This is a genomic window from Arthrobacter sp. NyZ413, assembly GCF_049390645.1.
GTDB lineage: Bacteria > Actinomycetota > Actinomycetes > Actinomycetales > Micrococcaceae > Arthrobacter.
The window spans coordinates 1535194-1650536 of the sequence record NZ_CP155434.1; the positions used below are offsets into that span (position 1 = coordinate 1535194).

The following is a 115343-nucleotide window of genomic DNA, read 5'->3' on the forward strand; positions in this document are numbered from 1 at the left end:
TCGGGCGGCCCGATCCCTGGACCGGGCCGCCCTCTTCTCAACAACTACATCACAGACCCAAAAGAGGAGTCCGATCGCACGCGCATTCGCGGTCCTCGGTAGTGATCCCCGGGAGTCCCGGCCATTGTTTCAATGGCATTGCCCGTGGATCTCGATCGATGACCGGGTGTCGTCCGGGCCAGGAAAAGACGCTGGTCCCGGGTTGTGCGGCGGACTTCCGCAATCAAGAAACGGAGGTGACTCTCAATGGAGGGTCCCGAAATCCAGTTCTCAGAAGCCATCATCGACAACGGCCGTTTCGGCAAGCGGGTCATCCGCTTTGAGACCGGCCGCCTTGCCAAGCAGGCCGCCGGCGCTTCGATGGTCTACATCGACGACGACACCGCCCTTTTGTCCGCAACCACGGCAGGCAAGTCCCCGCGCGAAGGCTTCGATTTCTTCCCGCTGACCGTGGACGTCGAAGAGCGCATGTACGCAGCCGGCCGCATCCCGGGCTCCTTCTTCCGCCGTGAAGGCCGCCCGTCCACCGAAGCCATCCTCGCGTGCCGCCTCATGGACCGGCCGCTGCGCCCCGCATTCGTCAAGGGCCTGCGCAACGAAGTCCAGATCGTCGTCACCGTCCTGGCCATCAACCCGGACGAGCTCTACGACGTCGTCGCGATCAACGCTTCGTCCATGTCCACCCAGCTTTCCGGACTTCCGTTCTCCGGCCCGATCGGTGGCGTCCGCGTCGCATTGATCGCCGACGAGCAGGGCAGCGAATGGGTTGCCTTCCCGAAGCACTCCCAGCTTGAGAACGCCGTCTTCAACATGGTGGTCGCCGGCCGTATTGCCGGTGACGACGTCGCCATCATGATGGTTGAAGCCGAAGCCACGGACAACTCCTGGAGCCTCATCAAGGAACAGGGCGCAACCGCCCCCACGGAAGAGGTTGTGGCCGAGGGCCTCGAAGCCGCCAAGCCGTTCATCCGCGCCCTGTGCGAAGCCCAGGCCGACCTCGCCGCCCGCGCTGCGAAGCCCACGGTCGAGTTCCCGGTCTTCCTGGACTACGAAGAGGACGCTTACGCTGCCGTCAAGGCCGCTGCAGCCGAGAAGCTTGCCGCTGTCTTCCAGATCGCCGACAAGCAGGATCGCGACAACGCGTCCGACGACCTCAAGGACGAAGTCCTGGGTGCACTTGCCGGCGAGTTCGATGGCCGCGAGAAGGAACTGTCCGCAGCGTTCCGCTCGCTGACCAAGCAGGTTGTGCGCCAGCGCATCCTGAAGGACCAGGTCCGTATCGACGGCCGCGGGCTGACGGACATCCGCCAGTTGACCGCCGAGGTCGAGGTCTTGCCCCGCGTCCACGGTTCCGCCATCTTCGAACGCGGCGAAACCCAGATCATGGGCGTCACCACGCTTAACATGCTGAAGATGGAACAGCAGATCGACTCGCTGTCGCCGGTAACGCGCAAGCGCTACATGCACAACTACAACTTCCCGCCGTACTCCACCGGTGAGACCGGCCGCGTCGGTTCGCCGAAGCGCCGCGAGATCGGCCACGGCGCCCTTGCCGAGCGCGCCCTGGTTCCTGTCCTGCCGTCGCGCGAGGAATTCCCGTACGCCATCCGCCAGGTGTCCGAAGCCCTCGGATCCAACGGTTCGACGTCGATGGGTTCCGTGTGTGCCTCCACGCTGTCGCTGCTCAACGCAGGCGTGCCGCTCAAGGCTCCGGTTGCCGGTATCGCAATGGGCCTGGTGTCCGATGAAGTGGATGGCCAGACCCGTTATGCGGCCCTGACCGACATCCTCGGCGCCGAAGACGCTTTCGGTGACATGGACTTCAAGGTGGCCGGCACGGCCGAGTTCGTCACCGCCATCCAGCTGGACACCAAGCTGGACGGTATCCCTGCTTCTGTCCTGGCCGCAGCCCTGAAGCAGGCCCGTGAAGCCCGCTTGCACATCCTGGATGTCATCAACGCCGCCATTGACACCCCGGACGAGCTTTCCGAGTTCGCACCGCGGGTTATCGCCGTCAACATCCCCGTTGACAAGATCGGCGAGGTCATCGGTCCCAAGGGCAAGATGATCAACCAGATCCAGGAAGACACCGGCGCCGACATCTCCATCGAGGACGACGGCACCGTCTACATCGGCGCTACTGACGGCCCGTCTGCCGAAGCAGCGCGGGCGGCGATCAACGCCATCGCGAACCCGCAGGTGCCGGAAGTAGGCGAACGCTACCTGGGTACGGTCGTCAAGACCACCACCTTCGGCGCATTCGTCTCCCTTACCCCGGGCAAGGACGGCCTGCTGCACATTTCCGAGCTGCGCAAGCTCGCGAACGGCAAGCGCGTGGATAACGTCGAGGACGTCGTCTCCGTGGGCCAGAAGGTCCAGGTAGAGATCACCAAGATCGACGACCGCGGCAAGCTCTCCCTCTCCCCGGTGGTAGCCGAGGAAGAAGCCGCAGCCTCCGAAGGCGCCGCTTCCGAAGAGTCCGAAGCTTCGGCGGAGTAGCCACTACCGGCACAGACCGCGGAGGGACCGGTGGACATGTCCACCGGTCCCTCCGGGTTTAACAACGAACCCGGGCCAAACCCGCTGGTACGATTGCACCCAGATTTGGCAACCGTGCTTTCCTGCAATGCTGAAAGGCCTTAATGACTGTCGTACCCCTCCCTCTTGCGCAGACCGTGCCAGGAGGCGAACTGATCCATGGCGCCGAAGGCGGCTCCGTTGTCCGACGTTCAGTGCTGCCAGGCGGCGTCCGCGTGCTCACCGAGGCCATGCCAGGGCAACGATCGGCAACCATCGGCTTCTGGGTGGGCGTCGGATCGCGGGATGAAGCGGAGGGCCAGCACGGCTCCACCCACTTCCTCGAGCACCTGCTGTTCAAGGGCACCAAGCGGCGGACCGCGCTGGAGATCGCCTCCGCGTTCGACGAGGTCGGCGGCGAATCAAACGCCGCCACGGCCAAGGAAAGCACATGCTACTTTGCGCGGGTGCTCGACTCCGACCTGCCCATGGCCATCGACGTCATCGCGGACATGATCACCGGCGCCGTGCTTGAACCTGCTGAACTCGAGCAGGAACGAGACGTCATCCTTGAGGAAATCGCGATGGACAGCGACGACCCCACCGACGTCGCCCATGAGAAGTTCGTTGCCGCGGTGCTTGGCGTGCATCCGCTTGGCCGCCCGATCGGCGGCACTCCGGCCGCCATCAAAGCCGTCTCGCGCGATTCCGTCTGGGAGCATTACCGGCGGTACTACCGGCCTGAGGAGATCGTCATCACCGCGGCCGGCGGATTGGATCACGACGTCGTTTGCCGCCTCGTGCTCGCCGCCTTGCGGACGGCCGGGTGGGAACTGAAAGAGGGCGCCGCGCCCGTGGAGCGCCGCTCGACGGCCCGGGCCACGATCACGGGCACCGCGGGTTTGCACGTCGTCAAGCGTCCGGTTGAGCAAGCGAACATCATCATGGGCTGCCCGTCGATCGTTGCTACCGACGAGCGCCGCTTCGTGATGAGCGTCCTCAATGCCGTTCTTGGCGGTGGCATGTCATCCAGGCTCTTCCAGGAGATCCGCGAGAAGCGCGGCCTTGTCTACTCCACCTACTCCTTCGCATCCGCCTACGCGGACGCCGGCTACTTCGGCATGTACGCAGGATGCACGCCGTCGAAGGTCACCCAGGTCCTGGAACTCCTCGGCGCCGAACTGGACAAGCTTGCTGCCGACGGGATTACCGCCGAGGAACTCCGCAAGGCCGTTGGCCAGCTTTGCGGTGGAATTGTGCTTGCGCTTGAAGACACCGGATCGCGCATGTCCCGCCTTGGCCGTGCCGAGCTCGTTTCCGGCGAGTTCCAGGACATCGATGAAACCTTGGAACGGATCAAGTCCGTGACGGCCGAACAGGTTCAGGACCTCGCCCGCGTCCTGGCCTCGGCTCCGCGCACCGTGACCGTCGTCGGGCCCTTCGACGAAACCGAAACCTTCGGCCTATAGCCACCGGCTTTGTCCCAGGAACATGATGGTGACGTATCCAACGTCGTGCATCGCGGGAGGCAGCATGAATGAGCCATCGAGGAGTCATGCAAGCGTTGCGTTGGAGGCTTTCCTCGGCCATTGGCGGGGGAGTACCGAGTTGGCTGCTTCGCCGTGGGGACCCGCCCGGACGGCCGACGCCGAAGTGACCTTTTCCCGGGCCGCCGGAGGATACGCGCTCGTCCAGAGCTACCGGCACACCGAACCGGACGGAACGCACTTCGAGGGCCATGGCGTATTCACGGTTGACCCGGACCACGGAGACACCCTGTGGTACTACGTGGACAGCATGGGCCGCCCGCCGGAGGCCCCGGCCCGTGGACAATGGCACGACGGCAGCCTGAGGCTGGAGCGGCGCAGTCCGCGCGGCACTGCCCGGCACACGTTCAAGGTTGAAGGGGGTGTCCTGACGCACGTCGCGGAACTCCGGCTAGGCGATGCACCGACCTTCAGTCCGTTCATGGTGTCGGTATGCAGGCGGGTCTAACCGCCTGCGAACGGCGGCAAGACGTCGACGACGTCCTCGGCACCGAGGGCGGCAAGCCTGTCGCGGACCGCCACCTCGTTCCGCAGGAAACTGCTCCGGGAGATGATCCGCGCCAAGGGCGGTGTCCCGGCCGGAGGTTCGGCGCGTTCGACGGCGAGCATCGCCTCGATCAGCGCGTCCAGGGTGCTTCCTTCCGGAAGGCCGTAGTGTTCCTCTTCGACTCCCGCCGCGGCGCGTGCCGCGGCGAAGTAACGTACCAGCAAAACCCCTAGCCTCCGATTGCGCTCATGCTGCGGTCCGGCTGCACGAAATCGGGTGCGCCGAGGCCGGTGTGGTCCATGCCGTGGGCCTTCGGTTTGATCCACATGGCATCCTGCCAACGCCGGGCGAGCTCCTCGTCGTCCGCGCCTTCCCGGAGCAAGCCGAGGAGGTCGAACTCTTCACGCGAGAACAAGCAACTCATGATCTTGCCTTCCGCCGTGATCCTCGTGCGCCGGCAGTCGGCGCAAAAGGGTTCGGTGACCGAGGCAATGATGCCCACTGTGCCCACCACGGGGCCGGTGGCTTCGGCGCTGGCGGCGTCCCGGCGTCGTACTTCGAAACGTTCGGCAGGTGCACCGTCCCGCTCCCGGGGGTCCGGGCTCAGGACGAAATCGCGGGACAGGAGCCCGCGGATTTCAGCTGCCGTGATCATGTTCCGCCGCGTCCAGCCGTGGTCCGCGTCGAGCGGCATCTGCTCGATGAAGCGGAGTTCATAGCCGCGTTCCACAGCCCAGGCGAGCAGATCCGGGGATTCGGCGTCGTTGATTCCACGCATGAGGACGGCGTTGATTTTTACGGGACCCAGTCCGGCGGCCCAGGCGGCGTCGATTCCGGCCAGCACTTTGTCCAGGAAGGGTCGCCGGGTCAGTTTCGTGAACGTTTCTTCGTGGAGGGAATCGAGGGAGACGTTGATGCGGGTAAGGCCGGCCTCTTTGAGGGCCACGGCCTTCTTGTCGAGTCCCACGCCATTCGTGGTCATGGAGATCGGCAGGTCCGGGTGGGCCTCGCGAAGGGCGGAGACGATGCCTACGAGGTCTGCGCGGACCAGCGGCTCGCCCCCCGTGAGGCGCAGTTCGCGGACGCCGAGGTGGTCCACGCCGATCCGCACGATGCGCGTGATTTCGGCGGCGCTCATGACGGCCTCCTTGGACAGCCATTCGAGGCCTTCGGCGGGCATGCAGTACGTGCACCGGAGATTGCACTTGTCTGTCAGGGACAAACGCATGTCGGTGGCACGGCGCCCGTAGCGGTCGAAGAGGCCTCGGGGAGTTCCTGCGGGGCGTCGCGGGGGCACGGATAGCCCGCTCCCCGTCCCGGCACCCGGGGCGGGCGACGGCATGCCTAGCTGAACACTCATATTTCTAGGCTAAGGCAGGGAGCCGCCAAGAGTGATATCGCCCACTGGAGGGCGCTCGTCGCAATAGGGCTGCGTAAGTTCTTACGGAATGCGTACGGTTGGTCAGGCCGGTATCGGATCGGGCTCCACCGGGCCTTCCCGAACCTATGCTGAAGGTGTGAACATGCAGCCCGTCCCGCACGCTGCCGATCCCGGCAACCGCCGCATCCTCCTGGTCGAAGACGAACAGACGATTGCCGGCGTGGTCAGGGACTACTTGGCCACGGCGGGGTTCCAGGTGGATATCGCGGGAGACGGTTTCACGGCCCTGAGTGTGGCGGCCACGCGGAAGCCCGACCTCGTCATCCTGGACAGGATGCTGCCCGGGCTCGACGGCGTTGAGGTGTGCCGCAGGTTGCGGCTCACCATGGACGTGCCGATCATCATGGTTACGGCCCTCGGCACGGAAGACGATCGCATCCTTGGCTTGGAAACCGGTGCGGACGACTACGTCACCAAACCCTTCTCACCCCGGGAACTTGTCCTGCGCGTGAAATCGGTGTTGCGGCGCAGCATACCGGAGTTCGCGCCGGAACCGCCGGTCGAAATTGCCGGTTTCGCGTTGGATCCGGCATCGCGGACAGTGCTGAGGGACGGTAAGCCACTGGCACTGACCGCACGTGAATTCGACTTGCTCGCCTTCCTGCTCCGGCGGCCAAACCAGGTCTTCAGCCGCGAAGACCTCATCAAAGCGGTATGGGGTTGGGACTTCGGAGACTTGTCCACGGTCACGGTGCATGTCCGGCGCTTGCGGGAAAAGATCGAGGTCAACCCGGCCACTCCGGTCCTCCTGAAGACAGTATGGGGAGTCGGGTACCGCTTTGATGCGGTGCTCCCGGGCGCCTGGCCCACTTCCGAAGAAGGTGAACATGCGGTCACCTGAAATGTTGACGGTCCTCGCGTGGATGGTGCTCTGGGCCGTCCTCATCGGGGCTTTGACGCTTGCCTTGCTCCGGCTCCTTCGCGGAGCCTCGATCCTGGTCCAGATTTGCCTTGTTGTAGTGGCCACGGTCGGTGTCCTCGTCGCGGGGATGGTCAGCGCTTTCAACGCCATGTTCATTTCCGCCGGCGACCTCGAAGTCATGTGGTACATCCTTGGAGCGGCCTCGGTGGTGGCTCTTGGCATCGCCGCGGTGCTGGGTGCCGGCGTGTCGCGGAACGCCATCCGCTTGGTTGCCGCGGCGCGGCGCCTTGGCAGCGGCGAAACGCTTGACGGCTCAGCCTCGCCGTTGTCACCGGCCCGACGCCATGGGCCCGCGATGAATTCCGAGCTCGCCCAGCTCGCCAACGAGCTCGAGGCGAGCGGCCGGAAACTGGAGGAGTCCCGCAGGCGGGAGGCCGCCGTCGAAGCCGCGCGACGCGAGCTGGTCTCGTGGATTTCGCACGACCTCCGGACCCCCTTGGCGAGCATGCGGGCCATGGCCGAGGCCCTCGAGGACGGCATGGCATCCGATGTGGGCGCGTATTACCGGAAGATCATCGGCCAGACGGAGCAAATGGCCGCAATGGTCAACGACCTCCTGGAACTGTCCAAGATCCAGGCGGGCACGCTCCGGCTGAGCGCCGAGGCGCTGGATGTCTACGACCTCGTGAGCGACGCGATCGCCGATCTTGCCCCGCTTGCCGCGCAGCGCGGCATCCGGCTCGACGGCGGTGGCGACCGCGAGTGCATGGCCGTCGCCGACGGCCCCAGCGTGGGCAGGGCGATCCGCAATGTTCTCCTCAACGCAATCCTCTACAGCCGGCCCGGTGGTGCGGTCAGGGTGGGCGTCGGACGCGACGGGGATGCCGCCGTCGTCGACGTCGTGGACACTTGCGGCGGGATCGACGACGACGACCTCGCCCATGTATTCGAAACCGGCTGGCAAAAGGACCGTTCCCGCGGCACGCACGCCCTGCTTCACGGCAACGGAACCCGATATAGCGGCTCGGGAGTCGGACTCAGCATGGTGGCCGGGATCGTGAAAGCTCACGGCGGCGCAGTCACCGTTGAAAACACCGGCGAGGGCTGCCGCTTCTCGCTCCGGCTTCCTTCGGACGCGCGGGAAACGCCACCCTCCGAAGCCTCAGGAGCCCCGGCAGTCCCATTGGCGACTATTTCCACTGAACAGGCAGGCACGACATGAGCAGGACCATTTCGAAGAAGGCACGTACCGGAACGGCGCTCCGCTGGGCCGCCGTGTGCGGCGTGGTTGCCATCGGCCTCGGGGTGGCTGCGGGAGAACTGCTTGCCGGCTTCCTCAGCCCGTCCGTCTCACCGGTGACCGCCTTGGGCGGCGTGGTGATCGACGCGGTCCCGGGTTGGGCCAAAGACCTTGCCGTCAGCCTTTTTGGCACGGGGGACAAGATGTTCCTGATCAGCACCATCGCAGCCGTGACCGTGGTCCTCGCCGCGATCGCTGGGATCCTGGAGTTCCGCCGCAACGGAGCGGGCCTGGCGCTCGCCGTCCTCGCCGGAGCCGCCGGACTGGCCGCGGTCCTGACCAGAGCGCAGGCAGCACCAGCTGCGGCCATTGCGCCGATTGCGGCAACGATTGTGGCAATGCTGTTCCTTAGGCTGCTGATCCAGCGCCTCGAAACCTGGCGGCCGGGCCCGGACTCAGCCGGCATGTCCCTGGCCCGCCGAAGCTTCGTTCAGATGCTCGCGGGAACCGCGATCGCGGCGGTGGTAGCCGGTACCGTGACGGCGATCGTGCGGACAGCCGGAACCGTGGCATCCGATTTCCGCCGGGCAGTTACTTTGCCGGCTCCGGCTGCGCCGGCGGAGCAGATTCCCAAGGGCGCAGGCCTCACCTTGGATGGCCTCGAGCCGCTCGTGACGCCGAACGCCGATTTCTACCGCATCGACACGGCATTGATTCCGCCGGCCGTGAACCCGCAGGATTGGACCCTCAAGGTGACCGGCATGGTGGAACGCGAGGTCCAAATGGACTTCGCAACCCTTCTGGCCAAACCCATGATCGCCCGTTACGTCACCATTGCATGCGTGTCCAACGAAGTTGGTGGCGACTTGATCGGCAATGCCCTCTGGCTCGGCTGGCCCGTCCGCGAACTCCTGGCGATGGCGGGCCCGAAGGCCGGAGCGGACATGGTGCTTTCCCGCAGCGCCGACGGCTGGACCGCCGGGACGCCCCTCGAAGCCCTCACGGACAACCGGGACGCGATCCTGGCGGTCGGTATGAACGGCGAGCCCTTGCCCGTGGAGCACGGCTTCCCTGTCCGGATGATTGTCCCCGGCCTGTACGGCTACGTTTCGGCTACAAAGTGGTTGACGGAATTGAAAGTCACCCGGTTCGCCGACGACGAAGGCTATTGGGTTCCCCGCGGGTGGAGCGACCACGGACCCATCAAGACCGAGTCCCGCATCGACGTGCCCCGTGACGGCGGCTCGGTCAAGTCCGGCACGGTCCAGTTCGGCGGGGTGGCTTGGGCCCAACACCGTGGCGTGTCCAAGGTGGAAGTCCGCGTCGACGGCGGAGCCTGGCATCAGGCGACCCTGGCCCCCGGCATCTCCACGGACACCTGGTACCAGTGGCAAGCGGGCCTCGAATTGACCGCCGGAAGGCACGAAGTCCAGGTCCGTGCGACCGACTCGACCGGTACGGCCCAAACCGAAGCCCGTGCTGCCCCGGCTCCCGACGGCGCGACAGGGCTCCATACCATCCACGTCACCGCCAACTGACACTAGGCTGTGAAGGTCTGAGCGAAATCATCCGGAAGGAAAACCGTGGCCAGATCTGTCGCAGCCCACCGCGAAGCCGTGCAGGAACTGCTGTCCGGCCTTGGCGGCCCTCGTAGCACCGAAGTGGTGCCGCTGATGGCCGCCCTCGGCCGGGTACTCGCCGTCGACGTCCTCGCGCCGCTCAGCCTGCCGCCGTTCGCCAACTCCCAGATGGACGGTTTCGCAGTGCGCGCCGCGGACCTCGCGCCTAATTCGGAGAACGACGACGGCGCGGAGCTCACTGTCGTGGATCCGGTCCCGGCAGGTGCCGCCCCAGCGAAGCTGCTGCCGGGCTCTGCTGCCCCGATCATGACCGGCGCGATGATGCCCGAGGGAGCTGACGCCGTCGTACCGATTGAACAAGCGGTGCCGGGTGTCTTTCCGTTGCCCGGAACTGAAACCACCGTCCGGCTTCCTTCCGTGCGGCCCGGAACCTTCGTCCGGGATGCCGGCAGCGACATCTCCGCCGGGACCGTTGCCCTTCGTTCCGGAACCACTTTGGGGCCGGGACAATTGGGCTTGCTCGCCGCCCTTGGCCTGGGCTCCGTCGAGGTCCGAACGCCACTGCGGGTCCTCCTGGTTCCCACCGGGGACGAAGTCGTGGAGCCCGGCTCTGCCCTGCCCCCGGGCAAGATCTACGACTCCAATGGAACATTGCTTGAAGCGGCCATGGCACAGGCCGGGCTCCATGTCACCCGGACAGGCGTGAGCGGCGACGACCCTTCCGCGCTCCTCGACCTGCTGCGGAGCCACACGGGGGAAGTCGATCTGGTTGTCAGTACCGGCGGTGTCAGCAAGGGTGCCTACGAAGTGGTCCGGCAGGCAATGGACAACCAGCCGGTCGAGTTCGTTTCGGTAGCCATGCAACCTGGCGGCCCGCAAGGAATCGGCACCTTCGACGGCGTGCCTTTCCTGGGGTTTCCGGGCAACCCTGTGAGTTGTCTCGTATCGTTCGAAATGTTCCTTCGTCCCGCGCTCACTGCCGTGCTCGGCAGCCCCTCCGCGCGAATTGCCTTAAGGGCCCTCCTCACGGAGCGCTTGACCTCGCCCTCCGGAAAGCACCAAGTCCGCCGCGGCACCCTGCTCCCTGACGGCACGGTCCGTTTGGAGGGTGGACCCGGATCCCACCTCATCCACGCGCTCGCCAACTCGAATGCACTGGTCCAGGTCCCCGAGGACGTCACGGAACTCGAGGCCGGGGCGGAGGTGGAAGTATGGATGTTGTGAACAACACTCCAGACCCCGCCGGCGCCACGGCGCAGGCGCGCCAGGACGGACCCGGTGCCCTGACGCATTTGCGCCACGATGGAACAGCCCAGATGGTGGACGTCTCCGCCAAGGTCGTGACCACACGCGAGGCCACCGCAACTGCCACCGTCCACAGCACTGCCGAGGTACTCGCGCTTCTTGGAGCCGGTGAGCTCCCGAAAGGCGATGCACTAGCCGTCGCGCGTGTCGCCGGAATCATGGCCGCCAAGAAAACTCCGGAACTCATCCCGCTGTGCCATCCGTTGCCGATTTCCAAGGTCACAGTGGACTTCGAACTCGGCGTGGATTCGGTGGGCGTGCTCGCGTCGGTCAAGACCAGGGGCGTCACCGGCGTGGAAATGGAAGCGCTGACTGCCGCGTCCGTAGCGGCCCTCAGCGTGTACGACATGATCAAGGCCGTTGACAAGCACGCCGTCATCAGCGGGATCCAGGTGCTGGCCAAGAGCGGCGGCAAGAGCGGTGATTGGGCACTCGGCGCGGATGCCCTCGACGGCGGGACGCACCGCGACTCCGGAACGCACCTCGACGGCGGGACTCCCGGCGAAGGAGCCAAGGCATGAGCGGCTGCGAGCCCGCCCGCGGTCCGCGGAAGGCCGGCGTCGTGATCGCTTCCAACCGGGCTGCGGCAGGAATCTACGAGGACAAAACCGGTCCGGTGATCATGGATTGGCTGGTCGAACACGGCTACGAGACGTTCCCGGTGATGGTGGTCCCCGATGGCGAGCCCGTCGGTGCGGCGATCCGCGCCCTCCTGACCCAGGAACCCGCCGTCGTGATTACGAGCGGCGGCACGGGACTGAGCCCCGACGACCTCACCCCGGAAGTCACGCTGCCGCTCCTCGACCGTGAAATTCCGGGCCTTATGGAAGGCATCCGCCGAGCCGGGGCCGCCAAGACCCCCATGGCGATGCTGAGCCGCGGACATGCCGGTACGGCTGGCAAGACGTTCATCGTGAACCTGCCGGGATCGCCCAAGGGCGTCATGGACGGCCTTGCCGTCCTGGACCCCGTCATCGGCCACCTTTGCGATCAGTTGGAGGGAAATCATGACCATTGAAACAGACTTCGAAGTTGTCAGGGCCGTCCTGAGCGCCGAGCCGATTTCGGTGGATCAAGCAATCGCGGCCGTCGAGTCGGACACCGCGGGTGCGGTGGTGAGCTTCAGCGGCGTCGTCCGCAACCACGACGGCGGCAAGCCGGTTGACCGTCTGAGCTACAGCGCCCATCCCACGGCACACCAGGTGATGTCCGACGTCGTGGCGCAACTCGTCGCCGAGCACGCCGGCGAAGCGGCCCAACCGGTCCGCATCTGGGCGGCCCATCGGGTGGGCATGCTGGAGATCGGCGATCCCGCTCTCGTTTGCGCCGTGTCGGCCGCGCATCGCGGGCAGGCGTTCGCGGTGTGCTCCGAGCTCGTGGACCGGATCAAAGCGCAGGTGCCCATCTGGAAGGAGCAATTCTTCAGCGACGGCACAGTGGAGTGGGTCGGCGCGGGCGAGTAGCCGAGGCCGGGCAGCGGCACCGTTCCGAGCCATCCCTGCGTCAACGGTAGGGTTATAGGCATGACCGAACAACTCGCTGTTGCCGTGCTGGGCGCCCACGGGCGCATGGGTATCGAAGCCGTCAAGGCGGTAGATGCGGCCGCTGACATGAAGCTTGTCGCCGCCCTCGGACGCGGAGACTCCCTCCAGGCCCTCCTCGACGCCGGTGCCAAGTATGTTGTGGACCTGACCGTGCCGGACAGCACGGAAGCGAACGTCCGTTTCGCCGTCGAGAACGGCATGCACGCGGTTGTCGGCACCACGGGATGGGATTCCGAACGGCTCGAGGCCTTGCGTGAGTTGCTGGCGGCCAACCCTGCCGCGGGTGTCCTCATTGCCCCGAACTTCGCCCTTGGATCCGTGCTTGCGTCGGCCTTCGCGGCCACGGCGTCCAAGTATTTCGAGTCGGTCGAGATCGTCGAACTCCACCATCCGAACAAGGTGGACGCGCCTTCGGGCACGGCTGTTCGGACTGCCCAGCTCATTGCGGCCGCCCGCGCAGAGGCCGGAGTGCCGGCAAGCCCCGACGCCACGGACACCGAGCTTGAAGGCGCACGCGGATGCGACGTGGACGGTGTCCGCGTCCACAGCGTGCGGTTGCGCGGCCTTGTGGCCCACCAGGAAGTCCTCCTTGGCGGACCGGGTGAGCAGCTCACCATCCGGCACGATTCCTTCGACCGGGCGTCGTTCATGCCGGGCGTGCTGCTTGGGCTCCGGAAGGTCGCGTCCCACCCCGGCCTCACGGTCGGCCTGGACGGCTACCTGGACCTGGGGCTGTAACCGCATGGCTTCGCTATGGAACGCCTTCAAGGAAAACCGCACCAAGATCTGGGTTGGCGCGGTCACCTTGTTGCTGCTCCTCTATTTGGTGGTGACTTTCCAACGTTCCATCCTGTTGCTGAGCGATCCGAGCCTCGTGGCGAAGGGGATAGGTGCCGGCTACCTGGTGCTCCCGATCATTGGCGCGTGGGCCTTGATCCGCGAGCTCTTGTTCGGCGCTCGCACGGAAAAGATGGCCAAGGTGCTCGAAGCCGAGGGCGGCCTTCCAGTTGACAACCTCCCGCGGACGCCGGGCGGCAGGATCGTCCGCGCAGCCGCGGACGCGGAGTTCGAAAAGTACCGCGTGGAAGCCGAAGCCGCGCCTGAGGATTGGCGCTCATGGTTCCGGCTGAGTTGCGCTTATGACGCGGCGGGCGACCGCAAGCGGGCTCGGGAGTCAATGCGCGACGCCGTCCGGTTGTTCCGTGCGCAGCCCACCGCCGCGGGGGAATAGCAGGGCCCTGACGCATCTGCCTTGTATTCGAATATATGTTCGAATACCATGACTGCATGAACGAACCTTCGAAGCGGCCGAATGCATCTCCGCGGGCCTTGGCCGGATCCATGTTGGACGGACCCATGATGGACGGATCCATGATGGACGGACCCATGAAGGCCATGAGTCCGGGTGTCGTGGACTTTCTCTTCCGGCAACTCGTGGCGGGGGAGCCTCCGGAAGATGTGCAATGGCGGAAGGAAGGTTTGGTCCTGGGCGAGCAACCGGCAGGCGCTGAGCTGGCCCGGCGGCTCGCCGAGGTGGATCTCGAGTCGCTGACGCCGGGCGAGCTGTTCGACTACGTCCGGGCCGCGCAGCGTTTGGGGGCATGGGCTGACCGGCTCCGCGAAGCGGCGGTCGCGTTGTATTGCTCGCCGGAGCGGATGGCCTGAGTCTTTGCTCTCACTTCCATCAATTTGACGACAATCACGGAGGTCCTATTCTCCTAACCCTCAGCTGACAGGGTAACGTTTTGCATATGTCTGACTCTCGCGCGAACGTCCCTGCCCTCGGTACCCTTCTGACCGCCATGGTCACCCCGTTCACCAAGGACGGCGAAGTCGACTACAAGCAGGCCGCGGAGCTCGCCGTGAAGCTCGTTGACGATGGCTGCGATGGCCTGGTGGTCACAGGAACCACGGGTGAGACCTCCACCCTCACAGATGCCGAGAACCTCGGAATGTTCCGCGCGGTCAAGGACGCCGTCGGGGACCGTTGCGCGATCATCGCCGGTACCGGCACCAATGACACCGCGCACTCGGTGCACTTGTCCCAGGAAGCCGCGAAGCTCGGGGTCGACGGCCTTCTCATCGTCACGCCTTACTACAACAAGCCGAGCCAGGCCGGCGTCCGGGCCCACTTCGAGACCATTGCGTCCGCCACGGACCTCCCCGTCATGCTTTACGACATCCCCGGGCGTTCCTCCATCCAGATCGCTCCCGAGACCATGATCAGCTTGGCGGCCCACCCGAATATCGTCGCTGTCAAGGACGCCAAGGCCGATTTCGCCGCCGCCACGCAGGTCATGCGGGAAACGGACCTCCTCTTCTACTCGGGCGACGACGGCCTGACCCTTCAGTGGATGGCGCTGGGAGCCGTCGGCCTCATCGGCGTCACCACTCACGTTGCCACCCGCCAGTTCCGCGAGCTCGTCGACGCCGTCAACGCCAATGACCTCGGTACTGCCCGCAAGATCAACTTCGACCTGGAACCCGTGGTCCGCGCAACCATGACCCGGGTCCAAGGCGCCGTTGCGGCGAAGCAAATTCTTAAATGGCAGGGAGTCCTGCCGAACTCGGTAGTCCGCTTGCCCCTCGTGGAGCCGGACGCCGCCGAGATCGCAATCATCCGCGAGGACTTGGCGGAAGCCGGAATGGACTTCACTGTCTAGACGAAATTCCGCCGGAAAGTAGCTGCATAATGACCCAAACCGCCCTTCCCGGACTTGCCACCCCGCCCAAACTTCCGCAGGGAACGCTCCGGATTGTGCCCCTTGGCGGGCTGGGGGAAATCGGCCGAAACATGGCTGTTTTCGAAATCAACGGCAAGCTCCTGGTTGTCGACTGCGGCGTGCTCTTCCCTGAAGAGACCCAGCCGGGCGTCGACCTGATCCTGCCCGATTTCTCCTACATCGAAGACAGGCTGGACGACGTCGTCGCCATTGTCCTGACGCACGGACACGAAGACCATATCGGAGCTGTCCCGTACCTGCTTCGCCTTCGTCCGGACTTGCCCTTGGTGGGTTCGCAATTGACGCTTGCGCTCGTCGAAGCCAAGCTCCAGGAACACCGCATCAAGCCGTACACGCTCTCCGTGACCGAAGGCCAAGTGGAGCAGTTCGGCCCGTTCGAATGCGAATTCGTCGCCGTCAACCACTCCATTCCGGACGCCTTGGCTGTCTTCATCCGGACCGCAGGCGGCAACGTGCTGCACACGGGCGACTTCAAGATGGACCAGTTGCCGCTGGATGGTCGCATCACGGACCTCCGCCATTTCGCCCGGCTGGGCGAAGAGGGCGTGGACTTGTTCATGGCCGATTCCACCAACGCGGACGTCCCCGGCTTCACTACTGCGGAAAAGGAAATCGGCCCCACCTTGGACCGGCTTTTCGGCCAGGCCAAGAAGCGCATCATCGTTGCTTCCTTTTCTTCGCACGTGCACCGCGTCCAGCAGGTCCTCGACGCCGCAGCCAAGCACGGCCGGAACGTCGCCTTCGTGGGGCGCTCGATGGTCCGCAACATGGCGATCGCGGCGAAGCTTGGCTACCTCGATGTTCCGCCCGGAATCATCGTGGACCTCAAGAACATCGACGACCTCCCTGACCATCGCGTGGTCCTGATGTCCACCGGATCCCAGGGCGAGCCCATGGCCGCGCTGTCCCGCATGGCCAACGGCGACCACAGGGTTGTCGTGGGCAAGGGCGATACCGTGATCCTGGCCTCGAGCCTTATCCCGGGCAACGAAAACGCCGTCTACCGGATCATCAACGGGCTGCTCAAGCTGGGGGCCGACGTCGTCCACAAGGGCAACGCCAAGGTCCATGTGTCCGGACACGCGGCTGCCGGTGAGCTCTTGTACTGCTACAACATCCTCAAGCCTTTGAACGCGATGCCCGTCCACGGCGAAACCAGGCACCTCATTGCGAACGGCAAGCTGGCGGAGGACTCCGGCGTCCCGGCGGAGCGCGTCATCCTCAGCGATAACGGCACGGTCATCGACGTCCGGGACCACAAGGCCAACGTCGTGGGGCAAGTGGAAGTGGGCTTCGTCTATGTGGATGGCTCCAGCGTGGGCGAAATCACCGACGCCGACCTCAAGGATCGCAGGATCCTCGGTGACGAAGGCTTCATTTCGGTCATCACCGTGATCAACCGCACCACCGGCAAGATCGTCTCCGGTCCGGAGATCCACGCCCGCGGCGTTGCCGAGGACGACTCCGTGTTCGACGAGATCATTCCCAAGATCAACGCCGCCTTGGAAGACGCCGTCCTGCACCACTCGGACCACACCAACCACCAGCTCCAGCAAGTGGTGCGGCGAGTCATCGGCACGTGGGTCAACCGCAAGCTCCGCCGGCGTCCGATGATCATCCCGCTGGTCCTGGAAGCGTAGCCCGGCCAGGCGCAGGGCAACCCGGCAACGGCTGGACCGACTCGAAAGAGATGGTCCAGCCGTTGCCGCATCCGGGCTTTGGCGGACGGTGAGCCAAGCACGCGGGCACGGCAACATGGCTGCCGGCGCCCCTCAAATCCGCGGCATGCAAGCCGTTCTGGGGTAGCGTGGCAAATATGGCGACTCGTACTTCCTCCGCGCCTAGAGGCAGCTCCAACAGCAAATCCGGCGGTTCAAGCGGGAGTCGCACTCCGGCGAAGTCCGGCAGGAGCGGCACTACTACGGCCCGCGGCAAGCAAGCCGCCGCCGTCGAACCCCAACAACCCTGGGCCCTCCGGGCCCTTGCCGGCGTGTGGCAGGGGATCGGCCACGTGGTTGGTGCGGGAGTCCGGCGGATCGGCCACGACGTCAGCGACCTCGACCCCGCCGACCGCCGGGACGGCGCAGCACTCTTCAACCTCGCGCTCGGGGTTTTCATCGCGACGTTTGCGTGGTGGGGATTCAAAGGCTGGTTCCCGGATATCGTCTACAGCATCCTGAACGGAACCTTCGGCTGGATATCCCTGCTTTTGCCGTTCATGCTTTTCGTGTGCGCGTTCCGTCTGTTCCGGCAGCCGTGGGATGTCCGGGGCAATAACCGCGTCGGTATCGGTTTTCTGGTCATGGCGGTCGCCGGGACAGGGCTGGCCCACATCTTTGGCGGCCAACCGACGGTGGCCGATGGATTCGATGGCCTCCGCCGTGCGGGTGGAATGGTCGGCTTCCTTGCCGCATCGCCCCTTGCCGCCATCCACCCTGTGGTTCCCGTGATCGTCTACGGCGCCTTGGCGTTTGTTTCCGTCCTGATCGTGACCGCGACGCCGTTCGGCGCCATTCCGCGCCGCATCCGCGAAGCGTACGAGCACCTCATGGGCGTTGACCTCATGGACGCCGAGGGGAAGTCCGGCGATTCCCACGACCGCAGCTACCTCTACGAGAACGACGCCGTGGATGCGCCGAAGAAGAAGCGCCGCAAGCGGCTCTTCGGCAAGGACGACGACGGCACCGGGCTTGAGGGCTACGTCGGCGACGAAGCATTCGAGCACGCAATTGTCGACGACGACGCCGCTCCCGGAAAGGCCGCACCGTCGGTGCCGCCGGGCGTTCGCCGCCCGACGCAGGCCGAGATCGCCGTCGAGAAGATCAAGGCTGCGCAGGGGCTTGGGAAGGCTCCTGCGGGCGATGCGACCGAAGCGATCCCGGTGGTGGGTGCCGCGGCCCCTACCGCGCCCGTTACGGTACCTTCGGCGCCGGTCAGTCCGCAGCCGCCACCCACGCCTATCCCGCAGCGCACCGAGCAACTTTCGCTGGCGGGCGATGTCACCTACACCTTGCCGTCCTCGGACAACCTGACTCCCGGCTCGGTGCCGAAGGAACGGACGGAAGCGAATGACGCCGTCGTCGCCGCCCTGACCGACACCTTGCAGCAGTTCAATGTCGACGCCACGGTCACCGGATTCAGCCGGGGTCCCACCGTGACCCGCTACGAAATCGAGCTTGCGCCCGGCACGAAAGTGGAGCGCGTCACAGCCCTGTCGAAGAACATTTCCTACGCCGTGGCGTCGAGCGATGTCCGCATCCTCAGCCCTATCCCCGGAAAGTCCGCGATCGGTATCGAGATCCCGAACACGGACCGCGAAACAGTATCCCTCGGCGACGTGCTGCGCAGCCAGAACGCACGGCGGACGGACCACCCCATGGTGATGGGCGTCGGCAAGGACGTCGAAGGCGGATTCGTCGTGGCAAACCTGGCCAAGATGCCTCACATGCTTGTTGCCGGTGCCACCGGTGCCGGTAAGTCATCGTTCGTGAACTCCATGATCACCTCAATCCTCATGCGTGCCACCCCGGACGAGGTCCGCATGGTGATGGTCGACCCCAAGCGCGTGGAATTGACGGCGTACGAGGGCGTTCCGCACCTGATCACGCCCATCATCACCAACCCCAAGAAGGCTGCCGAGGCACTCCAATGGGTGGTCCGCGAGATGGATGCCCGGTACGACGACCTCGCAAACTACGGGTACAAGCACATCGACGACTTCAACAAGGCCGTCCGTGCGGGCAAGGTCGTGCCGCCGCCCGACTCGAAGCGCGTTATCAAGCCCTACCCGTACTTGCTGGTGATTGTCGACGAACTCGCAGACCTCATGATGGTCGCGCCGAGGGACGTCGAAGACTCGATTGTCCGCATCACACAGCTCGCCCGAGCGGCTGGTATCCACCTCGTGCTCGCCACGCAGCGGCCGTCAGTCGACGTCGTCACCGGCTTGATCAAGGCGAACGTGCCGTCCCGTATGGCCTTTGCCACGTCTTCGGTCACCGATTCCCGCGTTGTGCTCGACCAGCCGGGCGCCGAAAAACTCATCGGCCAAGGTGATGCACTGTTCCTGCCCATGGGCGCGTCGAAGGCCATGCGCGTGCAGGGCGCCTGGGTTTCGGAATCCGAAATCCACCGCGTCGTGGAGCACGTCAAGGGCCAGCTCAAGGCCGTGTACCGCGAGGACGTAGCGGCAGAAGCGCCCAAGAAGCAGATCGACGACGACATCGGAGACGACCTCGAGGTCTTGCTGCAAGCGACCGAACTCGTGGTTACCACCCAGTTCGGTTCCACATCGATGCTGCAGCGCAAGCTGCGGGTCGGCTTCGCAAAGGCAGGCAGGCTCATGGACCTCCTTGAATCCCGCGGCGTCGTGGGACCCTCGGAAGGATCCAAAGCCCGCGATGTCCTGGTCAAACCGGACGATCTCGCTCCGGTCCTCGCGGCCATGAAGGGGCTTGAAGCGCCGGCCGCGCCCGATTCGCACACCGCGGCCCTGAGCGAGAACGCGAACGCGAATATCGCCGTCGGAGGCTACGCGGAGGACCTGGTGGCGGCCGACCTCGAGAACCGCAAGCAGGCCACTGAGTACTATGACGGAGCGGACAGCGCAGACGACGGGGACGAAGGCGGCGAAGACGCTTGGTCGTTGACCGGACGGTAGCCTAGAGGGGTGACTACATCCGAGGCCAACAATACCGGTGCGGGCAGTTCCGGTATCTGGAACCTGCCCAACATCCTGACGATGCTCCGGATCGTCCTGGTTCCGTTTTTCGTCTGGTTCCTTTTGGCGGACAACGGTCACCATGGCATCTGGCGCTGGGCAGCCGTTCTCGCCTTCGCCGCGGCTATCTACACGGACAAGCTCGACGGCGACATCGCCCGCAGCCGCAACCTGATCACCAACTTCGGCAAGATCGCGGACCCTATCGCTGACAAGCTCCTCATCGGTTCGGCGCTCGTCCTCCTGTCGGCGTTGGGGGAGTTGCCCTGGTGGATCACCATCCTCATCCTGGTGCGCGAATGGGGCATCACCGCGCTTCGCTTCTTCGTGATCCGCTACGGCGTCATGCCCGCTTCGCGCGGAGGCAAGCTGAAGACCGTCATCCAGACTGTGGCGATCTTCCTCTACATCCTTCCTTTGGACTCGTTTGCCCCGTGGCTTGTCATCGTGGCTTTTTGGGTCATGATCGTCGCCCTCGCCATTACGGTGTGGACCGGCGTCGAGTACGTGATTGAGGCGATCAAGCTCCGCACTGCCGGAAGCCGGGCATGAGCCGGAGCATCGGCGAAGTCGCCGAATCCGCGGTCGTCCTCGCGATCAAGCAGGGCCTTACCGTGGCCACGGCGGAATCCCTGACGGCCGGCCTGGTCGCAGCAACCCTGGCCGATACTCCCGGCGCCTCGGGCATGCTGCAGGGCGGCGTGGTGGCGTACCAGAACTCCGTGAAGTCAGCAATCCTCGGCGTGCCCGCCGATCTCCTTGGCGCTGTCGGCTCCGTCGACGGCGGGGTAGCGGCAGCGATGGCCGACGGCGCGAGGCGCGCATGCGGTGCCGACGTCGGAGTGTCTACCACCGGCGTCGCCGGACCCCTGGCACACGACGGAAAACCGGTGGGAACGGTTTACATCGGGATCGCGACGGCGGACGGCAGCGTGGCCTACGCCTACTCGTTCGAGGGGGACCGCCCGGGCATCCGAGCACAGGCGATGTCGGCCGCGCTGGAACGCCTCCTCGAATGCCTTGTCCAGGCCGACCTACCGCACGTAAAGTAGCCGGGAACAAAAAACGCGGCCCAATAGTTGTTACATTGTGTCGCTTCGGAATGGCCGGGGCGCCTAGGATGTAGAAACAACCGGTCCACCTGCGAAGTGAACCGGATTCACGAGGGAGCAAGGCGATACAGATGGTTAAGCAGCCCGTATCCGTAAACGGCGTTGTCCGCTGGAAGGATGTGGGCTTGGCCGAAAAGGCACCGAGCGAACAGAAGGAGCGCAAAATGGTCGTACTACGCCACGAGATTGGTGATGTTCTGCGCGACGTCCGTCAGCGGCAGGGCCGCACGCTCCGCGAAGTCTCGCACAGCGCCCGGGTTTCGCTTGGCTACCTCAGCGAGGTAGAACGCGGGCAGAAGGAAGCCTCTTCCGAGTTGCTGTCTTCGATTTGCTCGGCTTTGGATGTCCCGCTGTCCGGCATGCTGCGCGAAGTCAGCGACCGCGTTGCCGTCGCTGAGGGCGTTGCTGTCCCTGACACCGTCCCGCAGGAATTCGCCCAGCGCTACGGTCGGGACCTCGACCGCGAACTGAGCGCCGAATTGAACGACGACTTTACGCAGGGCATGCTCTCCGGCGCACGCTAAGCGGCAGCCGGCAGGCGAGAGAAGCCTAAAGACAAGAGAGGGCCTCACTTGGGGTCCTCTCTTGTTGTGTATGCGATTATCTGTGAGCCGGGTTCGAAGCCGCGGGCTAGTCCTTGCCGATTCCTTCGCCGTAGGCGGCGTTGAGGCGTTCAATGTAGTCCGCGAGCGTTTGGATTTCATTGAGGGGCCATTCGCCAAGCCGCTCCCGGAACACTTGGCGGCGCGCGTCCTGGACTTGGTGCATTTTGTCCTCGCCCTTGGCGGTGAGCCGGATCGACTGGGCACGTCCGTCCTTGGGGTCCGCTTCCTTGGACACCATGCCGATCCCCTCCAGGAAGGCCACTTGCCGGCTTACCGAAGGCTTTCCGACGCCGATGCATGACGCGAGCTCGGTGAGGCGGATCGGACCTTCCGTCCGGATGATCGACAGAAGACCGTAGGCGGCCGGTTCCATGTCCGGGTGGACTTGGCGCGAAAGCTGGTAGGACAGCGACCTGGCACGCCGCCAAAACATGCTGAGTTGGTGTTCCACCTGCTGGAGGGCGGCATCGACGTCGTCGTCCGCCTCCACCATTTCCGGCGTGTCGTCGGGAGTATTGCTCATGGCAACCATTCTATGGTCCGCCCCCATGAGAGACTCTATTGGTGCGGATCAGTGACTTCTGGCGGCTGATGGACGATGAATTCGGGGCCGGCTACTCCCGGGTCCTCAGCAGCTCCCTAGTATTAGCCGGTGTCGGCGGGCGCACGGCGGACGACGCGTTGTCGGCGGGATACAACCCCCGCGACGTCTGGCTCGCCTTGTGCGATGTGCAGGACGTTCCTGCCGAACGCCGGCTCGGACGCGATATCAAGCCCTCGGAGGGGGGACGCGCGGCGTACTGAGCCTTGGCCTCCCGACGACACGCCCCCAATTGTTCGAATATCTGTTCGGATGGGACTATGCTCCTTACAGAGGAATTTTTGATCCTGACGGAGCGCATTCCAGCCATTTGGCCGCAGTGGTTTTCCACATACACAAAGTCGCACGCAATATTGTCGGTGGCTCGTAATAGCGTCAAGTGAGACAGGAAAAGGCCGGTCAGGCCAGTCCACAGCGAGAAAGCATCAGAGGTGTGAACCATGGCGGCAAATCAGGATCGCGAGAAGGCGCTCGAAGCGGCGCTTGCCCAGATCGACAAGCAATTCGGCAAAGGCTCCATCATGCGCCTGGGGGACGATACCCGGGCCCCCATTGAAGTCATCCCCACCGGTTCCATCGCGTTGGATGTCGCTTTGGGCATTGGCGGACTGCCGCGTGGGCGCGTCGTGGAGATCTACGGTCCGGAATCTTCCGGTAAGACCACCGTGGCTTTGCATGCCGTCGCCAACGCGCAACGCAATGGCGGGATTGCGGCCTTCATCGACGCCGAGCACGCCCTCGATCCCGACTACGCCGCAAAGCTTGGCGTGGACACCGACGCCCTTTTGGTTTCCCAGCCGGATACGGGTGAGCAGGCATTGGAAATCATGGACATGCTGGTCGGGTCCGGATCCTTGGACATCGTTGTGATTGACTCGGTCGCCGCCCTGGTGCCCCGCGCGGAAATCGAAGGCGAGATGGGCGATTCCCACGTGGGCCTCCAAGCGAGGCTCATGAGCCAGGCTTTGCGTAAGATCACCGGTCGTTTGAGCCAGACCAAGACCACCGCGATCTTCATCAACCAGCTTCGTGAGAAGATCGGCGTCTTCTTCGGCTCTCCGGAGACCACCACGGGTGGTAAGGCGCTGAAGTTCTACGCTTCGGTCCGCATCGATGTCCGCCGTATCCAGACGCTCAAGGAAGGCTCGGATTCGGTCGGTAACCGCACCAAGGCCAAGATCGTCAAGAACAAGATGGCTCCGCCCTTCAAGGTTGCCGAGTTCGACATCATCTACGGCCAAGGTATTTCCCGCGAGGGCGGCATCATCGACATGGGTGTCGAGCACGGAATCATCAAGAAGTCCGGTTCGTGGTTCACCTACGACGGAGACCAGTTGGGCCAAGGCATGGAGAACTCCCGCCGCTTCCTCCGGGACAACCCCGAGTTGGCTGCGGAGCTCGAGCGGCTCATCAAGGAGAAACTTGGCGTCGGAGTCAAACCAGCCGAAGCCGAAGAGTCGCCGAAGCTGAAGGCCGTTGACGGATAGCGGCCGGGGCCGCAAGCGATATTCGGGACCTTCGCCGGATTCGTCCGTAGCGGCAGATCCGGAGCCTGACCCGGAAGCAGTGGCCAGGGCGATTGTGCTTCGCCAACTGACCAACTCGCCGAAGAGCAGGCTCCAACTGTCTCGCAAACTCGCCGAACGTAACGTCCCGGAAGCCGTGGCCGAAGCAGTCCTCGACCGCTTCGAGGACGTTGGTTTGGTGGACGATGCGGACTTCGCCGAAATGTGGGTCCGCAGCCGGGCGCAGTCGAGGAAACTGGCGCGGGGCGCATTGCGGCGTGAACTCGCAGACAAGGGGATCGACGCCGGGACCGCGGAAGAGGCCTTGGCGCAGGTCAGCGATGACGACGAGTTGAACTCGGCGAAAGAGCTGGTTGCCCGCAGGTTGCGGGCCGGAGTGGACCTTTCGGACAGGGCTGAACGGGACAGGCAGGCCAGGCGTTTGGCGTCCATGCTCGCGCGTAAGGGCTACCAGCCATCAATGGCGTTTCGAATCGTCAATGATGTTCTGGATGAAGCTGCCGGAATCTGAGAGCTCCCTGTGAGTATCGCTCTTCCCGGTGTTGGTTCGTAGGTCCGCAACGGCTTGTGGACTATGGTTCTGGACTAGTGTTCCGAGTCGGAAGCAGGTCAGGTCCAGTGAAACCGTTGTCGTGGCGCCTATCCGCGGTCATTGTGCCGTTGGTTGCGGCTTCCCTCTTGCAAGGCGGATCGGCGACCGCTGACGACGATGGCCCGCCATCCGGCTATCCCAGTTGGGCGGAAGTACAACAAGCCCAAGGGAACGAGGCCGCGGCCAGCGCTGAAGTGGATCGCATCAACCAATTGCTCACCGGGCTTCAGCAGAAGTCCGGCGAACTGGGCGCCGTGGCCATCAAAGCCGGCACCGAGTACGCCCAGGCTCACGCCGCGTTGCAGCACCAGGAAGCCGTGACGCAGAAACTGGAAGAAGCGTCCCAGCAAGCCAAGGCAAAGTCGGACTCCCTGAAGAAGGCCACGTCATCCCTTGTGGCGAAGGCCTATGAGTCCGGCGGGTTCGATCCCGGGCCTTGGTCCCTCGCGAACGCAGCCGTCGAGCCGGACAACATCCAAAGCTATGCCTTGCTTAACCGGGTGTTGGACCGCACGGCCAAGTTGCATGCGGACGCCTTGAGTGCCGCGCAGGCCTCGGACGCGGCAAGCGCCCAGGAAAAGGCCGCCCAGGACGTACTCGCGAAGTTGGACGCCGACGCCGCAGCCAAGGCTCAGGCAGCTGACGCCGCCAGGCGCGCTGCGGAGGACAATGTCGCCTCCACGGATGGCCAACGGAAGACGATGGTCGCGCAGCTTGCTTCCCTGACGTCCACCTCCGCTGCTGTGGCGCAGAAGTACCAAGAGGGCCAAGTTGCCCTTGCGGCGTACCAAGCGGCCCAGGAAGCGAAGAGGGAAGCCGCACAACAAGCCGCGGCAGCAGCTGCCGCCGCCGCGGCGGCCGCAGCTTCCAACGCCCAGCAGAATCCGCCGGTCGTGGGTGGTGGCGTTGGCGACGTCGTGGGAACCGGCGTTGGCGGTGGGGGTGCAGGCACCGGCGGCGGGGGCGGAGTCAACAACGACCCCGCAGGTGCCCAGCAATACGCTTCGTCACGCCTCGGCGCCTACGGTTGGGGCCAGGACCAGATGCAGTGCCTGCTCCGTCTCTGGACGCAGGAATCCAGTTGGATGACCGACGCCACCAACCCGAGCAGCGGTGCGTATGGAGTTGCCCAGGCTTTGCCCCCGGATAAGTATTACTCTGCCGGAGCGGACTGGCTGAGCAATTACCGCACCCAGATTGACTGGGGCCTTGGCTACATCCGCGACCGATACGGCTCACCGTGCAATGCGTGGCAGCACGAGATGGGCTTCAACTGGTACTAGTCCGAGGGGCTACCCTATATTGGTGAGTTCTCCTTCCGTAGCACCAGCCCAGGCACCAGATTCAGCACCGGTTCAGCGCACCTATCAGGTCCGGACCTTCGGTTGCCAAATGAACGTCCATGACTCCGAGCGAATGGCCGGCCTCCTCGAAGAGGCCGGGTACGTTCCCGCGGACGGCGTCGTTGCCGACGTCGTGGTTTTCAACACGTGCGCCGTACGCGAGAATGCGGACAACAAGCTTTACGGAAACCTCGGAGAACTCAAGCAGGTCAAGGCCGCCCACCCGGGAATGCAGATCGCCGTAGGCGGATGCCTGGCGCAGAAGGACCGTGAGACCATTGTGCGCAAAGCGCCTTGGGTGGACGCGGTGTTCGGTACCCACAACGTGGGCGCGTTGCCCGCGCTCCTTGACCGGGCGCGCCACAACAACGAGGCACAGCTGGAAATCCTCGAATCGCTGGATGTCTTCCCCTCCACCCTGCCCACCAAGCGGGACTCCGTGTATTCGGGCTGGGTATCCATCTCGGTCGGTTGCAACAACACCTGTACTTTCTGCATCGTGCCGTCGCTGCGCGGCAAGGAGAAGGACCGTCGTCCCGGCGAGATCCTCGCCGAAATCCAGGCGCTCGTGGACGACGGCGCAGTCGAGGTAACCCTGCTCGGGCAGAACGTGAACTCGTACGGCGTGGAATTCGGAGACCGCTTGGCGTTCTCTAAGCTCCTGCGGGCATGCGGCGAGATCGAGGGCCTTGAGCGGGTACGCTTCACGAGTCCGCACCCGGCCGCATTTACGGACGACGTCATCGACGCCATGGCTGAGACGCCCAACGTCATGCCACAGCTGCACATGCCTCTGCAGTCAGGCTCGGACAAGGTCCTCAAGGACATGCGCCGTTCGTACCGCTCCACCAAGTTCCTCGGGATCCTCGATAAGGTCCGTGACAAGATCCCGAATGCCGCGATCACCACGGACATCATCGTGGGATTCCCCGGCGAGACAGAAGAAGATTTCCAGGCCACCCTTGAGGTCGTCGAGAAGTCCCGATTCGCCTCGGCCTTCACCTTCCAGTACTCCAAACGTCCGGGCACCCCTGCCGCGGAACTCCCGGAGCAGCTTCCCAAGGCCGTCGTCCAGGAACGCTATGAGCGTTTGACCGCCCTTCAAGACCGCATCGCGGCAGAGGAGAACGCCAAGCAGATCGGCCGAAGGGTCGAACTTCTCGTGACCGCCCAATCGGGACGCAAAGCCGAAGAAACGCACCGACTGTCCGGTCGCTCCCAGGACCAGCGACTCGTGCACTTCTCGGTGCCGGAAGGCGCCGAGGTCCCGCGGCCCGGGGATTTCGTCACGGTGACCGTCACCGAAGCAGCGGCCTTCCACCTCGTGTCGGATCCAGCAACGACGGCGGACTACACCCTGCGGCGGTCCCGCGCGGGAGACGCTTGGGACCGCTCGCAAGCTGACTCGTGCGGCGTTCCGGCTCCGGGAAGCGGCTCCCCGAAGGGCGTCTCACTCGGCATGCCGTCCCTTCCCGTTCGACGCGCCTAGCGTGGGAACGGCCCAACCACGCGCCGGCCGGCCCACCGCCACGAAGCCGGTGATCGCCGTCGTCGGCCCCACCGGATCGGGCAAATCCGATCTCGGCGTCGAGCTCGCCCTTGCCCTCGACGGCGAGGTGATTAACGCGGATGCCATGCAGTTCTACCGTGGCATGGACATCGGAACGGCCAAGATCAGCGTCGCCGAACGCAGGGGAGTCCCGCACCATCTCCTGGACACCATGGACGTCACCGAGGAGGCCAGCGTCTCTGCGTTCCAAGCAGATTGCCGGGCGGCTATCGATGACATCCAGGGCCGGGGAAAGCGCGCCATCCTGGTGGGTGGTTCCGGGTTGTATGTCCGGGCGGCGCTGGACGTGCTTGAATTTCCCGGCACCGACTCCAAGGTGCGGCAGCGACTGGAAGAAGAACACGAAGCCACGGGTCTCCATCGCCTCCAGGAACGGCTTCGGACCGTGGACCCGGTATCGGCCGAGCGGCTGGGCGATGCGCGCCGCGTCATCCGTGCGTTGGAAGTGTTCGAGCTCACCGGGCGTCCGTTCAGTTCCTTCATGCCTACCCGGGAGTACTTCCAAGCTGCCGTACAGATAGGGCTCGACGTCGACCGCGCAGTTTTGCGCGACCGTTTGGCGGAGCGGGTCCACAAGATGGTCGACGCAGGCCTCCTCGACGAGGTTTCCCGGCTGGATGCCGTCGGCCTTCGGCGCGGAAAGACTGCCTCCAGGGCGCTCGGCTATGCCCAGTTCCTCCGGGTCCTGGACGGCGAGGCGGACATCGAGGGAGCGGCCGGGGAAACGATCGTCGCTACCCGGCAATTTGCCCGGCGCCAGCTCACCTGGTTCCGCGCAGACCCGAGGATCCACTGGCTCGATTGGCGTGATCCGGGATTGCTGGCGAAGGCAATCGAAATATGCGAGGCCCAAGTGCCGGTGATTTAGGCGCAACCCGCGCTGCAGGTAGCCTTGACCCATGGACGAAACCCTTGCCGCTTCCACTCCGCAGCCTGCCGCCGCCGACGGCGCCGTGCCCGCTTCCGGACTCCACGGATTGACCTTTTCCAAAGGACATGGGACCGGCAACGACTTTGTCCTCATTGCCGACGCCGAGGACGCGCACCAAATCTCTCCTGAACAGGTAGCTGTCCTCTGCGACCGCCACCGCGGAATCGGCGGCGACGGGTTGATCCGGGCCGTGCCTTCCCGTTTCCTGCCCGAGGGGCGATTGCTGCTCGAGGCCGATCCTGCCGCGGAATGGTTCATGGACTATCGCAATGGCGACGGTTCGCTGTCTGAAATGTGCGGCAACGGCGTCCGCGTCTTCGTCCATTTCCTCCTCGAGCAGGGCCTCGCCTCCCTCGAAGCGGGGGAATCCCTGACCATCGGGACCCGTGGCGGGATCAAGAAGATCGTCCGCACCGCCGAGGGTTATGCGGTGGACATGGGCCCGTGGGAGTTCATTTTCCCCAAGGACGCCACCAGCAAAGCGATGGATTCCCTGGTGAGCGCCGAAGGGCTGGAGGTTGCCCGCCCTGGCCTTTCCGTCAGCATGGGGAACCCCCACACGGTGGTGGCGTTGGCAGAGCTCTCGGAACTCAATTCCACGCAACTCTTCAAAGCTCCCGTGGTGGATCCGAAACCCGTCAATGGAACCAACGTCGAATTCGTTGTTCCGGCGGAGCCGCTGGTGCATGACGGCATAGGGCACATCACAATGCGCGTCCACGAACGGGGCGTCGGCGAAACCCAATCGTGCGGCACCGGGGCGTGCGCGGCCGCCGTCGCGATCCGTCACTGGGCTGGAGAAGGCGCGCCGGACACGTGGCGCGTGAGCGTACCTGGCGGCGTCGTCGGCGTCCGGTTCTTCCGGGGCGAGACGGGCAAGGAACACGTCGAGCTCAGCGGCCCGGCCGTGATTGTGGCTACCGGCTCGCTTTCCTGACCCGCAGGATGCGGAAGGACTTCGAGGTGCTTTCCCGGGTAACGGTGAAAGACTCGTCGAGGGTGTCGGCCATCCAGCGCTGAAGCGAGTCCGAGCCGAGGTTCTTCTGGACTACCAACCACGCGTTGCCGCCCGGGGCAAGCCTCGGCAGCCAGCGCAGCAAGAGGCCGTGGAGTTCGTCCTTGCCGATACGGATGGGCGGGTTGGACCAGATGGTGTCGAACATGATGGCGGGATCGACGTCGTCCGGCAGGCTCGCGGTGACGTTCCGGAGCTCAAGGAGCTCGGCGTTCTCGTTGGTCAGGGTCACGCATCGCTCATTGACGTCCACGGCGTGGACCTTTGCGTGCGGAGCCATGAGGCCCATCGTCAACGCAATGGGTCCCCAGCCACAGCCGATGTCCAGCAGGTTTCCTTGCGGCGTCGGTGCCGGAACGTCCGCGAGCAGGATCGCCGTCCCTTTATCGATGCCGTCCGGGCTGAAAATTCCGCTTGACGTGTGGAGGCGGCGGGTGGCTCCAACCAATTCCACCGTGAGTGGCTTGCGGGTGAACGGCCCCGCGGGCTGTGCGCTGAAATAGTGTGCAGACTCCATAGCTTGCCAGATTAGTGGCCAGCGGCAGGCAAGGGAAACCGCGCCGGACGGCAGGCCAGTTTGACAACGGATGGTAGCGTAGTAGCCATGTTCTTGATCTTTGAGTAAGCGACTCTTCGCAGTCGGTATTGCCCGCGATGCAGGCCTGCCCTTCCGGCAGTGCCATTCCGCCTTGGCATAACCGTTCCCGGTAACCGCGGTTGCCCGGATACTCAGCAGATCGTCTACCTTTCCACCGGTTCCGTGCGCGTTCGGGCATTTGGCTTATTTGAGCCAGCTCATACGCATCCGGTCCCGGATGGACACCTAGGCGTCGCAAGGCTTGCCAAGGCCTCAGCCCAGCGCGAATTCCGCGCCACCAGACCCAAATCGGCACTATTCTGGATATGCCGAACCCTTCATAAGGAGACCATGACCACGCAGAAGAACACCGGACCCGATTCCGACGCCCAGGACATGAGTCCTGAAGAAATCCAGGCGGTTATCGACCGGATTCTCTCCAAGGACGCACCTGCCACGACGCAGGAGCGCGACGCACAGAGAGGCGTGTTCGGCAAAGCCCAGGCGATTTCCCACCTGGACGAAGAGCACAGCGCCTACGACGGCGAGCAGGAAGACCTCGCTGAAAGGCGGGCCTTGCGCCGCACGGCAGGGCTCTCGACGGAACTTGAAGACGTCACCGAAGTCGAATATCGGCAACTCCGCCTTGAACGGGTGGTCCTTGCCGGCCTCTGGACCGAGGGCACACTGGCCGACGCTGAGAACTCGTTGAGGGAACTCGCCGCGTTGGCCGAAACGGCAGGGTCGGAAGTGCTGGACGGAATCGTCCAGCGCCGCATGAAGCCGGACCCCGGAACATTCCTCGGCTCTGGAAAGGCCCAGGAACTCAAGGACATCGTGATGTCCACCGGCGCGGACACCGTAGTGGTGGATACGGAGCTCGCGCCGTCCCAACGCCGTGGGCTGGAGGACATCGTCAAGGTGAAGGTGGTGGACCGCACCACGTTGATCCTCGACATCTTTGCCCAGCACGCAAAGAGCCGGGAGGGCAAGGCGCAAGTCGAGCTCGCTCAGCTCGAGTACCTGCTGCCTCGACTCCGTGGTTGGGGCGAGTCCATGTCCCGCCAGGCCGGTGGCCAAGTGGGCGGGGCCGGTGCAGGCATGGGTTCCCGTGGCCCTGGTGAGACGAAGATCGAACTGGACCGTCGCCGCATCCGGACCCGCATGGCGAAGCTTCGGCGCGAAATCGCCGCGATGAAGCCCGCCCGCGAGACCAAACGGGCCAACCGCCGTCGTAATGCCGTTCCTTCCGTCGCGATCGCCGGCTACACGAACGCCGGAAAGTCCTCGCTGCTCAACCGCCTCACGGATGCCGGGGTACTCGTGGAGAACGCCTTGTTCGCTACCTTGGACCCCACCGTCCGTAAGGCGCAAACTCCGGACGGGATCGGCTACACCCTCTCCGACACGGTCGGCTTCGTCCGCTCGCTGCCCACACAGCTCGTGGAGGCTTTCCGTTCCACGCTCGAAGAAGTGGCAGACGCCGACCTCATCTTGCACGTCGTGGATGCTTCACACCCGGACCCGGAAGGCCAGATCGCCGCGGTGCGCTCGGTGTTCAGCGAAGTCGACGCCCGGAAAATCCCGGAAATCATCGTCTTGAACAAGGCGGACGTGGCAGATCCCTTCGTCGTGGAGCGGCTCAAGCAAAAGGAACCGCGCCACGTGGTGGTGTCCACCAGGACGGGGCAAGGCATTGCGGAACTCCTGGGAGCCATCAGCACGGCAATTCCCCGGCCGGGCGTGCGGCTTGAAGTCTTGATTCCGTACAGCCGGGGCGAGCTTATCAACAAGCTGCACAACAGCGATTCCGAAATCCTCAGCCTCGAGCATGAGGAAGAAGGCACGCGCGTGGTCGCGATGGTCCACGAGAACCTGGCAGCCGAACTGGAGTCGTTCGCCAACAATGATTGAGCCGGAGACGGGGGAGCGGGGCGGGACCGTGGGGGAACGGACCGCCCTCGAACTCCTTGATAAGGCGGTCGCCGGCATGGGTGGGCAGAACCGTGAAGGCCAGCACCAAATGGCCCTGCACGTGGCTCGGGCAATCGAGACTGGCGAGCACCTCCTGGTGCAGGCGGGCACGGGCACGGGTAAATCCCTGGCGTACTTGATACCCCTGATTGCGCACGCGATGGAGAGCAACAAACCCGCGCTCGTGTCCACGGCCACGCTCGCACTCCAGTCGCAGATCGTTGGCCGGGACTTGCCCCGGCTCCTGGAAACCATCAACCCGGAGCTGGAGCGCCCGGTCAGCGTGGCGCTCGTCAAGGGCCGGGCAAACTACGCGTGCTTGCACAAGCTGGAAGGCGGCTTTCCAAGCGAGGAGCCAGCTGAAGGGCAGTTGTTTTCGCTCGGCGAGGACACGAGCGTTCCGCATCTCGCCGCGGCCATCGGCGGACCGTCCTCGCAACTTGGCAAGGAAGTGCTGCGGCTTCGGGAGTGGGCTGCGAAGACCGCTACGGGGGATCGCGACGAACTCATGCCCGGAGTTACGGACCGGGCGTGGCGCCAAGTTTCAGTCACGTCCATGGAGTGCCTCGGAGCGCAGAAGTGCCCCATGGCCGAGGAATGCTTCAGCGAATTGGCCCGGCATCGTGCCGCCGAATCCGACGTCGTGGTCACCAACCATGCAATGCTCGCCGTCAGCGCCTTCGAAGGCTTGGCTGTGCTTCCCGAGTACGACGTCGTGGTTGTTGACGAAGCGCACGAACTCCAGGACCGGGTAACCGGGGCGGTGTCCGGCCAGCTATCTGTCGCAATGGTCCATGCCGCTGCGTCGAGCGCACGGAAACACACGGCCATCACGGTGGACGCGCTGAACGCGGCTGCTGACCGTTTGGAACTCGCGATTGCCAGTGCCCCGTCCGGGCTGCTGCCCAACGGACTTAACGACGAGCAGCTTGATTGCGTGGACCAATTGCGGGAGGCGTGCCGCGCGGCCCTTTCAGATTCGAAGGGCGACTCTTCAAACGCGGTCGACGGCGGACGGCAGCTTGCGCGCTCACGACTGATGCTGATCCTCGAACTCTGCGAACGCTTGCTGAGCGCACGGGAAAACAAGGAAGTCGTGTGGTTTTCGCGAAGCAGTACTTTCGACCCGCAACAGGGCTACTCCGCTCCCGACGAGTTTTCGCCTGCGCTCATCAACATTGCCCCGCTCAGCGTGGCCGGTCGGCTGCGTGACGGGCTATTCGCGGGCCACACAGTTGTACTCACTTCGGCAACATTGGCCATCGGTTCGGCCTTCGACGCTACAGCCGGAGGACTGGGACTGAGCGGCCAGGGCGCTCCGAGCTGGACCGGCATCGACGTCGGTTCCCCCTTCGATTACCCGAAGCAAGGCATGCTCTATGTGGCCAAGCACTTGCCCAAACCCGGAAGGGGCAGCTCGCCTGAGGCCCTCGATGAGCTCGAAGGCCTCATCAGGGCTTCCGGAGGAGGAGCCTTGTGCCTCTTTTCTTCCCGGCGCGCCGCAGAGGAGGCCGCCGAGGAAATGCGTTCCCGGCTGGATGTCCCCATCCTCTGCCAGGGCGAATCCACCATGGCTGCGCTCGTCAAGCAATTCGCCGACGAAAAGGACACCTGTTTGTTCGGCACCATGTCGCTGTGGCAAGGCGTGGATGTTCCCGGCGGTTCATGCAGGCTCGTTGTGATTGACAGGATTCCGTTTCCCCGCCCGGACGATCCGTTGATGACGGCCCGGTCGCGTGCAGTGGCGCAGGCGGGAGGCAACGGCTTCATGGCGGTTTCCGCAACCCACGCGGCTATCCGCCTGGCCCAAGGAGCCGGGCGCCTTATCCGATCAACGGGGGACAAAGGGGTGGTGGCCGTCTTGGATTCCAGGCTTTCCACGGAACGATACGGCGGATACCTCCGGGCCGCGCTGCCGCCTTTCTGGACAACCACGGACCGTTCCGTGGTACTTGGCGCGCTTGAGCGGCTTGCTGCCGGCTAGAGCGACCTCAGGACCGAGACCACTTTGCCCATGATGGTGGCTTGGTCGCCCAGTATAGGTTCGTATTGGGTGTTTTGCGGCAGCAGCCAGGTGTGGCCGTCCCGCTGGCGGAACGTCTTCACCGTGGCTTCGTCGTCGAGGAGGGCGGCCACGATGTCGCCGTTCACAGCATCGTTCTGACGCCGGACCACTACCCAGTCGCCGTTGCAGATGGCTGCGTCGATCATTGAATCACCGGCAACCTTCAACATGAAGAGCTCGCCGTGCCCCACGAGCTGGCGGGGCAAGGGAAGGACGTCTTCCACGGTCTGGTCGGCCAGGATGGGGCCACCGGCGGCAATGCGGCCGACGAGCGGCACCATGGCGGTATCGCTCGCACTCGCGAGTTCCGTAACGGCCAGTCCGCCCGTACTGCGGAGCGTTGCCGGCGCTTCGACGCCAGGTATTTGCGCGCCGCCGTCCAGAGTCAACGGCATCAGGACTTCCATTGCGCGCGGACGCTTGGGGTCCCGGCGAAGGTATCCGAGCTTCTCAAGCTGGGACAACTGGTGCGTGACGCTTGAAAGGCTGGCCAAGCCTACCGTGTCACCGATTTCGCGCATCGACGGCGGGTAGCCGTGATCATTCACCGAACGTTGGATGGTCTCCAGGATCTTCTTCTGGCGGACAGTCAGGCTCTTGGGAGACTTTTGCGGCTGCTGGCTCCGCGCTGCAGCGGACCCGCTGCCGGTGGCTTTCGCTGCCATGTTCGCCAACGCCCTTCTGTTGCGTCCGGTCCGCGCTGGAGCGCCTGACGGGATCCGTGGCCTGAAAATGTCAGACCCTCCTGATGCACTGAATCAGTGCCTTTCCTTCCCTCAAACGTAGGGCAGGCGCAGGTGTTTATCAAACATTTGTTCTAGCGAGTCTCGACACCGTTCGTTGATAAGTGCTAAAAATGTCGTAGCAAAGTTCGAATATGTGTTCTAAAGAGGACCGTGAAGCCCAGGTTTTCGATCAATCGTTCGAAAACGTTGACGAATGCCAGGGCCGGCGGCACTCACTGAAGGCAAGAATTGGCTGCCGCGCTCCGGAGCTCCGGACGGCAATTGTTCAGAAGGGCCCAGCTCATGACCGCAATCTCCACCGTCCACGTTTCCGGCAGTGCCGAAGCCGTGGGCAGGCTCCACCTGACCCGCAGGGGCCGCATGGTCATCTTCGGCGTGCCGGCGATGCTCTTGGTCGCAGTGCTGCTCAGCATGGGGGGATTCCTGAATTCGCCCGCCAAGGCGTCGGATTCGGTAACCGAACTGCAGCCCACTAATACGGTGAGTGTCACGGTCCAGGCGGGCCAGTCGCTGTGGGGGATCGCCGGAGTGGTCGCGCCGAGCCGGGATCCGAGGGAGGTCGTCGCAGAAATCATCCAGTTGAACAACCTGCTCGACGGTCGCATCGCCCCCGGCCGGCGCTTGTTCGTTCCGTCCGCATGACGCGTTCCGGTCCGGGTCGGGAACGGCGCCCGCGCCGTCACAGTTTCAGGGCACAGCCGACGCCCCTTAAACTGTCATGGTGAGTGAGCAGCTTGAGCGACTTGACCGACTTCCCCTCCGGACCAACCTTCGAGGCCTGAGCCCTTATGGCGCCCCGCAGCTTGATGTTCCGATCCTGCTCAATGTCAATGAGAACACTCATGGCGTGCCCGCTGATGTCCAGGCGGCCATCACCGCGGCAGTCGCGGAAGCCGCCACCGGGCTGAACCGCTACCCGGACCGTGAGTTCACCGAGCTCCGTGAGGCCTTGGCTGAGTATCTGGGGCACGGACTTGTTGCGGACAATATCTGGGCGGCCAATGGCTCGAACGAAGTGCTGCAACAGATCCTCCAGGCTTTCGGTGGCCCCGGACGTACCGCCCTCGGCTTCCCCCCGACGTACTCCATGTACCCCCTGCTGGCCAGTGGAACGGATACTGAGTACATTGCCGGCGTCCGTGCCGATGACTACGGCCTTGATGCCGAGTCCGCGGCCGCGCAGGTCCGCGAACTCCAGCCGAACGTCGTGTTCTTGTGCTCGCCGAACAATCCGACCGGTACCGGCCTTGGCCTGGACGTCGTGGAGGCTGTGTACGAGGCGGGCGAGGCCAGCCAGGCCATTGTCATTGTCGACGAGGCGTACCACGAGTTTGCCCACGACGGCACCCCGAGTGCCCTGACGCTTCTTCCCGGCCGCGAGCGGCTTATCGTTTCGCGGACCATGAGCAAAGCTTTCGCCTTGGCCGGCGCCCGGATCGGCTACATGGCCGCAGCGCCCGAAGTTGCCGACGCGATCCGCCTGGTGCGGCTCCCGTACCACCTGTCGGCTATCACCCAAGCCACTGCGCTGGCTGCACTTCACCACCGCGAGGCCCTCATGGCCGACGTCGAAGACATCAAGGTCCAGCGCGACCGCATCGTCAGCGAGCTGACCCGCCTGGGCTTCACGCCCGCGGCCTCGGACTCCAACTATGTGTTCTTCGGCGGAGTCGGAAACCCGCACGCATTGTGGCAAGGCCTGCTGGATCGTGGAGTCCTCATCCGCGACGTCGGCATTCCGGGCCACCTGCGCGTCACTGCCGGCACCGAGCCGGAAACCACCGCCTTCCTTGAGGCGCTCGAAGCCTTGGTGGACGGGCAGCTTTCCGGCCCGGCCTAGACTTGAACCTGACCTTTCCCTCCTGCCTCCAAAGGAAATACGAATGAGCGAAAACGGCGCCGGCACGGCGGCCGCCCGTACAGCACGCATGGAACGCACCACCAGCGAGTCTTCGGTCCTGGTTGAGATCAACCTCGACGGCACCGGAGTCTCGGACATCAGCACCTCGGTGCCGTTCTACGACCATATGCTGACGGCGCTCTGCAAGCACTCGCTCATCGACATGACCGTCAAGGCCACCGGCGATACCCACATTGACGCCCACCACACAGTGGAAGACGTGGCCATCACGTTCGGCGAAGTACTTCGAACCGCCCTGGGCAACAAAGCCGGGATCCGCCGCTTCGGCGAGGCAACCGTGCCGTTGGACGAAGCACTGGCGCACGCCGTCGTCGACGTCTCCGGTCGTCCCTACCTGGTGCACGGCGGCGAGCCCGCCGGTCAGGAGTACCACTTGATCGGCGGCCACTTCACAGGCTCGCTCACCCGCCATGTCTTCGAGGCCATCACGCTCCATGCTGGGATCTGCCTCCACATGAACGTTCTGGCAGGCAGGGATCCGCACCACATCGTCGAAGCCCAGTTCAAGGCGTTTGCCAGGGCGCTTCGCTCCGCCGTCGAGTCCGACCCGCGGGTCGAAGGCATTCCGTCCACGAAGGGCGCCCTATGAGCGCGCAGATCCTCAAGGACGGAGCCATCGTGGATCCGAAGGCCGCGGGCCGGATCGTTTCGGCCGAAGGCAAGCCGACCGTTACTGTCTTGGATTACGGCTCGGGGAATGTCCGCTCGGCCGTCCGGGCGCTGGAACGGGCCGGAGCGGAAGTCACGCTCAGCGCGAAGCCGGAAGATGTCCTGAACGCAGACGGGCTCCTGGTGCCCGGAGTCGGCGCGTTTGAAACCGTCATGCGCGAGCTCAAGGCGGTTGACGCTGTCCGGTTGATTGGTCGTCGCATTGCCGGCGGCCGCCCGGTCCTTGGCATCTGCGTCGGCCTCCAGGTGTTCTTCGAAGCCGGAGTCGAGCACGGCACCGAGGCCGAAGGCATGGGAGAGTGGCCCGGCAAGGTGGAACTGCTTCCTGCGCCTGTGGTCCCGCACATGGGCTGGAATACGGTGGACGTGCCGGAAGGATCCACGTTGTTCGCCGGTGTTGAGCACGAGCGCTTTTATTTCGTGCACTCATATGGCGTGCAGAAGTGGGAGTTCGACGTCGCCCAGCCCAGGATGGCCCCGCCGAAGGTCACCTGGTCCGAACACGGCGCACCCTTCATTGCCGCAGTGGAAAACGGTCCGCTGTGCGCTACCCAGTTCCACCCGGAAAAGTCCGGCGACGCCGGTGCCCGGCTCCTGCGCAATTGGGTCGAAAGCCTCCGTCCGCACCCGCCGGTGCCGGAGGCCGCTTCCTAGATGTGGTCCGTAATTTTCATGGGTGCTGCCGGCCTGTTGGTGGGTGGCGGAATCTCGTTCCATCAGCAGAGGCGCCCCGCGTGGGTTTCCATTTCCTTCTACGTACTCGCGGGCCTGGCACTGCTCGCGGCCTACCTTTTCACCCTTCCAGGCAAATAGCCCGCGGAGCGATGGCACTGCCCGCCCCACAACCTCAAGGACTTCAATGACCACCGAACAGCCCGTATTGGAACTCCTGCCTGCCGTCGACATCGTTGACGGCCAGGCGGTGCGCCTCCTGCAAGGCGAAGCCGGTTCCGAAACCAGCTACGGCACCCCGCTCGAAGCCGCGCTTAACTGGCAGGAAGCCGGCGCGGAATGGGTCCACATGGTAGACCTCGACGCCGCTTTTGGCCGGGGTAACAACGCGGACCTCATCAGCGAAGTTGTCTCCCAGCTCACGTTGAAGGTTGAGCTCTCCGGCGGACTCCGGGACGACGAATCCCTCGAGCGCGCCCTGGAGCTGGGAGTTGCCCGCGTGAACCTCGGAACGGCGGCCCTTGAGAACCCGGAATGGACCCGTCGTGCGATCGCGCGCTTCGGTGACAAGATCGCCGTCGGGCTTGACGTCCGTGGCACCACCCTCGCTGGCCGCGGCTGGACCAAGGAAGGCGGAGACCTCTGGGAGGTTCTTGCGCGCCTGGAAGACGCGGGCTGCGCACGGTACGTGGTCACTGACGTCACGAAGGACGGGACGCTTCAGGGACCCAACGTCGATTTGCTCCGCCAGATGGTCGAAAAGACCGGTAAGCCAGTGGTCGCGTCCGGTGGGATTTCGAGCCTTGAGGACCTCCGCGCACTGCGGGAGCTTGTTCCGCTCGGCGTCGAGGGAGCGATCGTGGGCAAGGCGCTTTACGCCGGCGCCTTCACCCTCCCGGAAGCCCTGGACGTAGCCGGCCGCCGCTGATGTCCCACGAAGCGCAGCCATCCGAATCGGCCGCACCCGAAGCTACGGGTCGTCCGTACCGTGCGTTGCCGGGCCACATCGCTGCAGCCCTCGCGGGGGCCGGGGGAACCGGCGACTCCGCGGGGCAGCCGTGGTCGGGCCGGGACCTGAGCGGTGACGCGGGAAAAATCCACAATTTCGAGGACGACGACGGAACCGCCGACGCCGGCTACCTTGCCGCCGTCGGGGCCTTACTTGCCGGCGAGGGGACCGAAGCCGGGGTCGTCGCTTCCTTGGCCACCGCCCGTGTCTTCGTCCCCGTGGTGGCGCAACTCGCCGAGGAAGCCGAAGGGGTCGACGGACTCCATGCCGACAAGCAGGCGGATATGGCCCTGGTGACTCTGACTGCTCCTGACGGCAGGACCGCGATGCCGGCCTTCACCTCGGCCGCGGCCTTGGAAGCCTGGCACCCGGACGCCCGTCCCGTGGCCGTCTATGCAGCCCGGGCGGCGCTGTCCGCCGTTTCGGAGGGAGCGCAGCTTCTTGTCCTCGATCCCGGTTCGGATGTCACCTTCGTGGTGCGCCGCCCGGCGATGTGGTCACTTGCACAGCAGCAGGACTGGACGCCGTCGTACCTTGATGATGAACTGGAGTCTGCTCTCAATTCCTTGGCCGGTGCATACCCGGCAGTACGGCGGATCGCGGTTCTGCCGGGCTCGGGTGTCGCCGCTCGCACGGCGGGGGGATCGACCATGGCGGGCGGCGGACCAGGGCCCGAACTGCGCGTGGTGCTCTACCTCGAAGACGGCCTTGACGCCGCCGGGGTCCAAGAGCTGGTATCCGGGCTGAACGGACGTTGGGCGCAGAACGAATTGTTCGCCGAGCGGGTTGACTCGATCGAGGTCAGCCTGCAGCGGGCGGCACAGTAGCCGAAGGCGCAGGGGTAACCCCCCTGTCCTGCTTTCGGCAGGACAGGGGGACTTGGCACGTGAATTTCGCTCTCTACCGAGAGATGCTTTCCATAGCTTCCGTACGGCGGCTCTTGATTGTCGGGATGATTGCCCGCATACCGCACTCCGCGGCGGGAGTCCTGCTCACGCTGCATATCGTGCTGACGCTGGGCAAAGGGTATGCGGCCGCAGGCGCCGCGGCGGCGGTTTTCACCATCGGCATCGCCATCGGCGCGCCGTGGCGCGGACGGCGCGTAGATACCGTGGGCCTGCGACGGGCGCTCATCCCGTCGGTGGTGTCCGAACTGGTCATCTGGTCGATCGTGCCGCACGTCAGTTACGAATGGATCCTCCCGCTCGTCTTTGTGGGCGGGCTGCTGACGCTGCCCATTTTCAGTGTCATCCGGCAGTCCCTCGGGGTCCTTGTTTCCGGTGAGCAGCGCCGCTCCGCCTATGCGTTGGACTCGATAGCCACCGAAGTGGTCTTCATGATCGGTCCCGCGGTGGGTGCCGTCGTTGCCACGAGTGGTTTCACGGCACTCGGGTTGACCGTCGTCGGAATCTGCACGTCAGCCGCCGGACTTTTCCTCCTCTGGTTCAATCCGCCCACGCGCAGCGAGGACGTCCTCGACGCCGCGCAAGCGGCTGATCGGGACGCCGACGAACTCCACGCGGCCGAGGCCGCGGTGGTGGCTTCGGCGCCGGCCCACCTCCAGGAGGCCGCTTCCGAGATGGTTCCGGCTGCTTCGCAGCAGGCCGGCCTGCGCGGCCGGGTGACGAGGAACTTCACCTGGTTCACGGCTGCGGTCGCGGCAGTGTTTGCCGTCGCCGCCGGTTCCGGAATGGTACTGAGCGGTACCGACGTCGGGATTGTAGCCGTCCTGCAACGCGGCGGCCACCAAAGCGAAATCGGCGTTGTTTTCTTCTTTTGGTGCGCGGCTTCGGTGGTAGGTGGACTCATCTACGGGGCCATGCACCGGCCGGTCTCGCCGATTCTGCTCCTTCTGGGAATGGCTGCGCTCACCATTCCCATGGGCTTCGCCGGTGATACGTGGACCTTGGCCCTGTTGTCCCTCTTGCCCGGCGTTCTCTGCGCGCCTGTGTTGTCCGCCGCCTCGGAATTGGTCGCGGACATCGTTGATGAGGAACGGCGTGGCGAAGCGATGGGTTGGTATGGTTCCGCACTGACAGCCGGCGTGGCTTTTGGTTCGCCATTCGCGGGGCTTTTCATCGACGGCGTCGGCCCGTGGGCGGGATTCGTTGCGGTGGGCGCGGCAGGCGTGGTGCTGTGCCTCGCCGGGCTTGTTCTCCAGCAGCGACGCCGCCGGGTCTCCGCCGCCGCCAACGAAAGCGCCTAGGAACGACGACGGCGGGCCGGCCAAAGCAGGCCGGCCCGCCGCGGCGGACCATACTGTTGAAGTATTGGTGCGAGCCCGTTCAGTTGAGCGAGCCCGTTCAGTTGAGCGGGCCGGTTCAGTTGAAAGCGACGCTCATTTGACAGGTTCTCTCAGTTGACAGGCCTCTCAGTTGACGGGGCCTCTCAGTTGACGGGGCATCTCAATTGACGGGGCCCGTGAACTTTTCGCCTGGGCCCTTGCCTGGCGCGTCCGGAATCAGGGACGCCTCTCGGAAGGCGAGCTGGAGCGAGCGGAGGCCGTCGCGCAACGGGCCGGCATGCTGCGATCCGATCTCGGGCGCTGCGGCGGTCACCAGGCCGGCGAGGGCCGTGATCAGTTTGCGGGCTTCATCCAGGTCCTTGAGTTCCTCGGCATGGGGATCGTCAGCGAGCCCGACCTTGACAGCCGCCGCACTCATCAGGTGGACGGCACCGGTGGTGATGACCTCCACCGCGGGAACTTCCGAAATGTCGCGGATCTGCTGGCTTACTCCGGCGTCGCCGCCCTGGGGCTCGTTGTCAAGGGAATTGCTGTCTGAAGTGCTCATGCTGGTAAGCTTTACACAGACCGACTGGAAGTCGCTATTTGAGCCAGACTCCTGGGCCACCACCGTTAATGTGCGGCGGGGGCCTGTTTTCTGTAGAATTGTCTTTCAGTTTGCAAGCGGAGTTCTCTCCCACCCGCGTCAGCCGTTTCCCTCTAGGGATATAAGTTGCCGGGTATCTGGTCGGACGCCTCCCAAGGCCACCTTGGACGGCGTGAACGCCCCTCTTTGAAGGGGCGTCGTCCGGCCATTCGAGGCCTTCGATTGCGCCAGCAATTGGGGGCCTTCTCTATTTGCCGGTGGAATACTCATCACAACACCAGGAGCTTTGACATTAGCGAGCCAAGAATCAATGAGCGTATCCGCGTCCCCGAGGTACGTTTGGTCGGCCCTGCCGGCGAACAGGTAGGAATCGTCCGTATTGAGGACGCCCTGCGTTTGGCTGCCGAGGCTGATCTGGATCTTGTTGAAGTTGCACCGCAGGCGAAGCCTCCGGTGTGCAAGCTGATGGACTTTGGCAAGTACAAGTACGAAGCGGCTGTCAAAGCCCGCGAGGCCCGCAAGAACCAGACCAACACGGTTCTCAAGGAAATCCGCTTCCGCCTGAAGATCGACACCCATGACTACGAGACCAAGCGCGGCCATGCGCTTCGGTTCCTGGGTGCCGGAGACAAAGTGAAGGCCATGATCCAGTTCCGTGGACGTGAGCAGCAGCGCCCCGAGATGGGCATCCGCTTGTTGCAGCGCTTCGCCGAGGACGTCGCCGAAGTTGGTGTGATCGAGTCCAGCCCGCGCATCGATGGCCGCAACATGGTCATGGTGATCGGGCCGTTGAAGAACAAGGCTGAGGCCAAGGCGGAGGCCCGCCGTGCGGCGCAGCGCGCAGAGGCCAAGGCGCAGAATGAAGCCAAGGCCGCGGCGCGGATCGACGTCTCGGGTGGAGAAGCTCCGTTGACCCAGTCTCTTGGAGACCTGCTCCCGGCGGAACTCCTGAACCAGCCTGAAGGAACCCCGGCCGAGGAAACCGCGGCAACGGAAGCTGCAGCACCGGAAACCGCACCCGAAGCGGTCGAGGAAGAAGCAGCCGAAGAGGTAGTTGCTGAAGAAGCGCCCGCTGAGGAAGCTCCTGTCGAGGAAGCCCCCGTGGCCGAAGCTGCTCCCGTAGCCGCTCCGGCGCCGGTAAAGGCTCCCGAGGCCCCCGCTACTGAGCAGGCAGTTCCGAAGCCGGTTGTTCCGGCAGCCCCCAAGCCGGGTGCTGTTCCGGTGCCGAAGCCCATGGCCAAGCCTGCGGCTCCGAAGCCGACGGCAAGGCCGGCAGCTCCCAAGGCTGCCCCGAAGCCGGCTGCACCCAAGACCAACTAGTCACGCCGCGGGAGGCATTCCCTCCGCTCGGCAAGAAAAGCAGCAGCCGCTCCTCAGGGGCGGCCGCATGAAAGAACTGCAGATTCATTCTGCGGATACGTAAGGAGATCGGTTCCCATGCCGAAGATGAAGACCCACAGCGGTGCTAAGAAGCGCTTCAAGCTGACCGGCACTGGCAAGCTGAAGCGTCAGCAGGCCAACCGCCGCCACTACCTCGAGCACAAGCCCACCACCTTGACCCGCCGCCTCGCCGGCGACCGCATCGTCTTCAAGGGCGACGCCAAGGTCATCAAGAAGATGCTCGGCCTCTAAGTTCCAAGTTTCCGGCAGCTGCCATCCGGTAGCCGCCGACTACACCAAAGCCTTCTCAGGCGAGCCGGACACCGGCTGTAGCAGCTTGGGATAAGAAATTTTTGAAGGAGTACGCACGTGGCACGTGTGAAGCGGGCGATTAATGCCCACAAGAAGCGTCGGGTTGTCCTTGAACGGGCCAAGGGTTACCGCGGTCAGCGGTCCCGCCTGTACCGCAAGGCAAAAGAGCAGCTGCTGCACTCGTTTGTGTACAGCTACGGCGACCGCCGCAAGAAGAAGGGCGATTTCCGTCGCCTTTGGATCCAGCGCATCAACGCTGCGTCCCGCGCCAACGGCCTGACCTACAACCGCCTCATCCAGGGCCTGAAGGCTGCCGAGGTTGAGGTCGACCGCCGCATGCTCGCAGAGCTGGCCGTCTCTGACGCCAACGCTTTCGCTGCGCTGGTCAAGGTTGCCAAGGACGCCCTGCCGGCTGACACCTCCGCTCCGGCCGCCAAGGTTGCCGCTGCTCCGAAGGCTTCCGCGAAGGCTGCTCCCGCTGCCAAGGCTGCCCGCGCCGTCAAGGCTACCGTTTCCGAGGAAGAGCCCGCTGCCAAGGCGCCTAAGGCCAAGGCTGCGAAGAAGCCTGCCGCTGACGCTGCCGAGTAGTAAGCACAGCCACGGTTCAAGGGACGGTGGCACTAGCCACTAAAGTTCTTATATGAACGAAACTGGGCGCCCGCAAGAATTCCTGATGTCCAACCCCCGAGCCGATCGGGTGAGGGATGTCGCGAAACTTGCAGGGCGCCCGGCCCGTTTAAAGCGGGGCAAGTTCCTCGCCGAGGGTCCCCAGGCCGTCCGGGAGGCGCTCGTCCTGCACCGTGAGCGACGCGCCGCGGGGGAGTCCGGCGTCGTACACGAAGTCTACGCAAGCGAAAGCTGCCTTGAACGGCTCCCGGAACTTGCCGGGCTGGCTGAGGGCGTGGGATTGCGGCTTGCCAGCGACGACGTCCTCGCCGCCATGGCGGACACGGTCAATCCCCAAGGCATTGTGGCCGTCTGCGACTTCGTGGACGTGAGCCTTGAATCAGTGCTCGACGCCGGCCCGCGGCTTATCGCCGTCATGTGCCAGGTCCGGGACCCCGGCAACGCGGGAACGGTGCTTCGGGCAGCTGACGCCGCCGGCGCCGATGCGGTGGTACTCACCGGTTCCAGCGTCGATATCTACAACCCGAAGGCCGTGAGGTCCACGGCGGGTTCCCTGTTCCATTTGCCTGTGGTCCTTGGAGCCGACGTCGAGCAGCTCGTAGCACTCTGCAAGGCACGCGGCATCGGAATCCTCGCCGCGGACGGCTACGGGACTTTGAACCTTGACCGGCTTCAGGATGAGAACGCCGCACGACGCCTTGGGGCGTCCGACGCTACGTCCGAATATCCCCTCGAGGCGCCAACCGCGTGGTTGTTCGGCAATGAAGCCCAGGGGCTTTCCGAAGCCGAACTCGCCCTTGCGGACCACCGGGTGGCAGTGCCCGTGTATGGATCTGCCGAGAGCCTCAACCTCGGCACCGCAGCCACTGTGTGCCTCTACGCCAGCGCGCGCTCCCAGCGGGGCTCCTGACGCTGCCTCGCATCCGTGCGGTTACCCTACGGTTGCCTATCCACACGGTTGTGTGGAACAGTCCTGTGCCCGTGCGAAAGGTACGGTAGTGCTTGGAGGCGGGTGGCGCCGTCGTGCCCCTGCCGTACTCACTCACATCCCCGAACCCGAAGAGGTGGAGCTTTCGAGGCTGCAAATGGCGGTACCAAGGCGATTGTGGCGGCGTTGTCCGCCAACTTGACGATCGCCCTGCTCAAGTTCGTCGCATTCATCCTGACCATGTCATCGTCCATGCTGGCCGAAGCGATCCACTCCGTGGCCGATTCCGGTAACCAATTGCTCTTGTTGGTTGGCGGCAAACGGGCGCAACGGGCCGCGAGCCCTGAGCATCCGTTCGGCTATGGCCGTGAACGGTACATCTACGCGTTCATCGTCTCGATTGTGTTGTTCAGCGTCGGTGGTTTGTTCGCGCTTTTTGAGGCCTGGGAGAAATTCCAGAACCCGCATGCAATCGAAGGCAGCTTCTGGTGGGTTCCACTGGCGGTACTGGTGGGCGCGATCATCGCCGAGTCCTACTCGTTCCGGACGGCCATCCACGAATCCAATCCATTGCGCGGCAAACAGAGCTGGGTCAAGTTCATCCGCAATGCCAAGCAGCCCGAACTGCCCGTGATCTTGTTGGAGGACTTCGGGGCGCTTCTAGGCCTGGTTTTCGCCCTGTTCGGCGTAGGCATGACCCTCGCTACCGGGAACGGTGCATGGGACGCCGCAGGAACCGGCATGATCGGCCTGCTACTGGTGGCGATCGCCGTGGTCCTCGCGGTGGAAACCAAGTCGCTGCTGCTTGGCGAGTCGGCCACCAAGGAGGATGCTACGCGCATCGCCGAGGCCATCGAAGCGGACGGGACGCGCATCATCCATCTCAAGACGATGCACCTGGGACCGGAGGAATTGCTTGTTGCTGCAAAGATCAGCGTGGGCGTTGCCGATACCGGCCAGGAGATCGCCCGGGCAATCGACGACGCCGAAGTCAGAATCCGGACGGCGGTACCCATCGCGCGGGTCATCTATCTTGAACCGGATGTGGAGCGCGTCCAGGCCTAGGGCGCCACGAGAGTTTGTGTACAGATCTTGACCCTTATTCGCTCGTTTAAGGGGTGCGATCTGTACACAAACTCGCCGATGGGGGAGGGCTATGCTGCCAGCGGCTTCTTGCGTTCCAGCCGACCACTGATGCCGGCGACGCCGAGTCCCAGGACAGCGAGGACCGCCCCAACGAGGGCCGGGGCCACATACCCCCAGCCCCAGGCGATGACAACGCCGCCAAGGAAGGCACCCAAGGCGTTGGCGACGTTGAGTGCGGAATGGTTGAGCGAGGATGCCAACGATGGTGCGTCCGGCGAGGCGTCCAGAAGGCGGGTCTGCAGGGGCGGCACCAACATGGAACCGATGCCGCCCACGACGAAGACCATGATCAGCGCCGACCAAGCCCAGTGGGCCGCGACGGCATAGGCCACAAGTGCCACGGCGATGGCTGGGAGGACGCGGTAGATGGTTCCCATCACCGATTTGTCCGCGATACGCCCGCCCAAGATGTTCCCTGCGACCATGCCGAGGCCGTAGAGGGCGACAACGAGCGGGATCACGGCTTCCTGCATGCCTGCGACTGACGTCATGGTGTGGGCGATGTACGTGTATGTCGCGAAGAATCCGCCGAACCCGATGATACCGATCAGCAGCGCCAACCAGACCTGGATTCGTTTGAGGGCGCCGAGTTCGCGGCGGATGCTGGCTTCGGGATGGGCAGGTTCAAAGGGCACGAACTTCCACATCAGCGCGCTCGTGGTCAGTCCGATCGCCCCGACTACGATGAACAGCAGGCGCCACCCGAACGCCTGGCCAAGCCAGGTGGCCACGGGAACGCCGATGACGTTGGCAATAGTGAGCCCGCCCATGACCATGGAGATTGCCCACCCACGCTTCGTCGGTGCAACCAGGCTCGAGGCGATCACTGCGGCAATGCCGAAGAACGCGCCATGCGGCAGGCCGGACGCGAACCTCGAGATCAACATGGTTCCGTAGTCCGGGGCGATGAAGGACGACAAGTTGGCGATCGACAAGAACAACATGAGCCCCAGGGCGAGTTGCTTCCGGGGGAGTTTGGCGCCGAGGGCCGCGAAGACAGGCGCGCCCACCACGACGCCCAAGGCATAGGCGGAAATAAGGTTTCCGGCCTCGGGCGTGCTGATCCTCAGCCCGTGTTCGACTTCTTTCAGCAATCCCATCATTGTGAACTCGGTGGTTCCGATCGCAAAACCACCCATCGCCAAGGAAAAGATGGCAAGCGCCACGTGGCGGGATCGGGTCTTCGGGGAGGTCTTGCTGACAGCAGTGGTGGTCATCGTCCTGTTTCTTGGAGTGTGAGCTGAAGGCCGCTCGAAGGGGAATAAATCCGATTTTCAAGCTTAGTGGGGGACCCGGGCTGAATGCTCGTCAATGTGACAACTCCCGTAGGCGGATCGCAGGCGTGCCGGGCCGGGATCCGATGGCCCATAGACTATTGCGGTGACTGCTCTGATACGCGTGGCGGGTGCCGCCGTCGTCGATTCTTTGGACGCTCCAACCCGACTGCTTGTTGCCCGTCGCAGCTCCCCGCCGCAGTTCGCCGGCATGTGGGAGTTCCCCGGCGGAAAACTGGAAGCGGGAGAGACATTCGAAGCTGCGCTGCACCGCGAACTGCTCGAGGAACTCGGCATTGCGGTGTGCCTCGGCGCCGAAGTCGAATCCGACGCCGGGTCCGGGTGGCCATTGAACGAGCGGGCCGTCATGCGTGTGTGGTTCGCTGAAGTCCTCGACGGCGAACCGAGGCCCCTTCAAGACCATGACGAACTCCGTTGGGTCACGCTCGGCAGCGGGAACGCTGCCTTCGCCCTGCCGTGGATTCCCGCCGACTTGCCGATTGTCCGCGCTTTACTGGCGCGGGTCGATTCCGGGTTGCGCAGCTAGAAAAGCGTCGCCTGTGCAGTGGCTGGCAGCGCCACGGTGGCTTCCTTGCGGGCCGTAGCCCTGTGGTGGCTGAATCCGCTGCTTCCGGTGAACCCATGACGTGCTTTGAAGTATTTGATGCGCCCGGTCAGCCAGGTCTTGTATTCCTCGGAAACATAGGCCCCGCGTCCGTAGAGTCCCCTGTACTTTTGCACGAGTGCGGGGTGATGCGCCGACAACCATTGCATGAACCATTCCCGGGTGCCCGGCCGCAGATACAGCGCTCCCGCCGTTACTCCCGTGGCGCCGGCTGCGGATAGGGCGGTGAAGAGCGACTCGAGGGCGTCATCGCTGTCCGTCAGCCAAGGCAGGATGGGCATGGCCATGACTCCGCAGCAAAGTCCGGCGTCGCGCAAGCGCCGGATGAGCCTCAGCCTTGCGCGCGGTGCGGGCGTTCCTGGTTCGATGATCGCGGCAAGGGTTTCGTCCGTCATGGCGAGTGAGATGCCGATGTCCACGGAAACCTGGCTGGCGGCGTGCTTCAGCAGCGGAATATCGCGGCTGAGGAGGGTTCCTTTCGTGAGGACCGAGAACGGCGTGCCGGACTCGGCCAGGGCGCGGATGATCCCGGGCATCAGTTGATAGCGGCCTTCCGCTCGTTGGTAGGGATCCGTGTTGGTACCCAGGGCGACGTGGTGGTGTCCCCACGCGGGCTTGGAAAGTTCCTTGCGCAAGACCTCGGCCGCGTTGATCTTCACGATCACTTGCGAGTCGAAGTCATGGCCGGCATCGAATTCCAGGTAGGTGTGGCTCTTTCGGGCGAAGCAGTACACGCACGCATGGCTGCATCCGCGGTATGGATTGATGGTCCATTCAAAAGGCATCTGGGAACCGGACGCCACCTTGTTGAGCACCGATTTGGCAGTGACCTCATGGAAGGTGACTCCGGAGAACTCGGGGGTTGAGACGGAACGCACAAGCCCGGCCAGCGGCAGCAGGGCGTCCGAAGCTGGGGCGGCTCCGGACAGGACGCTGACACTGTTGTCTCCGAGCGCCGGACCACGACGTGGTGAAATTGCTTGTGCGTCCCATCTCATGGAGTCCATTCGAATATATGTTCGAAAGCTTGTCAAGGCCGCCAGCCACTACAGGAGATGTTTCCATCGCGGACCTGGATTGCGGACCGGTGATTGCTAGGGTGGGTCCATGATCCTGCTGACCGGCTTTGAGCCATTTGGCGGCGACTCCAGCAATCCATCGTGGGCGGCTGCCCTCGCTGCCCGGGACATCCTGCGCGCCGAAGGCCACGAGGTCGACTCGATCGAATTGCCGTGCGTCTTCGGCGAATGCGCCATGATCCTGCGGGAAGCCATCAACCGCCTGCGGCCAGGTCTGGTCATTTGCGTCGGGCTCGCTGGCGGCAGGGACCGGCTTTCCTTGGAGCGCGTAGCCATCAACTGCGACGACGCCAGGATTCCGGACAACGCGGGAAACCGGCCCATTGACGAACCCGTTGATCCTTCAGGGCCGGCAGCTTATTTCACGAGCCTGCCCATCAAGTCAGCCCTTCGCGAGCTTCAGATCGAGGGGATCAAGGCCGAAGTCTCGCAGACCGCGGGAACGTACGTCTGCAACCACGTGTTCTATGCCTTGATGCACGAACTTTCCACCTCGGCCCAAGCTGAAGGCGTGCGCGGCGGCTTCATCCACGTACCGTACGAGGAAACGCCCACGACGCCCACCATGTCCGTCCGGGACATGGGCGAGGGGATCGCCGTCGTTGTTCGCACAACGCTTCGGACGACCGCGGATGCGAAGATGTCCGCGGGAAAAATCCATTAGCTAACCCGAACCACTAGGGAACCGGCGTCAGTCCCCGTCGCCATCGGGGGATTGAAGCTCCCACCGGACCACAACGGCGGCCGAGATCGCGACGGAACCAGCCTCGATCGCCACGCCTTCGCTGGCCGCCGCGCGGGCGAAACCGGCAGTCAACGGGACCGGACTGCCGTGCTCCGGACGTTGGTCGATCGACAGCACCTGTCCCAGCCGCGCACCCGAGAGGGCGGCGAAGCGGGCTGCCTTCGCCTCGGCGTCGAACCAGGCGGCTTCCTGCGCCTCCGCCGCCACCGCGGTCGAATTCCGGAATCCCTGCTCGATCCCGTTGATACGGACGCTATCACCCCCCGCCGCGACTGCGGCGGAGATGGCGGCAGGAGCCGCCGACGGCGGGCTGACGCGGGCCACCAGGGTGGTGGCGGCAGTGTATCCATTGATCTTTTGACCGTGGTTTTCACTCCATGCGAGCTCGGCCCGCAGGTTCAGGCCGCTGGTCCTTAGCCCGGAGTCTTCCACCCCGTGTCCACGCAAGGCGCCGGTCACCGCGGAAGCGGTTTGTCCGGCGTCGTCATATGCTTCCGCCGCGGAATCCCGCCGGACCTCGACGGCGAGCGTGAGCGTGAGCAGGTCGGGAACGGCTTCGGCTGTTCCTTCCCCCGTGACGGTGATGGTTCGCATCGTGGCCATGAGGCCATGCTAGCTGCCCGGACTTCCACAGTGTCACGCGTTAAATCCCGGCCGGAGGCTTCAACTAGACTGGAGCTTAGTGCCCGCCGGACGCCTCCGGCGAGCACCGCTCCTGCCTTTGCGACGGCCCAGCCATGGCGCTGCCCGGCGGGGACCAATTCCGACTCGTAGCTAAGAACAGTAGATGACTGACACTTTGCCGGGCGCTGCCATCCCGAACCCGCTGGATGAAGCCGCCATCACCGCTGCCGTTGAGGACGCAGTCGCAGCGATTGCCGCCGCATCCTCCCTCGAAGAACTCAAAGCCGTCCGCTTGGCGCACACGGGCGAGAAGTCGCCTTTGAGCCTTGCCAACCGCGAAATCGGCGCGTTGGCCAAGGAGCACAAGGCCGCTGCCGGAAAGCTCATGGGATCCTCCCGTGGTCGCGTCAACCAGGCGCTCGCGGCACGCACAGCCGTGCTCGAGGCCGAGAACGACGCCCGGATCCTCGTCGAGGAAACCGTGGACGTCACGGCGGCACCGAGGCGTCGTCGCGCCGGAGCCCGGCACCCGTTGTCGACACTGCAGGACCGCGTCGCCGATATCTTCGTCGGCATGGGCTGGGAAATTGCCGAAGGCCCGGAAGTCGAGTCCGAGTGGTTCAACTTCGACGCCCTCAACTTCAAGCCGGACCACCCGGCGCGCGAAATGCAGGACACCTTCTTCGTTGAGCCTCCCGAGGCCCACCTGCTCATGCGCACGCACACCTCGCCGGTACAGGTCCGTTCCATGTTGGAACGTGAGGTCCCCATCTATGTGTTGTGCCCCGGCAAGGTGTTCCGCACGGATGAACTCGATGCCACCCACACCCCGGTCTTCCACCAGTTCGAAGGCCTTGCCATCGACAAGAACCTGAGCATGGCCGACCTCCGGGGCACTTTGGAGCACTTCGCGCGGCAGATGTTCGGCGACGAAGCCCAGATCCGCCTGCGCCCGAACTACTTCCCGTTCACGGAACCATCCGCCGAGCTCGATATCTGGCACCCCGGCGCCAAGGGCGGCCCGCGCTGGATCGAATGGGGCGGTTGCGGCATGGTCAACCCGAATGTCCTGCGTGCCGCCGGCATCGATCCGGACGAGTATTCAGGCTTTGCCTTCGGCATGGGCATCGAGCGCACGCTCATGTTCCGCAATGAAGTCGGCGACATGCGGGACATGATCGAAGGCGATGTACGTTTCAGCGAGCACTTCGGGATGGAGATCTAACAGTGCGTATCCCACTTTCCTGGTTGCGCGAATTCGCGCAGGTTCCGGCCGAGGCCACGGCCGAAGACGTCATGGCGGACCTCGTCAAGGTCGGCTTTGAAGAGGAAGCCGTCCACCGTCCCACGGACGAACTGAAAGGCCCCATCGTGGTGGGCCAGGTCCTGAGCCTCGTTAAGGAACCGCAGAGCAACGGCAAGACCATCAACTGGTGCCAGGTGCGGGTGGTCCCTGAAGGCCAGGAACAGACCCTCACAGGCAAGGGCATCGACCCCTCCGGTGTGCAGGGGATCATTTGCGGTGCCCACAACTTCGTCGAGGGAGACAAGGTCGTAGTGACCCTCCCGGGTGCCGTGCTGCCGGGCGACTTCCACATTTCGGCGCGCAAGACCTACGGCCACATGTCCGCCGGCATGATCGCTTCGGTTCGTGAATTGGGCATCGGCGAGGACCACGACGGCATCCTGGTGCTCTCCCGGATCGGCTTGGACCCCGAGGTCGGAACCGACGCGATGTCCCTGCTTGGCCTCTACGACGAAGCCGCGGAAATCAACGTGACGCCGGACCGTGGCTACGCGTTCTCCATCCGTGGCGTAGCCCGCGAATACGCCCATGCCACCGGGACGTCATTCGTTGATCCGGCCTCGAAGGTCACCGTACCGGCTTCCCTTCAGGGCGGCTATGGCATCAAGCTCAACGATGACGCCCCCATTTACGGAAATCCGGGTTGCGATCGCTTCGTGGCCCGGACGGTGCGGGGCGTGGATCCCTCCCGGCCCACTCCGCCGTGGATGGTTTCCCGCTTGCGTCTGGCCGGCATCCGCTCGATTTCGCTGCCCGTGGACATTTCCAACTACGTGATGCTTGAGCTGGGCCAGCCCAACCACTGCTACGACCTCGACAAGCTCTCGGGCGATATTGTGGTTCGCCGGGCCGTCGCGGGGGAGAAGATCACCACCCTTGACGACAAGGTGCGCGCGCTCGACGTCGAAGACCTCCTGATCACCGACGACTCCGGAGCGATCGGCATCGCCGGCGTCATGGGCGGGGCCAACACGGAGGTCTCCGATTCGACCACCAACATCCTGGTCGAAGCCGCCCACTTCGATGAGGTCTCGATCGCCCGGTCCCGCCGCCGGCACAAGCTTCCTTCCGAAGCGTCCAAGCGCTTCGAGCGCGGCGTCGATTGGCACGTTGCCGGTGTGGCCGCGCAGCGCGTCGTGGACCTTCTCGTGGAACTCGCCGGCGGCACGGCGGACGAGGCCGGCACCGACGTCGGAATTGCGCCGGACGCGGTAACGATCGAGCTGCCTTCCGGTTACCCCGCGGCACGGATCGGCATCGACTTCACCGAAGAGCAGATCACCGGTTCGCTGGAGGACCTGGGCGCAGTGGTCCAAAAGGACGAGGCCGCGGACTCCTATTCAGTGACTGCTCCGAGCTGGCGCAACGACCTGGAGACCAAGGAAGACCTCTCTGAGGAAATCGCCCGTCTTGTCGGCTACGAAAACATCCCGGCTACCTTGCCTGTGGCCCCTCCCGGCCGCGGCTTGACCCGGACGCAGCAGCAAAAGCGCCGGGTAGTCCAGGCGCTCGCCGACGCCGGCCTGACTGAGGTGCTGTCCTACCCGTTTGTCTCCAAAGCGACGAACGATACCTTCGGCGTTGCCGAGGAAGGCGCGTCCCGCACGGCGGTCAAGCTCGCCAATCCGATCAGCGAGGAGCACGGGTATCTCCGTACGTCCATCCTTCCGGGCTTGATCGAAGTGGCCCGCCGGAACCACTCCCGCGGGTTCAGGGACCTTGCCGTCTTCGAAGCGGGCTCCGTGTTCCTCCCGGATGGGCAGTTGGGCACTCCGTCCATCCCTCCGCTGGGCATCAAACCTTCGGACGAGGTGCTTGACGGACTGTACGACGGCGTTCCGAACCAGCCGCTGCACGTCGCCGCGGTCCTGACCGGCCACGATTCCCCGGCTGCCGCGGAGCACAAGCCGCGCGCCTGGGATTGGGCGGACGCGCTCGATGTTGCCCGACTCATTGGCGATGTGCTGGGCGTCGAACTCGTGGTCAGCCAGGGCAGCCACCAGGCGTTCCACCCCGGCCGCGCCGCGCAACTGGCGCTCCGCTCGGGCGAGGTCGTGGGATACGCCGGCGAATTGCACCCCAAGCTGCTCGCCGCCCATGACATGCCGGCACGTTCCGTGGCTCTTGAGCTCAACGTGGACGCGCTGTTCGAAGCCGCGCCTGACGTCATTGTTGCCAAGCACATCTCCGGTTTCCCCGTGGCCACGCAGGATGTCGCCCTTGTAGTTCCGCAGGATGTCCCGGCGGACTCGGTGCTCGCGGCCCTTCGCGAAGGCGCAGGCGACCTCCTTGAAGACGTCGCGTTGTTCGACGTCTACGCGGGACAGGGCATCGAGGACGGCAAGAAGTCGCTCGCCTTCGGCTTGCGGTTCCGCGCGACGGACCGAACCCTGACCGCGGACGAAGCCTCGGAGGCCCGCGAGGCCGCCGTGGCAGTAGCCGCGGAGCGGTTCGGAGCAGTCCAGCGCTGACGGGCACCAACCCAGGGATCGAAGGGCTGGTTGTCCGCATCCAGCCCTTGGACCATGTCGATTCCGCCGCCATCGAAGTGATGGCGGCGGAATTGCTGTCTTCGGCCGAGGTGGCCCGCGCGAACGCCATGGCCACCGCTCCGCGATTCGATTTCCTGGCGTCCCGGGTGGCCCAGCAGCGGTTCGCCGCGGAGCTCCTTGGGGTTCCGGCGTCGAAACTCACGGCCGCCTACGAGTGCCCGCAGTGCGGCACCGGAGCGGACGTAGCCCACGGACGGCCCGGCTACCTGCTCGACGGCGGTTCGGCCCCATTGCTGCTCAGCGCCTCGCGGGCGTCGGGCTGGTTGCTGCTTGCCGCCGTCGTACGCCCCGGGAAGGGGCTCCGCCTGGGGGCCGACCTCGAAAGCGTGGCTGCCACGGAGTTCGCAGGCTTCGACGAGGTCGCCTTGACAGCAAATGAGCGGCGTCACCTGGCGTCCATGGAACCCGGGCGCCGCTCATGGGAGCGGGCGCGGTTGTGGGCGCGCAAGGAGGCCTGGCTCAAGATGACCGGAGAGGGACTGCGGGTCCGCCCGGACTCACTCGACGTCCTGGACAAACCGGGGCTGCACGATTATGAGCCGTTCAGCGATCATGAGCCATCCAGCCATCATGAGCCGTTCAGCGGCGTCCCGTCCGGCTTTGTGGCCGCCCTCGCCATCGGAACCGGTGCTGTACCGCTCTAGGGTGCTGCGGCGTGGCTTGTCCTATGCCAGTTGCGGCAGCTCGGCCTGGTAAAGCCAGGGCCAAAGGACTTTCGCGGCATCAAGCCCGGGCACATAGGAGTTGGCCGTAACCACGAACTCGGCCGTGGAAACCGAGCTGTGACGCTTGGTTTCAGTCCAGTGGCGCAGCAACCCGAAGAACGCCGTGTCCCCGCACGCGAGCCGGACGGCATGGAGGGCCAGCGCTCCGCGCTTGTACACACGGTCATCGAACATGAGCTCCGGGCCTGGGTCGCCGATCACCAAGTCCTGGGCGGTGACGCCGAGCTTGCGCCAAGCAGCTTTCGCGCGGTTGGCTACGGACATGACACCGGCTTCCTCGGACCAGATCCATTCGGCATAGCAGGCGAAGCCCTCGTGCAGCCAGATATCCCGCCAACTGCTTACCGTGAGGGAATTGCCGAACCACTGGTGGGAGAGTTCGTGGGCGATGAGGCGCTGCGCCTCCCACGATTGCTCCATGTGGTTCCGGCCGAAGATCGAGAGCGTCTGCGCCTCAAGGGGGATTTCCAGTTCGTCATCGGTGACCACCGCCGTGTACTCCGTGAAGGGGTACGGGCCGAAGCAGTCCACGAAAGTTCGCATCATGTCGGCTTGCCGCGCCAAGCCCTCCCGGGCCTCGGACAACAAGCCGGGGGAGACAGCGACGAATTGAGGCACGGCCGATTCCCGCGGTGCCAGGAATCGGTGCCCGGTGCGCGCGTCCTCCCGTTCCAGCGAGGGGCTGAGCCGGTGTAGCCGATAGCGCCCGATCTGGACAGTGGCCAGATAGCTCGCCATTGGTTCACTTTGTTCGTAGACCCAGGTCTCCCGGCTTGATTTCCGGCTGTGGGAGATCAGGCGGCCGTTGCAGACGGCACGGTAATTGTCATCGGTGGTCACGCTGATCAGGTAACTGGACTTGTGCCGCGGGTGGTCGTTGCAGGGGAACCACGACGCAGCGCCGTTCGGTTGTCCCGCAACGAGCACGCCGTCGTCGAGCTCTTCCCAACCGACTTCCCCCCACAAACCCCTGCGCGGTTTCGGATTTCCGTCGTAGCGGACCTCGACCAGGAAGGTCTGCCCGGCCCGCAGCCGGTCCCTGACTGTGATGACGAGGTGCTCGCCACGCGAGGTGAACTTCTGCACCTTCTTGCCGTCCACCAGGATCTTCGACGCCTTCAACCCCACCAAGTCCAAGACCACCGTGCCGATGTCCTCGAGGGCCATGCAGCGAAGGGTCGCGCGGCCGTTGAGCCTGTTGCTGCCAAGGCTGTAGTCAAGGTCCAGCTCGTACCGAAGCACGTGGTACGCGGTGCTTCCGTGGTGCAGGGTGTAACGGTCAGCGGCAAGTGCGGGTGTTCCTGGTTCGGTGCGGCTCATATGAGCTGGCTGCCTCCGTATGGCTTCTGGTGCGGGATTCTGGTGGGCTGGTTGCTCGCTGTTGTTCCTGCCAATGTACGCTACGGACGGCCGTTACGGACCCGTCCAGGGGCTCACGGGGTTGCCGATCCAATACGTACCCGCTGGAACGGTCTCACCCCGCATGACCAGCGATGCCGGTCCCACAGTTCCACCTGCCCCGATGCTGGCGCGGGGGAGAATGACGCCATGCGGCCCCATCGTTGCCCCGTCCTCGAGCACCACCGTGTCGATGCTCATGACCCGGTCGTGGAAGAGGTGGGTCTGGACGACGCAACCGCGGTTGACCGTTGAGCTTTCACCGAGGGTGACAAGGTCGGCTTCGGGCAACCAGTAGCTTTCGCACCAGGTTCCCCGGCCGATTTTCGCGCCGAGGGCCCGGAGCCACCACACCAAGGCCGGCGTTCCGGATGCCGATCGGGCGAACCAAGGTGCGCTCACCATTTCGATGAAGGTATCCACTACCTCGTTCCGCCAAATGAACGAACTCCACAGCGGGTGCTGGCCTTCCTTGATCCGGCCGACCAGGATCCACTTCGCCGCAACCGAACTCGCGGCCGCGACGGCTCCCGCCGCGAGGACCACGATGCCGCCGAGGACGGCAGCCAGCCAGTAGGACGTTTCGGAAGCGATCCAGTCAAGGGCCAGCATGATGCCGACGGCGATCGCCACCGTGAGGATCACGGGTATCAGCCGGCACAATTCCCACAGCGCCCGCTTGGTCTTGAGTCCCCAAGGCGGGTTGAAGGTGAGGCTTTGATCGGACGCGATGGCCGTACGGCGCAGCCTCACGGGAGGACTTCCAAGCCAGGAGGTGCCGGACTTTGCCTTGGCCGGTGTCGCCGAGAGCACTGCGACGAGCGAATTCTTGGGAACGCTGCGCCCTGCCGCTGTCATGCCGGAGTTGCCCAGGAACGAGCGCTTGCCGATTTTTGCCGGCGCGATCTTCATCCAGCCCCCGCCCAGTTCGTACGACGCCACCATGGTGTCGTCCGCCAGGAAGGCACTCTCGCCGATCGTCGTCATGCGCGGAAGGAGCAGGACCGTGGAGGCTTCTACGTTCCGCCCGACCTTCGCGCCAAGCAAGCGCAGCCAGACCGGGGTAAAGAGGCTCGCGTAAATGGGGAAGAGGAGGTCGCGTGCGAGGTCCAGGACGCGTTCCGTGGCCCACACTTGCCAGCCCACCCGGCTGCGTACCCGGTAGTAGCCCTCCTTGAGGCCGAAGCCCAGCAGCCGGGTGGTCACCAGGATCAGCAGGAGGTTGCACAGGAACCATGCAATTGCGGCGAACGGAATGGACAGCATGAGTTGCGGGAAGGCGTCCGCGAGGGAATTCTTGCCCTGGATGAACAGCAGGGCGACGTACGCGCCCACGCATGCCGAAAGGTACGGGATGAGGGCCAGGATTGCAGACGCTGAAGCGAATGCGGTGAACCACAGCCTGCCGATCAGGTGGTGGGTTGCCGGAGTTTCGGGCCAATCGCTCTTTGCCTTGCCTCGGCGTTCGGCCGGGGATCCGGCCACGAGGTGCCCGGACTTCACCTTGCCGAGGACGGCGGAACCCGGCTCGACCCGGGCGCCGGCGCCGATGCTGGTGCCGGGCATGAGGGTGCTCCGCGAACCCACAGTTGCGCCAGGGCCCACATGGACAGACCCTATATGCACGTAGTCGCCGTCGATCCACCAGCCGGACAGATCCACTTCGGGTTCGATGTTGCAGCCGCTGCCGAGCGAGAGCAGCCCCGTGACGGGAGGCAGTGAGTGCAAATGGACGTTGTTGCCGATCTTCGCGCCCAGGGCCCTGGCGTAATAGGGGACCCACGGCGCGCTCGCCAGGCTGACGGCGCCGGAGAGATCCTGGATCTGTTCGGCGAGCCATAGCCTCAAGTGCACCTTGCCCGACCGCGGGTACGTACCGGGTTTCACTCCGCCCAGGAGGAGGCGCGCGGCCAGGATCGAGATGGCCATGCGGCCCGGCGGGCTGACGAACACCAGCCAGGACGCCAGGATCCACCACCAGGACACCACGGGGGCGGCCGAGAAGCCGGCGAAGGCGGCCAGCAGGTTGTTGGCGACCATCAGGTACGTGAGCCAGCGCATGCCCACCAGGATGTTGAGGAGGACGCCCATCAGGGTTTGGAAGACCTGGGACTTCCTGGCAGTCGGCCGGACGGTGCGCTCGGCTGCCGGTCCGGCCACGTGGCCTTCGGGCAGCGATTGGCGTGCCGTGTCGATCAAGGCCCCCACCCTGGGCGTGGCGTAGATTTCCGCGACGGTGATGGTAGGGTAGCGCACCCGCAATGCCGAGACGAGCTGGGCCGCGGCGAGGGAGCCACCGCCATACGCAAAAAAGTCGGCGTCGAGCGAGGTGACCGGCGCTCCCAGGACGCTTTCCCATTGGTCCACTATCCATTGGGCGTCCTCGGGCAGGTTGAGCGGCGCCTTCTCCGCGTCGGCCGCAGCTGCACCGGCCAAGGGCCACGGAAGGGAATGCCGGTCGACCTTGCCGCTGGTCTTCGTCGGGAGGGAGTCCACCACGGTCATGAGCGGGATCAACGCCGCAGGGAGGCTCTCGGTCAACAATTCCCGGGCAGCCACGAGATCGATTTCTTCGTGTCCCGCAGGTGCGAGGTAACCGACCAGGATCTGGTTCCCCGCCGCCGTCGTGCGCACCGCGGCTGCGGCTCCAGCGACTCCGGGAAGGGCCTGGAGCGCTGCGTCGATCTCGCCGAGCTCGATTCTTCGGCCGCCGAGCTTCACTTGTTCATCGGCGCGGCCCTGGAAGATGAGTCCTGCTTCCTCGTAGCGCACGAGGTCGCCGGAACGGTACGCCCGTCCCCAACCAAGCGACTGCATGGGCGCGTACTTTTCCGCGTCCTTTGCCGGGTCGAGGTAGCGCGCCAGGCCGACGCCGCCAATGATCAGTTCGCCGATCTCGCCTTCAGCGACGGGCACCCCGGCGGAATCGACGACGGCGAGGTCCCAACCGTCGAGGGGCAATCCGATCCGGACCGGGCCGCTGCCGCCAAGGGGAGCGGCGCAGGCCACGACGGTCGCTTCGGTGGGGCCGTAGGTGTTCCATACTTCGCGGCCGTCGACGGCGAGCCGCTCGGCGAGTTCCGGCGGGCACGCTTCGCCGCCGAAGATCAGCAGGCGCACGTTTTCGAGGGCTTCCGCCGGCCACAACGCCGCGAGGGTCGGCACGGTGGAGACCACGGTGATGCCGTGGTTGATCAGCCACGGTCCGAGGTCCATCCCTGAACGGACGAGGGCCCGGGGCGCCGGCACGAGGCATGCTCCGTGCCGCCACGCCAGCCACATTTCCTCGCAGGACGCGTCGAAAGCCACGGAGAGCCCGGCCAGGACCCGGTCCTGTGGTCCGATGGGCTCGTCTTGGAGGAAAAGCCGGGCCTCGGCATCCACGAATGCTGCCGAGGAACGGTGCTGCACCGCTACACCCTTTGGCGTGCCGGTGGATCCGGAGGTGAAAATGACCCAGGAATCGTCCTCGAGCCGCGGCGCCCGGGGCGCCGGGTGGGGCGTTGGCCGTGGGGCGGAAAGCTCGATCTTGCGGCCCTTCGTGACCACCGCGGCCACCTTCGCCTCGCCGAAAACCAGCCGTGCCCGCTCTTCGGGGTCATCGGCGTCGACGGGCACGTAGGCCGCTGCAATCGACAGGATGGCCAGGATGGAAATGTAGAGATCATTCGTCCCCGAGGGGATCCGGACGCCGATCTTGTCTCCGGGACCCAGTCCCGCCTCGACGAGCGTCGCGGCGAAGCGGCGGACCTGTGCCAACAAATCGGAGTAGCTCAGGGATTTCTGCCCGTCATCGAGGGCTGAGGCTTCAGGAAAAGCCCGCGCGGTTGCGTCGATGATCCCAAGGAGGGTGCGCGCCGGTGGCGCGGCCGGGCCTCCTTGAAGCTGGGGCAGGTACACAGCCTGGAGTCCGGGGTGGGTTGCCCGGGCATCATGTTCTTGGGTCACCAAAGGATTTTCGCGTCTGTAGATGAACAAAAGGTGTCGGAGGCCGCCCGGGCTTTCCCCGCGCTTTACCCAAGATTAATCCAGTGGACGCCTGGAAGTCGCCCTTTTACGGAACTTGCCCCTACGGAAGGAGGAGCAGCTTCCCCGTGGTCTTCCGTCCTTCCAGGTCGCGGTGGGCCTGGGCGGCCTCGGCGAGCGGGTACGTCCCGCCGATCCGCACCTTGAGGGCGCCGCTGGCGACGGCACCGAAGACCTCGGCAGAACGCCAGCGTCGTTCCTGGGGATTCTGCAGGAAGTGGGCAAGGCTTGGCCGGGTCAAGGACAAAGAGCCTGCGCGGTTGAGCCGTTGCGGATCAAAGGGCGGCACCGGTCCCGACGCGGCCCCGAACAGAACAAGGGAGCCGCGGACGCGCAGGCTTGCCAGGGAATCGTCGAAAGTGTCCTTGCCGACGCCATCGTAGACAACATTGACGCCTTCGCCGGAGGTCAGTTCGCGGACCTTGTCGGCGAAACCGGCGTAGCGGAGGACCTCGTCCGCGCCGGCTTCGCGGGCCAATGCTTCCTTCTCGTCCGAAGAGACTGTGGTGATGACGCGCGCGCCGCGTGCCTTGAGCAGCTGCGTCAGGATGAGGCCCACGCCGCCGGCTCCGGCGTGGGTCAGGACCGTGTGGCCCGGCTCCACCCGGAACGAGGAGTTGATGAGGTAATGGGCCGTCATCCCTTGGAGGGGCAGCGCGGCCGCCGTGTGGTCGTCTACGCCGTCCGGCACGGGAAGGGCCTTGTCCGCGTCAATGAGGGTGTACCCGGCGTAGCTGCGGGAGCCTTCGGCGGTGGCCACGTGGTCTCCCACTGCGAAGTCCTCGACCTCGGAGCCGACGGCTTCAACCACTCCGGCCGCCTCGGAGCCGGGAGTGAACGGATATTCGACCTTGTAGACGCCGCCGCGCTGGTAGGTGTCGATGAAGTTGACGCCTGCGGCGACCACCTTGACCAGCAACTGGTGCGGGCCGGGTGCCGGGACCTCCACGTCGCTGAGTTCGAGGACTTCCGGTCCTCCGGCCTGCCGGGCGATGATCGCGTGCGTCATAGGGCTCCTTCCGGGTCGGGGCGCGTTCGCGCCTCCTCACGTTCCATCCTAGGGAGCGGTATCGGTGGGGTGTCCAGTCGGGCGCGGCGGGGCGGTAATCCCGAAGGGCAATAATTCGACATGCATAAATATCGGGATCAATGAATATTTTTGCTGTATAGTCATGCCATGACTATTTCTGTTGCCGTCTCCGGTGCCAGCGGTTACGCCGGAGGAGAAGTGCTGCGCCTCCTGGCCGGACATCCCGACGTCACCATCGGCGCCATCACCGCGCACAGCAATGCCGGTTCCAGACTAGGGGAGTTGCAGCCGCATCTCCATGGCCTGGCCAACCGAATTCTGGAAGACACCAGCGTGGAGAACCTTGCGGGCCATGACGTCGTCTTCCTCGCGCTCCCGCACGGAGCATCGGCTGAGATCGCAGCGCAGTTGCCGGAAGGCACCCTGGTGATCGACGCCGGAGCGGACCACCGGCTCGAAGACCCCGCGGCCTGGGAAAAGTTCTACGGCTCCGCGCATGCCGGGACCTGGCCTTACGGACTTCCCGAGCTGCCCGGGCAGCGCGACGCCCTCAAAGGCGCGAAGCGGATCGCGGTGCCCGGCTGTTATCCGACGTCGTCCCTGCTGGCCCTCACGCCGGGCTTCGCCAACCAGCTCCTCCAGCCCGACGACGTCGTGATTGTTTCCGCCTCGGGAACCTCGGGCGCGGGTAAAGCGGCGAAAGTGAACCTCATCGGCTCGGAAGTCATGGGCTCCATGAGCCCCTATGGCGTAGGTGGCGGACACCGCCACACCCCGGAAATCGAACAGGGGTTGTCCAACGCGGCCGGAGAGAAAGTCACGGTGTCCTTCACCCCGACGCTCGCCCCCATGAGCCGCGGCATCCTCAGCACCGCGACGGCCAAGGCCAAGCCGGGCGTCACCGCTGCCGAGCTCCGGAGCGCTTGGGCCGAGGCGTACGACGACGAACCGTTCGTTCACCTGCTTCCCGAAGGACAGTGGCCCGCCACCAAGTCGGTGCAGGGCTCCAACCACGCCGTCATGCAGTTGGCCTTCGATCCCCATTCCGGCCGCGTCATTGTCACGTGCGCCATCGACAATCTGACAAAGGGGACCGCCGGCGGTGCCGTGCAGTCCATGAACATCGCCCTCGGCCTGGATGAATCCGCCGGCCTCAACGTGCAAGGAGTTGCCCCGTGACCATCACCGCACCCCAGGGATTCCGCGCAGCCGGAGTCAAAGCCGGAATCAAGGCATCGGGAAACCCGGACCTTGCACTGGTTGTCAATGACGGCCCGCTCAAGGCCGGCGCTGCCGTTTTCACGTCCAATCGCGTGGCCGCGGCACCAGTGCACTGGTCCCGCCAAGTGGTTTCCGACGGCCGCGTTGACGCCGTCGTCCTGAATTCGGGCGGTGCGAACGCCTGCACCGGTCCGCAAGGCTTCCAGAACACTCACGCAACCGCCGAGAAAGTCGCCGATGTCCTCGGAATCTCCGCATCCGACGTCGTTGTTTGCTCCACCGGCCTCATCGGCGAGCACCTGCCGATGGACAAGATCCTTCCCGGCGTGGAGGCCGCTGCCGCCGGATTGTCCGAAGACGGCGGCTCTGCAGCCGCAACGGCGATCATGACCACGGACAGCGTCGCCAAGGAAGCCGTCTTCACCGGCACCGACGCGGAAGGCAAGACCTTCACGGTGGGTGGCATCGCGAAGGGTGCGGGCATGCTCGCTCCCGGCCTCGCGACCATGCTGGTTGTCCTCACCACGGATGCCCAAGTCCCCGCTGAAGAGCTCGACGTCGTCCTCCGCGACGCCACGCGCGTCACCTTCGACCGCACGGACTCGGACGGGTGCATGTCCACCAACGACACCGTGGTGCTCCTGGCATCGGGAGCCTCGGAAGCCATTCCGTCCGCCGAGCAGCTGGGTGCCGGAGTCACACAGGTGTGCGCCGAGCTCGCCCGCAAGCTGATCGGCGACGCCGAAGGAGCCAGCCACGACATCGCCATCCGCACGTTCAACGCGGCCAGTGAGCGCGACGCCGAAGTGGTGGGACGTTCGGTGGCACGGTCCAACCTCTTCAAGACCGCGATCTTCGGCAAGGACCCCAACTGGGGCCGTGTCCTGTCCTCGGTAGGCACCACGGACGCCGTCTTCGAGCCGGACCAGCTCAACGTGTCAATGAACGGAATCCAGATTTGCCGCAACGGCGGCATCGGCGACGACCGTGGACTGGTGGATCTTGAATCCCGCGAAGTCCTCGTGGAAATCGACCTGCAGGCCGGCGACGCCGAAGCCACCATCTGGACCAACGACCTCACGCACGACTACGTGCACGAGAACAGCGCCTACTCGAGCTAGGGAAGGACGGACCATGACCGCGCACACCCGCGAGAGCACCTCCACAAGCGCCGATCCGGCAAAAACAGCCCAGGACAAGGCCGCGACGCTGATCGAAGCGCTGCCCTGGATCCAGCGCTTCGCCGGCACCACCATGGTGATCAAGTACGGTGGCAACGCCATGGTCAACGACGACCTCCGACGAGCCTTCGCCGAGGACGTCGTCTTCCTGCACCACGTGGGCATCCACCCCGTCGTCGTGCATGGCGGCGGCCCGCAGATCAACTCGATGCTCGGCAGGCTGGGAATCGAATCCGAATTCAAGGGCGGCCTGCGGGTCACCACCCCTGAAGCCATGGACGTCGTGCGCATGGTGCTCACCGGACAAGTGGGGCGCGAACTCGTGGGCCTGATCAACTCCCATGGTCCGTACGCCGTCGGAATGTCCGGCGAAGACGGCGGTCTCTTGCGCGCCGTCCGCACCGGAACCGTCGTGGACGGCGAGGAAGTCGACCTCGGCCTCGTGGGCGAAGTTGTCGGCGTCGACCCCACAGGCATCGAGGACATCCTCGCCGCGGGCCGCATCCCCGTGATTTCGACCGTCGCCCCGGAGATCATCGACGACAGCGACGGCGACCCCGCGACCCAGCGGTTCCAGACCACGGGCCAGGTACTCAACGTGAACGCGGACACCGCGGCTGCCGCCGTCGCTTCCGCTTTGGGCGCGTCCAAGCTGGTCATCCTCACCGATGTCGAGGGACTCTACGGCGACTGGCCGGACAAGTCTTCGCTCATCTCTTCCCTGACCGCGACGGAACTGCGGGAGATGCTGCCGCGGCTGGAGTCCGGCATGATCCCGAAGATGGCCGCGTGCCTGAAAGCCATCGACGAAGGGGTGCGCCAAGCACACATCGTCGACGGCCGCTTGCCGCACTCCATGCTTCTTGAAACCTTTACGACGGCGGGCATTGGAACCCAGGTTGTCCCTGATGAGGAAGTGAATACATAGTGAGCAGCAATGAACTGAACCATTCCGCCGCGGAGGCCTCCGCAACCACAATTGTCCCCAATAGCAGCGGAGCAGATTGGCTTGCCCGCTACTCCTCGTCCCTCATGGGCGTCTTCGGCACGCCCCAGCGCGTCCTCGTCCGCGGAGCCGGTTCCCTCGTCTGGGACGCCGACGGCAAGGAATACCTGGACCTGCTCGGCGGCATCGCCGTTAACGCGATGGGTCACGCCCACCCCTTCGTGACCTCGGTCATCGCGAGCCAGTTGGCGACGCTGGGCCATGTGTCCAACTTCTTCACGAGCCCCACGCAAATCGCGCTCGCTGAAAAACTGCTCGCACTCACCAACGCTCCCGCCGGCTCGAAGGTGTTTTTCGCCAACTCCGGCACGGAAGCCAACGAGGCCGCTTTCAAACTGGCCCGCCGCAACGGTGACGCCCCCGTCGGGGCCAAGGCAGCGAAGCGCACCAAGATCATCGCCCTAGAAGGCGCGTTCCACGGCCGCACCATGGGCGCGCTCGCCTTGACGGCCAAGGAAGCCTACCGTGCGCCTTTCGAGCCCCTGCCCGGCGGCGTTGTCCACATCCCGTTCGGCGACATCGAAGCCCTGCGTGCCGCCGTCGACGACACCACTGCCGCGGTCTTCCTGGAACCCATCCAAGGTGAAGCCGGAGTCCGTCCGCTTGGCAAGGAATACCTGCAGGCGGCCCGCGAGGCCACCAGCAAGGCCGGCGCCCTGCTCATCCTGGACGAGGTCCAGACCGGCATCGGCCGCACCGGCAAATGGCTCGCCAGCGAGGACGCGGGAATCGTCCCGGACGCCGTGACCCTCGCCAAAGGACTGGGCGGCGGTTTCCCCGTAGGCGCGCTCATCACCTTCGGGCCGTCGACGTCGTCGCTCCTCACGGCGGGCCAGCACGGCACCACGTTCGGCGGCAATCCCGTGGCCACCGCCGCGGCCCTCGCCACCTTGCACGCCATTGAGAACCAGAACGTGCTGGACAATGTGCTCACCGTCGGCGCGCGGCTGCGGGCCGGCCTGTCCGACGTCGACGGCGTCACGGAAGTGCGCGGCGAAGGCCTCCTGATCGGATTCGACCTCGACGCCGAGATCGCGCCGGCCATGGTTAACGCGGCCCTCGACGCCGGCTTCATCATCAACAGTCCGGGCCCTCGCACCATCCGCTTGGCCCCGCCCCTGATCCTGACTCTTGAACAGGCGGCGCGGTTCCTTGACGCGCTGCCGGGAATCATCGAGGCGGCATCAGCCCAAACCTCCACACCCCCGACCTCCACACCTCTGACCGATGAGGACGCACAGTGAACACCTCCACACGCCATTTCCTGAAGGACACGGACCTCACGCCGGCTGAGCAAGCCGAGGTCCTCGAGCTCGCAGTCCGCATGAAAGCGGCCCCGTACAGCGTCCAACCGTTCGCCGCGGGCGGGAACGGTCGCAAGACCGTCGCCGTCATCTTCGACAAGACCTCCACGCGCACCAGGGTCTCCTTCGCCACGGGCATCGCGGATATGGGCGGCAACGCGCTCATCATCAACCCCGGCGAGGCGCAGATCGGCCACAAGGAATCGGTGGAGGACACGGCGAAGGTCCTCGAGCGCATGGTCTCCACCATCGTGTGGCGCACGTCGGCGCACTCGGGCCTGGTCGCCATGGCCGAGAACTCCAAGGTTCCCGTCATCAACGCCCTGTGCGACGATTACCATCCCTGCCAGCTGCTCGCGGACCTCCTGGCCGTCAAGGAACACAAAGGCGAACTCGCCGGACTGACCATGGCGTACCTTGGAGACGCCGCGAACAACATGGCCAACTCGTACCTCCTGGCCGGCGTGACTGCGGGCATGCACGTACGGATTTCCGGCCCGGACGGCTACCTTCCGGCGGTGGACATCGTGGAGGCGGCAGAGGAGCGCGCATCCGAGACCGGTGGCTCCGTCCTCATCACCACGGACGCCGCGCAGGCGCTCCAGGGCGCTGACGTCGTCGCCACGGACACGTGGGTGTCCATGGGCCAGGAAGCCGAAAAGGAAGCCCGGATGCAGCTTTTCCGCGACTATTCCGTGGACGAGGCCGCCCTCGCGCTCGCGGCGCCGGACGCCGTCGTGCTCCATTGCCTGCCCGCCTACCGCGGCTACGAGATTTCGGCCGGTGTCATCGACGGACCGCAGTCCATCGTCTGGGACGAAGCGGAAAACCGCCTGCATGCCCAAAAAGCGCTCATGGCGTGGCTTATGCACAAGTCGGGACTTGCCTTCGTCGAGGGCCTGACCCCCGTTGAAGGAACCGGGGAGAGCACGTTCTAGTGTCCGCCCACCCGGCGTCGCACGGCGCCAGTCCAACTACCAAGACAGCCCGTCAGGCGCGGATCACCGCGATCCTGACGGGGGAGTCGGTGCGCTCGCAAGCCGAGCTCGCGGCATTGTTGGCGGACGACGGCGTGCAGGTCACCCAGGCGACCCTCTCGCGTGACCTCGTGGAACTCGGGGCGGTCCGCGTTCGCGGCAAGGACGGCGCGCTGGTGTATGCGGTGCCCGGCGAGGGCGGCGACCGCAATGCCAAGAGCGGCGTCACCCAGGAAATCCTGGATGCGCGTTTGTCGCGGCTTTGCGGCGAACTGCTTGTCACCGCCGAAGCCTCGGGCAACATCGTGGTGCTCAGGACGCCTCCGGGCGCCGCGAACTTCCTCGCCCTTGCGATTGACCACTCCGTGATGCCGTCGGTATTGGGTACGATCGCAGGCGACGATACCTTGCTTTTGGTTGCCAGGGATCCCGACGGCGGTGCCGAACTTGCGGCACGGTTCCTCCAATTGGCGCAGGACGCCGGACCGGGCAACTAGCCCAACCAAGCATTGATTCAAAGAAACCAAGCAACAACAAAGGAGCACTCTCGTGACTGAGCGCATTGTTCTGGCCTACTCCGGTGGCCTTGATACATCCGTAGCCATCGGTTGGATCGGTGAAGCCACCGGTGCCGAGGTCATCGCGGTGGCCGTCGACGTCGGACAGGGCGGCGAGTCGCTGGAAACCATCCGCCAGCGCGCCCTCGGCTGTGGCGCCGTCGAAGCCTACGTCGCCGACGCCCGCGACGAATTCGCGAACGAATACGCCATGCCGACGCTGAAGGCCAACGCCCTCTACCAGGGGCACTACCCGCTCGTCTCGGCGATTTCCCGGCCCGTCATCGTCAAGCACCTGGTCAAGGCCGCCCGCGAGTTCGGCGCCACCACTGTGGCCCACGGTTGCACGGGCAAGGGCAACGACCAAGTCCGCTTCGAAGTGGGCATCCAGACCCTGGGCCCGGACCTGAAGTGCATCGCACCTGTCCGTGACCTCGCCCTGACCCGCGACAAGGCCATCGCCTTCGCCGAGGAAAAGGGATTGCCGATCGAGACCACCAAGAAGAACCCCTACTCGATCGACCAGAACGTCTGGGGACGCGCCGTCGAAACCGGCTACCTCGAAGACATCTGGAACGCGCCTACCAAGGACATCTACGACTACACCGCCACCCCGGAGTTCCCGCCGGCACCGGACGAAGTGACCATCACTTTCGAAGCCGGCGTCCCGGTGGCAATCGACGGCGTCAAGCACACGCCGTTGCAGATCATCCAGGAAATGAACCGCCGCGCCGGTGCCCAGGGCGTTGGCCGGATCGACGTCGTCGAGGACCGTTTGGTAGGGATCAAGTCCCGCGAGATCTACGAAGCTCCGGGTGCCATGGCCCTCATCACCGCGCACAAGCACCTCGAAGACGTCACCATCGAGCGCGAGCAGGCACGCTTCAAGGCCACGGTTGGCCAGCGCTGGTCCGAACTGGTCTACGACGGCCAGTGGTTCTCCGCGCTCAAGCGCTCCCTGGACGCTTTCATCGAGGACACCCAGAAGTATGTTTCCGGCGACATCCGCATGGTCCTCCACGGTGGCCAGGCGATCGTCAACGGCCGCCGCTCCGAGACCTCCCTGTACGACTTCGACCTCGCGACGTACGACACCGGCGACACCTTCGACCAGTCGATGGCACGCGGCTTCATCGAGCTATGGGGAATGTCCTCCAAGGTTGCCTCGGGCCGCGACCTGCGGGTGCAGGGGAAGTAGCCCCTGTGGCTGAGCCAAAATCGGAAGCAACGAACACCGGCGCACTCTGGGGCGGCCGCTTCGCCGGCGGCCCGGCAGATGCCCTCGCCGCGCTGAGCAAGTCGACCCACTTCGACTGGCGGCTGGCCCGGTACGACATCGCAGGATCGAAGGCGCACGCCCGCGTGCTGCACAAAGCCGGACTGCTGGACGACACCGAGCTGGAAGGCATGCTTGGCGCCCTTACCCAGTTGGATGAGGACGTCGCGAGCGGCGCCTACCAGCCCGCCGAGAGCGACGAGGATGTCCACGGTTCCTTGGAACGCGGCCTGATCGAGCGCGCGGGCTCGCATTTGGGCGGCAAGCTGCGGGCGGGCCGTTCCCGCAACGACCAGGTAGCAACGCTTGGGCGCATGTTCCTGCGTGACCACGCGCGCATCATTGCCCGCGGTGTCCTTGCCACGGTGGACGCGCTCGTGGAGCAGGCAAAGGCGCACCATGGCGTGGCAATGCCGGGCCGAACCCACTTGCAGCATGCACAGCCGGTGCTGCTGAGCCACCATCTGTTGGCCCATGCCTGGGCTTTGCTGCGCGATGTGCAGCGGCTCCAGGACTGGGACAAGCGCGCCGGCGTCTCGCCGTACGGCTCCGGCGCACTTGCAGGTTCGTCTCTTGGACTTGATCCCGAGGCCGTCGCCGCTGACTTGGGCTTCCACTCCGCGGTGCACAACTCGATCGATGGAACAGCGTCGCGGGACGTCTTCGCCGAGTTCGCCTGGGTGTGCTCGATGATCGGAGTGGACTTGTCCCGGATTTCCGAGGAAGTCATTTTGTGGGCCACGAAGGAGTTCTCCTTCGTCACGCTCCACGATTCCTACTCCACGGGCTCCTCGATCATGCCGCAGAAAAAGAACCCGGATGTCGCCGAGCTTGCCCGCGGCAAGGCAGGTCGCCTGATCGGCAACCTGTCCGGGCTCCTCGCGACGCTCAAGGGCCTGCCCTTGGCGTACAACCGCGACCTGCAGGAGGACAAGGAACCGGTGTTCGACGCCGCGGACACGCTTGAGCTGCTCCTGCCGGCGGTTTCCGGAATGATCGCCACGCTCACCTTCAACACCGAGCGCATGGCATCGCTGGCACCGCAGGGGTTCGCTCTCGCGACGGACATCGCCGAGTGGCTCGTCCGCCAAGGCGTGCCGTTCCGGGAAGCCCATGAGCTTTCGGGTGCGGCGGTGAAGCTGGCTGAAGGGCGCGGAGTTGAGCTCTGGGACCTGACGGACGAGGAATATGCCGGGATTTCGGAGCACCTGACCCCGGAAGTCCGCAAGGTGCTGAGTACCGAGGGTTCCCTCAACAGCCGCAACTCCCAGGGCGGAACCGCACCGGCCGCCGTCGAACGCCAATTGGCCGCGCTCGAGGCCGAGCTGGAAGGCGTCCGCGGGTACGCCGCCTAGCAAGCAACGCGAGTTGGCATTTCGCGGCAGTGTTTTCTTGTAGATACTGCCGTGAAATGCCAACTCGTTTGCGTTAACCGGCGTTAACTCTGTCGGCTACTATGGCGCTATGACTGAAATCACTACTTCAGCGCTACTTGCCGAGCTTCACCAAGCAGCCGGCATCGTCACAGGCGTCGTCGCCAAAATCGACGATGCCGGCGTCAAAGCCCCCTCTGAGCTTCCGGGCTGGACGCGCGGCCATGTCCTGGCGCACATCGCCGGAATCGCCAACGCCATGGCCCGCCAGCTTGAATACGCTGCGCGTGGTCAGACCATCGAGCTGTACGACGGCGGCTATGAGGGCCGTACGAAGGCAATCGAGCTGGCTGCCGGACACACCGCTGCTGAACACCAGGCCGAAGTCGAGGCTGCCGTTGCCCGGGCCCTTGCCGCCTTCGATGGTTTGCCGGAATCCGGCTGGGCGGCCCGGATCAGCTATCGTGACGGGATAGTGCTCGACGGCGGTCTGGCACTTTGGCGCGAACTGGTCATCCATGCCGCGGATCTTGGGATGGGCCGCGGCCCGGAGACTTGGAGCCGGACCTTCTGCGAGCACCTTTTCGAATTCCTCTCGGCCCGCGTTCCGGCAGAGCAGAAATTCGTCCTCCAACCCCTTGCGCTGCCGCAGCTGGTCATTGGTTCCGGACGGGAGTCGGTCTCCATCACCGGCATGATCACGGACATCGCCGCGTGGCTCGCGGGACGGACGCCTACCCTGGGAAGCTTGCGGGCTGTTGCCGCAGCGGACGGGGTTGACTTGCCCTCGCTCCTGCCGTGGCCGTCGGGCGTCCCGGCGAAGTAGGGCCCGTGCGTTTTGCGGCGGCTTGAGCCGCTGCCGATCGCCACAGGTGCATTGTCGCGTAGGACCGCCACGGACTCACGTTCCCGAAGTCGGCAGGCAGTCCCTCAACAGCTTCGAGGCGTTTGAGGCCGTTGAGCACCGCCGCGTCGTTGGCCAGGAAGACGTCCGGGTCGCCGATCACGCGCATCGCTACGTATCCCACCGTCCAAGGCCCGACGCCGGGCAGCGACAGGAGTTTCTCGGCCAGCGTTCCGCGGTCGTCGCCATAGTCGAAGTCGAGTTCTCCGCCGGCCATGGCGCCCGCCGCTGCGAGGACGGAATCCGTCCGGCGGCGCGGACCGCGCAGCAATCCGGCACCGGAGCGGGCGATTTCCTCCGAAGTCGGGAACAAGCGGTCCAGACCCAACGCGGTGGCCGGGTGCCCATCCGGCAACCGGGTTCCGGCGTCGGACAGTTGACTCAAGGCCGTTCGCGCGGCCGCGACGGTGATCTGCTGTCCGATCATCGCCCGCACCAGCAGTTCCTGCGGGTCGACGGCGCCGGGCACCCTGATTCCCGGGACTGAACTGACCGATTGCCTGATCCGGGTGTCCAGGGCGAGCGTCTCGTCGACCGCCACGGGATCGGCGTCGAGATCGAACAACCGCCGAACGCGGCTCAGCAGGACCGGCAGGTCGTGAAGGTCCAGGGCGCCGACGGTAAGGGTCAGCGTCCCGCCGTCATACTCCACCGTGAACACCGCGTCGCCGTGGGGGAGCCGGAGGGTCCTGCTATAGCCGTCCACCCCGGCAATCTCGATGCCCGGAATCGCGCGGGCAGCCAGGAAATCGAAAATTCCCCGGTCGAACGGCTCCCGGTACGGCAGGTTCAGCGTCAATGACGTGGCGTGGGAAGCTGCGCGTTGAGGGGCGGACGCCGCAGTGGCCCGCAACGCCGTCGGAGTCAGCGCGAAGACATCGCTGACGGTGTCGTTGAACTGGCGGATGCTGTTGAACCCGGCCGCGAACGCTACGTCGGAAAGCTTCATGGGGGTTGAAACCAGGAGGGACCGGGCGGTCTGGGCCCGGCTTGCCCGCGCCAACGACAGGGGCCCGGCGCCAAGCTCGTGGTGCAAGATCCTGTTCAATTGCCGGGACGAGTAACCCAGTTTTTTGGCCAGTCCTTCCACGCCAACGCGGGACAGGGCGCCGTCGTTGATCAACCGCATGGCCCTGCCTGCGACGTCCGAGCGCATGTTCCACGCCGGAGTGCCCGGAACCGCTTCGGGGAGGCACCGCTTACACGCACGGTAACCGGCTTCGTGGGCCGCGGCCGACGTTTCGTAGAACGTCACGTTCTCGGGTTTGGGCGTCCGGGCCGGGCAGGACGGCCGGCAATAGATCCCGGTCGAGCGGACGGCAGTGTAGAACTGACCGTCGAAACGCGGATCGCGCGCATCGATCGCCCGGTACCGTTGCCAAAAATCCATGGCTTCATCCTCGCACCCGCGCCTTGCTCTATCTAGCGGAAATCGGACACGACCGATCTCCGGGCTGCAAAAGCTCGTCCGGGGCGGTTTGCTATCGTCTGGACATGACTTTGCACGATGCCGGCCCAGATGCCATCCGTGCCGTGCTTTCCGGGGATCCGCGGGATGTCGCCCCGCATCTCCTGGGTGCGGTGCTCAGCCATCACTCGCCCGAAGGCACCGTCGCCATCCGGGTCACGGAGGTGGAGGCGTACCTTGGCCCGCGCGATTCCCCCCAACCCGACCCTGGATCCCATACGTACGGCGGCCGCACTGCCCGGAACGCACCGATGTTCGGTCCGGCCGGCCACCTCTATGTCTATTTCACCTACGGAATGCACTACTGCTCGAACATCGTCTGCGGTCCCGACGGCGTCGCGTCCGGGCTGCTGCTGCGCGCAGGGGAGGTGGTGGCCGGGTATGCCCTGGCGCAATCCCGCCGTCCGGCGTCGAGGTCCAGGACCGACCTCGCGAGCGGACCCGCCCGGCTCGCTTCCGCGCTTGGACTGACGACGGCGGACAGCGGCCGGGACGCGCTCGCAGAGCCGTTCAGGCTCGAACTTCCGTCCGCTCCGGCAGCGGAATCGGCCGTGGCCAACGGTCCCCGCGTCGGGGTAGCCGGAGAAGGCGGTTCGGATAGCTACCCTTGGCGGTATTGGCTGGCCGGAGACCCGACCGTTTCCCGCTACAAAGCGGCTCGCAGCCGGACTGCCTAGCGCAGCCGGACTGCCTAGCGCAGCCGGACTGCCTAGCGCAGCCTGACAGCCTAGCGCAGCCGGACAGCCTGGCGTGCGGTTCCGAACTCAGGCAGTCTGCTCCGTCGGCGTCGGTTCCGCGACGTAGGCGCAGCGGTTGTCCTGGACCTCGAATGGCGCCAGGCGCGCGAGCAGCGACTCGCGCGCCTGCGGCCATTCGTCCTGAAGGATTGAGAAAACGGCCGTGTCGCATCGGCTTCCGTCAGGGGCGAAGCGGTGCCCCCGCAGGGTGCCCTCGTAGCTGGCCCCCAAGCGTTGGATGGCCGAGGCGCTCCGCTTGTTCCGGGCATCGCACCTGAATCCAACCCGATGGACGGCCAGGACATCGAAAGCGTATGCAAGCAGCAGTTGTTTCGCCGCCGGATTGACGTGGCTGCCCCAGAAAGGCCGGCCATAGAACGTCCCGCCGATTTCCAGGCGTTGCTCGCGGGGACTGTAGTCGCAAAGTGAAGTGGTGCCCAGGAGCGCGCCGGTCCGCTGCTCGACGACGGCGAACGGAATCGTCGCGGGATCCTCGAGACGGGAAGCGAAGAGTTCGGCCAGTTCGGCAGCGCTCAGAGGCTGCTCTGCGGCCATGCCGGACCACATGTCGGAGTCCACGAAATCGAAGAGCGGTCCGGCATGTGCGGGGGAGAGGGGGACGAGGCTGATGCCGTGTCGCGTAAGGGCAACGTCGTGCTGCATTGCAGCATTGAAGCACCGCCGGACGTGCCCCGGAATGCTCCGGAGGTTAGCGCCGGGTGAACATTGCGTGACGCACCGGGGCGGGGGCAGTTTCACGCGCGTCAAGCAAAACCGCTGTAGAATGGACGGTCCGTCTTTTTCGATAGGGGAACGTTTCGATGCACGACGCTGATTTGCTCCACGAACGCGAGTACGTGGCCGGACTCTATGCCCGCCTGGATGAGTTGCGGGAAGAGAAGCGGGAGCAACTGGCGCAAGTCCGGCGTGCCGGCGCCGTGGGCACCATGCAGAACGTTTCCGAACGGGACGCCTTCGCCGCACTGTACGAGGACCGCCTTGCCCAGCTCGACGCCGTCGACGACCGGCTCGTGTTCGGCCGCCTGGACCTCGACTCCGGCGAAGCGCAGTACATTGGCCGCATCGGCTTGTCCACGACGGACCTCCAGCGCCTGATGGTCGACTGGCGTGCGCCGGAAGCCGGCCACTTCTACCAGGCGACCGCTTTCGACCGGCAAGGCGTCCGCCGTCGTCGTCATCTGATCCTGCAGGGCCGCGACGTCAAGGCGATCGAAGACGACGTCCTGGACGCAAGCATGCTCACGGACAGCGACTCCCTCCAAGGCGAGGGTGCGCTTTTGGCTGCCCTCAATTCCAAGCGCACGGGCCGGATGTCGGACATCGTCGGCACCATCCAGTCCGAACAGGACCGCATCATCCGCTCGTCCATCTCGGGGGCCCTCGTCGTCCAGGGTGGTCCCGGTACCGGCAAAACCGCCGTCGCGCTGCACCGGGCGGCCTACCTCCTTTACACCCACCGCGACCGCTTGAAGTCCGCAGGCGTGCTGCTCGTGGGACCGTCGTCGTCGTTCATGAACTACATCGAGCGCGTCCTGCCGTCCCTCGGCGAAACCGGAGTGGTCATGGCAAGCCTCGGCAGGCTCATGCCCGGTATCCACGCGGTACCCGAGGCCGATCCGGACGTGGCGGCGCTCAAGGGCAAGCTGGACATGGCCGAGGTCGTCGCAAACGCCGTCGCCAACAGGCAGCGCACTCCCGCGAAGGACAGCATCCTCGAAGTCGATTCCCGCAAATTGACCCTGACAGTCCGGCAAGTGCGCCGGGCCCGGGACAAGGCACGGGCGACAGGCAAACCGCACAACGAGGCGCGCGTGACGTTCGTGAAGATCCTGCTGCGGGAGCTCACCGAACAATTGACGGAGATCGTCGAGGCCTCGAACATCGGCAACAACGCCGATCGGTCCTACCTCGCCGAGGACGTACGCTCTGCCCGCGACGTCAGGATCATGCTGAACCTGTGCTGGATGCCGATGACTCCGGAAAAGCTCGTCTCGGAGCTGTTCAGCAAGCCCGCGATTTTGGAAGCCTGCACTCCGCATCTGACCCCGGAGCAACGTGCCCTGTTGCTCCGGCCGGCGGACGCCCCTTGGACGGAGGCCGACGTTCCGCTGCTTGACGAAGCCGCCGAGTTGCTTGGCGAACTGGATCCGGCGGCGGGCCGTGGCCTCGCGCAGCAGGAACATGACCGCGCGCGCGACCTCGCCAATGCCAAGCAGACCCTCGCCAACATGGAGGCCATGGGCGTCGACGTCCTGATGACGGCCGAAGAACTGGCCGAGCAGAACCAGGAACGCGAGGCCCGGCTGACGGCCGCCGAACGTGCCACGAGCGACCGTTCGTGGGCCTTTGGGCACATTGTCGTGGACGAGGCCCAGGAACTCTCGCCCATGCAGTGGCGGCTCCTGGTCCGGCGTTGCCCCCTGAAGTCGTTCACAATCGTCGGGGATATCGCCCAGACGAGTTCCTCGGCCGGTGCGAATTCGTGGCACAGCGCCTTGGCGCCGTCGTTCGGGGACCGCTGGCAGCTCGAAGAACTCACAGTGAACTACCGGACGCCTTCGCAGATCGCCGAAGCCGCTGTCCGCATGGCGAACCGCGCGGGCCTGGTCGTTTCGGCGCCCAAGGCCGTGCGGGAAGGCCGTTGGTCGCCCATCGTTGACCGCGTGGAGGCTGACGGGATCGTGGACCGGCTCGTCGAGGTCCTCCCGGAAGAACTGGAAGCGCTCGACGGCGGCCTGCTCGCCGTCATCGCCGACGGCGCCTTGCTCCCCCAGGCAGGCGCGGCACTCCGAGGCATCTACGGACACCGCGTCGGCTCCGGAGCAGGCAGCTATTCGCAGGACATCGTGGTCATCAGCCCGAAGGAAGCCAAGGGGCTGGAGTTCGATGGCGTCGTCGTCCTGGAACCGGCGGCGATGTTGAACCACGAGCACGCCAAGGTGGGCGACCTCTACGTTGCCATGACCCGTCCGACGCAGCGATTGCGACTCATTGCCGCCGCGCCGCTGCCGGCGGGGATTGAACGCTAAGGAAGCGATTGGAATCCTGCTAACTTAGAACTCGTGTCACACGTAAATAACCTCGAGTCCCAGCACAACGACCCGGGCTTCGCCAATATTTGGCAAGAGCTCAAATGGCGCGGCCTGATCCACGTTTCCACTGATGAAACGGAACTGGAAAAGCTGCTCGCGGGGGACCCGATCACCTATTACTGTGGCTTCGACCCCACCGCTCCGTCGCTGCACCTCGGCAACCTCGTCCAGCTATTGCTCATGCGCCGCCTCCAGCTCGCCGGCCACAAGCCGCTCGGCCTCGTGGGCGGCTCCACCGGGTTGATCGGCGATCCGCGTCCGACGGCGGAGCGCACCTTGAACACGAAGGACACGGTTTCCGAGTGGGTCGGCTACCTCCAGGCTCAGGTTCGCCGCTTCCTCAGCTTCGAGGGCGGGAATTCCGCGCGGATGGTGAACAACCTGGACTGGACGGCGCCCTTGAGCGCCATCGATTTCCTCCGCGAAATCGGCAAGCACTTCCGTGTTGGCACCATGCTGCGCAAGGATGCAGTCGCTTCGCGCCTTAGCTCCGACGAAGGTATCTCGTACACGGAGTTCAGCTACCAGATCCTGCAGGGCATGGACTACCTTCAGCTCTACCGCGATTACGATTGCGTGCTGCAGACCGGTGGATCGGACCAGTGGGGCAACCTGACCAGCGGAACCGAGCTCATCCGCAAAGTGGACGGCAAGAGCGTTCACGCCTTGGGCACCCCGCTCATCACCAATTCGGACGGCACGAAGTTCGGCAAGAGCGAAGGCAACGCCATCTGGCTCGACGCGCAGATGTGCAGCCCGTACACGTTCTACCAGTTCTGGCTCAATACGGCAGATGCCGACGTCGTTGATCGCCTGAAGGTCTTCACTTTCATCGGCCGTGCGGAGATCGAAGAGGTCGCCGTCGCGGTGGCCGAGCGCCCGTTTGCACGGGAAGGCCAGCGTCGCCTTGCCTTTGAAGTCACGTCCTTGGTCCATGGGGTCGAAGCGACGGAGAAAGTCATCGCAGCCTCGGCCGCACTGTTCGGTAACGGCGATCTCACTGTCCTCGACGAGATGACACTTGCATCGGCAACCGCGGAATTGCCGTCAGCTTCTGTTGGCACGGACGGTCTTGGCATCGTCGACCTCCTGGTCGCGTCCGGCTTGTCCGATAGCAAGTCCGCAGCCCGACGCACCGTGGGGGAGGGCGGCGCCTACGTGAACAACAACAAGGTGACCGATCCCGATGCCGTGGTTGACAAGGCTGAATTGCTTCACGGCAAGTACTTGTTGCTGCGGCGTGGCAAGAAGAATCTGGCAACTGTCGAAGTCCTCAACTGACGGGCTCATCTTCTTCCTGAAATCTCCCTGCACGCTCTTCCAGGACCGACTTGCGCGGTCCCGGAGGAGCGTGTATTGTTTTCTGAGTCGCCGCCGCTGATGCGGAAAAGTGCGGCAAATCCCAACGAGATTCAAATGATCCGATTCCGGCAAAGTTCGGAAAGCGGAGTTTTTGAAGTCTCTTGGGGGACGTTCGATTCATCAAGGTGAATTCGGGAAGAAAACCTGGATTTGCAAAGTGAATATGAATGAAATAAAGTAGAAATATCACAGCGAAGAAATGCGAAACTCGAAATTCATTCATGAATTTCTTTCGAGAAGTATTCGAATTGTGTCTGTTGTTTGAGAACTCAATAGTGTGCCAAGTTTGTTGATACCGATTTTTTTGAATTGGTTGTTTTGCCGGGCCTTGTCCGCCCCTGTGGGTGGGGTCTGGTTCAGCTGGTTTCAGATTTTGTGCAGCTGTTTTTGCCGTTGTTTCCGGTGGGGATGGTTGTGTCTGTTTTTGTTTTTTGACGGAGAGTTTGATCCTGGCTCAGGATGAACGCTGGCGGCGTGCTTAACACATGCAAGTCGAACGATGAAGCGGTGCTTGCACCGTGGATTAGTGGCGAACGGGTGAGTAACACGTGAGTAACCTGCCCTTGACTCTGGGATAAGCCTGGGAAACTGGGTCTAATACCGGATATGACTGCTCCGCGCATGCGGTGGTGGTGGAAAGCTTTTGTGGTTTTGGATGGACTCGCGGCCTATCAGCTTGTTGGTGGGGTAATGGCCTACCAAGGCGACGACGGGTAGCCGGCCTGAGAGGGTGACCGGCCACACTGGGACTGAGACACGGCCCAGACTCCTACGGGAGGCAGCAGTGGGGAATATTGCACAATGGGCGCAAGCCTGATGCAGCGACGCCGCGTGAGGGATGACGGCCTTCGGGTTGTAAACCTCTTTCAGTAGGGAAGAAGCGCAAGTGACGGTACCTGCAGAAGAAGCGCCGGCTAACTACGTGCCAGCAGCCGCGGTAATACGTAGGGCGCAAGCGTTATCCGGAATTATTGGGCGTAAAGAGCTCGTAGGCGGTTTGTCGCGTCTGCTGTGAAAGACCGGGGCTCAACTCCGGTTCTGCAGTGGGTACGGGCAGACTAGAGTGATGTAGGGGAGACTGGAATTCCTGGTGTAGCGGTGAAATGCGCAGATATCAGGAGGAACACCGATGGCGAAGGCAGGTCTCTGGGCATTAACTGACGCTGAGGAGCGAAAGCATGGGGAGCGAACAGGATTAGATACCCTGGTAGTCCATGCCGTAAACGTTGGGCACTAGGTGTGGGGGACATTCCACGTTTTCCGCGCCGTAGCTAACGCATTAAGTGCCCCGCCTGGGGAGTACGGCCGCAAGGCTAAAACTCAAAGGAATTGACGGGGGCCCGCACAAGCGGCGGAGCATGCGGATTAATTCGATGCAACGCGAAGAACCTTACCAAGGCTTGACATGGACTAGTAAAGCGCAGAGATGTGCTCCCCTCTTGAGGCTGGTTCACAGGTGGTGCATGGTTGTCGTCAGCTCGTGTCGTGAGATGTTGGGTTAAGTCCCGCAACGAGCGCAACCCTCGTTCTATGTTGCCAGCGGTTCGGCCGGGGACTCATAGGAGACTGCCGGGGTCAACTCGGAGGAAGGTGGGGACGACGTCAAATCATCATGCCCCTTATGTCTTGGGCTTCACGCATGCTACAATGGCCGGTACAAAGGGTTGCGATACTGTGAGGTGGAGCTAATCCCAAAAAGCCGGTCTCAGTTCGGATTGGGGTCTGCAACTCGACCCCATGAAGTCGGAGTCGCTAGTAATCGCAGATCAGCAACGCTGCGGTGAATACGTTCCCGGGCCTTGTACACACCGCCCGTCAAGTCACGAAAGTTGGTAACACCCGAAGCCGGTGGCCTAACCCTTGTGGGGGGAGCCGTCGAAGGTGGGACCGGCGATTGGGACTAAGTCGTAACAAGGTAGCCGTACCGGAAGGTGCGGCTGGATCACCTCCTTTCTAAGGAGCGCTGTGCATTGTTGTCCTGTTGGCCCTGTGGGGGTTGGCGGGGCGGGTGCCAGGTAGCAAGCCCGTTGCGCAGGCGGATGTTCTGCGGCGGGTGCTCATGGGTGGAATATCAACGAATCATTTTTGGTGGCATGGCTGTGTGGTCTGTGCCCTGGTGCTAGTACGACGCCTTCTTCCTTCTGTCCGTTTGTGATGGTGGGCGGGGGTGTGGGGAACGTGTCCGGGGTGTGGGTTGTGTGGTGGTGTTTGGTGCACTGTTGGGTCCTGAGGCAACAGGCCCTGCTGGTTTCCTTGTGTCTGTTCTGCGCGCGTGTGTGTGCGGGGCGGGTGTGGGGGGTGGTGGGTGTTGTTTCTGGTTTCCTGGTCTTGTGCTTGTCCTGCGCGTTGTGTGTGGGGTGGGTGTGGGGTACGGGGTTGTTGTTTGAGAACTACATAGTGGACGCGAGCATCTTGTAAAGCAATTTTGTTTTTGATGTTGAACCTGGTTTTTTCCGGGTTCTCTCGAGAATGTTTTTTGATCTGTGTGGTCAAGTTTTTAAGGGCGCACGGTGGATGCCTTGGCATCAGGAGCCGAAGAAGGACGTAGGAATCTGCGATAAGCCTGGGGGAGTTGATAACCGAACGGTGATCCCAGGATGTCCGAATGGGGAAACCCCGCCAGAGGCTTTCGGGTGATCTGGTGACCCGCATCTGAACACATAGGGTGCGTGGGGGGAACGCGGGGAAGTGAAACATCTCAGTACCCGCAGGAAGAGAAAACAAGAGTGATTCCGTTAGTAGTGGCGAGCGAACGCGGATCAGGCTAAACCGTTTCATGTGTGATAGCCGGCGGGCGTTGCATGGGCGGGGTTGTGGGACTTTGCGTGTTGGTTCTGCCGGACCGGCGAGGTGTGTGTGCAGGCATAGGTGAACGGTCTTGAAAGGCCGGCCGGAGAGGGTGTGAGCCCCGTAACCGTAATGTTGTGTGCCGCTTGTGGAGTATCCCGAGTAGCACGGGGCCCGAGAAATCCCGTGTGAATCTGTCAGGACCACCTGATAAGCCTAAATACTTCCTGATGACCGATAGCGGACCAGTACCGTGAGGGAAAGGTGAAAAGTACCCCGGGAGGGGAGTGAAATAGTACCTGAAACCGTGTGCTTACAATCCGTCAGAGCCTCCTTGTTGGGGTGATGGCGTGCCTTTTGAAGAATGAGCCTGCGAGTTAGTGTTACGTCGCGAGGTTAACCCGTGTGGGGTAGCCGTAGCGAAAGCGAGTCTGAACAGGGCGAGTGTAGTGGCGTGATCTAGACCCGAAGCGGAGTGATCTACCCATGGCCAGGTTGAAGCGACGGTAAGACGTCGTGGAGGACCGAACCCACTTCAGTTGAAAATGGAGGGGATGAGCTGTGGGTAGGGGTGAAAGGCCAATCAAACTCCGTGATAGCTGGTTCTCCCCGAAATGCATTTAGGTGCAGCGTTGCGTGTTTCTTGCCGGAGGTAGAGCTACTGGATGGCCGATGGGCCCTACAAGGTTACTGACGTCAGCCAAACTCCGAATGCCGGTAAGTGAGAGCGTAGCAGTGAGACTGTGGGGGATAAGCTTCATAGTCGAGAGGGAAACAGCCCAGACCACCAACTAAGGCCCCTAAGCGTGTGCTAAGTGGGAAAGGATGTGGAGTTGCTTAGACAACCAGGAGGTTGGCTTAGAAGCAGCCATCCTTGAAAGAGTGCGTAATAGCTCACTGGTCAAGTGATTCCGCGCCGACAATGTAGCGGGGCTCAAGTACACCGCCGAAGTTGTGGCATTCACATGGTTTCCAAGCCTTCGTGGTTCAGGAGTGTGGATGGGTAGGGGAGCGTCGTGTGGGCGGTGAAGTCGCGGTGTGAACCAGCGGTGGAGCCTACACGAGTGAGAATGCAGGCATGAGTAGCGAAAGACGGGTGAGAAACCCGTCCGCCGGATGATCAAGGGTTCCAGGGTCAAGCTAATCTGCCCTGGGTAAGTCGGGACCTAAGGCGAGGCCGACAGGCGTAGTCGATGGACAACGGGTTGATATTCCCGTACCGGCGAAAAACCGCCCATGCCAAGCGGGGGATACTAACCGCCCGGAGCCTGCCCTAGCACCCTTGTGGTGTGTGGGTTTTGGCCGAGCGCGGGACCTGATCCCGGGAGGCAAGCGTATTAACAGGTGTGACGCAGGAAGGTAGCCGGGCCGGGCGATGGTTGCCCCGGTCTAAGGATGTAGGGTCAGCGATAGGCAAATCCGTCGCTGTGTCTTGGATGACGTGCCTGAGATCTGATGGGACTCCCGCGAGGGGGGATCCGGTGATCCTATGCTGCCGAGAAAAGCATCGACGCGAGGTTTTAGCCGCCCGTACCCCAAACCGACACAGGTGATCAGGTAGAGAATACCAAGGCGATCGAGAGAATTATGGTTAAGGAACTCGGCAAAATGCCCCCGTAACTTCGGGAGAAGGGGGGCCCTGACCTTGAACCGCGCGTGCCGCGGGGAGGGGGTAGGGGCCGCAGAGACCAGGGGGAAGCGACTGTTTACTAAAAACACAGGTCCGTGCGAAGTCGCAAGACGATGTATACGGACTGACTCCTGCCCGGTGCTGGAAGGTTAAGAGGACCGGTTAGCCGCAAGGCGAAGCTGAGAATTTAAGCCCCAGTAAACGGCGGTGGTAACTATAACCATCCTAAGGTAGCGAAATTCCTTGTCGGGTAAGTTCCGACCTGCACGAATGGAGTAACGACTTCCCCGCTGTCTCAACCATAAACTCGGCGAAATTGCAGTACGAGTAAAGATGCTCGTTACGCGCAGCAGGACGGAAAGACCCCGAGACCTTTACTATAGTTTGGTATTGGTGTTCGGAGTGGCTTGTGTAGGATAGGTGGGAGACGTTGAAGCTGTCACGCCAGTGGCGGTGGAGTCATCGTTGAAATACCACTCTGGTCACTTTGGACATCTAACTTCGGCCCGTGATCCGGGTCAGGGACAGTGCCTGATGGGTAGTTTAACTGGGGCGGTTGCCTCCTAAAAAGTAACGGAGGCGCCCAAAGGTTCCCTCAGCCTGGTTGGCAATCAGGTGTCGAGTGTAAGTGCACAAGGGAGCTTGACTGTGAGAGAGACATCTCAAGCAGGGACGAAAGTCGGGACTAGTGATCCGGCGGTACATTGTGGAATGGCCGTCGCTCAACGGATAAAAGGTACCTCGGGGATAACAGGCTGATCTTGCCCAAGAGTCCATATCGACGGCATGGTTTGGCACCTCGATGTCGGCTCGTCGCATCCTGGGGCTGGAGTAGGTCCCAAGGGTTGGGCTGTTCGCCCATTAAAGCGGTACGCGAGCTGGGTTTAGAACGTCGTGAGACAGTTCGGTCCCTATCCGCTGCGCGCGCAGGAAATTTGAGAAGGGCTGTCCTTAGTACGAGAGGACCGGGACGGACGAACCTCTGGTGTGTCAGTTGTACTGCCAAGTGCACCGCTGATTAGCTACGTTCGGATGGGATAACCGCTGAAAGCATCTAAGCGGGAAGCTCGCTTCAAGATGAGATTTCCACCCACCACGAGTGGGGAAGGCCCCCAGCCAGACCACTGGGTTGATAGGCCGGATGTGGAAGACAGGACCAACGACTGTTGAAGCTGACCGGTACTAATAGGCCAACGACTTACACCACACACCACCCCCCAAACACGGGGTGTGGGACTTTACACTGCTTGCGTCCACTATGTGGTTCCCGAACAACAACCCGGGAACACCAACACAACATAACCGAATAATCGAATAACTGAATAACAACACCACATGTTGTAACCCAAGAACTTCCCACCCACCCCCACACCAGGGGCGGGACGGGTACAAAGGTTACGGCGGTCATAGCGTGGGGGAAACGCCCGGTCCCATTCCGAACCCGGAAGCTAAGACCCACAGCGCCGATGGTACTGCACCCGGGAGGGTGTGGGAGAGTAGGACACCGCCGGACAACACTCCAAATGGTCGAGACCCCCACACCCCGGTGTGGGGGTCTCCCACGTTAACCACCACACACCCAGCACCCCGCACCCCGGACGAGCGCCCCGAAAAAGCGGCCCGGGACATGAGCCGGCGGCCCCGGGAATGCAGCCCGCATGTGAGCCGGCGTCCCGGGAATGCAGCCCGGACCTGAGCCGGCGTCCCGGGAATGCGCCCCGGACCTGAGCCGGCGCCGGAACACCACAGCCCCGCTCAGCTATCCGGGTCTTTTTATCAACCCCCGCTCATCTTTCACGGTCATCCAGGGCACCCCCGCGCACCTTCCCGCTGGCCAGATGACAACCGATCCACTCCCGGGATATGAGCCGGCGTCCGGGAAATACCGGCCGGATGAGAGCTGGCGTTGGAAGAACCTGCGGCGTCCTTCTGATGCCCTGTCTGTTGGCTTTCGTCGATTGCCGTTGCTTGTGATGCTTCCCACGACGGCTTGCGTGAGGAGCCGTCAAATGGGTGCTTGGACGGCTGTTCACCTAGAATTGCATGAGAGATACGGGCCGGATCCCGGCGGCGTGAGAACACAATACGGATAAGAGCGGCTGCGCGTGCGCCAGTGGTCGGCTCGCAACAGGAGGAATCCATCATGGCTGAGCACAACGGCGGCAATCGCGGTAACTACGGCGGTGGCCGTGGCGACCGCGGTTCGTTCCGTGCCAACAACAATTCCGGGGGCGATCCTCGAGGATTCCGCTCCAGGGACAACCGCGGAGGCTCTTCCCGCGGTGAAGACAAGCCGTTTGGTGAGCGTCCGCGCCGCGATGGCGACGGGGAGCGTCGGAACTTCGGTGACCGTGACCGTAAACCTTATGGTGAGCGTTCGGGTTACGGTGATCGTGACCGTAAGCCCTTCGGTGACCGTGATCGGAAGCCGTTTGGTGATCGTCCGCGCCGTGAGGGCGATGGTGAGCGTCGGAGCTTCGGTGATCGTGATCGGAAGCCGTTTGGTGATCGTCCGCGCCGTGAGGGCGATGGTGAACGTCGCAGTTTCGGTGACCGTGACCGTAAACCTTATGGTGAGCGTTCGGGTTACGGTGATCGTGATCGGAAGCCGTTTGGTGACCGTGACCGTAAACCCTATGGTGATCGTGATCGGAAGCCGTTTGGTGATCGCCCCCGTCGCGAGGGCGACGGTGAGCGCCGGAGCTTCGGTGAACGCCCCGACCGCGGGCCGCGTAGGTTCGATGGACCCCGTTCCGAGGGGCGCGGCTTTGGCGGCCCGCGGGCAGAGCGTCCGAACCGTGTACCGAACGCGTCGGACTTGCGAAGCTCGAACCGCCCCGATCGTGAGCGGTCGCCGGAGATCGACGACGACGTTACGGGCCAGGAGCTGGACCGTGTCACCAAGCACCAGATCAAGACCCTTGAGGGCACCAATGGTGACTGGGTTTCCAAGCACCTCGTCATGGCCGGTCGACTCATCGATATTGACCCGGAGCTGTCGTTCCAGCATGCCCTGGCGGCGAGCCGGCGTGGAGGCCGGCTGTCGGCAGTCCGTGAAGCTGTCGGCCTGACCGCATACGCCGCCGGACACTATGGCGAAGCCCTCCGCGAGTTCCGTACGTACCGCCGGATCAGCGGATCCAACGTCCACTTGCCGCTCATGGCCGACTGTGAACGTGGCTTGGGCCGACCGGACCGTGCGCTGGACGTTGTCCGCTCCCCGGAAGCACAGGACCTGGATGCGCCCGGCAAGGTTGAACTGGCCATTGTTGCTTCCGGCGCACGCACCGATCTCGGCCAACTCGACGCCGCGGTAGCGGAGCTGGAAATTCCGCAGCTCGACATGAACCGGGCCTTCACCTACAGCCCCCGCCTGTTCCGTGCCTACGCTGATGCATTGGCTGCCGTCGGACGTACCGAGGAAGCCGCCAAATGGCAGCGCCAGGCCGTCGTCGCTGAAAATGCCTTGGGAGTGGGGGACTTCGAAGACCCCGAGATCATCGACCTCGGCGAAGACGAAGAAGAGGAGCCCAAGCCGCGCTACCGGAAGTTCGAAGAAAACGCTGAAGCTGGCGACGAGCGCGGAGAGGACGCTGCCTCGCTCGGCAAATCAGCGATTGATTCCGAGACGAACGAACTCGACGACGTAGAACTCGACGACGCGGAGTCGGACTACTTCGAGTCCGACGACGCCGAATCCGACCAGGATTCCGCCGAAGACGAAGATGACGAAGAGCAGGATGGAGAGACCAAGAATGACTGAGGCACCGCTCGTTTCGCGTTTCGACGCCGTGCTGGCGGACCTGGATGGCGTGGTTTACACCGGTCCGCATGCCATCCCCGGCGCTGTGGAATCCCTGAAGCGACTCGAATCGGTGGGCGTGCGCCTCGGATATGTCACCAACAACGCTTCCCGGACGCCCGCCCAGGTCGCGGCGCATCTTCGTGAACTCGGCGCGCCGGCCGAGGACGACCAAGTGGTCAGCTCTTCGCAGGCCGCGAGCGACCTCCTTGCCGAGCTCCTGGCTCCCGGTTCACGCGTGATGATCACCGGTAGCGCGGCCCTCGCGCACGAAATCGAGCTGGTGGGCCTTACCCCCGTGCACAGTGCCGAAGAGAATCCCGTGGCTGTTGTCCAGGGTTTCAATCCGGAGATCGCCTGGAAGGACCTTGCGGAGGCAGCATACGTGGTGGGCGCAGGTGCACTGTGGGTCGCTACCAACACGGACATGTCCCTTCCCCAGGCCCGCGGCAAGGCGCCGGGCAACGGAACCCTCGTGGCAGCCGTAGCGTCGGCTACGGGTAAACAGCCCCGGGTCGCCGGCAAACCGGAGGCACCGCTCTTCCACGCCGCCGCACGCAGGCTGAAGTCCGAGCGTCCCATCGTCGTGGGAGACCGGCTCGATACGGACATCCTTGGAGGTAACCGGGCGGGATTCGCGACGGCAGTTGTGCTCACCGGCGTCGACACCCGGGCCTCGATCCTCGCGGCCCGCACGTCGGAGCGCCCCGAGTACTTGTTGGCCGACCTCACGGAGTTGTACGAGCCCTACCCCGAGATTGTCAAGGAGGACAGTGCTTTTCGGTGCGGCAAGGCAACCGCCCAGGTGCAGGACGGACTCATCACCGTCTCGGGCTCCGAGAAGGACCTTGACGCTTGGCGCGCTGCGTGCGCGGCTTGGTGGACCGCCCATCCGGATGCCGGGGAGGCAACCTCGCCGCAGTTGAAGTGGCTGGAAAACTAGACCCGGAAAATGAACGAGTTGAACGACGTCGACGGCGCCGCGGAGCCGTACGCTGCTCCATGGCCGCCTGAGGCGGTCCGGACCGGGGACCCTGAGGTGGACGCAGCTTTGGCCCATCTGCAGGACCTCCCGGAAACGCCGGTGGCCGAGCACGGCGGAGTCTATGCGGATCTCCATGACGCGTTGATGGCCGCGCTCGACGCCGAAGTAGCCTGAGCATGCCACGACTCGACCAAGAACTAGTCAGTCGCGGATTGGCCAGGTCCCGCACCCACGCCGCGAAGCTCATTGCCGACGGCAAAGTCAGCTCCGGCGGCAGCATCCTCGGCAAGGCGGCCCAGCAGGTGTCGGGAGAGACCGAACTCGATGTCCAGGCCCACGCGGAGGACGTGTACGTCAGCCGTGCCGGCCACAAGCTCGCCGGAGCGCTTGCCGCGTTTCCCGGGGTCGCCGTCGGGGGTAAACGGTGCCTCGACGCCGGCGCCTCCACGGGCGGGTTTACGGATGTCCTGCTCCGGGCGGGTGCCGCGCACGTCGAAGCGGTCGACGTCGGGCATGACCAATTGGTGCCGTCCCTCAGGAACGATTCCCGCGTCTCGGTCCATGAGGGGCTCAACGTGAGGTACATGACTCCGGATGACATCGGTGGCCTGGTGTCGGTAACCGTGGCGGACTTGTCCTTCATCTCGCTCACACTGGTGATCGCGCCCCTCGCCGGCTGCACGGAACCCGGGGGAGACCTCGTGCTCATGGTGAAGCCGCAGTTCGAGGTGGGCAAGGAAAGGCTAAGCCGCACCGGGGTGGTCACCTCGGACCACGAACGACGGCGGGCGGTGGCACAAGTTGCGGAAGCCGCCGTGGACGCAGGCCTCGAATTGTGCGGTCTTGCCCCTAGTCCATTGCCCGGCCAGGACGGAAATGTGGAGTACTTCCTGTGGATAAAACGCAGGACGGCAACGGATTTGCCTAAGATCGAAGAGCGGGACGAGCAAGTTGCTGCACTGATGGAACGAATCTGGAACGACCACTAGAAAGCAGAACACCATGAGCAGGCGCGTTTTGGTCCTCGCCCACACCGGGCGTGAGGACTCCCTTCGCGCGGCCTGGGATGCGTGCGGACAGCTCCACACCTCCGGGCTGGTTCCGGTGATGCAGAAGTCGGAACTGGACGATATCGAACGCTTCTACGGCATCGTGGACAAACCGATTGAAATCCTCCATGAGGATGTCCGGTTGGAAGACGTCGAGCTGGGCATGGTCCTCGGCGGTGACGGCACCATCCTGCGCGCCGCGGAACTGGTCCGGAACGTGGACGTCCCGCTCCTGGGCGTCAACCTCGGGCATGTCGGGTTCCTCGCGGAAAGCGAAAGGGCCGATCTCGCCCAGACGGTCGAATGGATCGCCAGCCGCGAGTACACCGTGGAAGAGCGGATGACCATCGATGTCCAGGTGTGGGTCCGCGGCCAGAAGATCTGGCACACGTGGGCGCTAAACGAGGCCGCCATCGAAAAGGCCGAGCGCGAGCGGATGATCGAAGTGGTGACCGAAGTGGACGAACGTCCCTTGACGTCGTTCGGTTGCGACGGAGTGGTCATGGCCACGCCCACCGGTTCGACGGCCTATGCGTTTTCTTCGGGGGGCCCGGTCGTCTGGCCGGAGGTCGAGGCATTGGTGATTGTCCCCATCAGCGCCCACGCGCTTTTCGCCAAGCCGTTGGTTGTTTCGCCCCGGTCCAAGCTCGCCGTGGAGATCCTCACGCGGACTGACGCGCAAGGCGTGTTGTGGTGCGACGGCCGCCGTTCGGTCGACCTTCCGCCCGGGGCCCGGGTGGAAGTGACCCGGTCGAGCCAGTCTGTCCGGTTGGCCCGTACCCACCAGACGCCGTTTTCGGCCCGCCTCGTACGGAAGTTCGAGCTACCTATCCACGGTTGGCGCGGACCGGCACCGCGATCCTCGGAGATCCACACCGGGCCGATCCCTGTGGTCCGGACACTGAAGCCCAGCGCCTTGCCGACGCCCCAAGACGTGCGATCCGGCGGCGCGGCCGATCCCACCAAGGAGATGTAACACCATGATCGAGGAAATCCGGATCCGTGATCTAGGCGTCATCACCGACGCAACGCTGCCGCTCGGGCCGGGCCTGAGCGTGGTCACCGGCGAAACCGGTGCGGGCAAGACCATGGTGGTCACCGCCGTCGGGCTCCTTTTGGGTGCGCGGTCCGACGCCGGTGCGGTGCGGAGCGGCGCGAAATCCGCCTCCGCGGAAGCTCGGCTCCTGCTTGATCCGGGGCACGTCGCCGTGGGGCGTGCGGTTGAAGCCGGCGGTGACGCGGAAGAGTTCGACGGCGGCTCGCAACTTCTGCTTGCCCGTACCGTCGGCGCGGACGGCCGAAGCCGTGCTTTTGTCGGGGGCCGGGCCGCCCCGGTGGGCGTCCTCGCGGAACTCGGCGAAAGCCTTGTGGTGGTACACGGTCAATCGGACCAGATCCGGCTCAAGAGCGCTGTGGCACAGCGCCACGCCTTGGACCGCTTCGCCGGAGCGGGCGTCGCCGGGCCGCTTGGCGAATATGAGGAGCTCTACGTCCGGTGGAAGTCCAGCCAGGCAGAGCTTGACACGCTCCGCAACGAGGCCAGGGAAAGGCTCCGCGAAGCCGAATCGCTGGACGCCGCGCTCCAGGAAATCGACCTCGTCGATCCGCAGCCCGGAGAGGACGAAGCCCTCAAAGCAGAAGCCGTGAAGCTCGCGAACGTGGAGGAGCTACGCGTTGCCGCAGCCGCTGCACACGAAGCACTGATCGCGGAGGAGTTCGGTGAAGCCAGCGACGCGACGTCGTTGATCGATTCCGCCAAGCGGGCGCTGGAACACGTCTCGGCGCACGACGAAGCGCTGGCCGGGGCAGCCGCACGGCTCGCGGAAGTCGGATTCCTGGTCAACGACATTGCAGCCGAGCTTTCCAGTTACCAGGCTTCCTTGGACTCCGAGGGACCCGAACGGCTCTCCGAGATCGAGGAACGGCGCGCCGCGTTGGCGAAGCTCATCCGGAAGTACGCCCCGAGCGTCGACGAGGTACTCGAATGGGCTGCAGCGTCGAGGGCCCGGCTGGACGAGCTGCAGGACGATTCCAGCAGGATCGAAAAGCTCGACGCCGAGGTTGCCGCGGCGGAGGCCGCCCTGCTGAAACTGGCCGCGCGTATCTCGAAGGCCCGGGCGAAGGCGGCCAAGGACTTGTCCGCACGGGTCAGCGCGGAGCTCACGGCCTTGGCCATGGCTGACGCGACCCTCGTCATCGAACTGGACAGCGAAGGCCCCTTGGGACCGCATGGCGTCGACGACATTTCCTTCTTGCTCCAGCCGCATTCCGGCGCTCCGGCCCGTCCCTTGGGCAAAGGGGCTTCGGGCGGTGAGTTGTCCCGCGTCATGCTCGCCATCGAGGTTGTCCTGGCCGCCGTGGACCCTGTTCCGACCTTCGTGTTCGACGAAGTGGACGCGGGAGTCGGTGGCCGGGCCGCCGTCGAGATCGGACGCCGGCTCGCGATGCTCGCCCGCCACGTGCAGGTCCTGGTGGTCACGCACTTGCCGCAGGTTGCGGCGTTCGCCAACCAGCACATCCGGGTCATCAAGACGTCCGTCCGGGGTAGCGACGGAAAGACAGCCACGGGCTTCACGTCGAGCGACGTCCAGCTCCTCGGCGACGACGAACGCGTCAAAGAGCTTGCCCGGATGCTCGCAGGGCAGGAAGACTCCGAATCCGCGCGCGCCCATGCGCAGGAATTGCTGGACGACGCCAAGCTCCTGCCGCAGTCCTAGCGGTTTTAGCAGGCTGGCACCTTGCCGTAGGAACTTAGTCACATCCGCGCGCGATTGCTCGTGGAGCCATCCGCCCTGGGCGGCACGTAGATGCTGTGCATTTGCTGGCAGTTGGCCCCATTTTGCCGCCTCGGGGCACCTTGCCTCTTGATCCTTGGCCCACGTCAAGGGACTATTGAGCATTTGGGAAAACGATTGGCTGACCCTTTGGAGGCGCAATTGATGATAGGCTCGAATTCCGTGGTGCAGCGATCAAATTCCCGTGTAAATTCCCGGTTCCCTGGCTCGTCCAAGACAGCCAAACACATTTTTGTCACCGGCGGTGTGGCTTCCTCGCTCGGCAAGGGCCTGACGGCGTCGAGCCTCGGCCACCTGTTGCGGGCGCGCGGTTTGTCCGTGACTATGCAGAAGCTCGATCCCTACTTGAACGTGGATCCGGGCACGATGAACCCCTTCCAGCACGGTGAAGTCTTCGTCACCGACGACGGCGCTGAGACCGACCTCGACATCGGACACTACGAGCGCTTCCTCGATGAGAACCTCGAAGGTTCGGCCAACGTTACAACCGGGCAGATCTACTCGACCGTCATCGCCAAGGAACGGCGCGGCGAGTACCTTGGAGACACCGTCCAGGTCATTCCCCACATCACGGATGAGATCAAGCGCCGCATGCGCCTTCCCGCAGAGGGCAAGAACGCGCCGGACGTCATCATCACCGAGATCGGCGGCACGGTGGGCGACATCGAATCCCAGCCGTTCCTCGAATCCGCGCGCCAGGTGCGCCAGGACATCGGCCGTAACAACGTTTTCTTCCTCCACGTTTCCCTGGTGCCCTACATCGGACCTTCGCAGGAATTGAAAACCAAGCCAACGCAGCACTCCGTCGCGGCCCTTCGTTCCATCGGCATCCAGCCGGAAGCGATCGTCATCCGCTCGGACCGTGAAGTGCCGGACGCCATGCGGGAGAAGATCGGCCGCATGTGCGACGTCGACATCGATGCGGTGGTCAACGCCGCCGACGCTCCGAGCATCTACGACATCCCGAAGACTCTGCACTCGCAGGGCCTGGATTCGTACATCGTCCGTGCCCTGGACCTTCCGTTCAAGGATGTCGACTGGACCAGTTGGGACAAGCTCCTCGAAGCCGTCCACAACCCCAAGCACCACGTTGAAGTTGCCTTGGTGGGCAAGTACATCGACCTCCCGGACGCCTACCTGTCCGTCACTGAAGCGCTTCGTGCCGGTGGATTCGCGAACGATGCGAAGGTGAAGATCCGCTGGGTTCCGTCAGATGAATGCGAAACCCTCGAAGGCGCCACCAAGTCGTTGGCCGGCGTCGACGCCATTTGCGTTCCCGGCGGCTTCGGCATCCGCGGGCTCGAAGGCAAGCTGGGCGCCCTCAAGTTCGCACGGGAAACCAAGCTCCCGGTCTTGGGCCTGTGCCTCGGCCTGCAATGCATGGTCATCGAGTACGCCCGTAACGTAGTTGGCCTCGAAGGCGCATCGTCCAGCGAGTTCGAGCCGGATTCCAAGTTCCCTGTCATTGCCACCATGGAAGAGCAATTGGACATCGTGGAAGGCAAGGGTGACCTCGGCGGCACCATGCGCCTGGGCCTCTACGAAGCCAAGCTCGACGAAGGCTCCGTGGTTGCCGAAACGTACGGAACAACGACCGTCAGCGAACGTCACCGCCACCGCTACGAAGTCAACAACAAGTACCGCGACCAGATTGCTGCCGAGGGGCTCGTGTTCTCGGGAACGTCGCCCGACGGCAAGCTGGTGGAATACGTGGAACTTCCGCGCGAAGTGCACCCGTACTACGTCGCGACGCAGGCACACCCCGAGCTCAGCTCCCGCCCCACGCGCCCGCACCCGCTCTTCGCAGGCCTCGTGAAGGCTGCATTGGAGCGTCAAGCAGGCACTGATTTGCTTGCAAAATCTGGCCGCAAGGTAGCTGCGAAGTAATCGCTCTCACACACACGAAGGACGGCGTGATGCCCGGTTTTTCTGAAACCCCCAGTACTTTTCGGAAGGTTTCGGACACACCGAGTCCGCGCCGTCTTTTGTCGTCGAGCAAGGTCTACGAGGGCCGCATCTGGGACGTCGTCAGCGACGCGTTCGAACTGAACGAAGATGCCGGCACCTTGGTGCGCGACTACATCGACCATCCGGGCGCGGTGGCGGTGCTGCCGATGAATGTAGACGGCGAGATCCTCCTCCTCAAGCAGTACCGCCATCCTGTCGGCATGGACCTGTGGGAAATCCCGGCAGGACTGCTTGACGTGGAGGGCGAAGATTTCGTCGTTGGGGCCGCCCGCGAGCTGGCGGAAGAGGCCGACCTGACCGCAGCTACGTGGAATGTCCTGGCGGATTTCTTCAATTCGCCCGGTTCTTCGAGCGAAGCCATACGTATCTACCTTGCCCGCGGGCTGGGCGACGTCCCCGAGGCCGATCGGCACGTCCGCACCGACGAAGAAGCCGAAATCGAACTCGAATGGGTACCGCTCGAGGAAGCCGTGTCAGCGGTGCTCGAAGGCAGGCTGCACAACCCTTCGGCCGTCGTCGGAATCCTTGCCGCTGCCGCCGCACGCGCCGATGGCTTCAGGAGCCTGCGGCCGGCCGACGCCCCTTGGCCTGCCCACCCGAGCCAGCGCTGACCCGTGTCCCAGCTTGCGGAAGCACGGCCTCAAACCGCTGTTGACCGCGCCGTCGTCGACTATTTACAGCACCTCGGCGTGGAGCGCGGACTTGCGAGCAATACGCTGTCCGCTTACCGACGGGACCTGTCGCGCTACGCGAACTTCCTCGCCGCAACCGGTGTGGATACCCCCGGCGGGGTTTCCCGGCATGACGTCACCGCGTTTGTACAGGCACTTTCGGACGGCTCGGACGGAGCCGCCGCGCTCGGTGTTCGTTCTGCGGCGCGCACAGTGGTCGCCGTCCGCGGACTGCACAAGTTTTGGGCATTGGAAGGAACGACGATGGCGGACCCCGCCAGCGACGTCCACCCGCCGATGCCCGGCAAGCGACTGCCGAAGGCCATCAGCGTGGACGAGGTAACGCGGATCCTCGAAGCTGCCGGTGCCGATACGGCGACCGGATTGCGCGACAGGGCGCTCCTGGAGTTCCTCTATTCGACCGGTGCGCGCATCAGCGAAGCCGTGGGCCTGGACGTTGACGATGTCGCCCTCGAATCGGACGCCGAAGGTCCAGCGATCGTGCGCCTCTTTGGAAAAGGTTCCAAGGAGCGCTTGGTGCCGCTCGGTTCCTACGGCGCCCGCGCCGTCGGATCCTATGTGGTCCGGGGCAGGCCGGCGTTGGCCGCCAAGGGCAAAGGCACGCCGGCGCTGTTCCTCAACGCCCGGGGCGGCAGGATTAGCCGGCAGAGTGCCTGGACCATCCTGAAGACTGCCGCGGAGAAGGCAAACATCGCCAAGGAAGTCTCCCCGCATACCCTGCGGCACTCATTCGCTACGCACTTGCTCGAGGGCGGGGCAGATGTCCGTGTTGTGCAGGAACTGCTTGGCCATGCGTCGGTGACCACGACGCAGGTGTACACGCTTGTTACGGCGGATACCTTGCGCGAAGTGTACGCGTCCGCCCACCCGCGGGCGCTTGGCTAGCTGTACTGCCCGGCGCCCGCGACGTGGTGTCTTAGCGGGTGGGATGCCCGTCAGCCCTTGCCCTTCCCGTTCGTGTTTCCGGCCTGGCTTGAGGCCGTCCCGCCGATGAGGTTCTGGGGTGGGGCATCGAAGTCGCCGTGGTCGTAGAAGCCGACGACCTGCTGCATGTACTGCGCCCACTGTGGTCCGGCGATGTAGGCCCCGTCCACCACGGAGTAGTACTTTCCGTTGACCGTGATGTCGCGTCCGAGCCGCGAGGGCCCTCCGTTGAAAGGGTCTCCGAAGAAGGACGCCGTTGCCAGGCCTTTCGTGTAGCCAAGGACCCAGGTCTGGTTGTTGTACTGGTTGGTCCCGGTCTTGGCGGCGTCCGGGACGCCGAGCTTCTGTGGAATGAGCAGGCCGGAGCCCTTGGTGAGGACGTCTTGGAGGACGTTCGTGGTGGCCTCCGCGACGCCCGGTTGTAGGGCGTTCGGCTTGCACGAAGATGTCTGCCCGCCTATTTTCTTGCCCGCAGCGTCGTCGACCTCCGTGATTGAGATGGGTGCGCAGTACGTGCCGTCCGCGGCGAATGTTGCGAAGGCGTTGGCCATCGTCAGGGGGGCGACGTTCTGGCTACCCAGGATGTTGCCAAGGGTCGAGAGGTCGATTTTGGTATCGTTCCCGTCGCCCATGTGAAGGCCGATGGCATCGGCGGCCCGCTGGACGTCGCAGAAGTCGTTCAGGCCGGCGAGGGACGCGAAGGTCGCGGTGTTGATTGAGTTGTAGATGCCCTCGCGGACGGTCATGGGCCGGTACCAGCCGGGTTCGTCGTTTTGGAGGTCTGTTGAGGGTGGAAGCGAGCTGTCGAACCAGCCATGGACGGGGCCGCATGTCGTCTTCCACGGGTAGTTGACGCCGTAGCGCCGGACTGACGCGTTGACGATCTGGTTCGTCGTTTTGCCCTCACCGAGCCAGGCCGCGAGGGTCACGGGCTTCATGGTCGAACCTGGCTGCATACCGCCAAGGCCGCCCAGGTCGTTGCCGTTGGCGTCCGCGCGGTCGACGTTGAAGTTGTATGTCGAGACGAAGTCGGTGCCCTCGCCGGCGATCGTGCGCGAGTTCTGTGCCATGGCGAGGACCTTGCCCGTGCCGGGCTGGACCGTCACGAGGGAGGAGCCCCATTTGTCCGGGTTCGCCCCGGTGGTGGCGTCGACCTGGGCTTGGGCGGGCCCTTGGAGCCGCGGGTCCAGGGTGGTCTTGATGGTCAGGCCGCCGCGCATGATCTTCTGGACCCGGTCCTCCTGCGTCGCGCCATAGGCGGGGTCGTTCTGGATCTGGTGGAGGACGTAGTCGCAGAAGTATTGGGCCTGGGCAGCATAGGCACAGCCCTGCTTGGGCGGGTTGACCTTGAGCTGGATCGGGGTGTTGACCGCGTCCTGGTGCTGCTGCTGGTTGATGTAGCCGTGCTGAAGCATCGCGTCCAGCACCAGGTCCCGCCGCGCCTTGGACGCCTCGGGGTGCTGGGTCGGGTCGAACAGCGAGGGGCCGTTGACCAGGCCGGCGAGCAGGGCAGCCTGGGGCACGGTGAGGTCTTTGGCATCGACGGAGAAGAAGTATTGGCTGGCTGCCTGGATGCCGTAGGCGTTGGCGTTGAACGAGACGATGTTGAGGTAGCCGGCGAGGATCTGGTCCTTCGTGAACTGCTTCTCAAGGCCGATGGCGAGCTTCATCTCCCGGAGTTTGTCGCTGATGCTCTTCTCGCCGTTGAGAACCACCTCGGCGTCCTTCCCCTGGGCGATGAGGTTCTCGTTGAGCACGTTGGTCACGTACTGCTGGGTCAGGGTGGAGGCACCCTGCCGGGCACCGCCGCTGTTCGTCACCAGGGCGCGCATGATGCCGGTCGGGTCGATGCCTCCGTGCTCGTAGAACCGGGAGTCCTCGATCGCTACGATCGCGTTCTTGATGTTGGGGGACATTTGGTCAAGGGGAACCTGCGTGCGATTCTCGTTGAACAGCGTCGCGATCGGGGATCCATCTGCGGCGAGTACACGCGTCACCTGCCCGGCGGGGGCTACGGTCAGGTCGCCGGGCAGTGCGTTGAAGAACTGGACCGAGCCGCTCGTCGTGATGCCGGTCATGGCCGCGGCGGGAACCATCAGGCCGGCCACGAGCACCCCGCAGACCGCGCTCACGCCGAGGAAGACCAGGATCCGGCCGAGAACTGTTCCCGTGTCCAAGAGCGGGTTCCTGCCGGAGAAGGGCCTCGCCGGATTGGACCCGCCACCGCGTGGGGGCACGCCTCGTTCACCGGGCAAAGGCCGAAATTGTTTCCGCATGGACATATCTTCCTCAGGTTCTCTGGCGATGGAGCGTGTTGGTTGTCTGGCGTGGCGACCCGCGCGTTTCCCGCGCGCTGGCGGCGGGCGTTACCGGCAAGCCGGGTGTGACCCGGGGTGGGTACCCGCTGTCATAACGGCACGGCAGCTCCGCCGTCTGCCGTCATTGGCTCAGGGGAATGGGCGGCGGGATCCCCAGGCACAGCCGTCGGGCGCCTGCGCCGGAACAGCAAGGCAAAAGCGATGGCGCCCGCGAGGAACACCAGGCCGGCTACCCAAGTGTTCACCCGGAGTCCAAGAACGAGGTTCGCGTAGTCGGAGCGCATCAGTTCGAAAGCGAAGCGTCCCGCAGTGTATCCCGCGACGTAGAGGGAGAACATGCTTCCAGCCCCAAGCGTGAAGCGCCGGTCCACATACAAAAGAAGCAACCCGACGGCGACGCACCACAGCGATTCGTAGAGGAATGTGGGCTGGAAATAGCCCAGGACCACCGGGGCGCCCGAAGGATCGGTTACCGCGGAACCGGTGGCAGGGTCCATCTGGTGGATCTGGAGTTTCCACGGCAGGTTCGTGGGATCCCCGTAGAGTTCATTGTTGAACCAGTTGCCCCATCGGCCCAGGGCCTGGGCAAGAATGACCCCCGGTGCCACCGCGTCCAGGAACGCAACCAAAGATACTTTCGCCCTCCGGCACCCGATCCAGGCCCCCACGATCCCGAGTGCCACGGCGCCCCAGATTCCCAGGCCGCCGTCCCAGATGGCAAAGGCATTCCATGGATTCTTCCCCGGTAAGAAATAAAGCTCCGGGTCAGTGATGACGTGGTAGACCCGGCCGCCGATGATTCCTGCGGGTACGGCCCAGAGGCAGATGTCCAGAACCTGCCCGGCCGCCCCGCCCCGGGCGGTCCAACGCCGGGACGTGAGCCAAATAGCCACTGCGATCCCGGCCATGATGCACAGGGCGTAGAAGTGGATGGTCAAGGGACCCACGTGAATGGCGCTCACGGTTGGCGACGGAAGGAACGAATCGGAGGCAGTCATGAAGGTTTGGAATCCTGTTGGGGACGTTCGGGCAATGACAGTCTTGCTTACCAACCTGAAGATCAGCCGGGTTCCGGGCGGTCCGCCGCGTCCGGAACAACCTTTGGGTGGGCGCGCCGGCCGAGGAATGACAATGCGGCCGCCGTGCCAGCCAGGACCGCAAAAAGTGCCACGGCCATCCGGAAGCCAAGTCCGGACACCGTCGGCGCTCCGGCAGCCGCTCCCAGGGAGTTTGCGAGGGAGTACGCGGCCGCGCCCAGGGCCACGCCGAGGGAGGTCCCGATCCCCCTGGTCATGTTCAACACGCCGCTGACCATCCCGGCTTGATGGTCATGTCCGGCCGCTGCGACGGACGCGTTGTTAGCCGGGGTGAACAGGCCCAGGCCCAGCCCCATGGCCGCCAGGGCGCCTGCCGTGGCCCACAATTCATGGGAGGAAAAAACCAACACGGCCAGCGCACCCGCGACCAGCCCCATGCCGGCCGATGCCGGCAACCGGGCGCCGAGCCGATCCGCCAACAGGCCGGCAACGGGTGCAACGAGCCCCAGCGCGACCGGGAGGATCGTCAGCAACAGTCCTGCCTGGGCCGGAGGGAGGAGATACGCCGATTCCAGGTGCAACGGTGTGACGAAAAGGACTCCGAACAGCACGAGATATCCAAGCAGACCGGTCGCGACGCCCCGAGTGAAGATCCCGGACCGGAACAGTGACAGGTCCACCAAGGGGTGTGTTGCCCGGCGCTCCCGTAGGACAAAGAGGACGAAGAGAATCAATGCGGCAGCCAGTAGTCCGAGAACGGTGAGGTTGCCGAAACCGAACCTGGACGCCTCTGACAGTGCCAGGAGCAGAGTGCCGACGGCGGGCATCAGAGCCAGGAGCCCCGGCCAGTCCAGCCGTGCGCGGGGGGCCTTGACCCGGGTGCGCGGGAGCAGGAACCAGCCCAGCAGCAAGCCGATGATCCCTGCGGGGATGTTGACGAAGAAGACCCACCGCCACCCGCCCAGACCGATGAGGAGACCGCCGACCGAAGGGCCCATGGCAAGGCCGATGGCCTGCGCGGCGCCCTGGAGGCCGATGGCCTTGCCGAGTTTGCCGGCCGGCATGCTTGTCCGGATCAGGGCAACACTATTGGCCTGCAGCATGGCCGCCCCGACCGCCTGGACGGCCCTTGCGACCAGGAGCCAGGTGATGTCGGGGGCAAGCGCGCACCCTAGGGACGCGAGGGTGAACAGGCCGAACCCATAGGTGTAGAGCAGTTTTCGGCCGACCATGTCCGCCAGTCGGCCGACTGCGGAGATGCTTCCCACGAGCACCAGAAGATAGATCAACGCCACCCACTCCACCTGGGCGAGGGAGGCGTTCATGTCGGACCTGATGCTCGGCACGGCCAGGGTGACGATGCTGGCATCCAACTGGCCCATGAACGCACCGATACACACCGTTGCCACGACCAGCCACGGGGCACCGGGCCGTCGTCGGATCCAGTCCGGCCTCGCCGGTTCCCGCCAAAGCTTCCCCCACCCGTCGGGTGAGGCTGCGGCGTGCGGGGCCGCGCCTGAAGAAAGTTGTTCGGTCACAGAACTATTCTATAGGGGGACTATCGGGCTAGGCTAATGCCTCCCGCCGGGTGCTACTTCAACACGTTGAACGTGAGCTCCACGGCGCTCAGGAACAGCGCCAGGATTGACATCCCCAAGCCGGAAACCAGGAGGAGGCCCGGATGGGCCAATCCAACCACGATGCGCCTCAACCATGGTTGCGTGCTCAGGAACTTCTTTGGCACGCGCGATCGCGCAGGGTCTTGCCGCCAGCCACGCAAGCGGCGCAGGAACCAGGCGCAACGGACAATGAAAGCCATCCAAAGCACGGAAACCACCAATGGGACTGCTGCCACCAGCAGGTTGAAGCCGAGAGCCGTGACCTCCCGTTCCGAATCGCCGGCCGCTGCTTGGACGGTGGTGGAAATCGATGCGCTCATCACTACGGAGATACCCCACACGAGGAAAGCCGTCACCAGGGCGAGGAAGCGCACGAAAAAATGGCCGAGGACGGATTCGGTGTGGGGTTTGAGGTGTCGCCGCGGCGTAGCGTTCAGCACCACGAGCGTCGCCAGGAGGGTGGGGAGTGCAGCCATGCCGACGAGCAGGTACCAACTCCAACCGGCCAGGTCCAGGAATTCGTCAAGGACGATCAACAGCCCCCAAAACGCGATCCACGCCCAGCCGGCGTAGAGCGGGTGGCGAACCAACCAATCCGGTAACCACGACGGCGCCCCGCCGGCAGGACCGTTACCCCCGTCCACGCTCATGGGCCCACTGTAGCAAGGAGGGCGCGACGCTGCCGTCACGGTCGCCGCGCTGTACAAGGCGCCTGGAGGCGGCGGTTAGGCTGCCCCGCAGACGGTATCCGAATACCGGAGTGGCGCTCCGCCGCCTCATGGTGACCGGCCCGGCGTCGTCCTTGGGGGCCGTCTCAGCCTTAGTCTTGATGCATGACAGCCGCCGCCGTGACTCTTTGCTTTCTCCTCCGCGAGGTCGATGGGAGCCGGGAGGTCTTGCTGGGGCGCAAGCGGACGGGCTTCGGTCGCGGCAAAGTGGTGGGCATCGGCGGACACCTCGAAGCCGGCGAGACGGCTGCCGAGGCTGTCTGCCGGGAAGTAGATGAAGAAGTCCACGTGATCGTCGCCCCGGAAGACCTGATCCCTGCGGGCACGGTGGACTTCGTGTTCCCGTCCCGGCCGGAATGGAACATGTTCACCACGGTGTTCCTCACGGAATCGTGGGTAGGCGAGCCGTCCGAAAGCGATGAGATCGTTCCGCAGTGGTACCCCGCGGAAGACCTGCCCGTCGCCCACATGTGGGCAGACGCCGAACACTGGCTTCCGGCGATGATGAACGGCCGCCGGATGGATGTCCGGGTGGTGCTGGCGGACGACAACGAGAGCGTCGCCGGCGTCTTCCATTCCGACTGGGCCGACGAAGCGGCAAGCGCCAGTGGGCCAGGCCGGAAGTGGGAACCCGGACTGTGACGGAACAGTCCGGTTAATGCCCGACGGCGGCCGGTCACCTTCCAAGGTGACCGCCCGCCGTCGGGCATTCAGAAAGTTACGGTTCAGTAAGTTACGGCAGGTGCCGTTCGTCGACGCCGTTGTATTCGCTGAGTGGCCGGATCAAGGAGTTCGATCCCAACTGCTCCATCACGTGCGCAGTCCATCCGGTGATGCGGCTGGCCACAAACAGGGGAGTGAATGTGGGGGTGTCGAATCCCATGAGGTGGTACGTGGGTCCGGCGGGGTAGTCGAGGTTCGGCTTGATGGCCTTCGCTTCGTCCATCGCTTGTTCCAGGCCGTTGTAGAGGCCGAGGATCTCGGGCCGGCCAAAGTGGGCGATCATTTTGTCCAGCGCCGCCTTCATCGTTGGCACGCGCGAATCCCCGTGCTTGTAGACCCGGTGCCCGAAGCCCATGACCTTCTTCTTCTGCGCCAAGGCCTGCTCCATCCACGTTTTCGCGCGGGCGGCGGCGTCCTCCAAGGATTCCTCGGTACGGATTCCGATTTCCTCGAAGGTGTGCATGACGGCTTCGTTGGCCCCACCGTGCAACGGACCCTTGAGGGCCCCGATCGCGGCAGTGACCGCGGAATGGAGGTCCGACAAGGTGGATGTCACCACGCGGGCGGTAAAGGTGGAGGCGTTGAAGGAGTGCTCGGCGTAAAGGATCATCGAGACGTTGAACGCTTTGACCACTTCTTCGACCGGATCTTCGCCGAACGTCATCCACAGGAAGTTCGCCGAATAGCCCAGCTCATCGCGTGGTGCCACCGGTTCGATCGCTTTCCCGTCGGCACGACGGCGGCGCTGGTCGTATGCGACGACGGCCGGCATCGCTGCCCACAGGTCGATCGCCTTTTTCATGTTCGCCTCGGGCGTGGAGACTTCGGCGAGTTCATGCCGGGCGCCAAGTACCGACGCCGCCGTGCGGCAAACGTCCATCGGGTGGGCCGTGGTAGGCAGCGTGTCAATGACCGTTTTCACCACCGGATCAAGTGCGCGGCCCGCGCGCTCGCGGGCGGTGAACTCCGCCAGTTCTTCCTTCGTGGGCAGTTCGCCGTTCCACAACAGGTAGGCGACTTCCTCGAAACTGCACTTTGCGGCGAGTTCCTGTACGGGGTAGCCGCGGTACAGCAAGGAATTGGTGTCCGGGTTGACCTTCGAGATCGCGGTGTAGTCAACCACCACGCCGGCCAGGCCCTTCTTGATCTCAACAGCTGCCATCCTGTCCTCCTTCGTTCATAGGCAAGCATTTCGGTGTGGCCGAATCGCTTGTATTCCCCTTGTAGATCCAGTTACCGGCTGAGTCCAGGAATCTGGAAGTTGAAAACGCTGGTGTCGAAGTGGTTGTAGGCCTCGTAGTCGACGAGGTCGTAAAGTCGCGCACGGGTGAGCATGTTCCCCACCTGCGATTCCTGCGTTCCTGTGGCATTGATCGTTTCCAGCGTACGCTCTGCAGCCCCCATGGCAATGCGGAGCAGGGTGACCGGGTAGATCACGATGTTCACGCCGGTGTCCTGGAGCTGTTGGGCGGTGAAGAGTTCGCTTTTGCCGAACTCGGTCATGTTGGCCAGGATCGGTACGTCTACTGCAGCACGGATGGCTTGGAACTCGCTGAGATCTTTCATGGCTTCGGGGAAGATCGCGTCCGCGCCGGCATCCACGAGGGCTTTGGCCCGGTCTTGCGCGGCTTCCAAGCCGTCGACGGCGCGGATGTCGGTGCGGGCCATGATGAGGAAGTTCTCATCGCGCCGGGCGTCGGCGGCGGCACGGATCCGTTTGCTCGCGGTATCGGTGTCCACGACGTTCTTGCCGTCGAGGTGTCCGCAGCGCTTCGGGTTGAACTGGTCCTCGATGTGGCAGCCGGCCAGGCCCGCGTTTTCCAGTTCCTGGATGGTGCGGGCCACGTTCATGGGCTCGCCGAATCCGGTATCGGCGTCCACGATGCACGGCAGTTCGGTCATGCGCGCGATTTGCCCGGCCCGGGTGGCGACTTCCGTCAGCGTGGTCAGGCCGATGTCCGGCAGGCCGAGGTCGTTGGCCAGGACCGCGCCGGAAATGTAGACGCCGGGGAAGCCTTTTTCCTCGATCAGCCTGGCCGAGAGCGGGTTGAACGCTCCCGGAAATTGCTGGATGGTGCCGGAGGCCAGGATCTCGCGGAGCTTGAGGCGTTTCTGCTCGGGCGTGGTGGCGGAGTACAGCATGTCAGAACAGTCCCTTCGGGGCGTTTTCCAGGTCGATGACGCCCGGGGCGGCCTGGATGTTGAGTTGGTCCAGTTCTCCGGGGCCGAGTTCGGGGAGGCGTTCGACGGCGGCAAGGAACCTGTCGATTTCGGCCTCCTCCACGAGGCCTTCGGCGAGCGTGCGGAACTTGTGCACGTATTGTTCGCGGGCGAAGGGCCGGGCACCGAGCGGGTGGGCGTCGGCGACGGCGATCGACTCGGTGATGACCGTGCCGTCCGTGAGGGTGATTTCCACGGTGCCGCCGAAGGCCTTCTCAGCGATGTCCAGGGAATGGTAGCGGCGGGTCCACTCGGGGTCTTCGACCGTGGTGACCTTGTGCCAGAGTTCCACGGTGTCCGGGCGTGCGGCGCGCTCCGGGGCGTAGGAGTCCACGTGGTGCCAGGCGCCGTCCTGCAACGCCACGGTGAAGATGTACGGGATGGAGTGGTCCAGGGTTTCCCGGGACGCGGTCGGGGAGTATTTTTGCGGATCGTTGGCGCCCGAGCCGATCACGTAATGCGTGTGGTGGCTGGTCTTGATGACCACCGAGGCCACGTTGGCGGGGTCGGTGGTTTCCGGGTGCTCGCGGTGGAGTTTGCGGGCGAGGTCGATCCAGGCCTGGGCCTGGTACTCGGCCGAGTGCTCCTTCGTGTAAGTGTCAAGGATGGCGCGTTTGGGCTCCCCGGCCTCGGGAAGCGGGACCTCGTAGGAGGCGTCCGGGCCGTCGAGCATCCAGGCGATCACGCCGTCCTCGCCTTCGTAGATCGGCACGGGCGAGGTCTGCCCGCGCATGGCCCGGTCGGCCGCTTCCACGGCCATCTTGCCGGCGAACGCGGGGGCGTGGGCCTTCCATGTGGAGATCTCGCCCTTGCGGGACTGCCGGGTGGCCGTCGTGGTGTGCAGGGCCTGGCCCACGGACTGGAAGATCGTCTCGACATCCAAACCCAACAACGTGCCGATGCCGGCGGCAGCCGAGGGGCCGAGGTGGGCCACGTGGTCGATCTTGTGCTTGTGCAGGCAAATAGCCTTCACCAGGTCAACCTGGATCTCGTACCCGGTGGCGATGGCCCTGACCAGGTCAGCTCCGGAAGCCCCGACGTGCTGCGCCACGGCCAGGACCGGGGGGATGTTGTCGCCAGGGTGCGAATAGTCCGCGGCCAGGAAAGTATCGTGATAGTCCAGTTCACGCACGGCGACGCCGTTGGCCCACGCGGCCCACTCCGGCGAAACACGCTCGGCGATGCCGAAGACATGGGCGCCCTTTCCGTTGGCGCTGGGGGCATGCGTCAGGGCCTGCGCCCGCGCCGCAACGATCGGAGCACGGTTCAACGAAGCAATGGCCACCGAGGCGTTATCGATGACGCGGTTGATCACCATCTCCACCACTTCCGGCGACACCGCCACCGGGTCCGCGGCGACCACCGCGATCTTGTGCGCCAACTGCCCCTCACGGGCAAGGTTCTCTTCGCTCTTGTAAACACGGACGTGATGGTTCTTCACCATGGTGCTCCTTTTAGTGAGGCGTGTGGGTGGCTTTGAGGTGGGAAAGGCTGCGGTAGAGATGGAGGATGGTGGCTGCTTCGGCAAGCTTTGGCTTGCCCGAGGCGATGGCTTCGGCGATGGCGGCATGTTCCGCGGCCGCGGCATGGAGCCGTCCCGCGTCGTCAGCCGCGAGCCGGCGGACCCGGACCAGGTGCACGCGCAAACTGCGCATGGCTTGGGCGAGGTAAGAATTGGAGATTGCTTCGTCGATCGCGTCGTCGAGCCGGCCGACCAAGGCGTAGTAGTCACGGCGGGCGGGATCGCCGTCGTTGAGCATGGCCGGCGCGTCCAGGAGTTCGGCGTGGAGCTGCGCGAAAATGCCGCGCTCGCCGCGTTCGGCCGCGAGGGCGGCCGCCTTGCCTTCCAAGGTTTCGCGCAATTCGAACAGCTCGTCGATGTCGTCGAGTGAGATATCGGTGACGACGACGCCGCGCCCTCCTGCCGCCGTCGTCAGCCCTTCCGCGCTGAGTCGGCTCAGCGCCTCCCGGACCGGGGTTCTGGAGACGCCCAGGCGCTCGGATTGTTCCACTTCGGCGAGGACCGTTCCGGGTGCCAGGCGCCACTCGATGATGTCTTCACGCAGGGCCGCATAGGCTTTGTCACTGGCGCGCATGGATCCTCCCTTCACAATCAGTGTATACATTGTCCGATGTCAAGGCGAGGATTTGTCGCTAAATTCGAAGCAGCAGCCCAGCAATGTATACATAAGAAACGGGGTTGATCTCTAACGCCGGTTCCAGCGGTACTCATTCTCCGGACGGCCGGGGGTCCCGTACCTGGCGCTTCGTGTCACCAATCCCGCGTCGACGAGGTACTCAAGGTAGCGGCGAGCCGTCACCCTGGACATTCCGAGGGCTTCAGTCGCCTCGCTCGCAGACACGGCCCGCCCGAGTCCGGCCAGGAATTCCTTCACGGAGTCGAGGCTGTGGGAGGAAAGGCCCTTGGGCAAGGGAAGCTCCGTCGGTGCGCGGAGGCTTGCGAACGCCTGGTCCACGTCGCTTTGCGACGCGCCGCCGGCGCCGGATCCCGACGTCGTCGCCGCGAGCTGTTCGCGGAACGCGCGGTAGCTCGCAAGCTTGTCCGCAAAGGTCGAGAACGTGAAGGGCTTTATCAAGTACTGGACGACGCCGATGGACACTGCGCCGCGGACGATGGCTACCTCGCGCACAGCGGTGATGGCAATGATGTCGGCGAGCAGCCCTGCCCCGCGCATGCGCCGGGCGACGTCCAGCCCGTGGAGATCCGGCAGGTTCATGTCCAGCAGGACGAGGTCCACTGGCTGCCCCGCGGCGGCGAATTCGCCGAGGAGGCGCAAAGCCGACTGGCCGTCGGGGGCGGTTCCGGCAACCGTGAAGCCGTCGATCCTGCCCACGTAGACGCCATGGGCTTCAGCCACGATGGGTTCGTCCTCAACAATGAGGACACGGATTTCGGTCAATTGGCTTCTTTCCTGGAGTCCGGTCCGGGCAACACCACGCGGAACTGCGCACCGCCCAGTCCGCTCGTGGTTTCGCTGATGGACAGCGTACCGCCCAAGCGCTGGACGGCCTGCCGTACCAAGGCGAGCCCCACCCCGCGGGAAGGGCTTCCCGGTCCGCCGTCCTGCCTGATTCCAGCCGCTTTGGTGCTGTATCCGTAGTGCCAGATGTCGTTCACGATGTCCGGGTCGATGCCCTCGCCCGAATCCACAACGGTGAAGGTGGTTCCCGCAGGTCCGGAGTCGATTCCCAACTCGACCCTGCGCGGCGGGGGAGCGGCAGCAGCGGCGTCGAGTGCGTTGTCCAGGAGGTTGCCGAGGATGGTCACCACGTCTTGGACAGCCAAGCCATCGAATCCGTCGCTGCCGGATATGGTGACCTCGAGTTCGGCTCCCCGTTCGTGGGCCTCTGCGGACTTCCCCATGATGAGCGCGCTGAGGACAGGTTCGTCGATGGAGGCAAGCAGGTGGTCGGTCAGCTGCTGGCTCAGTTCAAGGTCCTTCGTAGCGAATTCAAGCGCATGGTCGGTCTTGCCCAGTTCCATGAGGGAGACGATGGTGTGTAGGCGATTGGCGTGCTCGTGCGTCTGTGCGCGCAGGGCGTCGGAAAGGGTCTTCATGGTTTCCAATTCGCTGCCCAGGGATTCGATTTCGGTCCGGTCGCGAAGCGTAGCGACAGTTCCGAAAACCGCGGGACGCTGCCGCGCGCGCCTTCCCGGAGGCCCCACCGCGGGCGCCTGGTTCACCACCAGGATCCGGGAACCGCTGAGGTGGATTTCATCGAGCGCCGTCCGTCCGGACGCAAAGAGTTCCTGCAGGCTGGCGTCCAGGGGAAGCTCCGAAAGCCGCGGCGTGTTCGAACTGCCCGGGTCGACGTCGGCCTTTTCCAGCCCAAGCAGCTCCGCGGCTTGGTCGTTGTACATGACCACCCTGCCCCCGGTATCGATCAGGACCACGCTTTCACGGACCGAGTGGAGGACCGATTCGTAGTAGGCAAACAACTGGGCCAATTGTTCCGGCCCCCAGCCCCTCGTGACCGCGCGCAGGTACCGGCCCAATAGCCACGAAGCCAAGGAGCCGCTTCCCAGCAGCACCAGGGAGATCGCGATGATCGGTCCGAGGCGGGCGGACACGGCGATATCCACTGTGCGCACCGTGACTCCCGCGGCCACGAGGGCTTTGACCGTTCCCGAAGGATCCTCGACGGGAACGATGGTGCGCACGGACGGCCCGAGTGTCCCGGCGACTACCTCCGTGAAGGTCTGCCCATGCAGGGCCGGTTCGATCGTGCCGATGTACGGTTTGCCGATTTCCTCGGGATTCGCGTGCGTCCAGCGAGTCCGGTCCGGCGCCATGATGGTGATGAAGTCCGCGTGTGCGTTGGTCATGACCACTTGGGCGTACGGCTGCAAAGTCGCGGACGGGTTCGGCGTGGCCGCGGCCTGGAGTACCAGCGGATTTGCTGCGACCGCGGCGGCGACAGCCTCCATGCGCTGGCCGGCGTCGCTGTAGGCGCGGTCGCGGGAGTCGATGAACGCCGCAGTTCCCACTACCGCGGTCAACGCGAGCACGAACAGCAGATTACCCATGAAAAGTCTCCGGGCAATGCTCCAACGCCTGATCACGCGTTTCTCCTCCCGACCAATCCTGCGACCAATATGACCGCAACAGTGATACATGTCACCCCGCGGCCAATGATGGATATCACAGCAGAGCGGCGCAGGGACAGATTGCAGGAACCACGGCGCTTTCCAGAGTATCTAAAAGGAGCAATGCCATGACCTCTCAAAGAGGAGAGACTGCACCCACGAAGACCGGGCGCAAAGGGCTGGACAAGTCGCACTACCTTTACATCGCCGTCATCGCGGCTGTTGTCCTGGGCGCCGTCGTCGGCCTGCTGTTCCCCGAGGTCGGCAAGAACCTCAAGCCGCTCGGAGACGGCTTCGTCAAGCTCATCAAGATGATGATCGCCCCCGTCATTTTCTGCACCATCGTCCTGGGCATCGGTTCCATCGCGAAGGCCGCCACCGTGGGCAAGGTGGGCGGACTCGCTCTCATCTACTTCATGGTGATGTCCACCTTCGCCCTCGCCATCGGCCTCGTGGTGGGCAACCTCATCCACCCCGGCGAAGGCCTCAAACTGGCGCCCTACGATCCCAATGCGAAGGCCGCCACCAACAGCACCGTGGACTTCCTGTTGGGCATCATCCCAGGCGACATCCCCGTCCTGCCGACGCTCCTCGCCGCCATCCTCGTTGGTTTCGCGCTGCAGCGCATGGGCGCCCAAGGGCAGCCGATCCTCAAGGCCATCCAGCACGGCCAAGCCGTGGTTTTCCGCATCCTCATCATGATCATGTGGCTCGCCCCGGTGGGCGCGTTCGGTGCGATTGCCGCAGTGGTGGGCGCGACCGGCGCCAAAGCCATCATCAGCATGTTCACCTTGATGGTCGCCTTCTACATCACCTGCGCGCTGTTCATCGTCGTTGTCCTGGGCACCCTGCTTCGGATCGTCGCCGGGGTCAGCATCTTCGGGCTGATGAAGTACCTGGCCCGGGAGTACCTGCTCATCTTCTCCACGTCCTCTTCAGAAGCAGCGCTGCCGAGGCTCATCGCGAAGATGGAGCACCTGGGTGTGTCCAAGCCGGTCGTCGGCGTAACGGTTCCCACCGGCTACTCCTTCAACCTGGACGGAACCGCGATCTACCTGACCATGGCTTCCCTGTTCGTTGCCAATGCCATGGGCATCCCGTTGGACCTGGGCGCACAGGTATCCCTCCTTGTCTTCATGATCATCGCTTCGAAAGGCGCAGCCGGCGTGACCGGTGCAGGCCTTGCCACCCTCGCAGCCGGCCTGCAGGCCCACCGGCCCGAATTGCTTGGCGGGGTAGGCATGATCGTGGGCATCGACCGTTTCATGTCGGAGGCCCGTGCCCTGACCAACTTCACCGGAAACGCAGTGGCCACCGTTTTGATCGGCACCTGGGTCAAGGAAATCGACCGCGACCAGGTCAACAGCGTGCTGTCCGGAGCGAAGCCGTTCGATGAACTGACCATGACGAGCGACCACGGCAAGGTCGAAGTGAAGGAACCCGTCGCCGTGTAAACGGCCGTGTGACCAGCGAGGAATCCAGCCAGGAATCCAGCGAGGAATCCAGCCAAGGCGGAGCCCCATCAGGGTTCCGTCTTGGCTGTTTTGCCGCACACCGCCGCCCAACCTTCTACCTCAGCTAGAAGGTAAAGGCTCAAATTGCGGGCAATGTCAAGTTCCGCGGAATGCCGTGTCGGGCGCTGTAGCCTAGGTGGGGAGCAGTGCATTGCTGGAGACAGCCGCAGTAAGAAACCGTCGTGGAGAGAGTGGATAAATACGTGAGCAGCGAACGGGGAACAACTACGCTCGAGGGCACGGATTTCGATCTGGAAGACGCTGTCATGGGGCCCACAGGCCGCCCGCACCGCGATTTCCCTGAACCCGCGCCGCTGGCCTCCCACGGGCCGGCCCGGGTCATCGCCATGGTCAATCAAAAGGGCGGCGTCGGCAAGACGACGTCCACCATCAACCTCGCCGCCGCGCTCGCCGAGTACGGGCGCCGCATCCTCCTCGTCGACTTCGATCCCCAAGGCGCGCTTTCGGCAGGGCTCGGGGCTAACCCGCATGAACTCGACCTCACCGTCTACAACGTCCTGATGGACCGCAAAGTGGACATCCGCGACGCCATCCAGCAGACCGGCGTCGAAGGCGTGGACCTCCTGCCGGCAAACATCGACCTCTCGGCAGCCGAAGTCCAGCTCGTCAACGAGGTAGCGCGCGAACAAGTGCTTGACCGTGCCCTGAAGAGCGTCGAGGACGAATACGACGTCGTCCTCATCGATTGCCAGCCGTCGCTTGGCCTCCTGACCGTCAACGCCCTGACGGCAGCACACGGCGTCATCATCCCGCTGATCTGCGAGTTCTTCGCGCTTCGTGCGGTGGCCCTTCTGGTGGAAACGATCGAAAAGGTCCAGGACCGGCTCAACCCACGCCTCCAGGTGGACGGAGTGCTCGCCACCATGTACGACGCCCGGACCCTGCACAGCCGCGAAGTCATTTCGCGCCTGGTGGAAGCCTTCGGCGACAAAGTCTTCGAGACCGTCATCAAGCGCTCCATCAAGTTCGCTGACGCCACCGTTGCGGCCGAGCCAATTACCAGTTATGCCGGAAACCACATCGGCGCAGATGCTTATCGCCGCTTGGCGAAGGAACTGATTTCGCGCGGTGGCGCGCCCTAGCGAGCGTGGCAGAGTACGCGCCCCGAGCTGTTGCTGCCCCCGCAGGCGACGCACCGCCGTCGTTCTCCTCCCTGGACGGAACGGACGACGGCGGTGCCTCGTCGGCCGCACGGAAAGGCGGCTTTGAGGTCCGGTTGGCGAACTTCACCGGTCCGTTCGACCTCTTGCTCGGCCTGATATCCAAGCACAAGCTCGATATCACGGAAGTCGCTCTCGCCACCGTCACGGATGAATTCATCAAGTACATCCGGCGCCTCCAGGAATTGGGAGAAGGCTGGGCGCTCGACGAAGCGAGCGAATTCCTGGTGATTGCGGCGACGCTTTTGGACCTGAAAGCGGCAAGGCTCCTCCCGGCCGGGGAGGTCGAAGACGACGAGGACATCGCCTTGTTGGAGGCAAGGGACCTCCTTTTCGCCAAGCTGCTGCAATACAAGGCCTTCAAGCAAGTTGCCGCCATTTTCTCCGGCACGTTGGAAACCGAAGCCCGCCGCTTCCCTCGGCAAGTGGCGCTCGAAGGCCACTTCGCAGCCTTGCTGCCCGAACTGATCTGGCGCCATTCGCCGGAACAATTCGCTGCGCTGGCGGCCAAAGCACTTGCTCCGAAGGAAAAGGAGTCGCCTCCAGAAGTCGGCCTTGACCACCTGCACGGCACGCCCGTCAGTGTGAAGGAACAGGCAGAGATCCTCGGGAACCGGTTGCGGCAGGGCGAGCCGCTGTCCTTCCGGGTGCTGGTTGCCGACGCCGAGTCGACCCTGGTTGTGGTGGTGCGGTTCCTGGCGTTGCTCGAACTGTTCCGCGATCGTGTAGTGGCGTTCGAGCAATCCGGCCCGCTCGCGGACCTCACGATTCGCTGGACCGGGCGTCCGGATGGTTGGAGCAGCGACAACGTGAGCGACGAGTACGATTCGGTGCCTCTAGACGACGGGGACAAGCCGGAGACGATCGGCAACGAAGGAGAGGGCTTGTGAGCGAGCAGGAAACCCACGCGGACGGGCTTGCCGACCTTGAAGAGCTCCCCGGTGGAGCCCGGGCCGCCCTGGAAGCTGTCCTGATGGTCATTGACGAGCCGGCTACGGCTGAAGAATTGGCAGCGGGACTCAACGTCACGGTCGCCGTCATCGAGCGATTGCTCAAGGGACTCCAGCAAGAGTACAACGGCTATACTGGTATAGCCCCGGGCAGGGATGCTGAAGACTCGCAAGGCGGATCCACCGCCTTCGCAAGCGCCAGCGCTGAACCCCGGGGTTTTGAGTTGCGGAACGTTGCCGGAGGGTGGCGGATCTACTCGCGGCCGGAATTTTCCGACGTCGTGGGCCGGTTCGTCCTTGAAGGACAGACCGCCCGGCTGACGCAGGCAGCCCTTGAGACCATGGCCGTCATCGCATATCGGCAGCCGGTTTCGAGGGCAAGGGTGTCGGCCATCCGCGGTGTCAACGTGGATTCGGTGGTCCGGACCCTTATCCAACGGGGGTTGATCGAGGACTCGGGTACAGATCCCGAGTCCGGGGCGGTCCTTTACCGGACCACTTCGTTCTTCCTTGAGCGGATGGGCATCCGATCGCTCGCCGAGTTGCCTCAGTTGTCTCCACACCTTCCCGGGTTGGAGGGGATCGAGGAATTCTTCGACGCCGATCGCATGTAGCCGGGGTCGAAAGTTACTGGACAAGGCAACGCAAGCAACGGCTTTGAATACGCACAGGCAGATTGTCTGCCGGGCTGGCTACTGTTGGAACGAACAGGCTGGCCACCATAACAAAAGGACGGGTCATGACACAGGCGGGACGCCAGGGTTCACCACGTAACGGTTCGGGACGAAACGATTCCGGACGCGCAGGAAGCAGCGGATTCGGCGGCAGCCGCGGGGGCGCGGGACGGGCAGGCGGAGCCGGTCGGTCAGGCGGAGCGTCCGGAAGCGGCAAGCGTAACTTCCCAACAGGAGGAGACCGCCCCTTCAAGCCGTCCCGCCCGCGCGAAGAGCGGCCTTTCGATCCCGACAACCCCACGACGGCGGCACGCAACGAGCGTCGGCAAAGCACCAGTGGCGCGAAGGCCCCGCGCAAGCCGGGCTCCAACAAGCCTGGCTTCGGCAAGGCTCCCGGCACGCCTGGCGCCTTGAAGCCCAAGGCCGGTAACAAGCAGTACGCCACCCGTGCCTTCGGGAACGAACGATTCGGCCAGAACCTCGGCCCCGTCCGCAAGCCTCGCGGCCGCCGCGGCGAAGTAGCCCAGTCGGCCCAGCACGACGCCGACGGCGTTCGCCTGCAGAAGGTCATGGCGCAGGCTGGCGTGGCATCGCGCCGTGTGTGCGAGGAAATGATCGAGGAAGGCCGCGTCGAGGTCAACGGCCAAATCACCACCGAGCTCGGCATGCGCGTGGACCCCGCCACCGCGGTGATCCACGTGGATGGCATCCGCATCCAGCTCGACGACACCATGCTTTACATGGTGTTCAACAAGCCCAAGGGCGTGGTTTCCACGATGGAAGATCCCGAGGGCCGTCCGTGCATCAGCGATTTCCTCAAGACCGCGAAGAACAAGGGCGAGCGGCTTTTCCACGTCGGCCGCCTCGACGTCGCCACCGAAGGCCTGCTTCTGCTGACCAACGACGGCGAACTTGCCAACCGCTTGACGCATCCTTCGTATGAGGTGCCCAAGACCTACTTGGTCCAGGTCCGCGGGCCGTTCCCGCAGGGCGTCGGCGCGAAGCTGAAGGAAGGCGTCGAGCTCGAGGACGGGGTTGCGTCGGTCGACTCCTTCCGGCTCGTCGATTCCACCCCGGGCCACGTGCTGATCGAGGTCGTGCTCCACTCCGGAAAGAACCGCATTGTCCGCCGTATGTTCGACGCCGTCGGCTTCCCCGTCCAGCGGCTCGTGCGCGTCAAGGTCGGTCCCATTGGCCTGGGCGACCAGCGCCAGGGCAGCATCCGCAACCTCGGCAAGCAGGAAGTCGGACACCTCCTGGCGTCCGTAGGACTGTAGGGCATGTCGGCTTTCCGCTCGCACGGCCGGGGCCACCTTGATGGCCCGGTCGTGGTCTTCGGCACGGGGCTTCTTGGCGCGAGCATCGGCCTTGGACTGCGTGGCCGCGGCGTCTCCGTGTTCCTTTCGGATCCTTCGCCCACCAACCAGGCGGTCGCCGTCGACATTGGAGCCGGCAAGCCACTTGGTGGGCTGGACGGTCCGCCGCAGCTCGTGGTGGTGGCGGCGCCGCCGGACGTGACTGCCGACGTCGTCGAACGTGCCCTTACCGACTACCCGGATTCCGTGGTGGTGGACATCGCGAGCGTCAAGCAGGCCATACAGGACGATCTGCGCGGGCGGGGAGTGGACATGTCCCGATACGTGGGGACGCACCCGATGGCCGGGCGTGAAAAGTCCGGCCCGGTTGCCGCGCGCGGTGAGCTGTTCACGTCGATGCCTTGGGTCCTGTGCCCGTCGGAAGAAACCAGTCCCGAGGCCCTTCAGGCCGCACGGTCCTTGGCAGGTGACCTTGGGGCCATCGTCTCGCAGTTCACGGCCGAGGAACACGACCAAGCCGTCGCCTTGGTTTCGCACCTGCCCCAGGTGATGTCCTCGCTCCTGGCCAGCCGCCTCCAAGGAACTCCGCTCCATGCGCTGTCGCTCGCCGGTAACGGACTTCGCGATACCACCCGGATTGCCGCCAGCGATCCCACCCTATGGGTGCAGATCCTCGGCAACAACGCGCCCAAGATGGTGGAGATCCTTCACGGAGTCCGTGAAGACCTCAACCGATTGATCGGCACCCTGGAGGAACCCACGGCTCCCGGCGCCCGTTTGGACCTTGCCCAGCTCATCAGCGAGGGAAATGCCGGGCAAGCCAGAATCCCCGGTAAGCATGGCGGACCCCCGCAGGCGTATTCGTGGCTTACTGTTCTGGTAGATGACCGGCCCGGCCAGATCGCCAGGCTGCTGACGGAGATCGGCGAGATCGGTGTCAACGTCGAAGACCTCCGCCTGGACCACTCGTCCGGGCAGAACGTGGGCATGGTGGAACTTTCCGTCATGCCGAACAAGCATGACCTTCTTGTTGAAGCCTTGACTGACCGTGGATGGCGGGTGCTCCAGTAATGACACGTGACCTATTCGGCCCGGAAACCGTAGTTCGCCCGGGCAAGCCACTCGTGGTTGCCATCGACGGCCCGTCCGGCTCGGGCAAGTCGAGCGTCAGCAAGGAAGTCGCCCGGCGATTGAAGCTCGCGTACCTGGACACGGGCGCGATGTACCGTGCCCTGACGTGGCACTGCCTCAAAACAGGCCTCGACCTCCAGGACGGTGCCGCCGTCGAGCAGGCTTCGAAAGAGTTGGCCTTGGAATTGAGCACCAGCGCCAACGTGGAATACGTCGGCGTCGCCGGCGTGGACATCACGGAGGAAATCCGGGAACCGAGGATTTCTTCGGCCGTCAGCGCCGTCGCCACCACGCTGGGTGCCCGCAACGAGCTCATCCGGCGGCAGCGCCAGATCATCGATCAGCACCACCGGCGAATGGTGGTGGAAGGCCGGGACATCACCACCGTCGTCGTGCCCAACGCGGAAGTCCGCGTACTCCTGACCGCGAGCGAGGAAGCCCGGCTGCGCCGCCGTGGACTCCAGCTGGGCGGCAGCCAGACGAAGGAGCAGTTGGCCGCCCAGGTCATCCACCGCGACGCGAAGGATTCCACGGTGGTGAACTTCACCCAAGCCGCGGATGGAGTCATCACCCTCGATTCCTCGGACCTGGACTTCGACGAGACCGTCGAAACGGCATTGAGCATTGTGGGCAAGGTCATTTACGGTGACTGACGCCCGACTGCCGGCGCGCTGGACCATGTATTGGAG

At 64.3% G+C, this 115343-nt stretch carries 102 protein-coding genes and 3 rRNA genes (1 of these 105 running past the window's edge); 79 read left to right on the forward strand and 26 right to left on the reverse strand.

Annotated features, from left to right (window positions below):
• Positions 1-246 precede the first annotated feature (246 nt).
• The 3 genes from ABCW42_RS07230 (at position 247) to ABCW42_RS07240 (ending at position 4512) form a co-directional block, all read left to right on the forward strand.
• Entirely contained in the window at positions 247-2499 is a 2253-nt protein-coding gene (locus ABCW42_RS07230) for a polyribonucleotide nucleotidyltransferase (RefSeq protein WP_423184203.1), read from the forward strand.
• Positions 2500-2642: 143 nt separating this feature from the next.
• Positions 2643-3986 carry a M16 family metallopeptidase gene (locus tag ABCW42_RS07235; RefSeq protein WP_423184204.1) on the forward strand — a complete coding sequence of 448 codons (1344 nt, stop codon included), beginning with the start codon at positions 2643-2645 and terminating at the stop codon, positions 3984-3986.
• A gap of 64 nt (positions 3987-4050) precedes the next feature.
• Positions 4051-4512, forward strand: a complete 462-nt coding sequence (locus ABCW42_RS07240; RefSeq protein ID WP_423184205.1) for a DUF1579 family protein — start codon at positions 4051-4053, stop codon at positions 4510-4512.
• On the opposite strand, the gene ABCW42_RS07245 is transcribed toward ABCW42_RS07240, so the two are convergent.
• Together ABCW42_RS07245 and moaA are read right to left on the reverse strand one after the other, a co-directional pair.
• Positions 4509-4775, reverse strand: coding sequence for a MoaD/ThiS family protein (locus ABCW42_RS07245; protein WP_423184206.1), 267 nt, complete (start codon positions 4773-4775; stop codon positions 4509-4511). The two genes, ABCW42_RS07240 and ABCW42_RS07245, sit on opposite strands and share 4 nt — an antisense overlap.
• A gap of 5 nt (positions 4776-4780) precedes the next feature.
• Positions 4781-5911, reverse strand: coding sequence for a GTP 3',8-cyclase MoaA (moaA, locus tag ABCW42_RS07250; RefSeq protein WP_423184207.1), 1131 nt, complete (start codon positions 5909-5911; stop codon positions 4781-4783).
• Positions 5912-6074: 163 nt separating this feature from the next.
• Between moaA and ABCW42_RS07255 the strand changes: the two genes are divergently transcribed.
• The 16 genes from ABCW42_RS07255 to ABCW42_RS07330 all read left to right on the forward strand — a co-directional run bounded on the left by ABCW42_RS07255 (position 6075) and on the right by ABCW42_RS07330 (position 21623).
• Complete coding sequence (locus ABCW42_RS07255) at positions 6075-6833, forward strand: response regulator transcription factor (protein ID WP_423184831.1); 759 nt, start codon at positions 6075-6077, stop codon at positions 6831-6833.
• Complete coding sequence (locus ABCW42_RS07260) at positions 6820-8076, forward strand: sensor histidine kinase (protein WP_423184208.1); 1257 nt, start codon at positions 6820-6822, stop codon at positions 8074-8076. The genes ABCW42_RS07255 and ABCW42_RS07260 overlap by 14 nt, the downstream gene beginning before the upstream one ends.
• Positions 8073-9632: a molybdopterin-dependent oxidoreductase gene (locus ABCW42_RS07265; protein ID WP_423184209.1), complete on the forward strand. Its 1560-nt coding sequence runs from the start codon at positions 8073-8075 to the stop codon at positions 9630-9632. Before ABCW42_RS07260 ends, ABCW42_RS07265 begins: the two co-directional genes overlap by 4 nt.
• 45 nt (positions 9633-9677) lie before the next feature.
• Positions 9678-10898, forward strand: a complete 1221-nt coding sequence (glp, locus tag ABCW42_RS07270; RefSeq protein WP_423184210.1) for a gephyrin-like molybdotransferase Glp — start codon at positions 9678-9680, stop codon at positions 10896-10898.
• A complete protein-coding gene (gene moaC / locus ABCW42_RS07275; RefSeq protein WP_423184211.1) occupies positions 10886-11500 on the forward strand; it encodes a cyclic pyranopterin monophosphate synthase MoaC in 615 nt (204 codons plus the stop codon). The genes glp and moaC overlap by 13 nt, the downstream gene beginning before the upstream one ends.
• Positions 11497-11997, forward strand: a complete 501-nt coding sequence (locus tag ABCW42_RS07280) for a MogA/MoaB family molybdenum cofactor biosynthesis protein (protein ID WP_423184212.1) — start codon at positions 11497-11499, stop codon at positions 11995-11997. Before moaC ends, ABCW42_RS07280 begins: the two co-directional genes overlap by 4 nt.
• Positions 11987-12442 (forward strand): molybdenum cofactor biosynthesis protein MoaE, encoded by a 456-nt coding sequence (locus ABCW42_RS07285; protein ID WP_423184213.1) that lies wholly within the window; start codon positions 11987-11989, stop codon positions 12440-12442. Before ABCW42_RS07280 ends, ABCW42_RS07285 begins: the two co-directional genes overlap by 11 nt.
• A 60-nt stretch (positions 12443-12502) precedes the next feature.
• Positions 12503-13261: a 4-hydroxy-tetrahydrodipicolinate reductase gene (gene dapB / locus ABCW42_RS07290; RefSeq protein ID WP_423184214.1), complete on the forward strand. Its 759-nt coding sequence runs from the start codon at positions 12503-12505 to the stop codon at positions 13259-13261.
• A gap of 4 nt (positions 13262-13265) precedes the next feature.
• Complete coding sequence (locus ABCW42_RS07295; protein ID WP_423184215.1) at positions 13266-13754, forward strand: hypothetical protein; 489 nt, start codon at positions 13266-13268, stop codon at positions 13752-13754.
• Between the two features lie 56 nt (positions 13755-13810).
• On the forward strand, positions 13811-14188 hold the full coding sequence (locus tag ABCW42_RS07300) for a hypothetical protein (RefSeq protein ID WP_423184216.1): 378 nt from the start codon (positions 13811-13813) through the stop codon (positions 14186-14188).
• 86 nt (positions 14189-14274) lie between these two features.
• Positions 14275-15186: a 4-hydroxy-tetrahydrodipicolinate synthase gene (dapA, locus tag ABCW42_RS07305; protein WP_423184217.1), complete on the forward strand. Its 912-nt coding sequence runs from the start codon at positions 14275-14277 to the stop codon at positions 15184-15186.
• Between the two features lie 29 nt (positions 15187-15215).
• Complete coding sequence (locus ABCW42_RS07310; RefSeq protein ID WP_423184218.1) at positions 15216-16907, forward strand: ribonuclease J; 1692 nt, start codon at positions 15216-15218, stop codon at positions 16905-16907.
• Positions 16908-17083: 176 nt separating this feature from the next.
• Complete coding sequence (locus tag ABCW42_RS07315; protein ID WP_423184219.1) at positions 17084-19927, forward strand: DNA translocase FtsK; 2844 nt, start codon at positions 17084-17086, stop codon at positions 19925-19927.
• An 81-nt stretch (positions 19928-20008) separates the two neighbouring features.
• A complete protein-coding gene (pgsA, locus tag ABCW42_RS07320) occupies positions 20009-20539 on the forward strand; it encodes a CDP-diacylglycerol--glycerol-3-phosphate 3-phosphatidyltransferase (RefSeq protein ID WP_423184832.1) in 531 nt (176 codons plus the stop codon).
• Positions 20536-21039 (forward strand): CinA family protein, encoded by a 504-nt coding sequence (locus ABCW42_RS07325; protein ID WP_423184220.1) that lies wholly within the window; start codon positions 20536-20538, stop codon positions 21037-21039. The genes pgsA and ABCW42_RS07325 overlap by 4 nt, the downstream gene beginning before the upstream one ends.
• A gap of 131 nt (positions 21040-21170) precedes the next feature.
• Positions 21171-21623, forward strand: a complete 453-nt coding sequence (locus tag ABCW42_RS07330) for a helix-turn-helix domain-containing protein (RefSeq protein WP_078105673.1) — start codon at positions 21171-21173, stop codon at positions 21621-21623.
• Positions 21624-21729: 106 nt separating this feature from the next.
• Here the strand turns inward: ABCW42_RS07330 and ABCW42_RS07335 are convergent, their stop codons facing one another.
• A complete protein-coding gene (locus ABCW42_RS07335; protein ID WP_423184221.1) occupies positions 21730-22227 on the reverse strand; it encodes a MarR family winged helix-turn-helix transcriptional regulator in 498 nt (165 codons plus the stop codon).
• Between the two features lie 41 nt (positions 22228-22268).
• Here ABCW42_RS07335 and ABCW42_RS07340 point away from each other — a divergent pair, with 41 nt between their 5' ends.
• From ABCW42_RS07340 to dapF, 7 genes are all read left to right on the forward strand, one after another.
• Positions 22269-22508 carry a DUF3046 domain-containing protein gene (locus ABCW42_RS07340; RefSeq protein WP_423184222.1) on the forward strand — a complete coding sequence of 80 codons (240 nt, stop codon included), beginning with the start codon at positions 22269-22271 and terminating at the stop codon, positions 22506-22508.
• Between the two features lie 237 nt (positions 22509-22745).
• Complete coding sequence (gene recA / locus ABCW42_RS07345) at positions 22746-23792, forward strand: recombinase RecA (RefSeq protein WP_133202918.1); 1047 nt, start codon at positions 22746-22748, stop codon at positions 23790-23792.
• A gap of 79 nt (positions 23793-23871) precedes the next feature.
• A complete protein-coding gene (locus ABCW42_RS07350) occupies positions 23872-24342 on the forward strand; it encodes a regulatory protein RecX (RefSeq protein WP_423184223.1) in 471 nt (156 codons plus the stop codon).
• A gap of 107 nt (positions 24343-24449) precedes the next feature.
• Complete coding sequence (locus tag ABCW42_RS07355) at positions 24450-25706, forward strand: hypothetical protein (protein ID WP_423184224.1); 1257 nt, start codon at positions 24450-24452, stop codon at positions 25704-25706.
• A 109-nt stretch (positions 25707-25815) separates the two neighbouring features.
• The gene (gene miaB / locus ABCW42_RS07360; RefSeq protein WP_423184225.1) at positions 25816-27255 is read left to right on the forward strand and encodes a tRNA (N6-isopentenyl adenosine(37)-C2)-methylthiotransferase MiaB; all 1440 of its coding nucleotides are present in this window, start codon (positions 25816-25818) and stop codon (positions 27253-27255) included.
• A 1-nt stretch (position 27256) separates the two neighbouring features.
• A complete protein-coding gene (gene miaA / locus ABCW42_RS07365) occupies positions 27257-28204 on the forward strand; it encodes a tRNA (adenosine(37)-N6)-dimethylallyltransferase MiaA (RefSeq protein ID WP_423184226.1) in 948 nt (315 codons plus the stop codon).
• A gap of 31 nt (positions 28205-28235) precedes the next feature.
• Positions 28236-29204 (forward strand): diaminopimelate epimerase, encoded by a 969-nt coding sequence (gene dapF / locus ABCW42_RS07370; RefSeq protein ID WP_423184227.1) that lies wholly within the window; start codon positions 28236-28238, stop codon positions 29202-29204.
• On the opposite strand, the gene ABCW42_RS07375 is transcribed toward dapF, so the two are convergent.
• Positions 29185-29799, reverse strand: a complete 615-nt coding sequence (locus ABCW42_RS07375) for a class I SAM-dependent methyltransferase (RefSeq protein ID WP_423184228.1) — start codon at positions 29797-29799, stop codon at positions 29185-29187. The two genes, dapF and ABCW42_RS07375, sit on opposite strands and share 20 nt — an antisense overlap.
• 411 nt (positions 29800-30210) lie before the next feature.
• Between ABCW42_RS07375 and hflX the strand changes: the two genes are divergently transcribed.
• Both hflX and ABCW42_RS07385 read left to right on the forward strand, forming a co-directional pair.
• The gene (gene hflX, locus ABCW42_RS07380; protein WP_423184229.1) at positions 30211-31773 is read left to right on the forward strand and encodes a GTPase HflX; all 1563 of its coding nucleotides are present in this window, start codon (positions 30211-30213) and stop codon (positions 31771-31773) included.
• Positions 31766-33817, forward strand: a complete 2052-nt coding sequence (locus ABCW42_RS07385; RefSeq protein WP_423184230.1) for an ATP-dependent DNA helicase — start codon at positions 31766-31768, stop codon at positions 33815-33817. Before hflX ends, ABCW42_RS07385 begins: the two co-directional genes overlap by 8 nt.
• On the opposite strand, the gene lexA is transcribed toward ABCW42_RS07385, so the two are convergent.
• A complete protein-coding gene (gene lexA, locus ABCW42_RS07390) occupies positions 33814-34563 on the reverse strand; it encodes a transcriptional repressor LexA (RefSeq protein ID WP_423184231.1) in 750 nt (249 codons plus the stop codon). The two genes, ABCW42_RS07385 and lexA, sit on opposite strands and share 4 nt — an antisense overlap.
• Positions 34564-34926: 363 nt before the next feature.
• On the opposite strand from lexA, the gene ABCW42_RS07395 reads away from it, so the two are divergent.
• From ABCW42_RS07395 to ABCW42_RS07430, 8 genes are all read left to right on the forward strand, one after another.
• Positions 34927-35286 carry a LysM peptidoglycan-binding domain-containing protein gene (locus ABCW42_RS07395; protein ID WP_423184232.1) on the forward strand — a complete coding sequence of 120 codons (360 nt, stop codon included), beginning with the start codon at positions 34927-34929 and terminating at the stop codon, positions 35284-35286.
• Positions 35287-35365: 79 nt separating this feature from the next.
• Positions 35366-36484, forward strand: a complete 1119-nt coding sequence (locus ABCW42_RS07400) for a histidinol-phosphate transaminase (RefSeq protein ID WP_423184233.1) — start codon at positions 35366-35368, stop codon at positions 36482-36484.
• 43 nt (positions 36485-36527) lie between these two features.
• A complete protein-coding gene (hisB, locus tag ABCW42_RS07405; protein ID WP_423184234.1) occupies positions 36528-37154 on the forward strand; it encodes an imidazoleglycerol-phosphate dehydratase HisB in 627 nt (208 codons plus the stop codon).
• The gene (gene hisH / locus ABCW42_RS07410; RefSeq protein ID WP_423184235.1) at positions 37151-37888 is read left to right on the forward strand and encodes an imidazole glycerol phosphate synthase subunit HisH; all 738 of its coding nucleotides are present in this window, start codon (positions 37151-37153) and stop codon (positions 37886-37888) included. The genes hisB and hisH overlap by 4 nt, the downstream gene beginning before the upstream one ends.
• Complete coding sequence (locus ABCW42_RS07415; protein WP_165962198.1) at positions 37889-38047, forward strand: hypothetical protein; 159 nt, start codon at positions 37889-37891, stop codon at positions 38045-38047.
• A 46-nt stretch (positions 38048-38093) separates the two neighbouring features.
• Positions 38094-38834, forward strand: coding sequence for a bifunctional 1-(5-phosphoribosyl)-5-((5-phosphoribosylamino)methylideneamino)imidazole-4-carboxamide isomerase/phosphoribosylanthranilate isomerase PriA (priA, locus tag ABCW42_RS07420; protein WP_423184236.1), 741 nt, complete (start codon positions 38094-38096; stop codon positions 38832-38834).
• Positions 38834-39742: an SseB family protein gene (locus tag ABCW42_RS07425; RefSeq protein WP_423184237.1), complete on the forward strand. Its 909-nt coding sequence runs from the start codon at positions 38834-38836 to the stop codon at positions 39740-39742. Before priA ends, ABCW42_RS07425 begins: the two co-directional genes overlap by 1 nt.
• Before the next feature lie 59 nt (positions 39743-39801).
• On the forward strand, positions 39802-41121 hold the full coding sequence (locus tag ABCW42_RS07430) for an MFS transporter (RefSeq protein WP_423184238.1): 1320 nt from the start codon (positions 39802-39804) through the stop codon (positions 41119-41121).
• A gap of 199 nt (positions 41122-41320) precedes the next feature.
• On the opposite strand, the gene ABCW42_RS07435 is transcribed toward ABCW42_RS07430, so the two are convergent.
• Complete coding sequence (locus ABCW42_RS07435; RefSeq protein WP_133202935.1) at positions 41321-41707, reverse strand: DUF1844 domain-containing protein; 387 nt, start codon at positions 41705-41707, stop codon at positions 41321-41323.
• 378 nt (positions 41708-42085) lie between these two features.
• Here ABCW42_RS07435 and infC point away from each other — a divergent pair, with 378 nt between their 5' ends.
• From infC to ABCW42_RS07460, 5 genes are all read left to right on the forward strand, one after another.
• Positions 42086-43066, forward strand: coding sequence for a translation initiation factor IF-3 (gene infC / locus ABCW42_RS07440; RefSeq protein ID WP_423184239.1), 981 nt, complete (start codon positions 42086-42088; stop codon positions 43064-43066).
• 117 nt (positions 43067-43183) lie between these two features.
• Entirely contained in the window at positions 43184-43378 is a 195-nt protein-coding gene (rpmI, locus tag ABCW42_RS07445; RefSeq protein ID WP_423184240.1) for a 50S ribosomal protein L35, read from the forward strand.
• Positions 43379-43495: 117 nt separating this feature from the next.
• Entirely contained in the window at positions 43496-44026 is a 531-nt protein-coding gene (rplT, locus tag ABCW42_RS07450; protein ID WP_423184241.1) for a 50S ribosomal protein L20, read from the forward strand.
• A gap of 52 nt (positions 44027-44078) precedes the next feature.
• Positions 44079-44975: a TrmH family RNA methyltransferase gene (locus ABCW42_RS07455; protein WP_423184242.1), complete on the forward strand. Its 897-nt coding sequence runs from the start codon at positions 44079-44081 to the stop codon at positions 44973-44975.
• 195 nt (positions 44976-45170) lie between these two features.
• Positions 45171-46058 (forward strand): cation diffusion facilitator family transporter, encoded by an 888-nt coding sequence (locus ABCW42_RS07460; RefSeq protein WP_423184243.1) that lies wholly within the window; start codon positions 45171-45173, stop codon positions 46056-46058.
• Positions 46059-46147: 89 nt separating this feature from the next.
• Here the strand turns inward: ABCW42_RS07460 and ABCW42_RS07465 are convergent, their stop codons facing one another.
• Positions 46148-47356 (reverse strand): MFS transporter, encoded by a 1209-nt coding sequence (locus ABCW42_RS07465; RefSeq protein ID WP_423184244.1) that lies wholly within the window; start codon positions 47354-47356, stop codon positions 46148-46150.
• A gap of 163 nt (positions 47357-47519) precedes the next feature.
• On the opposite strand from ABCW42_RS07465, the gene ABCW42_RS07470 reads away from it, so the two are divergent.
• On the forward strand, positions 47520-47960 hold the full coding sequence (locus ABCW42_RS07470) for a (deoxy)nucleoside triphosphate pyrophosphohydrolase (RefSeq protein ID WP_423184245.1): 441 nt from the start codon (positions 47520-47522) through the stop codon (positions 47958-47960).
• Here the strand turns inward: ABCW42_RS07470 and ABCW42_RS07475 are convergent.
• Positions 47957-49036, reverse strand: a complete 1080-nt coding sequence (locus ABCW42_RS07475; protein ID WP_423184246.1) for an Rv2578c family radical SAM protein — start codon at positions 49034-49036, stop codon at positions 47957-47959. The two genes, ABCW42_RS07470 and ABCW42_RS07475, sit on opposite strands and share 4 nt — an antisense overlap.
• Before the next feature lie 109 nt (positions 49037-49145).
• On the opposite strand from ABCW42_RS07475, the gene pcp reads away from it, so the two are divergent.
• Positions 49146-49781, forward strand: a complete 636-nt coding sequence (gene pcp, locus ABCW42_RS07480; protein WP_423184247.1) for a pyroglutamyl-peptidase I — start codon at positions 49146-49148, stop codon at positions 49779-49781.
• A gap of 27 nt (positions 49782-49808) precedes the next feature.
• Here pcp and ABCW42_RS07485 read toward each other — a convergent pair whose 3' ends face one another.
• Entirely contained in the window at positions 49809-50465 is a 657-nt protein-coding gene (locus ABCW42_RS07485) for an SIMPL domain-containing protein (protein ID WP_423184248.1), read from the reverse strand.
• A gap of 184 nt (positions 50466-50649) precedes the next feature.
• Between ABCW42_RS07485 and pheS the strand changes: the two genes are divergently transcribed.
• The 3 genes from pheS to ABCW42_RS07500 are packed head-to-tail and all read left to right on the forward strand — an operon-like array spanning position 50650 to position 54988.
• The gene (pheS, locus tag ABCW42_RS07490) at positions 50650-51711 is read left to right on the forward strand and encodes a phenylalanine--tRNA ligase subunit alpha (RefSeq protein ID WP_133202946.1); all 1062 of its coding nucleotides are present in this window, start codon (positions 50650-50652) and stop codon (positions 51709-51711) included.
• A gap of 2 nt (positions 51712-51713) precedes the next feature.
• Positions 51714-54263 (forward strand): phenylalanine--tRNA ligase subunit beta, encoded by a 2550-nt coding sequence (gene pheT / locus ABCW42_RS07495; protein WP_423184249.1) that lies wholly within the window; start codon positions 51714-51716, stop codon positions 54261-54263.
• A 47-nt stretch (positions 54264-54310) separates the two neighbouring features.
• Positions 54311-54988, forward strand: a complete 678-nt coding sequence (locus ABCW42_RS07500) for a 4'-phosphopantetheinyl transferase family protein (RefSeq protein WP_423184250.1) — start codon at positions 54311-54313, stop codon at positions 54986-54988.
• Positions 54989-55009: 21 nt separating this feature from the next.
• On the opposite strand, the gene ABCW42_RS07505 is transcribed toward ABCW42_RS07500, so the two are convergent.
• The 3 genes from ABCW42_RS07505 to ABCW42_RS07515 form a co-directional block, all read right to left on the reverse strand.
• Complete coding sequence (locus ABCW42_RS07505; RefSeq protein WP_423184251.1) at positions 55010-56389, reverse strand: M1 family metallopeptidase; 1380 nt, start codon at positions 56387-56389, stop codon at positions 55010-55012.
• A gap of 93 nt (positions 56390-56482) precedes the next feature.
• Positions 56483-60415, reverse strand: coding sequence for a Pls/PosA family non-ribosomal peptide synthetase (locus ABCW42_RS07510; protein WP_423184252.1), 3933 nt, complete (start codon positions 60413-60415; stop codon positions 56483-56485).
• A 121-nt stretch (positions 60416-60536) separates the two neighbouring features.
• The gene (locus ABCW42_RS07515; RefSeq protein ID WP_423184253.1) at positions 60537-61502 is read right to left on the reverse strand and encodes a quinone oxidoreductase family protein; all 966 of its coding nucleotides are present in this window, start codon (positions 61500-61502) and stop codon (positions 60537-60539) included.
• A gap of 168 nt (positions 61503-61670) precedes the next feature.
• Here ABCW42_RS07515 and argC point away from each other — a divergent pair, with 168 nt between their 5' ends.
• The 9 genes from argC (at position 61671) to ABCW42_RS07560 (ending at position 71244) form a co-directional block, all read left to right on the forward strand.
• Positions 61671-62702, forward strand: a complete 1032-nt coding sequence (gene argC, locus ABCW42_RS07520) for an N-acetyl-gamma-glutamyl-phosphate reductase (protein WP_423184254.1) — start codon at positions 61671-61673, stop codon at positions 62700-62702.
• Positions 62699-63865: a bifunctional glutamate N-acetyltransferase/amino-acid acetyltransferase ArgJ gene (gene argJ / locus ABCW42_RS07525; protein ID WP_423184255.1), complete on the forward strand. Its 1167-nt coding sequence runs from the start codon at positions 62699-62701 to the stop codon at positions 63863-63865. Before argC ends, argJ begins: the two co-directional genes overlap by 4 nt.
• 13 nt (positions 63866-63878) lie before the next feature.
• Positions 63879-64853: an acetylglutamate kinase gene (argB, locus tag ABCW42_RS07530; RefSeq protein ID WP_423184256.1), complete on the forward strand. Its 975-nt coding sequence runs from the start codon at positions 63879-63881 to the stop codon at positions 64851-64853.
• Between the two features lie 14 nt (positions 64854-64867).
• Positions 64868-66175 (forward strand): acetylornithine transaminase, encoded by a 1308-nt coding sequence (locus ABCW42_RS07535; protein ID WP_423184833.1) that lies wholly within the window; start codon positions 64868-64870, stop codon positions 66173-66175.
• Entirely contained in the window at positions 66172-67173 is a 1002-nt protein-coding gene (argF, locus tag ABCW42_RS07540) for an ornithine carbamoyltransferase (protein WP_423184257.1), read from the forward strand. The genes ABCW42_RS07535 and argF overlap by 4 nt, the downstream gene beginning before the upstream one ends.
• Entirely contained in the window at positions 67173-67709 is a 537-nt protein-coding gene (locus ABCW42_RS07545) for an arginine repressor (RefSeq protein ID WP_423184258.1), read from the forward strand. Before argF ends, ABCW42_RS07545 begins: the two co-directional genes overlap by 1 nt.
• 52 nt (positions 67710-67761) lie before the next feature.
• On the forward strand, positions 67762-68967 hold the full coding sequence (locus tag ABCW42_RS07550) for an argininosuccinate synthase (RefSeq protein WP_423184259.1): 1206 nt from the start codon (positions 67762-67764) through the stop codon (positions 68965-68967).
• A gap of 5 nt (positions 68968-68972) precedes the next feature.
• Positions 68973-70400 carry an argininosuccinate lyase gene (argH, locus tag ABCW42_RS07555; protein ID WP_423184260.1) on the forward strand — a complete coding sequence of 476 codons (1428 nt, stop codon included), beginning with the start codon at positions 68973-68975 and terminating at the stop codon, positions 70398-70400.
• 109 nt (positions 70401-70509) lie between these two features.
• Complete coding sequence (locus ABCW42_RS07560) at positions 70510-71244, forward strand: maleylpyruvate isomerase family mycothiol-dependent enzyme (protein ID WP_423184261.1); 735 nt, start codon at positions 70510-70512, stop codon at positions 71242-71244.
• Here ABCW42_RS07560 and ABCW42_RS07565 read toward each other — a convergent pair.
• Complete coding sequence (locus ABCW42_RS07565; RefSeq protein ID WP_423184262.1) at positions 71153-72712, reverse strand: AlkA N-terminal domain-containing protein; 1560 nt, start codon at positions 72710-72712, stop codon at positions 71153-71155. The genes ABCW42_RS07560 and ABCW42_RS07565 overlap by 92 nt on opposite strands.
• 104 nt (positions 72713-72816) lie before the next feature.
• On the opposite strand from ABCW42_RS07565, the gene ABCW42_RS07570 reads away from it, so the two are divergent.
• Positions 72817-73467 (forward strand): DNA-3-methyladenine glycosylase, encoded by a 651-nt coding sequence (locus ABCW42_RS07570; RefSeq protein ID WP_423184263.1) that lies wholly within the window; start codon positions 72817-72819, stop codon positions 73465-73467.
• Positions 73468-73554: 87 nt separating this feature from the next.
• Here ABCW42_RS07570 and ABCW42_RS07575 read toward each other — a convergent pair whose 3' ends face one another.
• On the reverse strand, positions 73555-74190 hold the full coding sequence (locus ABCW42_RS07575; RefSeq protein WP_423184264.1) for a GNAT family N-acetyltransferase: 636 nt from the start codon (positions 74188-74190) through the stop codon (positions 73555-73557).
• Between the two features lie 158 nt (positions 74191-74348).
• Between ABCW42_RS07575 and ABCW42_RS07580 the strand changes: the two genes are divergently transcribed.
• Both ABCW42_RS07580 and tyrS read left to right on the forward strand, forming a co-directional pair.
• The gene (locus ABCW42_RS07580) at positions 74349-76577 is read left to right on the forward strand and encodes a HelD family protein (protein ID WP_423184265.1); all 2229 of its coding nucleotides are present in this window, start codon (positions 74349-74351) and stop codon (positions 76575-76577) included.
• A gap of 33 nt (positions 76578-76610) precedes the next feature.
• A complete protein-coding gene (gene tyrS, locus ABCW42_RS07585; RefSeq protein ID WP_423184266.1) occupies positions 76611-77921 on the forward strand; it encodes a tyrosine--tRNA ligase in 1311 nt (436 codons plus the stop codon).
• Here the strand turns inward: tyrS and ABCW42_RS07590 are convergent.
• Positions 77914-78225, reverse strand: a complete 312-nt coding sequence (locus ABCW42_RS07590) for a hypothetical protein (RefSeq protein WP_423184267.1) — start codon at positions 78223-78225, stop codon at positions 77914-77916. The two genes, tyrS and ABCW42_RS07590, sit on opposite strands and share 8 nt — an antisense overlap.
• Before the next feature lie 208 nt (positions 78226-78433).
• Between ABCW42_RS07590 and ABCW42_RS07595 the strand changes: the two genes are divergently transcribed.
• The 3 genes from ABCW42_RS07595 (at position 78434) to rrf (ending at position 83932) form a co-directional block, all read left to right on the forward strand.
• Positions 78434-79955: ribosomal RNA gene (locus tag ABCW42_RS07595) — 16S ribosomal RNA — on the forward strand.
• A 534-nt stretch (positions 79956-80489) separates the two neighbouring features.
• Positions 80490-83626, forward strand: a 23S ribosomal RNA gene (locus tag ABCW42_RS07600).
• 189 nt (positions 83627-83815) lie between these two features.
• Positions 83816-83932, forward strand: a 5S ribosomal RNA gene (rrf, locus tag ABCW42_RS07605).
• The 16S, 23S and 5S rRNA genes sit together here, the layout of an rRNA operon.
• A gap of 516 nt (positions 83933-84448) precedes the next feature.
• Here rrf and ABCW42_RS07610 read toward each other — a convergent pair.
• Positions 84449-85429: a hypothetical protein gene (locus ABCW42_RS07610; RefSeq protein WP_423184268.1), complete on the reverse strand. Its 981-nt coding sequence runs from the start codon at positions 85427-85429 to the stop codon at positions 84449-84451.
• On the opposite strand from ABCW42_RS07610, the gene ABCW42_RS07615 reads away from it, so the two are divergent.
• The 9 genes from ABCW42_RS07615 to xerD all read left to right on the forward strand — a co-directional run bounded on the left by ABCW42_RS07615 (position 85382) and on the right by xerD (position 94595).
• Positions 85382-86182: a hypothetical protein gene (locus ABCW42_RS07615; RefSeq protein WP_423184269.1), complete on the forward strand. Its 801-nt coding sequence runs from the start codon at positions 85382-85384 to the stop codon at positions 86180-86182. The two genes, ABCW42_RS07610 and ABCW42_RS07615, sit on opposite strands and share 48 nt — an antisense overlap.
• Positions 86175-87164, forward strand: a complete 990-nt coding sequence (locus ABCW42_RS07620; protein WP_423184270.1) for an HAD-IIA family hydrolase — start codon at positions 86175-86177, stop codon at positions 87162-87164. Before ABCW42_RS07615 ends, ABCW42_RS07620 begins: the two co-directional genes overlap by 8 nt.
• 9 nt (positions 87165-87173) lie before the next feature.
• Positions 87174-87380 carry a hypothetical protein gene (locus tag ABCW42_RS07625; RefSeq protein WP_423184271.1) on the forward strand — a complete coding sequence of 69 codons (207 nt, stop codon included), beginning with the start codon at positions 87174-87176 and terminating at the stop codon, positions 87378-87380.
• A 2-nt stretch (positions 87381-87382) separates the two neighbouring features.
• Positions 87383-88195 (forward strand): TlyA family RNA methyltransferase, encoded by an 813-nt coding sequence (locus ABCW42_RS07630; RefSeq protein WP_423184272.1) that lies wholly within the window; start codon positions 87383-87385, stop codon positions 88193-88195.
• Between the two features lie 13 nt (positions 88196-88208).
• Positions 88209-89231: an NAD kinase gene (locus ABCW42_RS07635; RefSeq protein ID WP_423184273.1), complete on the forward strand. Its 1023-nt coding sequence runs from the start codon at positions 88209-88211 to the stop codon at positions 89229-89231.
• A gap of 4 nt (positions 89232-89235) precedes the next feature.
• Positions 89236-90972 (forward strand): DNA repair protein RecN, encoded by a 1737-nt coding sequence (gene recN, locus ABCW42_RS07640; RefSeq protein ID WP_423184274.1) that lies wholly within the window; start codon positions 89236-89238, stop codon positions 90970-90972.
• 222 nt (positions 90973-91194) lie between these two features.
• Positions 91195-92937 carry a CTP synthase gene (locus tag ABCW42_RS07645; protein WP_423184275.1) on the forward strand — a complete coding sequence of 581 codons (1743 nt, stop codon included), beginning with the start codon at positions 91195-91197 and terminating at the stop codon, positions 92935-92937.
• Positions 92938-92966: 29 nt separating this feature from the next.
• Entirely contained in the window at positions 92967-93629 is a 663-nt protein-coding gene (locus ABCW42_RS07650; protein ID WP_423184276.1) for an NUDIX domain-containing protein, read from the forward strand.
• Between the two features lie 3 nt (positions 93630-93632).
• Positions 93633-94595 carry a site-specific tyrosine recombinase XerD gene (gene xerD / locus ABCW42_RS07655; protein ID WP_423184277.1) on the forward strand — a complete coding sequence of 321 codons (963 nt, stop codon included), beginning with the start codon at positions 93633-93635 and terminating at the stop codon, positions 94593-94595.
• 50 nt (positions 94596-94645) lie between these two features.
• On the opposite strand, the gene ABCW42_RS07660 is transcribed toward xerD, so the two are convergent.
• The 4 genes from ABCW42_RS07660 to ABCW42_RS07675 form a co-directional block, all read right to left on the reverse strand.
• The gene (locus ABCW42_RS07660) at positions 94646-96811 is read right to left on the reverse strand and encodes a transglycosylase domain-containing protein (RefSeq protein ID WP_423184278.1); all 2166 of its coding nucleotides are present in this window, start codon (positions 96809-96811) and stop codon (positions 94646-94648) included.
• 230 nt (positions 96812-97041) lie between these two features.
• Positions 97042-97950 (reverse strand): prolipoprotein diacylglyceryl transferase, encoded by a 909-nt coding sequence (lgt, locus tag ABCW42_RS07665; protein WP_423184279.1) that lies wholly within the window; start codon positions 97948-97950, stop codon positions 97042-97044.
• Positions 97951-98012: 62 nt separating this feature from the next.
• Complete coding sequence (locus ABCW42_RS07670) at positions 98013-99527, reverse strand: DHA2 family efflux MFS transporter permease subunit (protein WP_423184280.1); 1515 nt, start codon at positions 99525-99527, stop codon at positions 98013-98015.
• Positions 99528-99580: 53 nt separating this feature from the next.
• Positions 99581-100258, reverse strand: coding sequence for a hypothetical protein (locus ABCW42_RS07675; protein WP_423184281.1), 678 nt, complete (start codon positions 100256-100258; stop codon positions 99581-99583).
• Positions 100259-100441: 183 nt separating this feature from the next.
• On the opposite strand from ABCW42_RS07675, the gene ABCW42_RS07680 reads away from it, so the two are divergent.
• Positions 100442-100978: an 8-oxo-dGTP diphosphatase gene (locus tag ABCW42_RS07680; RefSeq protein ID WP_133206937.1), complete on the forward strand. Its 537-nt coding sequence runs from the start codon at positions 100442-100444 to the stop codon at positions 100976-100978.
• A 91-nt stretch (positions 100979-101069) separates the two neighbouring features.
• Here ABCW42_RS07680 and ABCW42_RS07685 read toward each other — a convergent pair whose 3' ends face one another.
• The 6 genes from ABCW42_RS07685 to ABCW42_RS07710 all read right to left on the reverse strand — a co-directional run bounded on the left by ABCW42_RS07685 (position 101070) and on the right by ABCW42_RS07710 (position 107864).
• The gene (locus tag ABCW42_RS07685) at positions 101070-102221 is read right to left on the reverse strand and encodes a bifunctional 2-methylcitrate synthase/citrate synthase (RefSeq protein WP_423184282.1); all 1152 of its coding nucleotides are present in this window, start codon (positions 102219-102221) and stop codon (positions 101070-101072) included.
• Positions 102222-102292: 71 nt separating this feature from the next.
• Complete coding sequence (prpB, locus tag ABCW42_RS07690) at positions 102293-103201, reverse strand: methylisocitrate lyase (RefSeq protein ID WP_423184283.1); 909 nt, start codon at positions 103199-103201, stop codon at positions 102293-102295.
• Position 103202: 1 nt separating this feature from the next.
• Entirely contained in the window at positions 103203-104723 is a 1521-nt protein-coding gene (locus ABCW42_RS07695) for an MmgE/PrpD family protein (RefSeq protein ID WP_423184284.1), read from the reverse strand.
• A 10-nt stretch (positions 104724-104733) separates the two neighbouring features.
• Positions 104734-105375: a GntR family transcriptional regulator gene (locus tag ABCW42_RS07700; RefSeq protein ID WP_423184285.1), complete on the reverse strand. Its 642-nt coding sequence runs from the start codon at positions 105373-105375 to the stop codon at positions 104734-104736.
• A 111-nt stretch (positions 105376-105486) separates the two neighbouring features.
• Positions 105487-106200: a response regulator gene (locus ABCW42_RS07705; protein ID WP_423184286.1), complete on the reverse strand. Its 714-nt coding sequence runs from the start codon at positions 106198-106200 to the stop codon at positions 105487-105489.
• A complete protein-coding gene (locus ABCW42_RS07710; protein ID WP_423184287.1) occupies positions 106197-107864 on the reverse strand; it encodes an ATP-binding protein in 1668 nt (555 codons plus the stop codon). The genes ABCW42_RS07705 and ABCW42_RS07710 overlap by 4 nt, the downstream gene beginning before the upstream one ends.
• A 152-nt stretch (positions 107865-108016) precedes the next feature.
• On the opposite strand from ABCW42_RS07710, the gene ABCW42_RS07715 reads away from it, so the two are divergent.
• The 8 genes from ABCW42_RS07715 to ABCW42_RS07750 form a co-directional block, all read left to right on the forward strand.
• Positions 108017-109342, forward strand: a complete 1326-nt coding sequence (locus ABCW42_RS07715) for a cation:dicarboxylate symporter family transporter (protein WP_423184288.1) — start codon at positions 108017-108019, stop codon at positions 109340-109342.
• A 263-nt stretch (positions 109343-109605) separates the two neighbouring features.
• Complete coding sequence (locus ABCW42_RS07720; protein ID WP_423184289.1) at positions 109606-110505, forward strand: ParA family protein; 900 nt, start codon at positions 109606-109608, stop codon at positions 110503-110505.
• A gap of 71 nt (positions 110506-110576) precedes the next feature.
• Positions 110577-111473, forward strand: coding sequence for a segregation and condensation protein A (locus ABCW42_RS07725; RefSeq protein WP_423184834.1), 897 nt, complete (start codon positions 110577-110579; stop codon positions 111471-111473).
• Positions 111470-112147 (forward strand): SMC-Scp complex subunit ScpB, encoded by a 678-nt coding sequence (gene scpB / locus ABCW42_RS07730; protein ID WP_423184290.1) that lies wholly within the window; start codon positions 111470-111472, stop codon positions 112145-112147. The genes ABCW42_RS07725 and scpB overlap by 4 nt, the downstream gene beginning before the upstream one ends.
• A 125-nt stretch (positions 112148-112272) precedes the next feature.
• Positions 112273-113484 (forward strand): pseudouridine synthase, encoded by a 1212-nt coding sequence (locus ABCW42_RS07735; protein WP_423184291.1) that lies wholly within the window; start codon positions 112273-112275, stop codon positions 113482-113484.
• 3 nt (positions 113485-113487) lie between these two features.
• A complete protein-coding gene (locus ABCW42_RS07740; RefSeq protein ID WP_423184292.1) occupies positions 113488-114594 on the forward strand; it encodes a prephenate dehydrogenase in 1107 nt (368 codons plus the stop codon).
• Entirely contained in the window at positions 114594-115307 is a 714-nt protein-coding gene (gene cmk / locus ABCW42_RS07745) for a (d)CMP kinase (protein ID WP_423184293.1), read from the forward strand. The genes ABCW42_RS07740 and cmk overlap by 1 nt, the downstream gene beginning before the upstream one ends.
• 25 nt (positions 115308-115332) lie before the next feature.
• A protein-coding gene (locus ABCW42_RS07750; protein WP_423184835.1) for a lysophospholipid acyltransferase family protein crosses the window boundary here: on the forward strand, positions 115333-115343 show its 5' portion. It continues 688 nt past the right edge of the window; the window shows 11 of its 699 coding nt (coding positions 1-11); it begins with the start codon at positions 115333-115335; its stop codon lies off the right edge, out of view.

What these genes read in the sequence shown, in the direction of transcription:
- ABCW42_RS07230 (WP_423184203.1), top strand. Translation starts at nt 247, where the DNA reads ATGGAGGGTCCCGAAATCCAGTTCTCAGAAGCCATCATCGACAACGGC.
- ABCW42_RS07235 (WP_423184204.1), top strand. Translation starts at nt 2,643, where the DNA reads ATGACTGTCGTACCCCTCCCTCTTGCGCAGACCGTGCCAGGAGGCGAA.
- ABCW42_RS07240 (WP_423184205.1), top strand. Translation starts at nt 4,051, where the DNA reads ATGAATGAGCCATCGAGGAGTCATGCAAGCGTTGCGTTGGAGGCTTTC.
- moaA (WP_423184207.1), bottom strand. Translation starts at nt 5,911, where the DNA reads ATGAGTGTTCAGCTAGGCATGCCGTCGCCCGCCCCGGGTGCCGGGACG.
- ABCW42_RS07255 (WP_423184831.1), top strand. Translation starts at nt 6,075, where the DNA reads ATGCAGCCCGTCCCGCACGCTGCCGATCCCGGCAACCGCCGCATCCTC.
- ABCW42_RS07260 (WP_423184208.1), top strand. Translation starts at nt 6,820, where the DNA reads ATGCGGTCACCTGAAATGTTGACGGTCCTCGCGTGGATGGTGCTCTGG.
- ABCW42_RS07265 (WP_423184209.1), top strand. Translation starts at nt 8,073, where the DNA reads ATGAGCAGGACCATTTCGAAGAAGGCACGTACCGGAACGGCGCTCCGC.
- moaC (WP_423184211.1), top strand. Translation starts at nt 10,886, where the DNA reads ATGGATGTTGTGAACAACACTCCAGACCCCGCCGGCGCCACGGCGCAG.
- ABCW42_RS07280 (WP_423184212.1), top strand. Translation starts at nt 11,497, where the DNA reads ATGAGCGGCTGCGAGCCCGCCCGCGGTCCGCGGAAGGCCGGCGTCGTG.
- ABCW42_RS07285 (WP_423184213.1), top strand. Translation starts at nt 11,987, where the DNA reads ATGACCATTGAAACAGACTTCGAAGTTGTCAGGGCCGTCCTGAGCGCC.
- dapB (WP_423184214.1), top strand. Translation starts at nt 12,503, where the DNA reads ATGACCGAACAACTCGCTGTTGCCGTGCTGGGCGCCCACGGGCGCATG.
- ABCW42_RS07295 (WP_423184215.1), top strand. Translation starts at nt 13,266, where the DNA reads ATGGCTTCGCTATGGAACGCCTTCAAGGAAAACCGCACCAAGATCTGG.
- ABCW42_RS07300 (WP_423184216.1), top strand. Translation starts at nt 13,811, where the DNA reads ATGAACGAACCTTCGAAGCGGCCGAATGCATCTCCGCGGGCCTTGGCC.
- dapA (WP_423184217.1), top strand. Translation starts at nt 14,275, where the DNA reads ATGTCTGACTCTCGCGCGAACGTCCCTGCCCTCGGTACCCTTCTGACC.
- ABCW42_RS07310 (WP_423184218.1), top strand. Translation starts at nt 15,216, where the DNA reads ATGACCCAAACCGCCCTTCCCGGACTTGCCACCCCGCCCAAACTTCCG.
- ABCW42_RS07315 (WP_423184219.1), top strand. Translation starts at nt 17,084, where the DNA reads ATGGCGACTCGTACTTCCTCCGCGCCTAGAGGCAGCTCCAACAGCAAA.
- pgsA (WP_423184832.1), top strand. Translation starts at nt 20,009, where the DNA reads ATGCTCCGGATCGTCCTGGTTCCGTTTTTCGTCTGGTTCCTTTTGGCG.
- ABCW42_RS07325 (WP_423184220.1), top strand. Translation starts at nt 20,536, where the DNA reads ATGAGCCGGAGCATCGGCGAAGTCGCCGAATCCGCGGTCGTCCTCGCG.
- ABCW42_RS07330 (WP_078105673.1), top strand. Translation starts at nt 21,171, where the DNA reads ATGGTTAAGCAGCCCGTATCCGTAAACGGCGTTGTCCGCTGGAAGGAT.
- ABCW42_RS07335 (WP_423184221.1), bottom strand. Translation starts at nt 22,227, where the DNA reads ATGAGCAATACTCCCGACGACACGCCGGAAATGGTGGAGGCGGACGAC.
- recA (WP_133202918.1), top strand. Translation starts at nt 22,746, where the DNA reads ATGGCGGCAAATCAGGATCGCGAGAAGGCGCTCGAAGCGGCGCTTGCC.
- miaB (WP_423184225.1), top strand. Translation starts at nt 25,816, where the DNA reads ATGAACGTCCATGACTCCGAGCGAATGGCCGGCCTCCTCGAAGAGGCC.
- dapF (WP_423184227.1), top strand. Translation starts at nt 28,236, where the DNA reads ATGGACGAAACCCTTGCCGCTTCCACTCCGCAGCCTGCCGCCGCCGAC.
- ABCW42_RS07375 (WP_423184228.1), bottom strand. Translation starts at nt 29,799, where the DNA reads ATGGAGTCTGCACACTATTTCAGCGCACAGCCCGCGGGGCCGTTCACC.
- hflX (WP_423184229.1), top strand. Translation starts at nt 30,211, where the DNA reads ATGACCACGCAGAAGAACACCGGACCCGATTCCGACGCCCAGGACATG.
- ABCW42_RS07385 (WP_423184230.1), top strand. Translation starts at nt 31,766, where the DNA reads ATGATTGAGCCGGAGACGGGGGAGCGGGGCGGGACCGTGGGGGAACGG.
- lexA (WP_423184231.1), bottom strand. Translation starts at nt 34,563, where the DNA reads ATGGCAGCGAAAGCCACCGGCAGCGGGTCCGCTGCAGCGCGGAGCCAG.
- ABCW42_RS07395 (WP_423184232.1), top strand. Translation starts at nt 34,927, where the DNA reads ATGACCGCAATCTCCACCGTCCACGTTTCCGGCAGTGCCGAAGCCGTG.
- hisB (WP_423184234.1), top strand. Translation starts at nt 36,528, where the DNA reads ATGAGCGAAAACGGCGCCGGCACGGCGGCCGCCCGTACAGCACGCATG.
- hisH (WP_423184235.1), top strand. Translation starts at nt 37,151, where the DNA reads ATGAGCGCGCAGATCCTCAAGGACGGAGCCATCGTGGATCCGAAGGCC.
- ABCW42_RS07415 (WP_165962198.1), top strand. Translation starts at nt 37,889, where the DNA reads ATGTGGTCCGTAATTTTCATGGGTGCTGCCGGCCTGTTGGTGGGTGGC.
- priA (WP_423184236.1), top strand. Translation starts at nt 38,094, where the DNA reads ATGACCACCGAACAGCCCGTATTGGAACTCCTGCCTGCCGTCGACATC.
- ABCW42_RS07425 (WP_423184237.1), top strand. Translation starts at nt 38,834, where the DNA reads ATGTCCCACGAAGCGCAGCCATCCGAATCGGCCGCACCCGAAGCTACG.
- ABCW42_RS07435 (WP_133202935.1), bottom strand. Translation starts at nt 41,707, where the DNA reads ATGAGCACTTCAGACAGCAATTCCCTTGACAACGAGCCCCAGGGCGGC.
- rpmI (WP_423184240.1), top strand. Translation starts at nt 43,184, where the DNA reads ATGCCGAAGATGAAGACCCACAGCGGTGCTAAGAAGCGCTTCAAGCTG.
- ABCW42_RS07455 (WP_423184242.1), top strand. Translation starts at nt 44,079, where the DNA reads ATGAACGAAACTGGGCGCCCGCAAGAATTCCTGATGTCCAACCCCCGA.
- ABCW42_RS07465 (WP_423184244.1), bottom strand. Translation starts at nt 47,356, where the DNA reads ATGACCACCACTGCTGTCAGCAAGACCTCCCCGAAGACCCGATCCCGC.
- ABCW42_RS07475 (WP_423184246.1), bottom strand. Translation starts at nt 49,036, where the DNA reads ATGAGATGGGACGCACAAGCAATTTCACCACGTCGTGGTCCGGCGCTC.
- pcp (WP_423184247.1), top strand. Translation starts at nt 49,146, where the DNA reads ATGATCCTGCTGACCGGCTTTGAGCCATTTGGCGGCGACTCCAGCAAT.
- ABCW42_RS07485 (WP_423184248.1), bottom strand. Translation starts at nt 50,465, where the DNA reads ATGGCCACGATGCGAACCATCACCGTCACGGGGGAAGGAACAGCCGAA.
- pheS (WP_133202946.1), top strand. Translation starts at nt 50,650, where the DNA reads ATGACTGACACTTTGCCGGGCGCTGCCATCCCGAACCCGCTGGATGAA.
- ABCW42_RS07505 (WP_423184251.1), bottom strand. Translation starts at nt 56,389, where the DNA reads ATGAGCCGCACCGAACCAGGAACACCCGCACTTGCCGCTGACCGTTAC.
- ABCW42_RS07515 (WP_423184253.1), bottom strand. Translation starts at nt 61,502, where the DNA reads ATGACGCACGCGATCATCGCCCGGCAGGCCGGAGGACCGGAAGTCCTC.
- argC (WP_423184254.1), top strand. Translation starts at nt 61,671, where the DNA reads ATGACTATTTCTGTTGCCGTCTCCGGTGCCAGCGGTTACGCCGGAGGA.
- argB (WP_423184256.1), top strand. Translation starts at nt 63,879, where the DNA reads ATGACCGCGCACACCCGCGAGAGCACCTCCACAAGCGCCGATCCGGCA.
- ABCW42_RS07560 (WP_423184261.1), top strand. Translation starts at nt 70,510, where the DNA reads ATGACTGAAATCACTACTTCAGCGCTACTTGCCGAGCTTCACCAAGCA.
- ABCW42_RS07565 (WP_423184262.1), bottom strand. Translation starts at nt 72,712, where the DNA reads ATGGATTTTTGGCAACGGTACCGGGCGATCGATGCGCGCGATCCGCGT.
- ABCW42_RS07570 (WP_423184263.1), top strand. Translation starts at nt 72,817, where the DNA reads ATGACTTTGCACGATGCCGGCCCAGATGCCATCCGTGCCGTGCTTTCC.
- ABCW42_RS07575 (WP_423184264.1), bottom strand. Translation starts at nt 74,190, where the DNA reads ATGCAGCACGACGTTGCCCTTACGCGACACGGCATCAGCCTCGTCCCC.
- ABCW42_RS07580 (WP_423184265.1), top strand. Translation starts at nt 74,349, where the DNA reads ATGCACGACGCTGATTTGCTCCACGAACGCGAGTACGTGGCCGGACTC.
- ABCW42_RS07590 (WP_423184267.1), bottom strand. Translation starts at nt 78,225, where the DNA reads ATGAATGAATTTCGAGTTTCGCATTTCTTCGCTGTGATATTTCTACTT.
- ABCW42_RS07615 (WP_423184269.1), top strand. Translation starts at nt 85,382, where the DNA reads ATGGCCGGTCGACTCATCGATATTGACCCGGAGCTGTCGTTCCAGCAT.
- ABCW42_RS07610 (WP_423184268.1), bottom strand. Translation starts at nt 85,429, where the DNA reads ATGCTGGAACGACAGCTCCGGGTCAATATCGATGAGTCGACCGGCCAT.
- ABCW42_RS07620 (WP_423184270.1), top strand. Translation starts at nt 86,175, where the DNA reads ATGACTGAGGCACCGCTCGTTTCGCGTTTCGACGCCGTGCTGGCGGAC.
- ABCW42_RS07625 (WP_423184271.1), top strand. Translation starts at nt 87,174, where the DNA reads ATGAACGAGTTGAACGACGTCGACGGCGCCGCGGAGCCGTACGCTGCT.
- ABCW42_RS07630 (WP_423184272.1), top strand. Translation starts at nt 87,383, where the DNA reads ATGCCACGACTCGACCAAGAACTAGTCAGTCGCGGATTGGCCAGGTCC.
- ABCW42_RS07635 (WP_423184273.1), top strand. Translation starts at nt 88,209, where the DNA reads ATGAGCAGGCGCGTTTTGGTCCTCGCCCACACCGGGCGTGAGGACTCC.
- recN (WP_423184274.1), top strand. Translation starts at nt 89,236, where the DNA reads ATGATCGAGGAAATCCGGATCCGTGATCTAGGCGTCATCACCGACGCA.
- ABCW42_RS07645 (WP_423184275.1), top strand. Translation starts at nt 91,195, where the DNA reads ATGATAGGCTCGAATTCCGTGGTGCAGCGATCAAATTCCCGTGTAAAT.
- ABCW42_RS07650 (WP_423184276.1), top strand. Translation starts at nt 92,967, where the DNA reads ATGCCCGGTTTTTCTGAAACCCCCAGTACTTTTCGGAAGGTTTCGGAC.
- lgt (WP_423184279.1), bottom strand. Translation starts at nt 97,950, where the DNA reads ATGACTGCCTCCGATTCGTTCCTTCCGTCGCCAACCGTGAGCGCCATT.
- ABCW42_RS07675 (WP_423184281.1), bottom strand. Translation starts at nt 100,258, where the DNA reads ATGAGCGTGGACGGGGGTAACGGTCCTGCCGGCGGGGCGCCGTCGTGG.
- ABCW42_RS07680 (WP_133206937.1), top strand. Translation starts at nt 100,442, where the DNA reads ATGACAGCCGCCGCCGTGACTCTTTGCTTTCTCCTCCGCGAGGTCGAT.
- ABCW42_RS07685 (WP_423184282.1), bottom strand. Translation starts at nt 102,221, where the DNA reads ATGGCAGCTGTTGAGATCAAGAAGGGCCTGGCCGGCGTGGTGGTTGAC.
- prpB (WP_423184283.1), bottom strand. Translation starts at nt 103,201, where the DNA reads ATGCTGTACTCCGCCACCACGCCCGAGCAGAAACGCCTCAAGCTCCGC.
- ABCW42_RS07695 (WP_423184284.1), bottom strand. Translation starts at nt 104,723, where the DNA reads ATGGTGAAGAACCATCACGTCCGTGTTTACAAGAGCGAAGAGAACCTT.
- ABCW42_RS07700 (WP_423184285.1), bottom strand. Translation starts at nt 105,375, where the DNA reads ATGCGCGCCAGTGACAAAGCCTATGCGGCCCTGCGTGAAGACATCATC.
- ABCW42_RS07715 (WP_423184288.1), top strand. Translation starts at nt 108,017, where the DNA reads ATGACCTCTCAAAGAGGAGAGACTGCACCCACGAAGACCGGGCGCAAA.
- ABCW42_RS07735 (WP_423184291.1), top strand. Translation starts at nt 112,273, where the DNA reads ATGACACAGGCGGGACGCCAGGGTTCACCACGTAACGGTTCGGGACGA.
- ABCW42_RS07740 (WP_423184292.1), top strand. Translation starts at nt 113,488, where the DNA reads ATGTCGGCTTTCCGCTCGCACGGCCGGGGCCACCTTGATGGCCCGGTC.
- cmk (WP_423184293.1), top strand. Translation starts at nt 114,594, where the DNA reads ATGACACGTGACCTATTCGGCCCGGAAACCGTAGTTCGCCCGGGCAAG.